This window comes from Thermohalobaculum sediminis (genome assembly GCF_023487995.1).
GTDB classification, from domain to species: domain Bacteria; phylum Pseudomonadota; class Alphaproteobacteria; order Rhodobacterales; family Rhodobacteraceae; genus Thermohalobaculum; species Thermohalobaculum sediminis.
On the sequence record NZ_JAMFKN010000008.1, the window covers coordinates 57672 to 169565 of the forward strand.

Annotated in this window: 108 protein-coding genes, 2 pseudogenes and 2 riboswitches (2 of these 112 running past the window's edge); of the genes and pseudogenes, 56 read left to right on the plus strand and 54 right to left on the minus strand. The window is 71.1% G+C overall.

Features of this window, described 5'->3' with window-relative positions; genetic code table 11:
* The 13 genes from M1105_RS15475 to M1105_RS15535 form a co-directional block, all read left to right on the plus strand.
* Window positions 1-872, plus strand: the 3' portion of a protein-coding gene (locus M1105_RS15475; protein ID WP_249581279.1) for a nitrous oxide reductase family maturation protein NosD. The gene continues 397 nt to the left of window position 1, outside the view; the window shows 872 of its 1269 coding nt (coding positions 398-1269); its start codon lies off the left edge, out of view; the stop codon is at window positions 870-872.
* Window positions 862-1761, plus strand: a complete 900-nt coding sequence (locus M1105_RS15480) for an ABC transporter ATP-binding protein (protein WP_249581280.1) — start codon at window positions 862-864, stop codon at window positions 1759-1761. Before M1105_RS15475 ends, M1105_RS15480 begins: the two co-directional genes overlap by 11 nt.
* Window positions 1761-2582, plus strand: a complete 822-nt coding sequence (locus tag M1105_RS15485; RefSeq protein WP_406600634.1) for an ABC transporter permease — start codon at window positions 1761-1763, stop codon at window positions 2580-2582. Before M1105_RS15480 ends, M1105_RS15485 begins: the two co-directional genes overlap by 1 nt.
* On the plus strand, window positions 2579-3085 hold the full coding sequence (locus M1105_RS15490; RefSeq protein ID WP_249581282.1) for a nitrous oxide reductase accessory protein NosL: 507 nt from the start codon (window positions 2579-2581) through the stop codon (window positions 3083-3085). The genes M1105_RS15485 and M1105_RS15490 overlap by 4 nt, the downstream gene beginning before the upstream one ends.
* Before the next feature lies 1 nt (window position 3086).
* Window positions 3087-4019: an FAD:protein FMN transferase gene (locus M1105_RS15495; RefSeq protein WP_249581283.1), complete on the plus strand. Its 933-nt coding sequence runs from the start codon at window positions 3087-3089 to the stop codon at window positions 4017-4019.
* 22 nt (window positions 4020-4041) lie between these two features.
* Window positions 4042-4425: a c-type cytochrome gene (locus M1105_RS15500; RefSeq protein WP_249581284.1), complete on the plus strand. Its 384-nt coding sequence runs from the start codon at window positions 4042-4044 to the stop codon at window positions 4423-4425.
* Between the two features lie 4 nt (window positions 4426-4429).
* Window positions 4430-4954: a hypothetical protein gene (locus M1105_RS15505; RefSeq protein ID WP_249581285.1), complete on the plus strand. Its 525-nt coding sequence runs from the start codon at window positions 4430-4432 to the stop codon at window positions 4952-4954.
* Between the two features lie 103 nt (window positions 4955-5057).
* A complete protein-coding gene (locus M1105_RS15510) occupies window positions 5058-5510 on the plus strand; it encodes a c-type cytochrome (RefSeq protein WP_249581286.1) in 453 nt (150 codons plus the stop codon).
* A 10-nt stretch (window positions 5511-5520) separates the two neighbouring features.
* On the plus strand, window positions 5521-6918 hold the full coding sequence (locus M1105_RS15515; RefSeq protein WP_249581287.1) for a cbb3-type cytochrome c oxidase subunit I: 1398 nt from the start codon (window positions 5521-5523) through the stop codon (window positions 6916-6918).
* A 5-nt stretch (window positions 6919-6923) separates the two neighbouring features.
* Window positions 6924-7727 (plus strand): CbbQ/NirQ/NorQ/GpvN family protein, encoded by an 804-nt coding sequence (locus M1105_RS15520; protein WP_406600630.1) that lies wholly within the window; start codon window positions 6924-6926, stop codon window positions 7725-7727.
* 9 nt (window positions 7728-7736) lie between these two features.
* On the plus strand, window positions 7737-9809 hold the full coding sequence (locus M1105_RS15525) for a nitric oxide reductase activation protein NorD (protein ID WP_249581288.1): 2073 nt from the start codon (window positions 7737-7739) through the stop codon (window positions 9807-9809).
* Window positions 9806-10363 (plus strand): cytochrome c oxidase subunit 3 family protein, encoded by a 558-nt coding sequence (locus M1105_RS15530; RefSeq protein ID WP_249581289.1) that lies wholly within the window; start codon window positions 9806-9808, stop codon window positions 10361-10363. Before M1105_RS15525 ends, M1105_RS15530 begins: the two co-directional genes overlap by 4 nt.
* On the plus strand, window positions 10360-10632 hold the full coding sequence (locus M1105_RS15535) for a cytochrome C oxidase subunit IV family protein (RefSeq protein ID WP_249581290.1): 273 nt from the start codon (window positions 10360-10362) through the stop codon (window positions 10630-10632). The genes M1105_RS15530 and M1105_RS15535 overlap by 4 nt, the downstream gene beginning before the upstream one ends.
* Before the next feature lie 85 nt (window positions 10633-10717).
* Here M1105_RS15535 and M1105_RS15540 read toward each other — a convergent pair whose 3' ends face one another.
* Window positions 10718-11293, minus strand: coding sequence for a DUF4202 domain-containing protein (locus M1105_RS15540; RefSeq protein WP_249581291.1), 576 nt, complete (start codon window positions 11291-11293; stop codon window positions 10718-10720).
* A complete protein-coding gene (locus tag M1105_RS15545; RefSeq protein ID WP_249581292.1) occupies window positions 11290-11997 on the minus strand; it encodes a Crp/Fnr family transcriptional regulator in 708 nt (235 codons plus the stop codon). The genes M1105_RS15540 and M1105_RS15545 overlap by 4 nt, the downstream gene beginning before the upstream one ends.
* 168 nt (window positions 11998-12165) lie before the next feature.
* On the opposite strand from M1105_RS15545, the gene M1105_RS15550 reads away from it, so the two are divergent.
* The 7 genes from M1105_RS15550 to M1105_RS15580 all read left to right on the plus strand — a co-directional run bounded on the left by M1105_RS15550 (window position 12166) and on the right by M1105_RS15580 (window position 20267).
* Window positions 12166-12933: a FadR/GntR family transcriptional regulator gene (locus M1105_RS15550; RefSeq protein ID WP_249581293.1), complete on the plus strand. Its 768-nt coding sequence runs from the start codon at window positions 12166-12168 to the stop codon at window positions 12931-12933.
* Window positions 12923-13924: an ABC transporter ATP-binding protein gene (locus tag M1105_RS15555; protein ID WP_249581294.1), complete on the plus strand. Its 1002-nt coding sequence runs from the start codon at window positions 12923-12925 to the stop codon at window positions 13922-13924. Before M1105_RS15550 ends, M1105_RS15555 begins: the two co-directional genes overlap by 11 nt.
* Window positions 13921-15045 carry an ABC transporter ATP-binding protein gene (locus M1105_RS15560; RefSeq protein ID WP_249581295.1) on the plus strand — a complete coding sequence of 375 codons (1125 nt, stop codon included), beginning with the start codon at window positions 13921-13923 and terminating at the stop codon, window positions 15043-15045. The genes M1105_RS15555 and M1105_RS15560 overlap by 4 nt, the downstream gene beginning before the upstream one ends.
* Complete coding sequence (locus tag M1105_RS15565; RefSeq protein ID WP_249581296.1) at window positions 15042-16547, plus strand: ABC transporter substrate-binding protein; 1506 nt, start codon at window positions 15042-15044, stop codon at window positions 16545-16547. The genes M1105_RS15560 and M1105_RS15565 overlap by 4 nt, the downstream gene beginning before the upstream one ends.
* An 88-nt stretch (window positions 16548-16635) precedes the next feature.
* Entirely contained in the window at window positions 16636-17583 is a 948-nt protein-coding gene (locus M1105_RS15570) for an ABC transporter permease (RefSeq protein WP_249581297.1), read from the plus strand.
* Window positions 17584-17593: 10 nt separating this feature from the next.
* The gene (locus M1105_RS15575) at window positions 17594-18463 is read left to right on the plus strand and encodes an ABC transporter permease (RefSeq protein WP_249581298.1); all 870 of its coding nucleotides are present in this window, start codon (window positions 17594-17596) and stop codon (window positions 18461-18463) included.
* A gap of 10 nt (window positions 18464-18473) precedes the next feature.
* Entirely contained in the window at window positions 18474-20267 is a 1794-nt protein-coding gene (locus tag M1105_RS15580; RefSeq protein ID WP_249581299.1) for a gamma-glutamyltransferase family protein, read from the plus strand.
* A gap of 448 nt (window positions 20268-20715) precedes the next feature.
* Here M1105_RS15580 and M1105_RS15585 read toward each other — a convergent pair whose 3' ends face one another.
* The 7 genes from M1105_RS15585 to M1105_RS15615 all read right to left on the minus strand — a co-directional run bounded on the left by M1105_RS15585 (window position 20716) and on the right by M1105_RS15615 (window position 31733).
* Window positions 20716-21639, minus strand: a complete 924-nt coding sequence (locus M1105_RS15585) for a PHP domain-containing protein (protein WP_249581300.1) — start codon at window positions 21637-21639, stop codon at window positions 20716-20718.
* A gap of 123 nt (window positions 21640-21762) precedes the next feature.
* Complete coding sequence (locus tag M1105_RS15590; RefSeq protein WP_249581301.1) at window positions 21763-24855, minus strand: efflux RND transporter permease subunit; 3093 nt, start codon at window positions 24853-24855, stop codon at window positions 21763-21765.
* Window positions 24855-25955 carry an efflux RND transporter periplasmic adaptor subunit gene (locus M1105_RS15595; RefSeq protein WP_249581302.1) on the minus strand — a complete coding sequence of 367 codons (1101 nt, stop codon included), beginning with the start codon at window positions 25953-25955 and terminating at the stop codon, window positions 24855-24857. Before M1105_RS15595 ends, M1105_RS15590 begins: the two co-directional genes overlap by 1 nt.
* A 193-nt stretch (window positions 25956-26148) precedes the next feature.
* Complete coding sequence (gene gcvP / locus M1105_RS15600) at window positions 26149-28998, minus strand: aminomethyl-transferring glycine dehydrogenase (RefSeq protein WP_249581303.1); 2850 nt, start codon at window positions 28996-28998, stop codon at window positions 26149-26151.
* A 4-nt stretch (window positions 28999-29002) separates the two neighbouring features.
* Window positions 29003-29362: a glycine cleavage system protein GcvH gene (gcvH, locus tag M1105_RS15605; protein WP_249581304.1), complete on the minus strand. Its 360-nt coding sequence runs from the start codon at window positions 29360-29362 to the stop codon at window positions 29003-29005.
* Window positions 29363-29406: 44 nt separating this feature from the next.
* Entirely contained in the window at window positions 29407-30549 is a 1143-nt protein-coding gene (gene gcvT, locus M1105_RS15610) for a glycine cleavage system aminomethyltransferase GcvT (protein WP_249581305.1), read from the minus strand.
* A gap of 69 nt (window positions 30550-30618) precedes the next feature.
* Window positions 30619-30680, minus strand: a riboswitch (glycine riboswitch).
* A gap of 3 nt (window positions 30681-30683) precedes the next feature.
* Window positions 30684-30772: riboswitch (glycine riboswitch) on the minus strand.
* Between the two features lie 88 nt (window positions 30773-30860).
* Complete coding sequence (locus M1105_RS15615; RefSeq protein ID WP_249581306.1) at window positions 30861-31733, minus strand: MurR/RpiR family transcriptional regulator; 873 nt, start codon at window positions 31731-31733, stop codon at window positions 30861-30863.
* Between the two features lie 68 nt (window positions 31734-31801).
* Here M1105_RS15615 and M1105_RS15620 point away from each other — a divergent pair, with 68 nt between their 5' ends.
* From M1105_RS15620 to M1105_RS15650, 7 genes are all read left to right on the plus strand, one after another.
* Window positions 31802-32641, plus strand: coding sequence for an N-formylglutamate amidohydrolase (locus tag M1105_RS15620; protein WP_249581307.1), 840 nt, complete (start codon window positions 31802-31804; stop codon window positions 32639-32641).
* The gene (locus tag M1105_RS15625) at window positions 32641-33177 is read left to right on the plus strand and encodes a TRAP transporter small permease subunit (protein ID WP_249581308.1); all 537 of its coding nucleotides are present in this window, start codon (window positions 32641-32643) and stop codon (window positions 33175-33177) included. The genes M1105_RS15620 and M1105_RS15625 overlap by 1 nt, the downstream gene beginning before the upstream one ends.
* Window positions 33177-34502: a TRAP transporter large permease gene (locus M1105_RS15630; RefSeq protein WP_249581309.1), complete on the plus strand. Its 1326-nt coding sequence runs from the start codon at window positions 33177-33179 to the stop codon at window positions 34500-34502. The genes M1105_RS15625 and M1105_RS15630 overlap by 1 nt, the downstream gene beginning before the upstream one ends.
* Before the next feature lie 88 nt (window positions 34503-34590).
* Window positions 34591-35625 (plus strand): TRAP transporter substrate-binding protein, encoded by a 1035-nt coding sequence (locus tag M1105_RS15635; protein WP_249581310.1) that lies wholly within the window; start codon window positions 34591-34593, stop codon window positions 35623-35625.
* A gap of 115 nt (window positions 35626-35740) precedes the next feature.
* Complete coding sequence (locus M1105_RS15640; RefSeq protein ID WP_249581311.1) at window positions 35741-37105, plus strand: glutamine synthetase family protein; 1365 nt, start codon at window positions 35741-35743, stop codon at window positions 37103-37105.
* A gap of 188 nt (window positions 37106-37293) precedes the next feature.
* On the plus strand, window positions 37294-38682 hold the full coding sequence (locus M1105_RS15645) for an aldehyde dehydrogenase family protein (protein ID WP_249581312.1): 1389 nt from the start codon (window positions 37294-37296) through the stop codon (window positions 38680-38682).
* Window positions 38679-39824, plus strand: a complete 1146-nt coding sequence (locus M1105_RS15650) for an iron-containing alcohol dehydrogenase (protein ID WP_249581313.1) — start codon at window positions 38679-38681, stop codon at window positions 39822-39824. The genes M1105_RS15645 and M1105_RS15650 overlap by 4 nt, the downstream gene beginning before the upstream one ends.
* A 66-nt stretch (window positions 39825-39890) precedes the next feature.
* On the opposite strand, the gene M1105_RS15655 is transcribed toward M1105_RS15650, so the two are convergent.
* Entirely contained in the window at window positions 39891-40526 is a 636-nt protein-coding gene (locus tag M1105_RS15655) for a calcium-binding protein (protein WP_249581314.1), read from the minus strand.
* Between the two features lie 132 nt (window positions 40527-40658).
* On the opposite strand from M1105_RS15655, the pseudogene M1105_RS15660 reads away from it, so the two are divergent.
* Window positions 40659-41419: pseudogene (locus M1105_RS15660) on the plus strand (IS5 family transposase).
* Here M1105_RS15660 and M1105_RS15665 read toward each other — a convergent pair.
* A complete protein-coding gene (locus tag M1105_RS15665) occupies window positions 41350-42561 on the minus strand; it encodes a choice-of-anchor I family protein (RefSeq protein WP_264759680.1) in 1212 nt (403 codons plus the stop codon). The pseudogene M1105_RS15660 and the gene M1105_RS15665 overlap by 70 nt on opposite strands.
* Window positions 42562-42906, minus strand: a complete 345-nt coding sequence (locus M1105_RS15670) for a hypothetical protein (protein WP_249581316.1) — start codon at window positions 42904-42906, stop codon at window positions 42562-42564.
* A 217-nt stretch (window positions 42907-43123) separates the two neighbouring features.
* On the opposite strand from M1105_RS15670, the gene M1105_RS15675 reads away from it, so the two are divergent.
* The 8 genes and pseudogenes from M1105_RS15675 to M1105_RS15700 all read left to right on the plus strand — a co-directional run bounded on the left by M1105_RS15675 (window position 43124) and on the right by M1105_RS15700 (window position 53681).
* Window positions 43124-44521, plus strand: a complete 1398-nt coding sequence (locus tag M1105_RS15675) for a hypothetical protein (protein ID WP_249581317.1) — start codon at window positions 43124-43126, stop codon at window positions 44519-44521.
* A gap of 298 nt (window positions 44522-44819) precedes the next feature.
* A pseudogene (locus M1105_RS20995) lies at window positions 44820-45122 on the plus strand (prepilin peptidase).
* A complete protein-coding gene (locus tag M1105_RS15680; RefSeq protein ID WP_249581318.1) occupies window positions 45029-45514 on the plus strand; it encodes a prepilin peptidase in 486 nt (161 codons plus the stop codon). Before M1105_RS20995 ends, M1105_RS15680 begins: the two are co-directional and overlap by 94 nt.
* A gap of 90 nt (window positions 45515-45604) precedes the next feature.
* A complete protein-coding gene (locus M1105_RS21000; protein WP_406600635.1) occupies window positions 45605-45943 on the plus strand; it encodes a hypothetical protein in 339 nt (112 codons plus the stop codon).
* Between the two features lie 477 nt (window positions 45944-46420).
* Window positions 46421-47590 carry a YncE family protein gene (locus M1105_RS15685; protein ID WP_249581319.1) on the plus strand — a complete coding sequence of 390 codons (1170 nt, stop codon included), beginning with the start codon at window positions 46421-46423 and terminating at the stop codon, window positions 47588-47590.
* Between the two features lie 256 nt (window positions 47591-47846).
* Window positions 47847-48218, plus strand: a complete 372-nt coding sequence (locus M1105_RS15690; RefSeq protein ID WP_249581320.1) for a multicopper oxidase domain-containing protein — start codon at window positions 47847-47849, stop codon at window positions 48216-48218.
* On the plus strand, window positions 48215-49645 hold the full coding sequence (locus tag M1105_RS15695; protein WP_249581321.1) for a hypothetical protein: 1431 nt from the start codon (window positions 48215-48217) through the stop codon (window positions 49643-49645). Before M1105_RS15690 ends, M1105_RS15695 begins: the two co-directional genes overlap by 4 nt.
* Window positions 49646-50150: 505 nt before the next feature.
* On the plus strand, window positions 50151-53681 hold the full coding sequence (locus M1105_RS15700; protein WP_249581322.1) for an error-prone DNA polymerase: 3531 nt from the start codon (window positions 50151-50153) through the stop codon (window positions 53679-53681).
* Window positions 53682-53762: 81 nt separating this feature from the next.
* Here M1105_RS15700 and M1105_RS15705 read toward each other — a convergent pair whose 3' ends face one another.
* Both M1105_RS15705 and M1105_RS15710 read right to left on the minus strand, forming a co-directional pair.
* Window positions 53763-54440, minus strand: coding sequence for an SH3 domain-containing protein (locus tag M1105_RS15705; RefSeq protein ID WP_249581323.1), 678 nt, complete (start codon window positions 54438-54440; stop codon window positions 53763-53765).
* Window positions 54441-54554: 114 nt separating this feature from the next.
* Window positions 54555-55481, minus strand: a complete 927-nt coding sequence (locus tag M1105_RS15710; RefSeq protein WP_249581324.1) for a DMT family transporter — start codon at window positions 55479-55481, stop codon at window positions 54555-54557.
* Window positions 55482-55617: 136 nt separating this feature from the next.
* On the opposite strand from M1105_RS15710, the gene M1105_RS15715 reads away from it, so the two are divergent.
* Window positions 55618-57246: a long-chain-fatty-acid--CoA ligase gene (locus tag M1105_RS15715; RefSeq protein WP_249581325.1), complete on the plus strand. Its 1629-nt coding sequence runs from the start codon at window positions 55618-55620 to the stop codon at window positions 57244-57246.
* A gap of 4 nt (window positions 57247-57250) precedes the next feature.
* Here M1105_RS15715 and M1105_RS15720 read toward each other — a convergent pair whose 3' ends face one another.
* The 4 genes from M1105_RS15720 to M1105_RS15735 all read right to left on the minus strand — a co-directional run bounded on the left by M1105_RS15720 (window position 57251) and on the right by M1105_RS15735 (window position 59755).
* Window positions 57251-57712, minus strand: a complete 462-nt coding sequence (locus tag M1105_RS15720; RefSeq protein WP_249581326.1) for a hypothetical protein — start codon at window positions 57710-57712, stop codon at window positions 57251-57253.
* A gap of 3 nt (window positions 57713-57715) precedes the next feature.
* On the minus strand, window positions 57716-58090 hold the full coding sequence (locus tag M1105_RS15725; RefSeq protein ID WP_249581327.1) for a DUF6152 family protein: 375 nt from the start codon (window positions 58088-58090) through the stop codon (window positions 57716-57718).
* 56 nt (window positions 58091-58146) lie between these two features.
* Window positions 58147-58881, minus strand: coding sequence for a haloacid dehalogenase type II (locus M1105_RS15730; protein ID WP_249581328.1), 735 nt, complete (start codon window positions 58879-58881; stop codon window positions 58147-58149).
* Between the two features lie 91 nt (window positions 58882-58972).
* Window positions 58973-59755, minus strand: coding sequence for a helix-turn-helix transcriptional regulator (locus tag M1105_RS15735; RefSeq protein WP_249581329.1), 783 nt, complete (start codon window positions 59753-59755; stop codon window positions 58973-58975).
* Between the two features lie 173 nt (window positions 59756-59928).
* Here M1105_RS15735 and M1105_RS15740 point away from each other — a divergent pair, with 173 nt between their 5' ends.
* Together M1105_RS15740 and M1105_RS15745 are read left to right on the plus strand one after the other, a co-directional pair.
* Entirely contained in the window at window positions 59929-61305 is a 1377-nt protein-coding gene (locus tag M1105_RS15740; RefSeq protein ID WP_249581330.1) for a DUF898 family protein, read from the plus strand.
* Complete coding sequence (locus tag M1105_RS15745; RefSeq protein WP_249581331.1) at window positions 61305-62435, plus strand: M48 family metallopeptidase; 1131 nt, start codon at window positions 61305-61307, stop codon at window positions 62433-62435. Before M1105_RS15740 ends, M1105_RS15745 begins: the two co-directional genes overlap by 1 nt.
* A gap of 28 nt (window positions 62436-62463) precedes the next feature.
* On the opposite strand, the gene M1105_RS15750 is transcribed toward M1105_RS15745, so the two are convergent.
* Window positions 62464-63396, minus strand: coding sequence for an MBL fold metallo-hydrolase (locus tag M1105_RS15750; protein WP_249581332.1), 933 nt, complete (start codon window positions 63394-63396; stop codon window positions 62464-62466).
* Window positions 63397-63456: 60 nt separating this feature from the next.
* On the opposite strand from M1105_RS15750, the gene M1105_RS15755 reads away from it, so the two are divergent.
* Window positions 63457-64797: an ATP-binding protein gene (locus tag M1105_RS15755; protein ID WP_249581333.1), complete on the plus strand. Its 1341-nt coding sequence runs from the start codon at window positions 63457-63459 to the stop codon at window positions 64795-64797.
* Window positions 64798-64899: 102 nt separating this feature from the next.
* Here the strand turns inward: M1105_RS15755 and M1105_RS15760 are convergent, their stop codons facing one another.
* The 5 genes from M1105_RS15760 to M1105_RS15780 all read right to left on the minus strand — a co-directional run bounded on the left by M1105_RS15760 (window position 64900) and on the right by M1105_RS15780 (window position 67978).
* Window positions 64900-65241 (minus strand): tRNA-binding protein, encoded by a 342-nt coding sequence (locus M1105_RS15760; RefSeq protein ID WP_249581334.1) that lies wholly within the window; start codon window positions 65239-65241, stop codon window positions 64900-64902.
* A gap of 85 nt (window positions 65242-65326) precedes the next feature.
* A complete protein-coding gene (gene phaP, locus M1105_RS15765; RefSeq protein ID WP_249581335.1) occupies window positions 65327-65791 on the minus strand; it encodes a TIGR01841 family phasin in 465 nt (154 codons plus the stop codon).
* A gap of 157 nt (window positions 65792-65948) precedes the next feature.
* Window positions 65949-66764 (minus strand): pyrroline-5-carboxylate reductase, encoded by an 816-nt coding sequence (gene proC / locus M1105_RS15770; RefSeq protein ID WP_249581336.1) that lies wholly within the window; start codon window positions 66762-66764, stop codon window positions 65949-65951.
* Between the two features lie 148 nt (window positions 66765-66912).
* Window positions 66913-67416 carry a type III secretion system chaperone family protein gene (locus M1105_RS15775; protein WP_249581337.1) on the minus strand — a complete coding sequence of 168 codons (504 nt, stop codon included), beginning with the start codon at window positions 67414-67416 and terminating at the stop codon, window positions 66913-66915.
* Between the two features lie 313 nt (window positions 67417-67729).
* Complete coding sequence (locus M1105_RS15780) at window positions 67730-67978, minus strand: accessory factor UbiK family protein (protein WP_249581338.1); 249 nt, start codon at window positions 67976-67978, stop codon at window positions 67730-67732.
* Between the two features lie 168 nt (window positions 67979-68146).
* Here M1105_RS15780 and lgt point away from each other — a divergent pair, with 168 nt between their 5' ends.
* Genes lgt through M1105_RS15800 form a run of 4 tightly spaced genes read left to right on the plus strand, consistent with a single transcriptional unit; the run spans window position 68147 to window position 71961 of the window.
* Window positions 68147-69025 (plus strand): prolipoprotein diacylglyceryl transferase, encoded by an 879-nt coding sequence (gene lgt, locus M1105_RS15785; protein WP_249581339.1) that lies wholly within the window; start codon window positions 68147-68149, stop codon window positions 69023-69025.
* Window positions 69022-70059, plus strand: coding sequence for a class I SAM-dependent methyltransferase (locus M1105_RS15790; RefSeq protein WP_249581340.1), 1038 nt, complete (start codon window positions 69022-69024; stop codon window positions 70057-70059). The genes lgt and M1105_RS15790 overlap by 4 nt, the downstream gene beginning before the upstream one ends.
* The gene (pgeF, locus tag M1105_RS15795; RefSeq protein WP_249581341.1) at window positions 70056-70808 is read left to right on the plus strand and encodes a peptidoglycan editing factor PgeF; all 753 of its coding nucleotides are present in this window, start codon (window positions 70056-70058) and stop codon (window positions 70806-70808) included. Before M1105_RS15790 ends, pgeF begins: the two co-directional genes overlap by 4 nt.
* Before the next feature lie 7 nt (window positions 70809-70815).
* Window positions 70816-71961, plus strand: coding sequence for a M24 family metallopeptidase (locus M1105_RS15800; RefSeq protein ID WP_249581342.1), 1146 nt, complete (start codon window positions 70816-70818; stop codon window positions 71959-71961).
* Between the two features lie 264 nt (window positions 71962-72225).
* Here M1105_RS15800 and M1105_RS15805 read toward each other — a convergent pair whose 3' ends face one another.
* Entirely contained in the window at window positions 72226-72726 is a 501-nt protein-coding gene (locus tag M1105_RS15805; RefSeq protein WP_249581343.1) for an Lrp/AsnC family transcriptional regulator, read from the minus strand.
* A gap of 109 nt (window positions 72727-72835) precedes the next feature.
* On the opposite strand from M1105_RS15805, the gene M1105_RS15810 reads away from it, so the two are divergent.
* The 3 genes from M1105_RS15810 to M1105_RS15820 all read left to right on the plus strand — a co-directional run bounded on the left by M1105_RS15810 (window position 72836) and on the right by M1105_RS15820 (window position 75613).
* The gene (locus tag M1105_RS15810) at window positions 72836-73855 is read left to right on the plus strand and encodes a mitochondrial fission ELM1 family protein (RefSeq protein ID WP_249581344.1); all 1020 of its coding nucleotides are present in this window, start codon (window positions 72836-72838) and stop codon (window positions 73853-73855) included.
* A gap of 70 nt (window positions 73856-73925) precedes the next feature.
* Window positions 73926-74894, plus strand: a complete 969-nt coding sequence (trxB, locus tag M1105_RS15815; RefSeq protein WP_249581345.1) for a thioredoxin-disulfide reductase — start codon at window positions 73926-73928, stop codon at window positions 74892-74894.
* An 11-nt stretch (window positions 74895-74905) separates the two neighbouring features.
* Window positions 74906-75613, plus strand: a complete 708-nt coding sequence (locus M1105_RS15820) for a methyltransferase domain-containing protein (protein ID WP_249581346.1) — start codon at window positions 74906-74908, stop codon at window positions 75611-75613.
* Window positions 75614-76148: 535 nt separating this feature from the next.
* Here M1105_RS15820 and parC read toward each other — a convergent pair.
* On the minus strand, window positions 76149-78476 hold the full coding sequence (gene parC, locus M1105_RS15825; RefSeq protein ID WP_249581347.1) for a DNA topoisomerase IV subunit A: 2328 nt from the start codon (window positions 78474-78476) through the stop codon (window positions 76149-76151).
* A gap of 136 nt (window positions 78477-78612) precedes the next feature.
* Here parC and M1105_RS15830 point away from each other — a divergent pair, with 136 nt between their 5' ends.
* The gene (locus M1105_RS15830; RefSeq protein WP_249581348.1) at window positions 78613-78828 is read left to right on the plus strand and encodes a YgaP family membrane protein; all 216 of its coding nucleotides are present in this window, start codon (window positions 78613-78615) and stop codon (window positions 78826-78828) included.
* Window positions 78829-78834: 6 nt separating this feature from the next.
* Here the strand turns inward: M1105_RS15830 and cueR are convergent, their stop codons facing one another.
* The 4 genes from cueR to M1105_RS15850 are packed head-to-tail and all read right to left on the minus strand — an operon-like array spanning window position 78835 to window position 81561.
* The gene (gene cueR / locus M1105_RS15835) at window positions 78835-79230 is read right to left on the minus strand and encodes a Cu(I)-responsive transcriptional regulator (RefSeq protein ID WP_249581349.1); all 396 of its coding nucleotides are present in this window, start codon (window positions 79228-79230) and stop codon (window positions 78835-78837) included.
* Window positions 79231-79257: 27 nt separating this feature from the next.
* Window positions 79258-80172 (minus strand): methionyl-tRNA formyltransferase, encoded by a 915-nt coding sequence (fmt, locus tag M1105_RS15840; RefSeq protein WP_249581350.1) that lies wholly within the window; start codon window positions 80170-80172, stop codon window positions 79258-79260.
* A 5-nt stretch (window positions 80173-80177) separates the two neighbouring features.
* A complete protein-coding gene (gene def / locus M1105_RS15845; RefSeq protein ID WP_249581351.1) occupies window positions 80178-80708 on the minus strand; it encodes a peptide deformylase in 531 nt (176 codons plus the stop codon).
* Between the two features lie 40 nt (window positions 80709-80748).
* Entirely contained in the window at window positions 80749-81561 is an 813-nt protein-coding gene (locus M1105_RS15850; protein WP_249581352.1) for a class I SAM-dependent methyltransferase, read from the minus strand.
* 163 nt (window positions 81562-81724) lie between these two features.
* On the opposite strand from M1105_RS15850, the gene M1105_RS15855 reads away from it, so the two are divergent.
* Window positions 81725-82705 carry an HpcH/HpaI aldolase/citrate lyase family protein gene (locus M1105_RS15855; protein WP_249581353.1) on the plus strand — a complete coding sequence of 327 codons (981 nt, stop codon included), beginning with the start codon at window positions 81725-81727 and terminating at the stop codon, window positions 82703-82705.
* Window positions 82706-82713: 8 nt separating this feature from the next.
* Here M1105_RS15855 and M1105_RS15860 read toward each other — a convergent pair whose 3' ends face one another.
* Window positions 82714-84453 (minus strand): adenylate/guanylate cyclase domain-containing protein, encoded by a 1740-nt coding sequence (locus tag M1105_RS15860; protein WP_249581354.1) that lies wholly within the window; start codon window positions 84451-84453, stop codon window positions 82714-82716.
* Between the two features lie 173 nt (window positions 84454-84626).
* Between M1105_RS15860 and M1105_RS15865 the strand changes: the two genes are divergently transcribed.
* Complete coding sequence (locus tag M1105_RS15865; RefSeq protein ID WP_249581430.1) at window positions 84627-85586, plus strand: acetyl-CoA carboxylase carboxyltransferase subunit alpha; 960 nt, start codon at window positions 84627-84629, stop codon at window positions 85584-85586.
* 7 nt (window positions 85587-85593) lie between these two features.
* Here the strand turns inward: M1105_RS15865 and M1105_RS15870 are convergent, their stop codons facing one another.
* The 3 genes from M1105_RS15870 to M1105_RS15880 are packed head-to-tail and all read right to left on the minus strand — an operon-like array spanning window position 85594 to window position 87910.
* Window positions 85594-86316, minus strand: coding sequence for a lysophospholipid acyltransferase family protein (locus M1105_RS15870; RefSeq protein WP_249581355.1), 723 nt, complete (start codon window positions 86314-86316; stop codon window positions 85594-85596).
* A gap of 8 nt (window positions 86317-86324) precedes the next feature.
* Window positions 86325-87233: a cell division protein FtsX gene (locus M1105_RS15875; protein WP_249581356.1), complete on the minus strand. Its 909-nt coding sequence runs from the start codon at window positions 87231-87233 to the stop codon at window positions 86325-86327.
* On the minus strand, window positions 87233-87910 hold the full coding sequence (locus tag M1105_RS15880) for a cell division ATP-binding protein FtsE (RefSeq protein WP_249581431.1): 678 nt from the start codon (window positions 87908-87910) through the stop codon (window positions 87233-87235). Before M1105_RS15880 ends, M1105_RS15875 begins: the two co-directional genes overlap by 1 nt.
* Window positions 87911-88058: 148 nt before the next feature.
* Here M1105_RS15880 and M1105_RS15885 point away from each other — a divergent pair, with 148 nt between their 5' ends.
* Complete coding sequence (locus M1105_RS15885; protein WP_249581357.1) at window positions 88059-89288, plus strand: zinc-ribbon domain-containing protein; 1230 nt, start codon at window positions 88059-88061, stop codon at window positions 89286-89288.
* A gap of 43 nt (window positions 89289-89331) precedes the next feature.
* Here the strand turns inward: M1105_RS15885 and M1105_RS15890 are convergent, their stop codons facing one another.
* The 4 genes from M1105_RS15890 to argH all read right to left on the minus strand — a co-directional run bounded on the left by M1105_RS15890 (window position 89332) and on the right by argH (window position 94916).
* Entirely contained in the window at window positions 89332-91929 is a 2598-nt protein-coding gene (locus tag M1105_RS15890) for a TIGR02302 family protein (RefSeq protein WP_249581358.1), read from the minus strand.
* A gap of 128 nt (window positions 91930-92057) precedes the next feature.
* A complete protein-coding gene (lysA, locus tag M1105_RS15895; RefSeq protein ID WP_249581359.1) occupies window positions 92058-93326 on the minus strand; it encodes a diaminopimelate decarboxylase in 1269 nt (422 codons plus the stop codon).
* A 25-nt stretch (window positions 93327-93351) separates the two neighbouring features.
* The gene (locus M1105_RS15900) at window positions 93352-93519 is read right to left on the minus strand and encodes a hypothetical protein (RefSeq protein WP_249581360.1); all 168 of its coding nucleotides are present in this window, start codon (window positions 93517-93519) and stop codon (window positions 93352-93354) included.
* Window positions 93516-94916 (minus strand): argininosuccinate lyase, encoded by a 1401-nt coding sequence (gene argH / locus M1105_RS15905; RefSeq protein ID WP_249581361.1) that lies wholly within the window; start codon window positions 94914-94916, stop codon window positions 93516-93518. The genes M1105_RS15900 and argH overlap by 4 nt, the downstream gene beginning before the upstream one ends.
* Window positions 94917-94976: 60 nt before the next feature.
* On the opposite strand from argH, the gene M1105_RS15910 reads away from it, so the two are divergent.
* Together M1105_RS15910 and M1105_RS15915 are read left to right on the plus strand one after the other, a co-directional pair.
* Window positions 94977-95648, plus strand: coding sequence for a TlpA disulfide reductase family protein (locus M1105_RS15910; protein WP_249581362.1), 672 nt, complete (start codon window positions 94977-94979; stop codon window positions 95646-95648).
* Window positions 95645-96130 (plus strand): YbaK/EbsC family protein, encoded by a 486-nt coding sequence (locus M1105_RS15915; protein WP_249581363.1) that lies wholly within the window; start codon window positions 95645-95647, stop codon window positions 96128-96130. The genes M1105_RS15910 and M1105_RS15915 overlap by 4 nt, the downstream gene beginning before the upstream one ends.
* Before the next feature lie 6 nt (window positions 96131-96136).
* On the opposite strand, the gene M1105_RS15920 is transcribed toward M1105_RS15915, so the two are convergent.
* The 14 genes from M1105_RS15920 to M1105_RS15985 form a co-directional block, all read right to left on the minus strand.
* On the minus strand, window positions 96137-96730 hold the full coding sequence (locus M1105_RS15920) for a cytochrome b (protein ID WP_249581364.1): 594 nt from the start codon (window positions 96728-96730) through the stop codon (window positions 96137-96139).
* Between the two features lie 28 nt (window positions 96731-96758).
* Entirely contained in the window at window positions 96759-97388 is a 630-nt protein-coding gene (locus M1105_RS15925; protein WP_249581365.1) for a YceI family protein, read from the minus strand.
* An 8-nt stretch (window positions 97389-97396) separates the two neighbouring features.
* Window positions 97397-97975, minus strand: a complete 579-nt coding sequence (locus M1105_RS15930) for a YceI family protein (protein ID WP_249581366.1) — start codon at window positions 97973-97975, stop codon at window positions 97397-97399.
* A 151-nt stretch (window positions 97976-98126) separates the two neighbouring features.
* A complete protein-coding gene (locus M1105_RS15935; RefSeq protein WP_249581367.1) occupies window positions 98127-99002 on the minus strand; it encodes a 3-hydroxybutyryl-CoA dehydrogenase in 876 nt (291 codons plus the stop codon).
* 138 nt (window positions 99003-99140) lie between these two features.
* Window positions 99141-100103 carry a carbon-nitrogen hydrolase family protein gene (locus M1105_RS15940; protein WP_249581368.1) on the minus strand — a complete coding sequence of 321 codons (963 nt, stop codon included), beginning with the start codon at window positions 100101-100103 and terminating at the stop codon, window positions 99141-99143.
* Complete coding sequence (locus M1105_RS15945; RefSeq protein WP_249581369.1) at window positions 100100-100894, minus strand: alpha/beta fold hydrolase; 795 nt, start codon at window positions 100892-100894, stop codon at window positions 100100-100102. Before M1105_RS15945 ends, M1105_RS15940 begins: the two co-directional genes overlap by 4 nt.
* A 263-nt stretch (window positions 100895-101157) precedes the next feature.
* A complete protein-coding gene (locus M1105_RS15950; protein ID WP_249581370.1) occupies window positions 101158-102087 on the minus strand; it encodes an electron transfer flavoprotein subunit alpha/FixB family protein in 930 nt (309 codons plus the stop codon).
* Window positions 102087-102848, minus strand: a complete 762-nt coding sequence (locus M1105_RS15955; RefSeq protein ID WP_249581371.1) for an electron transfer flavoprotein subunit beta/FixA family protein — start codon at window positions 102846-102848, stop codon at window positions 102087-102089. Before M1105_RS15955 ends, M1105_RS15950 begins: the two co-directional genes overlap by 1 nt.
* Window positions 102849-103089: 241 nt before the next feature.
* Window positions 103090-104169: an NAD(P)H-dependent flavin oxidoreductase gene (locus tag M1105_RS15960; protein WP_249581372.1), complete on the minus strand. Its 1080-nt coding sequence runs from the start codon at window positions 104167-104169 to the stop codon at window positions 103090-103092.
* A gap of 72 nt (window positions 104170-104241) precedes the next feature.
* Window positions 104242-105063 (minus strand): lytic transglycosylase domain-containing protein, encoded by an 822-nt coding sequence (locus M1105_RS15965; RefSeq protein WP_249581373.1) that lies wholly within the window; start codon window positions 105061-105063, stop codon window positions 104242-104244.
* Window positions 105064-105176: 113 nt separating this feature from the next.
* Window positions 105177-105749, minus strand: a complete 573-nt coding sequence (locus tag M1105_RS15970) for a cob(I)yrinic acid a,c-diamide adenosyltransferase (RefSeq protein ID WP_249581374.1) — start codon at window positions 105747-105749, stop codon at window positions 105177-105179.
* A 3-nt stretch (window positions 105750-105752) separates the two neighbouring features.
* On the minus strand, window positions 105753-105953 hold the full coding sequence (locus M1105_RS15975; RefSeq protein WP_249581375.1) for a twin transmembrane helix small protein: 201 nt from the start codon (window positions 105951-105953) through the stop codon (window positions 105753-105755).
* 73 nt (window positions 105954-106026) lie between these two features.
* Window positions 106027-106863: an SDR family NAD(P)-dependent oxidoreductase gene (locus M1105_RS15980; protein WP_249581376.1), complete on the minus strand. Its 837-nt coding sequence runs from the start codon at window positions 106861-106863 to the stop codon at window positions 106027-106029.
* Window positions 106864-106941: 78 nt separating this feature from the next.
* On the minus strand, window positions 106942-107247 hold the full coding sequence (locus M1105_RS15985) for an HNH endonuclease (RefSeq protein WP_249581377.1): 306 nt from the start codon (window positions 107245-107247) through the stop codon (window positions 106942-106944).
* A 121-nt stretch (window positions 107248-107368) separates the two neighbouring features.
* Between M1105_RS15985 and M1105_RS15990 the strand changes: the two genes are divergently transcribed.
* From M1105_RS15990 to yciA, 3 genes are read left to right on the plus strand one after another with little or no spacing between them, the layout of a single operon-like run.
* Window positions 107369-108421 (plus strand): amidoligase family protein, encoded by a 1053-nt coding sequence (locus tag M1105_RS15990; RefSeq protein WP_249581378.1) that lies wholly within the window; start codon window positions 107369-107371, stop codon window positions 108419-108421.
* Window positions 108422-108461: 40 nt separating this feature from the next.
* Window positions 108462-109706: a TIGR03862 family flavoprotein gene (locus tag M1105_RS15995; protein WP_249581379.1), complete on the plus strand. Its 1245-nt coding sequence runs from the start codon at window positions 108462-108464 to the stop codon at window positions 109704-109706.
* A gap of 18 nt (window positions 109707-109724) precedes the next feature.
* Window positions 109725-110114 carry an acyl-CoA thioester hydrolase YciA gene (gene yciA / locus M1105_RS16000; protein WP_249581380.1) on the plus strand — a complete coding sequence of 130 codons (390 nt, stop codon included), beginning with the start codon at window positions 109725-109727 and terminating at the stop codon, window positions 110112-110114.
* A gap of 6 nt (window positions 110115-110120) precedes the next feature.
* On the opposite strand, the gene M1105_RS16005 is transcribed toward yciA, so the two are convergent.
* Window positions 110121-111041: a D-amino acid aminotransferase gene (locus M1105_RS16005; protein ID WP_249581381.1), complete on the minus strand. Its 921-nt coding sequence runs from the start codon at window positions 111039-111041 to the stop codon at window positions 110121-110123.
* A gap of 77 nt (window positions 111042-111118) precedes the next feature.
* Window positions 111119-111894: the 3' portion of a branched-chain amino acid ABC transporter substrate-binding protein gene (locus tag M1105_RS16010; RefSeq protein WP_249581382.1), read on the minus strand. Its footprint extends 325 nt past the window's final position; 776 of the gene's 1101 nt are visible here — the last part of the coding sequence; its start codon lies off the right edge, out of view; the stop codon is at window positions 111119-111121.

Sequence of the window (111894 nt, forward strand, 5' to 3'; positions counted from 1 at the left end):
ACATCCATGGCGCGCGCGACGCCCGCGTCGCGGGCAACGTGATCGAGGGTGGGCAGGAGCGCCACGTCAACCAGCGCGGCAACGGCGTCTATGTCTGGAACGCGCCGGGCGCGGTGGTCGAGGGCAACGACATCCGCTGGGGCCGCGACGGCATCTTCGTCAACACCTCGAAGCGAAACACCTTCCGGGGCAACCGCTTCCGCGACCTGCGCTTTGCCGTCCACTACATGTATGCCAACGATTCGGAGGTTTCGGGCAATCTCTCGGTCGGCAACGACCTCGGATACGCGGTGATGTTCTCGAAGAACGTGCGGATCACGGGCAACGCCTCGATCGGCGACCGCGAGCACGGCATCATGCTGAACTACGCCAACGACTCGGTCATCGAGGGCAACCTCGTGCGCGACGGCGAGGGCAAGTGCCTGTTCATCTACAACGCCCACCGCAACCGGGTGACCGGCAACCGCTTCGAGCGCTGCGACATCGGCGTCCACTTCACCGCCGGCTCCGAGCGCAACGCGATGGCCGGCAACGCCTTCGTCGGCAACCGCACGCAGGTGAAGTACGTGGGCTCGAAATGGGTCGAGTGGAGCGCCGGGGGCCGCGGCAACCACTGGAGCGACTTCGCCGCCTTCGACCTCGACGGCGACGGGGTGGCGGACGCGCCCTACCGGCCGAACGACAGCATGGACCACGTGATCTGGACCCAGCCCGCCGCCAAGCTGCTGCTTGGGGCCCCGGCGGTCCAACTGGTAAGGTGGGCCCAGCAGGCATTCCCGGCGCTGCTGCCGGGCGGCGTGATCGACAGCCGCCCCCTGATGCGCGCGCCCGAACCCGCGGTCCCGGACTGGGAGACCCGACATGACGGATGACATTCTCGTCGTCGAGAACCTCGCCAAGCGCCACGGCGCGGTCGAGGCGTTGACGGATGTCAGCCTGAGCCTCGCGCCCGGCCAGCGTCTGGCACTGCTCGGCCACAACGGCGCCGGCAAGACGACGCTGATCAAGCTGGCGCTGGGCCTGATCGCGCCCACGGGCGGGCGCATCACGGTCGCGGGCGCGCGGCCCGGCACTCATGCCGCGCGCGCCGCCACCGCCTACCTGCCCGAATCGGTGGCCTTCCATCCGGCGCTGACCGGGCGCGAGCAACTGGCCCTGTTCGTCCGGCTCGCCGGCGAGCCCACCCGCGTCTGCGGCCCGTTGCTCGAGCGCGTGGGCCTCGCCCATGCCGCCGACCGGCGCATCAGGACCTATTCCAAGGGCATGCGCCAGCGCCTCGGCATCGCGCAGGCGATGCTGGGCCGGCCCCGGCTCGCGCTTCTGGACGAACCCGCAAGCGGCCTCGACCCGGTCTCGCGCCACGACCTCTACGCGCTGATCGACGGGCTGGCGCGCGAGGGCACCGCCGTGCTGATCGCGAGCCACGCGCTGACCGAGGTCGAGGCCCGTACCGATCGCATCGCGATCCTGTCGGCCGGGCGGCTGGTCGCGCACGACACGCTTGCGGGCCTGCGCGCGCGCGCCGCCATGCCGATCCGCCTGCGCCTCACGGCCCGAGACGGCGCGGCCGACGAGGTGCAGGCGCGACTCGGCGGCGAGCGCATCAATGGCGCGGCGGTCGAGATCCTGTGTGCCCCGCAGGAGAAGATGGACACGCTGGGCCGCATCGCGGCGCTTGGGCCGCTGGTCGCCGATCTCGACGTGACGCCGCCCGGGCTCGAGGCGCTCTACCGCCATTATTCCGGGGAGGACCGGACATGATCCGCCGCATCCTCGCCATCGCGGGCATCGAGGCGTGCATCGCGATGCGCAACCGCTGGGTGCTGACCGCGACCGCCATCATGCTGATGTTCGCGCTGGCGCTGACCTTCGCGGGTTCGGCGCCGACCGGCTCGCTGGGGGTTGACCTGCTCACTGTCTCGGTCGCCTCGATGACAACGCTCTCGGTCTATCTCGCGCCCCTGCTCGCGCTCATGCTCGCCTTCGACGCGCTCGCGGGCGAGGCCGAGCGCGGGGGCCTCGCGCTGATCCTCAGCTACCCGGTCTCGCGGGGCGAGATCCTCGCGGGCAAGGGCCTCGCGCATCTCGGCGTGCTGGCCTTCGCCATGACCGCGGGCTTCGGTGCGGCGGGGGGGGCGGCGGCGATGGCGGGCGGCGCGGGGAACGACAGCCTGATGGCGCTCGCCCGCCTGATCGGCTCGTCGATCCTGCTCGGCGCGGTGTTCCTCGCGCTCGGCTACGCGGTCTCGGCGCTCGCGGGAAGTTCGGCGGGCGCGGCGGCGATGGCGGCCGGGCTGTGGCTGCTGGCCGTGGTGCTCTACGATCTCGGGCTCCTCGGCGCCGTGGTCTGGAGCGGCGACGGCGCCTTCACGCGCGAGGTCTTCCCCTGGATGCTGGCCGCCAACCCCGCCGACGCCTTCCGCCTCTGGAACGTCGCGGCGTCCGAGGGCGTGGCGCTAGCCAGCGGCATGGGGGGCGCGGCCGCCGCGCTGCCCGGCTGGGCCGCGCCCATCTCGCTGATCCTGTGGCCGCTCGCGGCCTTGGGCCTCGCCCGCGCGGCCTTCGGGAGGATGGAGCCGTGAAACGCGCCCTTTTCGCCCTGATGCTGCTGGCCGCCTGCCGCGAGGAAGCGGCCGAGGCTCCCGCCCCAGTCGCGTTCGACGCCGGCACCACCGGGCATTTCTGCATGATGGTGCTGGCCGACCATGGCGGGCCCAAGGCGCAGATCCATCTCGAGGGCTACCCCGCGCCGCTGTTCTTCAGCCAGGTGCGCGACGCGCTGGCCTATCTGCGCGGCCCCGAACGCGAGGCCCGGGTGCTTGCGGTCTATGTCAACGACATGGCCCGCGCGCCAAGCTGGGAGAACCCCGGGGCCGAGAACTGGATCGCCGCCGAGGATGCCCGCTTCGTCGTCGGCGCCGACGTGCTGGGGGGCATGGGCGCGCCCGAGATCGCGCCATTCGGCGATGTCGAGGCCGCCGCCCGCTTCGCCGCGAAGCATGGCGGCGCGCCGATGGCGCTGGCCGACATCCCGGACGACGCCGTGCTCGCGCCCGTCGAGATCACCCTGCCAGGGAGCGACTGAGATGACCCCCCGCCCCACCCGCCGCCGGTTCCTGACCATCGCCGCCGCGGCCGCGGCCCTGCCCGGCGCGGCCTTGTCCACGACACCCGCCTTCCGCTGGCGCGGCACCGCGCTGGGCGCCGAAGCCTCGCTCACGCTGGTGGGCGTGGACGGCGCGCGTGCCGAGCGGCTCGCGCGCGGCATCGAGGCCGAGATCCTGCGGCTCGAGGACATCTTCAGCCTCTACCGCCCGGGCTCGGCGCTCTCGAGGCTGAACCGCGACGGCGGCCTCGAGATGCCTCCGCCGGAACTCGTCGAGCTGCTCGGGCTCTGCGGCGCGATCCACGACGCGACCGGCGGGGCCTTCGACCCTACGGTGCAGCCGCTCTGGACGCGCCACGCCGGCGCGGCCGCCGAGGGCCGCGCGGCAACCGCGATCGAGATCGCGCAGGCCCGTGCGCTGACGGGCTGGGAGGGGATCGCGTTCGGCGCGGACCGCATTGCGCTTCGCCCCGGCATGGCGCTCACGCTCAACGGCATCGCGCAGGGTGCGATCGCCGACCGGGTGGCCGCGCGGCTGGCTGCCGAGGGGCTGACGGACGTGCTGGTCGACATGGGCGAGGTCGTGGGGCTGGGCCACCGCCCCGACGGCACGCCCTGGCAGGCCGGCATCGCCGACCCCGAGGGCGCGATCCTCGCCCGCGTGGGCCTCGGCGGCCGGGCGCTCGCCACCACCGCGCCGGGCGGCACGCTGATCGACCCCGGCCGCGGGCTCGGCCACATCCTCGATCCGCGCACCGGCGGCGCCGGGGCGCGCTGGCGCGTCGTGTCGGTCTCGGCCCGGCGCGCAGCGCTGGCTGACGGACTCTCGACCGGCCTTGCGTTGATGGAACGCGCGGCAATCGACCACGCGCTGGCCCGCTGGCCCGACGCTAAACTTGAACTCATCGTCTGATGCCAACCCGAAGGAGAAACGCATGAGACTCGCAAGCCCCGCCCTGCTGGCCCTTCTCGCCGCCCTCGTCGCAAGTCCCGCCCTGGCGGATGGCGATGCCGAAAAGGGCCAGAAGGTCTACAACAAGTGCAAGGCCTGCCACGCGGTCGGCGAAGGCGCGAAGAACAAGGTCGGGCCCGCGCTGAACGGCATCGTCGGCAAGGAGATCGCCTCGGCCGAGGGCTTCTCCTACTCGGACGCCTTCATGGCCAAGAAGGCCGAGGGCTTCACCTGGACCGAGGAGAACCTCGAGGCCTATCTCGAGAAGCCCAAGGATTTCATCCCGGGCAACAAGATGAGCTTCGCCGGCCTTAAGAAGGAGGACGAGCGGGAAGATGTCATCGCCTACCTCAAGACCTTCCAATAGGCGCATGGTCCGCGGCGGCGCCCGCCTCTCGGGCGCCGTCCTTGCGACCTGCCTCGGGCTTGCGATGCAGGCCGGGGCGCAGACGGGCGCCGCGCCACAGGACGCGGAGCCCGATTTCCACGCGATCTGGGAGGCGCGCTGCCTCTCCTGCCACGGCCATGCCGGCGCCTTCGCGCGCGAGCGGCTGACGCTCGAGGCCGGCGAGGTGCGCGGCCGCGGGGGGCGCGACCTGCGCCCGTTCCTCGCGCGCCATGGCGGCGGCCTGCCGCCCGATCAGGTTGAGCTCTTCCTCGACGTGCTCGCCCGGCAGCTCGCCTCGGGCGGCTTCTACGAGCGCGAGTGCCGCATCTGCCACGACAGCGCGCGCGAGCTTGCGCGCCTGCGCCTGGTGCTGCGCGACGGCCGCCTGATGGGCCGCTATTCGGGGCGCGAGATCGCCACCTTCCTGGTCGGCCACGGCCGGATGTCCGAGGCCGAGGCCGAGGCCATGACCGAAGCCCTTGCGGCGATCCTCAAGGGCGCACGCTGACCGGCCTGCGCGCTTCTGCCACCCCTTGACTTTCGTTAAGGCCCCGCCGCGCGCCCGCGCGCATGGTCCCGCCATCGCCAACCACTCCTGAAAGGAAGGCGCGATGCGCGAAGTCATGACCAAGTCGATGGCCCGTAACATTTTTTATGGCGGGTCGCTCTTCTTCATCGTCATCTTCGTCGGCCTGTCAGTCCACAGCCACAACTACATCGTGACGACATCGACCGACGCAGCCGGCCTGACGGAGGGCGTGGCGCGCGGCAAGCGCGTCTGGGAAGTCAATGCCTGCATCAACTGTCACACCCTGCATGGCGAGGGCGCCTACTTCGCCCCCGAAGTCGGCAACGTGATGACCCGCTGGGGCGTGCTCGACGATCCCGACGGCGCCTTCGACGTGCTGAAGGGCTGGATGGAAGCCCAGCCCACCGGCGTCGAGGGCCGCCGCCAGATGCCGCAGTTCAACCTGAGCGATCAGGAGATCCGCGATCTCACAGACTTCCTGCTGTGGACCGACAAGATGGACACGCAGAACTGGCCGCCGAACGACGCGGGCTGAGGAGACGACCATGAAATACCAGACACAGAGGATCGCGCAGGTCTACTTCACGGTGGCCCTCGCTCTCTTCGCCATCCAGGTCATTGGCGGGCTGCTGGCCGGCTGGATCTACGTGGCGCCGAACACGCTGTCCGAGCTCTTGCCCTTCAACATCGTGCGGATGCTGCACACCAACAGCCTCGTGGTATGGCTGATCCTGGGCTTCATGGGCGCGGCCTACTTCCTCATCCCCGAGGAGGCCGAGCGCGAGATCCACTCGCCCATGCTGGCCTATATCCAGCTTGCGATCCTCGTCCTCGGCACGCTCGGCGTCGTGGTGACCTATGTCTTCAACCTGTTCGAGGGCAACTGGCTGTTGGGCAAGGAGGGGCGCGAGTTCCTCGAGCAGCCGCTCTGGGTCAAGGTCGGCATCGTCGTGGCGGCGCTGATCTTCCTCTACAACGTCACCATGACGGTGCTGAAGGGGCGCAAGACGGCCATCACCAACGTGCTGCTGCTGGGCCTCTGGGGTCTCGCGCTCCTGTTCCTCTTCGCCTTCTACAACCCGCACAACCTCGGGCTCGACAAGATGTACTGGTGGTACGTCGTGCATCTGTGGGTCGAGGGGGTGTGGGAGCTGATCATGGCCTCGATCCTCGCCTATCTCATGCTCAAGCTGACGGGCGTCGACCGCGAGGTGGTCGAGAAGTGGCTCTACGTCATCGTCGCGACCGCGCTGTTCTCGGGCATCCTCGGCACTGGGCACCACTACTACTGGATCGGCACGCCCGGCTACTGGCAGTGGATCGGCTCGATCTTCTCGTCGCTCGAGGTGATCCCCTTCTTCGGCATGATGGCCTTCGCCTTCGTCATGGTGTGGAAGGGCCGGCGCGACCATCCGAACAAGGCGGCCCTGCTGTGGTCGCTCGGCTGCGCCACCCTCGCCTTCTTCGGCGCGGGCGTGTGGGGCTTCCTGCACACGCTGCACGGGGTAAACTACTACACCCACGGCACTCAGATCACGGCGGCGCACGGGCATCTGGCGTTCTTCGGCGCCTATGTCTGCCTCAACCTCGCGATCTTTACTTACGCCTTCCCGATCCTGAAGAACCGCGATCCCTACAACCAGGTGCTGAACATGGCCAGCTTCTGGCTGATGGCGGGCGGCATGACCTTCATGACCTTCGTGCTGACCTTTGCGGGCACGGTGCAGACGCACCTCCAGCGCGTGATGGGCGAGGGCTACATGGACACCCAGGACCAGATCGAGGTCTTCTACCTGATGCGCTTCGGCGCGGGCCTTGCGGTGGTGATCGGCGCGCTCCTGTTCATCTACGCGATCTTCGTGCCCCGGCGCGAGGTGATCGAGCCCGGCCCCGTCGAGCGCGAGCGCATCGAGCACGATCCCGATCACGTGGCGGCGGAGTGATGCAGATGGACGGATCCATGAACCTGAAGGGGGCCGAGGCCCCCTTCTATCTCGCCAAGGGCGACGAATGCGAGGTCTTCGCCGCCGCCCATGCCAACGGCCTGCCGCTGCTGCTGAAGGGCCCCACCGGCTGCGGCAAGACCCGCTTCGTCGCCCACATGGCGGCGCGGCTGGGGCGCCCGCTCCACACCGTGGCCTGCCATGACGACCTGTCGGCCGCCGATCTCATCGGGCGCTACCTGCTCAAGGGCGGCGAGACCGTCTGGGTGGACGGGCCGCTGACGCGCGCGGTGCGCGAGGGCGCGATCTGCTATCTCGACGAGGTGGTCGAGGCCCGCAAGGACGTGACCGTGGTGCTCCACCCGCTGACCGACGACCGGCGCATCCTGCCGATCGACCGCACCGGCGAGGAGCTCGAGGCCGCACCCGGCTTCATGCTGGTGGCCTCCTACAACCCCGGCTACCAGAACATCCTAAAGACGCTGAAGCCCTCGACCCGCCAGCGCTTCCTGTCGATCGAGTTCGACTTCCCCGCGCCCTCGCGCGAGACCGAGATCGTCGCGAACGAGAGCGGCCTCGACCGCGAGCGCGTGGCCCGCCTCGTGCGGCTCGCGGGCAAGCTCAGGGCCCTCAAGGGCCAGGACCTCGAGGAAGGCGTCTCGACGCGCCTCCTCGTCTATTGCGCTACGCTCATCCGGCAGGGAATGCCGGTCGAGCGCGCCATCCTCGCGGCGATGATCGAGCCGCTCACCGACGACGAGGATGTCAAACGCGGGCTCCTCGATCTCGTCACGGCCGTCTTCGGGTGAGGCGCGGCCATGACGGGTATCGACTTCGAGCCATGGGAACCCGAGGAAACCGTCGGGAAACTGTGGCACGCCTTCGCCAGCCGCCTGGATGCGCCCGAGGCGCATGAGGGAGCCGCGACCGATCTGAGCGAGATCGGCGGGCGGCTGGCCGTCTTCTTCCGCGGTCTCGGCGGCGCCCATGCCGTCGAGATCGTGCCCGTGCGCGCCGAGGCAAGCAGCCACCGCCTGAGCTGGCGCCGCAAGTTGGGCACGCCGCGCGAATACGTGGCCCGCGCCTCGTTCGACGGCGCCGCCCTTCGCCTGCCCGAGCGAATTGCGGCCTTCCCCGCGCGCGAGGCCAATGCCGCGCTCTATTTCTGGCTGACGGCGGCGGCGGCGCACGCGCCCGCGCCGGTCACCGACCCCGACCCGCTCAGGGCCGACCTCCTCGCGCTGCGCGCGATCCATGCCATGACGCGGGCGACGCTCGCCGCCTGTCCGGGCCTTGCGGGGCTCCACGCCGACCTCGCGCGCGCCTGCCTCGCCCAGCGCCGCGACCGCGTCCTGCCGCGCTGGGAAGCGGCCGTCGAGCAGGCCATCCGCGCGCTGCTGGCCGAGGCGGCGTCCGCGGGCCCCGCCACTCTCGCGCCGACTCGCGCCCCTGCCACATCCCCCCGCGGCCCCGGGTCGAGCCCTGGGCCTCGCTGGACGGCACCGGCTGAAGGAGGCCCCGGCTCGGAGGCCGGGTCAGCCGCGCCAGACACAACCGCCGCCGCCATCCTCGCCGCGATCCGCGCCGACAGCCCGGACCTTGCGCCCTTCCGCGCGCCCATGGGCTACCGCCCCTTCGAGCCCGTCCCCCTCTGGCCCGCCCTGCGCGCCACCGCCCCCAGCGAGGCCAGCGCCGAGGCCGGCGAGACCCCCGACGGCGCGCCGCAGGACGGCAAGGAGGGCACCCACCGCGCACGGCGCCGCAAGTCCGACCAGGCCGAGCGGCGCGACAGCCTGATCCTGCACAAGTTCGAGGCGATCCTGAGCTGGACCGAGTTCCTCAACCTCAACCGTCGCGTCGACGACGACGACCCCGACAGCGCCAAGAAGGCGCTCGACGACCAGGACGAGATCACGCTCGGCCAGGTCTCGAAGGCGCCAGCGACGCGGCTCAAGCTGCATCTCGACCTCGCGCCCGAGGACGTGGACCGCGAGCGGCTGTCGGGCAACCATCTCTACCCCGAATGGGACGCGCGCTCGGGCACCTACCTGCCCGCCCACGCCCGGGTTCTGGCCAGCCCCGCCGAGGCCCCGGCCGACGGCGCCACGCCGCTCGCCGACCCGCAGGCCGCGCGCCGCATCCGCGCGGTGCGGCGCCAGTTCGAGGCCCTGCGCCCGCGCCGCATCCCCCTGCCCGGCCAGCCCGACGGCGAGGATCTGGACATCGAGGCCGTGGTCCGCTCGGCCGCCGACATCCGTGCGACCGGCGAGGGAACCGACCGCATCTGGCGCGCGACGCGGCCGCAGGCGCGCGACCTCGCGGTGTCGATCCTGCTTGACGTGTCGCGCTCGACCGAGAGCGCGGTGACGGGCCGCGCCGTGATCGACATCGAGCGAGAGGCGCTGGCCGCGCTGGCCTGGGGGCTCGAAGCCTGCGGCGACGACTTCGCCATACACGCCTTCTCGTCGCTGAAGCGCGACCGGGTCTATGTGCTGGGCTGCAAGGAGTTCGACGAGCCGATGTCGGCCAAGGTAGAGGCTCGCATCGCGGGGCTCAGGCCCGGCTTCTACACCCGCCTCGGTGCCGCGATCCGCCATGTCTCGGCCGATCTCGCACGCCAGGCGCGGGCGCGGCGGCTCCTGCTGGTCATCACCGACGGCAAGCCCAATGACCTGGACCATTACGAGGGCCGCCACGGCATCGAGGACAGCCGGATGGCGATCCGCGAGGCCCGTCGCGCCGGCCACGCGGTCCATGGCGTGCTGGTCGATGCCAAGGGAAAGTCGTGGTTCCCGCGCATGTTCGGACAGGGCGGCTTCTCGATCGTGCCCCACCCCGACCGGCTGGGTGCCGCCCTGCCCGAGATCTACCGCCACCTGGTCGGGGCATGAGTGACACCGCCCGCGCCGACGCCTCCGGCACGCTGCCGGGCGACCTGATGATCTGGGTGCTGATCGTCAGCGAACTGCTGGTGTTCGGGGCGGCGCTCGGCGGGTTCATGGCGGTGCGTACCACCGATGCCGCGGGGTTTGCAGCGGCGCAGGACCATCTCGACCGCACGGCGGGCGCGCTCAACACCATCGTGCTCTTGACCTCGGGCCTGTTCGCAGCGCTGGCGTTGCGGGCCTGCGAGGTGGGCTCGCGCGGGCGCGCGCGCCTCTGGCTCGGCGCGGCGGCGGCTCTGGGCCTCGTATTCCTCTGGGTGAAGGGGCTCGAATACGCCGCCAAGGCGGCCCAGGGCATCGGCACCGAGACGCACCCCTTCTTCACCTTCTACTACCTCGTCACCGGATTTCACGCGGCGCATGTGGTGGCGGGGATCGTGATCCTCGGCCTCGTGTCCTGGCGCGACAACGTGGCGAACATCGAGAACGCGACCGCCTTCTGGCACATGGTCGATCTCGTCTGGGTGCTGATCTTCCCCGTGATCTACCTGCTGCGATGAGGGTCTGGGCCGACAATCCGCTGTGGCGCGCCTGGGGCGGCCTAATGGCGCTTGGCGCTCTTACCACGCTCGCGGCGGCGCGTGGCGGGCAGGTCGCGGCCCCGGTTCTGGGTGCGGCGATCCTCGCGCTTGCCTGGGCCAAGGCGCGCCTCATCCTCGGCCGCTATCTCGACCTCGACCGCGCGCCCGCATGGCGGCGCGGCTTCTCGGGCGTTATCGGGGCGTTCCTCGTGCTCCTCTACGGGATCTATCTCATCCCCGCAGTGTGACGCGCCGCCCGGGCGAGCTCACAGTTGGAGAACCGGTTCCATTTCAGTGGCTTGTCTATGGCTTCACTCGTGAAATCCTTGCCGCTCACCCCTCGAACGCGGCGGCCAGGTCCGCCGGAAGGTCGAATCCAGCCCGCACCCGGGCGCGCCCCTCGGCCGACATCTTACGCGCGGTCTTGGCGGCGATGCCCAGGACCTGACCGGGCTCGCGTCCTGCGGCAAAATCGGCGAAATACCAGCGCAGGAAGACCAGGCAGATCACATCCTCGAGGAGCTGGACCTCGGGGTCGCGCTTCAGCCCCTCCTTGCGCAGCATCCGGCCCACGCGCGCGCAGTCCTCAGCGCCATAGCCGGCCCCGGCCATGATCTCGCCGACCCGCCCGGCATGAAAGACCGCCTGGGCACGGCGCCACGCCAGATAGGCCTCGCGCCCCTCGGGATAGGAACTGCGCGGCATCCGCCAGCGCTCGATGTGCTGGCCGCGGGCCGCAATGCGCAACAGCTCGGGCGCCTCGGGCGCGATGCGGGCAAGCTCGGCCGACATGCGCTGGCCGTAAAGCAGCGCCGCCGGCCCCTCGGCCTCGCCATCCGGCACCATTTCGGGGTCGGCCGCATTAGCCGCGTCGATCGCCGCCAGAACCTCCGCAAGCCGCTCGCTCACAGCGCGTGCCCCCAGGCCGCGGCGCGGTCCTGCTCGACATAAGTCCTGAGCCGCTCGACGTCGCTGATCGCCGCATGGTTCTGGCTGATGGTGACGCCGGCCTCCTTCAGTCGGGCGAAGGCGCGTGACAGGCTCTCGGGCTTCATGCCCAGGCGCCCGGCGATCAAGACCTTCTCGTAGGGCAGGGTCACCGCGCAGGCGCCCTCGTCCACGGGGCAGAGGTCGAGCAGGAACTCTGCCACCCGCTGCGCCCCGGTCTGCGCCTTGAGCTGCTCGACCTGCGTGACCAGCGCATGGAGATGCCCGAAGGTCGCCGCCAACATGGCCGAGCAGAGCTCGGGCCGCTTCTCCATCATGTTGAGGATCGAACTCGCCCTGACCGCCAGAAGGCGGCAGTCGGTCACCGCCTCGGCCGCGACCGGGTAGACGCTGTTGCGGAAGGCTACCGCCTCGCCGAAGCTGCGGCCCTTGGTGAAGACGCCCACCACCGCCTCGGCCCCGTTCGGCGCAATGCGGTAGAGCTTCACCCACCCCGAGAGCACGATGTAGACGTTGTGGGCGGGCTCGCCCTGCAGGAAGATCGAGCTTCCCCGCTCGCGCGCCTGCACGTTCGCTTGCCTCAGGAGGAAGTCGGCGACATCAGCAGGCATGCTGTCGATCAGCACGGCGCGGCGGGCGATCTCCTGATCTTCGCGCGACAGCATCGGCTCCCTCCGAGTGGGTGTCCGGCCGGAACCTGCCGGATCGTACGGGCCGCGACCCTGACATGGATCAAAGTTTTCCGCCAATCGTGCATGTCGGCAAGGGAATCGTTGCAGCCTGCCGTCAGGGAAGCTACACCAATCTGGTCTTTGGTTCTTCTATGGTGCGCCATGACCGCGACCCCGAGGGACGGCCTCAACTCCTCCATCGCGCTTGCGCGCATCCGCCAGATGGTGGATGGCGGCATCAGTGCCGGCGCGCGGCTGCCGACCGAGCGGGCGCTGGCCGCCGAGATCGGGGTGGGCCGTGCCGCCGTGCGCCGCGCGCTCGAGGCGCTCGAGGCCGAGGGGCTGATCTGGCGCCGCCAGGGCAAGGGCACCTTCGTCGTCCAGCCGCCACGCGCACCGGGCCTCGCCGGCAGCCTCGCGGCGGCGACCAATCCCGCCGAGGTCGCCGAGGCGCGCATCACGCTCGAGCCGCAGCTCGCCCGCCTCTCGGCGCTCAACGCGACGCCCGAGGACGTGGCGCGGATGCGCCAACTGGCCGAGCGCATCGCCGCCTCGACCGACGCGGACGCCCGCGAGCTCTGGGACGGCGCGCTGCACCGGCTGATCGCGCGCACCGCGGGGAATGGCCTCCTGCTCGCCGTCTTCGACCTGATGGAGGAGGTCCGGCGCGACGATGTATGGCGCATGCTTCGCGAGCGCGCCCGCACGCGCGGCACCCTCGCGCTCTACGCCCGCCAGCATGCCGCCATCATCGACGCCATCGCCCGGCGCGACGGCGCGGGCGCCGAAGGCGCGATGCGCAGCCACCTGCGCACCGTGGCCGAGAACCTGCGCCGCATCGTCGATGGCGACGCGCCCGATGCCGACACCGACGGCGATTCCCCCGCCGCCATGCCCGAGCCGACGGAAGGAGCCGCCCTTGCCCGGTGACCCCAAGCCGATCCTTGCGGTCGAGGGTCTCTCGATCCGCTTCCGCGGCCAGTCGCAGGACCTCGTGGACGGGGTGAGCTTCGACCTCGCGGCGGGTGAGACGCTGTGCATCGTGGGCGAATCGGGCTGCGGCAAGTCGCTTACCGCGCTCGCGCTGATGGGCCTGCTGCCCCAGCCGGCGGCGCGCATCAGCGCGGGCCGCGCGGTGTTCGAGGGGCGCGACCTCGTGACCCTCGACGCCGAGGCCATGTCCGACATCCGCGGCAACCGCATGGCAATGGTGTTCCAGGAGCCGATGACCTCGCTCAATCCCGCCTTCACCATCGGCGACCAGATCGCGGAAGCCGTGCGCCGCCACCGTCCCGTGGACCGTGCCGCCGCCCGCGCCCGGGCCCGCGAGATGCTGGATCGCGTACGCATTCCCGCGCCCGACGCGCGGCTCGACGAATACCCCCACCAGCTTTCGGGGGGCATGCGCCAGCGCGCGATGATCGCCATGGCGCTGGCCAACGACCCGGCGCTGATCATCGCGGACGAGCCCACCACCGCGCTCGACGTGACCATCCAGGCCCAGATCCTGCGGCTGATCCGCCAGTTGCAGGCGGAGACGGGCACCGCGCTGATCCTGATCACCCACGACCTCGGCGTGGTGGCCGAGACCGCCGACCGCGTGGCGGTGATGTATGCCGGACGCATCGTCGAGGAGGGGCCGGTGGCGGCGGTGTTCGACGACCCCCAGCACCCCTACACCATCGGGCTGATGGCCTCGGTCCCCTCGCTCGGGCGCCGCGCCGGACGGCTCCAGACCATTCCCGGCCTCGTGCCCGCGCCCGAGGCGATGCCCGCGGGCTGCCGCTTTGCCGCGCGGTGCCCGTTCGCCGAGCCGGCCTGCACCGCCGCCGCCCCCGCGCTCGCCGCCATCGGGCCGGGCCATCGCGTCGCCTGCCGCCGCGCGCCGCTGGAATCCCATGTCGCGGAGGCCGCCGCATGACCGCGCCCGCCGAGACCGTCGCCCCCGTGCTCGAGACCCGCGGGCTCGAGCGCCGCTTCGTCACGCACCGCCCGCTGTTCGGCGCGCCCACGGTCGTGCAGGCGGTAAACGGCGTCGACCTTGCCATCCGCGAGGGCGAGACCTTCGCCATCGTTGGCGAATCTGGCTGCGGCAAGTCCACGCTCGCACGCATGCTGATCGGGCTGATCCGGCCCTCGGCTGGCGAGGTGCTCTATCGCGGGCGCGACATCTCGCACCTGCCCGCGCGCGAGATGCGGGGGCTGAGGCGCGAGCTCCAGTTCATCTTCCAGGATCCGTTCTCGTCGCTCAACCCGCGCATGAGCGTCGGCCGGCTGATCGAGGAGCCGATGCAGGCCCACGGGATCGGCACGCCCGCAGAGCGGCGCGCGCGTGTGGCCTACCTGCTGGGCCGCGTGGGCCTGAGGCCCGAACATGCCGGGCGCTACCCGCACGAGTTCTCGGGCGGCCAGCGCCAGCGCATCGGCATCGCCCGGGCGCTCGCCTCGGGGCCCAGGGTGCTGATCGGCGACGAGCCCGTGTCGGCGCTCGACGTCTCGATCCAGGCGCAGGTCGTCAACATGCTCGAGGAGCTGAAGGACGAGTTCGGCCTCACGCTGATCGTGATCGCCCACGACCTCGCCGTGATCCGGCACATGAGCGACCGCGTGGCCGTGATGTATCTGGGTGAGGTGGTCGAGACGGGCCCCGTGGACGCGATCTTCGAGGCGCCGGCCCACCCCTACACCCGCGCCCTGATGACCGCGATCCCCGCCCCGGTGCCCGGCAGCCGCCCCGAGACCGCCGGCATCGTCGAGGGCGATGTCCCAAGCCCGACCGCGCCGCCCCCCGGCTGCCGCTTCCACACCCGCTGCCCCTTCGCCGAGGCCCGCTGCAAGACCGAGCGCCCGCGCCTCGCGCCCGGCCCCGGCGGGCGCTTGGTCGCCTGCCACCTGGCGGGCCGGCTGCCCGACTTCGCGCCCCGCACACTCGCACCCGGCCTCACGTCGGGCGCCGCCCGGCGTTTCGGTCTGTGGCGCGCGGCGCGCGGCGGCGATGTCGCCACAAGCAAGATCCCCCCAGCAGAGGAGAGACGACCGTGACCGACCTCAAGCGGATATCGCTCGCCCTGGCGCTCGCCGCCAGCGCGTCCTTCGCCCATGCGGCCGATCTGAGGATCGGGCTGCAGGAAGACCCCGACGTGCTCGACCCCGACCAGTCGCGCACCTTCGTCGGCCGCATCGTCTATGAATCACTCTGCGACAAGCTGGTGGACATCACGCCCGATCTCGAGATCATCCCCCAGCTCGCCACCGGCTGGAGCTGGTCGGACGACGGCAAGACGCTGACCATGCAGCTGCGCGAGGGCGTGACCTTCCACGACGGGACGCCCTTCGACGCCGAGGCGGTCAAGGCCAACATCGCCCGCTCGCAGACCATGGACGAGAGCCGGCGCAAGTCCGAGGTGAAGTCGATCACCGGCGTCGAGGTGACCGGACCGCACGAGGTCAAGATCAGCCTCGCCAACCCCGACGCCACGCTCCTCGCGCAGTTCTCGGACCGCGCCGGCATGATGGTCTCGCCCACCGCCGCGGCGGCCGCGGGTGCCGATTTCGGCCTAAACCCGGTCTGCTCGGGTCCCTACAAGTTCGTCGAGCGCGTCCAGCAGGACCGCATCGTACTGGAGAAGTTCGCCGGCCACTGGAATGCGGGCGAATACGCCTTCGACCGGGTGATCTTCCTGCCGATCCCCGACACCACCGTGCGCCTTGCCAACCTGCGCGCGGGCGATCTCGACATGCTCGAGCGCCTCGCCGCGACCGACCTCGCCTCGGCCAAGGCGGACGCGAGCCTCAAGGTCGAGCAGATCGTGGGCCTCGGCTATCAGGGCATCACCATCAACGTGGCCAATGGCGATCGGTCGAAGAACCCGCTGGGCCAGGACGCGCGCATCCGCCAGGCGCTGTCGCTGTCGATCGACCGCGCGGCGCTCAACCAGGTGGTGTTCGAGGGCGCCTTCGCACCCGGCAACCAGCCCTTCCCTCCGTCCTCGCCGTGGTATGACACCCGCTTCCCGGTACCCGATCGCGATGTCGCCAAGGCCAAGGCCCTGCTGGCCGAGGCCGGGCACGACCGGCTTGCCATCGAGGTGCAGGTCGCGAACAACCCCGTGCAGATGCAGGTGATGCAGGTCATCCAGTCGATGGCCGCCGAGGCGGGCTTCGACATCACCCTCGCCGCCAAGGAGTTCGCGACGCTCCTGAACGAGCAGACCGCGGGCAACTACCAGGCGAGCCAGATCGGCTGGTCGGGCCGTACCGACCCGGACGGCAACATCCACCAGTTCCAGACCTGCCAGGGCGGCATCAACGACTCGAAGTACTGCAACCCGGAGGTCGACCGCCTGCTGAACGAGGCCCGGACCTCGAACGACCCGGCCGTTCGAAAGGAGAGCTATGACGGCGCGCGGGCGATCCTCGCGAACGACATGCCGATCATCTACCTCTACCACCAGAGCTGGATCTGGGCGCTGTCGAACAAGATCGACGGCTTCGTGCCCTATCCCGATGGAATGATCCGGCTCGCCGGCGTCTCGATGAAGTGAACGCCCCCCGGCGCCGCCCCCGGCATGTCCGGGGGCGGCCCACCATTGCCATCGTCCCGGCCCCGAGGCCGGGACAGCGGAGAGGTCCATGCTCGGTTTCATCGCACGGCGGCTGGTGATCGCGATCCCCACGATCGTGCTGATCTCGATCTTCGTCTTCGCGCTGCAGAAGCTGCTGCCCGGCGATCCCGTGCTCGCCATGGCGGGCGAGGAGCGCGACCCGGCGGTGCTGGAACTCCTGCGCGAGAAATACCGCCTCAACGACCCGATCCCGCATCAGTATCTCGCCTGGATCGGCGGCGTGCTGCAGGGCGATCTCGGCTTCTCGCTGCGCACGCAGCAGCCGGTGCTGGACCTGGTGGCCGAGAAGCTCCCGGTGACCATCCAGCTTGCGGTGATGGCAATGATCATCGCCGTGCTGATCGGCATTCCCGCGGGGATCCTGTCGGCTGTGCGCAAGGGCAGCTGGATCGACTGGCTCGCCAACCTGTTCGCGCTGTCGGGCCTGTCGGTGCCGAATTTCTGGCTGGGGATCATGCTCATCCTGCTCGTCTCGGTGAAGCTCGGCTGGCTGCCCGCCTCGGGCTACCGGCCGCTGTCCGAGGACCCGCTCCTCTCGCTCCAGACCATGATCATGCCGGCCTTCGTGCTGGGCACGGCGCTGGCGGCCACGCTGATGCGCCACACCCGATCGGCCATGCTGGGGGTGCTGAGGGCCGACTACATCCGCACCGCGCGGGCCAAGGGGCTGCGCGGGCGCACGGTGATCCTCAAGCACGCGCTCAGGAACGCGCTGGTGCCGATCGTCACGATCTCGGCGCTGCTGTTCGGCGAGCTGCTGGCCGGCGCCGTGCTGACCGAACAGATCTTCACCATCCCCGGCTTCGGCAAGATGATCGTCGATGCCGTGTTCAACCGCGACTACGCGGTGGTGCAGGGGGTGGTGCTGTGCACCGCGGTGGCCTTCATCGGCATGAACCTTCTGGCCGATGTCGCCTATCGCTGGCTCAACCCGCGCATGCGCGACCAGGGCTGAGGGGGGACCGATGACCGACGCAACCCTCGCCGCCCCCGCCGCCCCACGCAGCCCCAGCCGCGCCTGGGCCAAGCTGCGCGCGAACCCTGTCGCGCTGCTGGGCGCGGCGCTCGTGCTGTTCTTCGTGGCGGTGGCGGCGCTCGCGCCCGTCCTGCCGGTGCCCGACCCTACCGCGACCGATTGGGGCGCGGTGCGCAAGGCGCCCTCGGCCGCCCATCTGTTCGGCACCGACGAGATCGGGCGCGACGTGCTCTCGCGCATGATCTGGGGCGCGCAGGCGTCGCTGCTGGCGGGTGTCGTCTCGGTAGGCATCGCGGTGGCGATCGGCGTGCCGCTGGGGATCGCCGCGGGCTACTGGGGAGGCTGGACGGACGCCGCCATAAGCCGGGTGACCGAGGCACTGCTGGCCGTGCCCTTCCTGATCCTTGCCATCGCGCTCGCGGCCTTCCTGGGGCCGTCGCTCACCAACGCCATGATCGCCATCGGGCTTTCCGCCATGCCGATTTTCATCCGCCTCGCCCGCGGCCAGACCATGAGCGTGATGACCGAGGATTACGTCGAGGGCGCCCGTGCCATCGGCCTGGGACATGGCGCGATCATCGGGCGCTATGTGCTGCCAAACATCTTCCCGCCGATCCTGGTGCAGGCGACGCTGACCATCGCCACCGCCATCATCGCCGAGGCCTCGCTCTCGTTCCTCGGCCTCGGCCAGCAGCCGCCCTCGCCCTCCTGGGGGTCGATGCTGAACGTGGCCAAGAACTTCCTTGAACAGGCGCCGTGGATGGCGCTATGGCCGGGCATCGCGATCTTCCTCGTGGTGCTGGGCTTCAACCTTCTGGGCGACGGGCTGCGCGATGCGCTCGACCCGCGCGAGCTCTGACGGAGTGACCATGCAACGCTTCACCACCCGGCCCGAGATCGCGGGCAGCTTCGGCGTCGTCGCCACCACGCACTGGATCGCATCGAGCGTCGGCATGGGCATCCTCGAGCGCGGCGGCAACGCCTTCGACGCCGCCGTGGCCGCAGGCTTCGCGCTGCAGGTGGTCGAGCCGCACCTGAACGGCCCCGGGGGCGACCTGCCGATCCTCATGCATTCCGCCCGCACCGGCGAAGACCTCGCCATCTGCGCGCAGGGCACCGCGCCCGCGGGCGCGACCATCGCGCATTACCGCGCGCAAGGGCTCGAGCTCATCCCCGGCTCGGGGCTGCTGGCCACGGTGGTGCCCGGCGCCTTCGACGGCTGGATGGTGATGCTGCGCGACCACGGCACGATGCGGTTGAGGGACGTGCTCGAGCCCGCGATCTTCTATGCCGAGCACGGCCACCCGATGCTCGCCCGCGTCGCCACCGCCATCGCGGAACTGGCCGACTTCTTCCAGGCCGAGTGGCCCACCTCGGCCGAGACCTGGCTGCCGCGCGGCCGCGCGCCGCAGGCGGGCGAGATGTTCCGCAACCCGGTTCTGGCCGCCACCTGGCGCCGCGTGCTGGACGAGGCGGAGACGCGCGAGGGCCGCGAGGCCGAGATCGAGGCCGCCCGCGACGCCTGGTATCGCGGTTTCGTCGCCGAGGCGATCGACGGCTATCTGCGCACCGCCGAGGTGATGGACGCGAGCGGCCACAGGAACCGCGGCGTGCTGACTGCCGAGGACATGGCGGGCTGGCAGGCGAGCTACGAGGCGCCGCTCGCGCGCGATTACCACGGATGGCGCGTGTTCAAGACGGGCCCCTGGGGCCAGGGGCCGGTGCTCTTGCAGGCGCTCGCGCTGCTCGAAGGGCTCGATATCGCGGCGATGGACCCGAGCGGCCCCGACTTCGTCCACACCGTGGCCGAGGCGATGAAGCTCGCATACGCTGATCGAGAGGCCTATTACGGCGACCCCGCGCAGGCCGGGATCCCGATGGACCGGCTGCTGTCGGCCGACTACGCCACGGCGCGGCGCGGACTGATTGGCGCCGCCGCCTCGCGCGAGCAGCGCCCGGGCCGCATTCCCGGCTTCGAGCATCTGGCCGATGCCGCCATCGCCCGCGCCCGCCGCGTCGTCGAGGTCGAGGCGAGCGCGACGGCGGGCGAGCCCACCATGGCGCACCTGACCGACCGGCGCGGCGACACGGTGCATATCGACGTGATCGACCGGTGGGGCAACATGGTCTCGGCCACGCCCTCGGGTGGCTGGCTGCAATCCTCGCCGGTGATCCCCGGCCTCGGCTTCGCGCTAAACACCCGCGCACAGATGTTCTGGCTGGACGAGGGGCTGCCCACCTCGCTCGCGCCGGGGCGGCGGCCGCGCACCACGCTGTCGCCCTCGATGGCCCGCCACGCGGATAGCACGGCCATGGCCTTCGGCACGCCCGGCGGCGACCAGCAGGACCAGTGGCAGCTCATCTTTTTCCTGCGCCACGTCCATCACGGGCTGAACCTGCAGGAGACGATCGACGCGCCCCTCTTCCACACCGGGCATTTCACGTCGTCTTTCTACCCCCGGCAGGCGCGGCCCGCGCATCTGATGATCGAGCCCAATGTCGGCGAGGCGACGCTGGCCGAACTCACTCGCCGCGGTCATGACGTCGAGGTGGCCGAACCCTGGACCGTGGGGCGCCTCACCGCCACGCGGCGCGAGCCATCGGGGCTGCTGCGCGCGGCGGCGACCCCGCGGCTGATGCAGGCCTACGCCATCGGGCGGTGAAAACGCCGGACTTCGGCCCAAGGGGCCGACGCCTTCGCTGCCTCGGGCTCGCCCAGGGCCCGCGCGGATTGTTCTGCGGAGGGCGGCGTGGCATGCGTCCCACACCCCCGGCCACGCTCCCCGCGCTGCCTCGGGCTCGACCCGGAGCGCCGCGGGCAGTGGTGCGGGATCCTCGGCTCGCCGCTTGCCAGTGCAGTGCAGCGTCTTTCAGGCGCGCACTGCGCGCACTCGTATCTTCATTTTAGATCAATAATTTAAACATTCTCTCGCGTGACCGGCCGCCGCGCGCTGCTACCCGCGGCCCCGGCGCGAGGCCGGCGCAGAAGGGAACGATGCCCGGCTCGAAACCGCCCACAGCCTGGGGCACGGGCGAGGCCGGGACCGGGGCCGTGAGGAAAGACGCCGTTCGGGACGACGCCAGCCCGCGGCGGCGGCCCGCCCGGGGGCGTCACTCCATCCAGATCGGGTTCGACCATGCCTTGCGTCCCGCGCGGTCCACCACCGTGACGCGGATCCACGGGCTGCGGCGGAACCGTTCGAGCGGCACGACCGCCTCGGTCATCGAGGCGCCATGCACCGCGCGGGCAGCCGAGCCCTGGCCCTGCACGATCACCGCCGCCGCCGAGGTCGAGCGAACGGTGACGCCGTCGCGGCCAACGCGGATGTCGCGGATCTCGGGACCCTGGGTCGAATAGAACGCCCCCGCCTTCAGCGCGTCGAGCAGGGCCTCTGGCTCGTTCTCCTCGGCCTTGACCATCACCCAGCCGCCGAAATGGTCGGGCTCGGTGAAATGCGCGTCGTCGGTTGCGATGGCGGTCAGCGCTCGGCCCTCGCTCAGCATGAGGTCCAGCATGTGGAACCCGTCCGGCCGGTCGCAGCCCACGGCGCAGCCGTGGTTGTAGATCTCGACCGCGTGCGCGGCCTCGATTCCGCGCGCGTCGGCCTCGGTCAGTCCCGACCATTGCGGATGGGCGATGGCGACGAAAGCGCCCGCCGCCCGGGCACGTGCGGCCAGATCGGCCGCGCTCTCCTGCCCCGCGACGGGCACGAAGCCCGGCGCGTGCGGCGGCGTGAAGTCGGGGGGCAGGCCGACGGCGACGAGGTGCCACAGCTCGCCATTCGCCATCGCGCCGGAATGGACCTCGGCTCCCAGGATGGTCGTGAAACCCTCACCCCGGAACGGCACGGTGTCGGCGATGGGATAGCCGTACTCGCCGATGAAGTGGTCGGTCAGCGCGATGAAGTCGTACCCCTCGGCACGGTAGCGCCGGCAGACCTCCTCGGGCGCCAACGCGCCGTCCGACAGGTTCGAATGCGTGTGCAGGTTGCCCCGCCGGAACCGGCCGGCACGGGTGAACAGTTCGAGCGACATCGGGTGCCTCGTGAAGCGCGCGGGAGCCCAGCCGTAGCATCCCGTCCGCGGCCCGTCGACGACGCCGGCGACAGATGATGACGCGCCGCGCCCGCGGACCGCACGGTGCGTCGGTAGGCGGGCTCATTCGGCCGGCGTGGGCCGGGTGCCGAGCTCATGCTCCAACGCACGCTCGATGGCGCTGCGGGGCGCGGTGAAGCGCGCGAGCAGGTCGTAGAGCACGGGCGTCACGAACAGCATCAGCACGGTGGCAAGCGACAGCCCCGCGATGATGACACTGCCGATGGCGATGCGGCTCTCGGCTCCCGCACCGGAGGCGAGCACCAGCGGCAGGGCGCCCAGAACGGTCGAGACGGCGGTCATCACGATGGGCCGCAGGCGCAGCACCGCGGCGTCGACCACCGCCTCGCGCACCTCGCGCCCCTCGTCGCGGAGCTGGTTCGCGAACTCGACGATCAGGATGCCGTTCTTGGCAATCAGTCCGATCAGCAGGATCGCCCCGATCTGGCTGTAGACATTGATCGAAAGCCCCCCGAGCGCCATCGCATAGACCGCCCCCGCCAGCCCCGTCGGCACGGTCAGCATGATGACCGCGGGGTGCACGAAGCTCTCGAACTGCGCGGCAAGCACCAGGAACACGATCAGCAGCGCCAGCCCGAACACCAGGCCCGCGCCGGCCGAGGTGTCCTTGAACACGCGCGACTGCCCCTCGTAGCCGAGCTTGGCCTCGGGCGGCAGGGTCTCGCGCGCCGCCGCCTCCAGATAGCCCAGCGCCGCGCCAAGGTCGTAGCCCTCGGCCAGCGCCGCCGAGAGCTGGATCGACGGCAGCCGATCGTAGCGCCTCAGCGACGGCGCCGCCGCGTTCTCGGTGAGGGTCACCAGCGCACCAAGCGGCACCAGCGTCTCGCCATCCCCCGCCCGGACGAAGATGTTGGCGATGTCCGAAGGCACCCGGCGATCGTCGTCCTCGGCCTGCACCAGCACCGGGTATTCGCGGCCCCGGCTCACGAAGCCGGTGACCTCGCGCGAGGCGAGCATGGTCTGCAGCGTCGCCGCGATCGTCTCGACCGAGATGCCGAGATCGTCGGCGCGGGCCCGGTCGATCCAGACGTCGAGCTGCGGCAGGTTCTCCTCGAAGTCGATCTCGGGGTTCACGAGGCCCGGATTTTCCTCGGCGCGGGCCAGAAGGGCGGCCGACCATTCCTTCACGCTGTCGAAGTCGGGGCCGCCGATCACCACGCGCACCGGGGTCGAACTTCCCCGCAGCCCCATGCCCGCGGGCGTCGCCGGGAAGCCGCGCGCGACCGTGACCTCGTTCATGCGCGGCCCGATCTCGCGGACGATGGCGCCCACGTCCCGCTCGCGCTCGTCCCAGGGCGCGAGGCGCAGCACGACGAACGAGCGGAATGCCCGCCCCTGGCTGCCGCTGAAGGTGAAGACGGTCGCGATGTCGCCCGATTGGCGCAGCGGCTCGACGATCGCCTCGACCTGCCGGGCGGCGAGGTCGGTGTGCTCGAGCGTCGAGCCCTGCGGCGCCGTCAGGGGCACGAAGGCGACGCCGCGGTCCTCGCGCGGCGCAAGCTCGCGCGGCAGCCCGCCATAGAGCGGCCAGGCGCCGGCCGTGATCGCGACTGCAAGGGCCAGTACGACCAGCGGCATGCGGATGGCCCGGCCGAGCATCCAGCGATAGCCGCGCTGCACCCATCCCTCGCGGGCTTCGGTGTCCCCGGCGCGCGCCTCCCTGCCGCGCAACAGCTTCGAGGCGAGCGCCGGACAGGCCGTGAGCGCGACGAAGGTCGAGATCGCCACTGCCCCCGCCATCACCCAGCCGAACTCGATGAAGAGCCGCCCGACCTGTCCCGGCAGGAACGAGAGCGGCACGAAGACCGCGATCAGGGTGATCGAGGTCGCGAGGACCGCGAATGTCACCTGCCCGGCGCCCCGGTGGCTCGCGGCGAGCGGGCTCTCGCCGTTCTCGATCCGGCGCTGGATGTTCTCGAGCACGACGATCGCGTCGTCCACAACCAGCCCGATGGCCAGCAGCAGCGCCAGCAGCGTAAGCGTGTTGATCGAGAAGCCCCAGGCGCCGATCAGCACGAAGCAGCCGATCAGCGCCACGGGGATCGTGACCGCCGGAATCGCGGTCGCGCGCAGGCTGCGCAGGAACAGGAGGATCACCAGCACCACGAGCACGAGCGAGATGCCGAGCGCGATCGCCACCTCGCGGATCGAGGCGCCGACGAACAGCGCGTCGTCCGAGCCCACCTCGATCGTCATGCCAGCGGGCAGGCTGGGCTTCAGCGCCTCGATCTCGGCGCGCACCGCCTCCGAGATGGCGAGCGTGTTCGCCTGGCTCTGGCGCAGGATCGCCATGCCGACGGCCTCGACGCCATTGTTGCGCACGATGGTGGAATCGTCGGCCACCCCCGGCGCGATCCGCGCGACATCGCCCAGCCGCACCGGGTAGCCCGCCACGCGGTCGATCACGATCTCGCGGAACTCCTCGATCGAGGCGATGCGGCTGTTGAGCCGGACCGAGAGCTGGCGCGCCACCGATTTGACGTCGCCCGCCGGCAGTTCAAGGTTGTTTCGCCTCAGCGCCCCCTCGACATCGGCCACCGTCAGGTTGCGCGCCGCCAGCGCCCGTCGGTCCAGCCAGATGCGCACCGCGAAGGGACGCTCGCCATAGATGTCGACATTGGCGACGCCGTCCAGGGTGGCGAGGCGATCTGCGATGAAGCGGTCGATGTAGTCGGTGATCTCGGCGGTGGTCATCCGGTCCGAGGTGACGGCAAGCCGCATCACCGGGTCGGCGTTGGCGTCGCTCTTGACCACCTGGGGCTGGTCGGCCTCCTCGGGCAGGTCGCCCAGCACCCGGCCGACCGCGTCGCGCACGTCGTTCGCGGCGGCGTCAATGTCGCGTCCCGCGACGAATTCGATGGTGGTCTGGCCCCGGCCCAGCCGGCTTTCCGAGCTGATGGTGCGGATGCCCGAGATCGAGGCCACCGCGCCCTCGACCAGCTCGGTGATGTCGGTGTCGACGACTTCCGGCGCGGCGCCGCGATAGGTCGTGGTGACGGAGACCACCGAGGTGTCGACATCGGGCAGCTCGCGGATCGGCAGGTCGCGGATCGCCGCGATCCCGAACACGACGATCAGCAGATTCGCCACCGCCGCGAGAACCGGGCGGCGGACCGAGATGTCGGAGATCCGCATCAGCCGCTCCCCGCCGGACCCCGCGCGGTCGCGTCGTCGTCCTCGCCCGCGATCCGCACGGCCGAGCCGTCGCGCACCCGCTGGAGGCCGCGTACCACCACCAGCTCGCCCGGCGCGAGCCCCTCGGTCACCGCGATCCGGCCGCCCTGGCGCTGCCCGGTGGTGACTGCGCGCCGGCGCGCCTGTCCGTCCTGGACCACGAAGACGTAGACCTGCGCCGCCTGCACCACGATCGCCTCCTCGGGAACCACGAGCGCCTCGGCCTCCGACAGGGTGAGGGTGAGCGACATGAACATGCCCGAGGGCAGGACCCCCTCCGGGTTCGGGATGACCGCGCGGACCCGGAACGCGCGGCTCACCGGGTCGACCCGGCTGCCGATGGTGGCGACGCGGCCCACGAAGCTGCGCCCCGGGAATGCGGCGCTGGCGGCCTCGATCGGTTGGCCCGGCGCGATCTCGGCGAACAGCGTCTCGGGCAGCGAGAACTCGACCTCGACCTCCGTGAGATCGTCGAGGGTGGTCAGCACGACCTCGTCATCGACCCGCGCGCCGAGATCGATGTCGGTGAGCCCCACGACACCGGCGAAGGGGGCGCGGATCACGCGGTCGGCCAGCCGGCGCCGGGCGCGGTCCACCGCCGCCTCGGCCGCCGCGCGCTCGGCGATGACCTGCTCGAGCGTCGCCAGCGCGACCGCGTTGGTGCGCTGGAGGCGCTGCGTGCGCTCGACCGCCTGGTCCTTCTCGATCAGCAGAGCCTCGGCCTCGGCGAGGTTCGCCCGCTCGATGTCGTCGTCAAGGCGGATCAGCACGGCACCCGCCTCGACCGGCTGGCCGGGAGCGAAGGCGATCTCCTCCACCCTGCCCGAGGCGAGCGGCACGATCTCGATGGACTGGCGCGCGCGGGTCGAGCCCACGGCCTCGACGCCGCGGCGCATGGTCCGCATCTCGGCTGGGGCCACCTCGACCACGATCTGGCGCGGCTTGCCGTCCGAGCCGTTCGCCCCGGCATGGGGCGCGAAATGCGCGCGGTAGCCCTCGTATCCCCCGAAGCCGATGGCCGCGAGAAGGCCGAGAACCACGAATTGCTTCCATATCGCCACGCGCACCTCGTTTGCGGCCGCAGACGGCCGCGCCAACCGTTCGGAGAACGGGCGGCGGCGACGGATCCGTCGCGCCGGCATCCTGCAAGCTAGTGCAGCGGGACCGCGCCGTCGATACGCGCGATGCGCCGCGCCGATCACGCGCGCGCGAAGGGCGTGGGCGCGCGCGCCGCCAGCAGCGCGCGCGGTGTGCTCACTCGGCCGCTTCGGCGTAGCTCTCGAGCGGCGGGCAGGAGCAGATCAGGTGCCGGTCGCCATACACGTTGTCGACGCGGTTGACCGGCGGCCAGTACTTGTCCACCCGGAAGGCGCCCGGCGGGAAGCAGGCCTGCTCGCGGCTGTAGGGCCGGTCCCACTCGCCCACCAGATCCTCGACCGTGTGCGGCGCGCGCTTGAGCGGGTTGTTCTCGCGGTCCGCACGGCCCTCCTCGATGTCGCGGGCTTCCTCGCGGATCGCCAGCATCGCGGTGATGAAGCGGTCGATCTCGGCCTTGGTCTCGCTCTCCGTCGGCTCGATCATCAGCGTCCCCGCCACGGGCCAGCTCATGGTCGGCGCGTGGAAGCCGCAGTCCATCAGCCGCTTGGCGATGTCGTCGACGCTCACGCCCGCCGAATCCGCCAGCGGCCGCGTGTCGACGATGCACTCGTGCGCCACGAACCCCTCGGGCGAGTGGTAGAGGATGTCGTAGGCCCCGCTCAGGCGCTTCGCGATGTAGTTGGCGCTGAGGATCGCGACCTTGGTGGCCTGGGTCAGCCCCTCGCCACCCATCATCAGGCAATAGGCCCACGAGATCGGCAGGATCGAAGCCGAACCCCAGTTGGCGGCCGACACTGCCCCCGCATCGCCGCTCTCGGGCCGGCACGGCAGGTAGGGCTCGAGATGCGCCTTGACGCCGATCGGCCCCATGCCGGGCCCGCCCCCGCCATGCGGGATGCAGAAGGTCTTGTGCAGGTTGAGGTGGCTCACGTCCGAGCCGAAGTCGCCGGGCCGCGCCAGCCCGACCAACGCGTTGAGGTTGGCGCCGTCCAGATACACCTGCCCGCCATGCCGGTGGGTGATGTCGCAGATCTCGCGCACCGTGCGCTCGAACACGCCATGCGTGGACGGGTAGGTCACCATGCAGGCGGCGAGGTTGGCGGAATGCGCCTCGGCCTTTGCGCGGAAGTCCTCGACGTCGATGTCGCCGTTCTCGGCGGCCTTCACGACCACGACCTTCATCCCGGCCATGACCGCCGAGGCCGGGTTGGTGCCATGCGCCGAGGTCGGGATCAGGCAGATGTCGCGGTGCCCCTCGCCACGTGCGCGGTGATAGGCCCGGATGGTCAGAAGCCCCGCATACTCGCCCTGTGCCCCCGAATTGGGCTGCATCGAGATCGCGTCATAGCCGGTGATCTGGCAGAGCTTGGCGCTCAGGTCCTCGATCAGTTCGGCATATCCCGCGACCTGGTCCTCGGGCACATAGGGATGAACGTCCGAGAATTCCCGCCAGGTGATCGGCATCATCTCGGCGGTCGCGTTGAGCTTCATCGTGCACGACCCCAGCGGGATCATCGCCCGGTCGAGCGCGAGGTCGCGGTCCGCGAGCCGGCGCATGTAGCGCGTCATCTCCGACTCGGCCCGGTTCATGTGGAAGATCGGGTGGGTCAGGTACTCGGAGTCCCGAAGCATCGCGCCGGGCAGGCGATAATCGGCCGTGAGGTCGGTGTCCTTGAAGTCACCGCCGAAGGCCCGCCACACGGCCTCGATCGTCTCGGGCCGGGTCCGCTCGTCAAGCGAGATTCCGATCCGGTCGCGCCCGATCCTGCGCAGGTTCACGCCGTTCACGCGCGCGGCCGCGAGGATCACCTCCTGCACGGCGCCCACCTCGACGGTCACGGTGTCGAAGAAGGATGCGGGCTCGACCGTGAAGCCGATATGCTCGAGCCCCTTCGCCATCCGCACCGCCTTGCGGTGGATGCGCTGGGCGATGGCCTTGAGCCCCTCGGGCCCGTGGAACACCGCGTACATCGAGGCCAGCACGGCGGGCAGCGCCTGCGCCGTGCAGACATTCGAGGTCGCCTTCTCGCGCCGGATGTGCTGCTCGCGGGTCTGCAGCGCAAGCCGGTAGGCGCGATTCCCGCGCGCGTCGATCGAGACGCCCACGATCCTCCCCGGCATCGACCGCTTGTAGTCGTCCTTCGTCGCCATGTAGGCCGCGTGCGGCCCGCCGAAGCCCATCGGCACGCCGAAGCGCTGGGTCGAGCCGACCGCGATGTCGGCCCCCATCTCGCCCGGCGATTTCAGGAGCGCGAGCGCCAGCGGGTCGGCCGCGACGCAGGCAATAGCCCCTGCCCCATGCAGCGCGGCGATGGGCGCGGTGAAGTCGTCCACATGCCCCAGCGTGCCAGGATACTGGAACAGCGCGCCGAACACGGCGCTTGGGTCGAGATCGCGGAAGGGGTCGCCCACCACCACCTCGATCCCCAGCGGTTCCGCCCGCGTGCGCACCAGCGCGATGTTCTGCGGGTGGCAGTGGTGATCGACGAAGAAGGCATTGGCCTTCGACTTCGCCACCCTGTGCGCCATGGTCATCGCCTCGGCCGCCGCCGTTGCCTCGTCGAGCAGCGAGGCGTTGGCGACCGCGAGCCCCGTGAGGTCGCTGATCATCGTCTGGAAGTTCAGGAGCGCCTCGAGCCGGCCCTGCGCGATCTCGGGCTGGTAGGGCGTGTAGGCGGTGTACCAGGCGGGGTTCTCCAGGATGTTGCGCTGGATGGCGGGCGGCGTGACGGTCCCGTAATAGCCCTGCCCGATCAGCGAGGTCAGCACCCGGTTCTTCTCGGCCACCCGGCGCATGCGGTAGAGCATCTCGCGCTCGGACAGCGCCTTGCCCCATTTCAGGGGTTTCTCCTGCCGGATCTCGGCCGGAACGATGCGGTCGATCAGCGCGTCGAGGCTGTCGGCGCCCACGGCCTTCAGCATGTCGGACATCTCGGCGGGCGAGGGGCCGATGTGGCGGCGGTTGGCGAAGTCGTAGGGCAGGTAGTCGGTCAGCTCGAAACTCATCGCGTCACCCGATCATCGCCTTGTAGGCGGCCTCGTCCATGAAGCCGTCGATGCTGACGCCATCGGCCGGCTTCATGCGGAAGAACCAGCCCGCGCCATGCGGATCGCTGTTCACGAGCGAGGGGTCGTCGGCAATCGCCTGGTTGACCTCGGTGATGGTGCCGTCGATGGGGGCGAGGATGTCGGACGCGGCCTTGACCGATTCCAGCACGACGATCTCCTCGCCCTTCTTCACCTCGCGCCCGGCCTCGGGCAGGTCGACGAAGACGATGTCGCCAAGCTGCTCGGTCGCGTAGTCGGTGATGCCCACGGTCAGCACGTCGCCCTCGGGGCGCAGCCACTCGTGCTCCTCGGTGTATTTCATGGTCGGGATCTCCTCAGGCCTTGTTGTTTTGGGGATTTGGCAGTTCAGGATTTCTTGTAGCCGTTCGGCACGAAGGGCATGGCGGCGACGGTGACCGCAAGGCGTTTGCCGCGCACCTCGGCGAAGAGCCGAGTGCCGGGGGCGGCCATGGCGGCGGGCACGTAGCCCATCGCGACCGGTGCGCCGAGCGTCGGCCCGAAGCCGCCCGAGGTGACCTCGCCAATGGCCTCGCCCCCGCTCTCGGCCGCAAACAGGGGCGAGTGCCCGCGCACCGGCGCGCGCCCCTCGGGCAGCAGACCCACCCGGAGCCGCTCCGGGCCGTCGGCCAGCTCGCGCAGGATGCGATCCGCGCCGGGGAAACCGCCCGCCCGCGCGCCGCCCGCGCGCCGGACCTTCTGGATCGCCCAGGTCAGCGCCGCCTCGACCGGCGAGGTGGTGCGGTCGATGTCGTTGCCATAGAGGCAGAGCCCGGCCTCGAGCCTCAGCGAGTCGCGCGCCCCGAGCCCGATGGGCGCCACCGCCGCGTCGGCCAGCAGCGCCTCGGCCAGCCTTTCCGCCCCTGCCTCCGGCACCGAGATCTCGAAGCCGTCCTCGCCCGTGTAGCCCGAGCGCGAGACCATGCAGGAGAGGCCCGCCACCTCGACCTCGCGCACGCCCATGAAGCGCATGTCGGCGGTCGCGGGCGCAAGGCCCGCCAGCACCCGCCCGGCCTCGGGGCCCTGCAGCGCGACCAGCGCGCGGTCGGTCAGCATCCGCACCTCGCACTCGGCGCCGAGACCGGCCTTGAGATGCGCGAAGTCGGCCACCTTGCAGGCCGCGTTGACCACCAGGAACAACCGGTCGCCGAGGTTGGTGACCATCAGATCATCGAGAATGCCGCCCGCCTCGTCGGTGAACAGCGCGTAACGCTGCCGCCCGACGCCGAGGCCCAGCACGTCCACCGGCACCAGCCGCTCGAGCGCGCGCGCGGCGTCCGCGACGTCGCCCGACCGGGCCGTGACCACGATCTGCCCCATGTGCGAGACGTCGAAAAGGCCGGCCTTTGCGCGGCAGTGCAGGTGCTCGGCCATGATGCCGGGGGAGTATTGCAGCGGCATCTCATAGCCCGCAAAGGGCACAAGCTTCGCGCCCAGCCTGCGGTGCAGCGCGTTGAGCGGTGTCGGCAATGCGTCGTCGGTGTCAGACATGGGCGCCCCTTGCACGGTTGCGGCCGGAGGAATCGCGGATCATCCCGCTCCCGGCCCCGTCGGCGCCCCCTCTGTCCTTTCGCCTGAGATCGCTATCCCTTCGGCGGACGCCTGCGCGCCTCTCTCCAGAGTATCGCTCCCCGCCGGTCCTTTTGCCTGAGAGTTTCCGAGGCGCGGTTGCTCCTTCGGCACCGGATGGTCCGGCTTCTCCCGGCGGGATGCGGGGAAGCCTAGCGGGCACCCCGAGGGCGATCAAGCCGGATCGTGCCGCCTCCGGCATCTCACGCCGATGTGAGCGCCGCGCGCACTGGTCAGACGAACTTTCGGAACAGCCGCGTCTCATCGAAGATCCGCTCCAGCGTCTCCATCCGCGCCTTGGCCTGCTGCCAGTTGAGGTCCTGCACCGCAGCGATCAGCGCCTCGACGATCATCAGGATCGCGACCGAGCTGTCCCAGGCCGAGGGCGCCTCGATATGCGCCGAGAAGCGGTGCCGCGCGATCTTGCCGATGGGCGAGCCCCACTGGTCGGTGAACAGCACGATCTCGGCGCCGCGGCCATGCGCCATCTCGGCCAGCCTCAGCAGCGCGTTCTCGTAGCGGCGGATGTCGAACACCACGACGACGTCGCCGGGCCGCACGTCCAGCAGGTAATGCGGCCAGATGCCCGGCGCTGCGCCAAGCTGGCTGACATCGGGGCGGATGACCTGCAGGTGGTTGAACAGATAGTCTGCCATCGACCGCGTGATCCGCCCGCCGGTGATCAGCACCCTGCGGCGCGTGTCGGCGAGGCAGGCGGCGGCCGCGTCGAAGGCCGCGGGCTCGATCTGGCCGATGGTCTGGCGCAGGTTCGACTCGACGGCCTCGGCGAAGCGGGCGATCAGGGGCGAGCCGGGCGCACCCGTCGTCCAGCTCTCGCGCTTGCGGATGGGGTCGGAAATCTTCGCCGCCACCTCGCGGCGCAGCGCCTCCTGGAACTCGGTGAAGCCTTCGAAGCCCAGCTTGCGGGCAAGCCGCATGACCGTGGGCCCCGAGACCTGCGCGCTGCCCGCGACCTGCGTGATCGAGCCGAGGCCCGAGACCGGGTAGCCGTCGAGCAGCGCGTGAGCCACCTGCCGCTCGGCCCGGGTGAGATCGTCGAGCCGGCTCCGCAGCAGTTCCTCGATGCTTTGCGGCTTGCGGCGCATGTCGGGCCCTTTGCTGCGTGCGGCTCCCCTCCGCATCTCCTGAAAGAATGTTGACAGACAATTCCGCGGTGAACAATCCTTTTCAGATGCAGACCGCCGAGACGCAAGATTCGCCCCTGCTCGCGCCCGACGAGGGCCCCGCCGCCGAGGTCCTGAACCCCGGCGGGCAGGGCGCCATCGTGCTGGTCTGCGAGCATGCCTCGAGCCGCATCCCGCGCGCGCTCGGCGACATGGGGCTCACGCCCGAGGCGCGGCTCAGCCACATCGCCTGGGACCCCGGCGCGCTGCCGGTGGCGCTGCATCTGAGCGCGGCCTTCGACGCAGCCCTGGTGGCCGCGCGCTTCTCGCGCCTCGTCTATGACTGCAACCGCCCGCCCGAGCGCGCCGACGCGATGCCCGAACGCAGCGAGGTCTATGACATTCCCGGCAACCGCGGCCTTTCGGCGTCCGAGCGCGCCCGGCGCGTGCGCGAGATCGCCGAGCCGTTCCGCGAGGCGCTGGCAGGCGTGATCGACGACCGCCTCGCGGCGGGCCGCCCGGTCGTCCTCGTGACCATCCACAGCTTCACGCCGGTCTGGTTCGGCGAGCCCCGCGCGGTCGAGCTTGGCATCCTGCACGACGCGGACAGCCGCCTCGCCGACGCCATGCTGGCCCGTGCCGCGACCGAGACCGGCCTCGCGACGGCACGCAACGAGCCCTATGGCCCCGACAGCGGCGTGACCCACACGCTCAAGGCGCATGCGTTGACGCGCGGCCTGCCGAACGTGATGATCGAGGTCCGCAACGACCTCATCGCCGACGCCGCGGGTCAAGCGCGCGTGGCCGGGGGGCTCGCCCGCGCGCTGGGCGCGGCGCTGGCGGCCCGCGGGACGGATCGTACGGCCGCGGATCGGTGGGGAGACGCGTGATGCCCGGCTGGGTCGTGGCCTTCGTCCGCTTCGTCGATGCGCTGAACTACCGCGTCGGGCGGATCGCCATGTACCTGGTCTTCGTGATGATGGGGATCCTGCTGTGGTCCTCGATCTCGAAGACCTTCTTCGTGCCGGCGCACTGGACGCTGCTGTCCGCGCAGTTCGCGATGACCGCCTATTTCATCCTGGGCGGGCCCTATTCGCTGCAACTTGGCTCGAACGTGCGGATGGATCTGCTCTATGGCGCCTGGTCGCCGCGCACCCGGGCCTGGGTGGACGCCTTCACCGTGTTCACCATGGTGTTCTACCTGGGCGTGCTGCTCTATGGCGGCTTCTCGTCCACCTCCTATGCGCTGCAGTACGGCGAGACCAGCCGCGGCATCTGGCGCGCGCCGATGTGGCCGATCAAGATGCTGATGTGCTTCGGCATCTTCCTCATGCTGCTGCAGGCGCTGGCGCTGTTCGCGCGCGACCTCGCCGCCATTCGCGGCGCGCCCATCCCCGAAAACCGCGCGATGGGTGAGGTCGGCTAATGCCATACGACATGATCGCGCTGACGATGTTCGCGTCGATGATGCTGATGCTGATGACGGGCCAGCGCGTCTTCGCCGCGATCGGCTTCGTCTCGGTGTTTGCCTCGCTGTCGCTGTGGGGCACGGGCGGGGGCGAGATCGCCTTCTCGGCGGCGATGAAGCTGATGGGCTGGTACCCGCTGCTGACGCTGCCGATGTTCGTCTTCATGGGCTACATCCTGTCGGAAAGCCGCCTCGCGGACGACCTCTACCGGATGTTCCATGTCTGGTTCGGCCCGGTCAGGGGCGGGCTCGCGATCGGCACGATCGGGCTCATGGTGCTGATCTCGGCGATGAACGGGCTGTCGGTTGCGGGCATGGCCATCGGCGCGACCATCGCGCTGCCGGAACTGCTGCGCCGCAACTACGACAAGGTGATGGTCACCGGGGTGATCCAGGCGGGAGCGTCGCTGGGTATCCTCGTGCCGCCCTCGGTGGTGCTGGTGCTCTACGCGATGATCGCGCGCCAGCCGGTGGGGGAGCTGTGGCTGGCGGGCGTGGTGCCGGGACTGATGATGGCGGCGATGTTCGTGCTCTACATCGTCGTCCGCTGCCGGCTGCAGCCGCATCTGGGCCCCGTTCTGCCGCCCGAGGAGCGCGGCACCGTCACGCTGCGCGAGAAGCTGCGCCTGCTGGGCGCGGGCATCCTTCCGCTCGCCATCTTCGCCGCGATGATGGTGCCCTTCGTGAACGGCTGGACCAGTCTCGTGGAGAGCTCGGCCATCGGCGCGCTCACTGCGCTCGCCGCCGCCATTCTCAAGCGCCGGCTCACCCGGGCGGTGTTCGAGACCACGGTGCGCAACACGCTGGGCATCTCGTGCATGTTCATGTGGATCATCCTCGCGGCGCTCTGCTTCGGCGCGGTGTTCGACGGGCTGGGCGCGGTGCGCGTGATCGAGGACGTGCTGGTGGGCGAGTTGGGGCTGGGCCCGTGGGAGATCCTGATCCTGATGCAGCTCAGCTACCTGATCATGGGCACCTTCCTGGACGACACGGCGATGCTGGTGATCGTGGCGCCGCTCTACGTGCCGCTGGTGGGGGAGCTGGGCTTCGACCTGATCTGGTATGGCGTGCTCTACACCATCACCTGCCAGATCGCCTACATGACGCCGCCCTTCGGCTACAACCTGTTCCTGATGCGCGCGATGGCGCCGCCCGAGATCTCGCTCATCGACATCTACCGCTCGATCATCCCCTTCGTGGGCGTCATGCTGCTGGCGCTGGCGCTGGTCACGGCCTACCCGGAGATCGCGCTGTGGCTGCCGCACTATGTCTATGGAAAGTAAACCAGAACTCCGAAAGGAGCGGTCATCCCGGATCGACCGGGCCGAGGAACCGGGCAGCCCCCGGAAACGACAGAATGGAGGTTTCGACATGACGACGAGACGCAAGTTCATCGCCGGCGCGGGCGCCATGGGCACCGCGGCGCTGGCGGCCCCGGCCGTGCACGCGCAGACCCCGATCCGCTGGCGGCTCCAGACCTATGCGGGCCCGGCGCTGGCCGAGCACGTCATCAAGCCCTCGATCGACAGCTTCAACAAGATCGCCGCCGGGCAGATGGAGATCGAGCTCTACACCGCCGACCAGCTGGTGCCGACGGGCGAGCTGTTCCGCGCCATGCAGACGGGCACCATCGACGCGGTGCAGTCCGACGATGACTCGATGGCCTCGCCGACCGAGGTGACGGTGTTCGGCGGCTACTTCCCCTTCGCCAGCCGCTACTCGCTGGACGTGCCGGTGCTGTTCAACCAGTACGGCCTCGGCGAGATCTGGGCCGAGGAGTATGCCAAGGTGGGCGTCAAGCACATCTCGGCCGGCGCCTGGGACCCGTGCCACTTCGCGACCAAGGAGCCGATCAACAAGCTGGCCGACCTCGACGGCAAGCGCGTCTTCACCTTCCCCACCGCGGGGCGCTTCATGGCGCAGTTCGGCGTCGTGCCCGTGACCCTGCCCTGGGAGGATGTCGAGGTCGCGATGCAGACGGGCGAGCTCGACGGCATCGCCTGGTCGGGCATCACCGAGGACTACACGGTGGGCTGGGCGAACGTGACCAACTACTTCCTGACGAACAACATCTCGGGCGCCTGGATCGGCCATTTCTTCGCGAATATGGACCGCTGGAACGAGGTGCCGCCGCATCTGCAGGAGCTGATGCGGATGTGCTTCGACAGCTCGCACTACTATCGCCAGTGGTGGTACTGGGGCGGCGAGGCCGACCTGCGCGTGAACGGAGACAAGCTCAAGCTCACCACCATCCCCGACGCCGAGTGGGCCACCGTCGAGGCCAAGGCCCGCGAGTTCTGGGACGAGATCGCGAAGGAATCCGAGATCAAGGCCAAGGTCGTGAACATCATCAAGACCTACAACGACGTGATGGAGAAGGCCGGGCGGCCCTACCGCTTCACCTGATCCGGCGTGCCCCCGCGCCGTGTGCGCGGGACCGTCCCTTCCCCTCTTCCCCCCGGGGGAGAGGGGGCTTCCCCGCGCGCCGCGGCGGCGCGCACGACCCGATTTAGGTGCTCAGATGCCAGGCAAGCTCAGCCTCGAGGAATTGAAAGCGGCCGTTGCCGCGGGCGAGATCGACACGGTGCTCGCCGCCCAGATCGACATGCAGGGCCGCCTGATGGGCAAGCGGTTCCAGGCGGAGTTCTTCTGCGAGTCCGCGCTCGAGGAGACCCACGCCTGCAACTACCTCTTCACCGTCGACATGGAGATGGAGCCCGTGCCCGGCTTCCGCTCGGCGAGCTGGGAGAAGGGATATGGCGACTACGTGCTGAAGCCCGACCTCGGCACGCTGCGCCGCATTCCCTGGCTGCCCGGCACGGCGCTGGTGCTGTGCGACACGCTCGACCACCACAGCCACGAGCCGATCCCCTATGCGCCGCGCTCGATCCTCAAGCGCCAGGTCGCGCGGCTCGAGGCGCTGGGCATGAAGGCGATGGCCGCCACCGAGCTCGAGTTCTACCTGTTCCGCGACAGCTATGAGCAGGCCCATGCCAAGGGCTATCGCGGGCTCGAGGCGGTGGCGCCCTACAACGAGGACTATCACATCTTCCAGACCTCGAAGGAGGAGGAGGTGATGCGCGCCATCCGCACCGGGCTCAATGGCGCCGACATCCCCGTCGAGAACTCGAAGGGCGAGGCCTGGGCCGGGCAGGAGGAGGTCAACGTCCGGTACACCGACGCGCTGACCATGGCCGACCGTCACGTCATCATGAAGAACGGCATCAAGGAGATCGCCTGGTCCAAGGGCCACTCGGCCACCTTCATGGCCAAGTACGACTACAAGGCCGCGGGCAGTTCCAGCCATGTGCACCAGTCGCTGTGGTCGCTGGAGGGCAAGCCGCTGTTCCACGACCCCGCGGCCGAGCACGGCATGTCTCAGCTTATGCGCCACTACCTTGCGGGGCTGCTGACGCATGCGAGCGAGTTCACGCTGTTCCTCGCGCCCAACATCAATTCCTACAAGCGCTTCATGGTCGGCACCTTCGCGCCCACCAAGGCCGTGTGGTCGACCGACAACCGCACCGCGGGCTACCGGATCTGCGGGCTCGACACCAAGGCCGTGCGGGTCGAATGCCGCGTGGGCGGGGCCGATCTCAACCCCTATCTCGCGCTGGCCGCGCAGCTTGCTGCGGGCATCGCCGGGATCGAGGGCAAGCTCGAACTGGAACCCCCGTTCCGGGGCGACGCCTATCACGGCGAAGGGCGCGAGATACCCAAGACGCTGCGCGACGCGACCACTGCGCTCGACGGCTCCGCAATGCTGCGCGCGGCGATGGGGGACGACGTGATCGACCACTACGTCCACGCCGCGAAGTGGGAGCAGTTCGAATACGACCGCCGCATCACCGACTGGGAGATCGCCCGCGGCTTCGAGCGGTCGTAAGGTTCGCCCGCGCAAAGGGCCGCACCGGGCCCCGGGCTTGACCCGGGGCCTCCTTCGCAGCCCGCGCGCGAGCGCGCGTAGGGCGGCACCCGCCGCAGCCTACCGGGCTTGACCGGGCCGCGGCACCCGATTTTCAAGGTGGCTCCGGGTGAGGCCCGGAGCCCGAACCACACGGAGCGCGCCGCGCCATGACCACCACGCTGAAATGCATCTCCCCCGTCGACGGCTCGGTCTTCGCCGAGCGGCCCGTCGCCGACCCCGCCGCCGCCCGCCGCGCCGTGGCCGCCGCCCGCGCGGCCCAGCCCGCCTGGGCCGCCCGGCCGCTCGCCGAGCGCATCGCGCTGGTCGAGACGGGGGTCGCGGCCCTCGTGGCCATGAAGGACGAGGCGGTGCCCGAGCTTGCCCACATGATGGGCCGCCCGACCCGCTATGGCGGCGAGTTCGGCGGCGTGGTCGAGCGCGCCTCCTACATGGGCTCGATCGCGTCGGACGCGCTCGCGCCCCTGGTGATCGAGGATACCGACCGCTTCGAGCGCCGCATCGCGCGCGAGCCCCATGGCGTCGTCTTCGTCATCGCGCCGTGGAACTACCCGTATCTGACGGCCATCAACACGGTCGCGCCGGCGCTGATCGCCGGCAACACTGTGGTGCTGAAGCACGCGACGCAGACCCTGCTGGCGGGCGAGCGCATGGCGCGCGCCTTCCATGCGGCGGGCGTGCCGGGGGACGTGTTCCTCAACATCTTCCTCGACCACGCCACAACCGAGGCGCTGCTGGCCGAGCGCGCCTTCGACTTCGTGAACTTCACCGGCTCGGTGAATGGCGGCAAGGCGATCGAGCGCGCCGCCGCCGGCACCTTCACGCCGCTGGGGCTGGAACTGGGCGGCAAGGACCCCGGCTACGTCATGGAGGACGCCGACATCGACTGGGCGGCCGACGTGCTGATGGACGGCGCGATGTTCAACTCGGGCCAGTGCTGCTGCGGCATCGAGCGCATCTATGTCCACCGCTCGCGCTTCGACGAGTTCGTGGCGAAGTCGGTCGAGATCGTCTCGAAGCTGAAGCTCGGCAACCCGTTCGACGCCGCGACCACGCTGGGGCCGATGGCGAACGCGCGCTTCGCGTCAGAGGTCCGCGCCCAGACGGCCGAGGCGGTGGCGATGGGCGCGAAGCCCCTGATCGACCCCGCATTGTTCCCCGAGGACGACGGCGGCACATACCTGATGCCGCAGATCCTCACGGGCGTCACGCACCAGATGCGGGTGATGCGCGACGAGAGCTTCGGCCCCGTGGTCGGCATCATGGCGGTCGCGGACGACGAGGAGGCGATCAGCCTGATGAACGACTCGCCCTACGGCCTCACCGCTTCGCTCTGGACCGCCGACCCCGAACGCGCGGCCCGCGTGGGCAGGCGGATCGAGACCGGGACCGTCTTCATGAACCGGGCCGACTATCTCGACCCGGCGCTCTGCTGGACCGGGTGCAAGGACACCGGGCGCGGCGGCGCGCTCTCGGTGATCGGCTTCCACAACCTGACACGTCCGAAATCCTACCATCTGAGAAAGGCCAAGACATGACTCTGCGGGCCAACTGGTCCTATCCGACCGCCATCCGCTTCGGCGCGGGCCGCATCGCGGAACTGCCCGAGGCCTGCAAGGCCGCGGGCATCGCCCGCCCGCTGCTGGTCACCGACCGCGGCCTTGCGGCGCTGCCGGTGACGGCGCGGACGCTCGACATCCTCGAGGCCGCGGGCCTCGGCCGCGCAATGTTCTCGGAGGTCGACCCGAATCCGACGGATGTGAACCTCGCCGCGGGCATCGCGGCCTTCAAGGCGGGCGGGCATGACGGGGTGATCGCCTTCGGCGGCGGCTCGGGGCTCGACCTCGGCAAGCTCGTGGCCTTCATGGCGGGGCAGACCCGGCCGGTCTGGGACTTCGAGGACATCGGCGACTGGTGGACCCGGGCCGATGCGAGCGCGATCGCGCCCAATGTCGCGGTGCCCACGACCGCGGGCACGGGCTCGGAAGTCGGCCGCGCGGGCGTGGTCACCAACTCGGAAAGCCACGTCAAGAAGGTGATCTTCCACCCGAAGATCCTGCCCTCGGTGGTGATCGCGGACCCGGAGCTGACCGTGGGGATGCCCAAAGCGATCACCGCGGGCACCGGCATGGACGCCTTCGCCCATTGCCTCGAGGCCTATTGCAGCCCGTTCTACCACCCGATGAGCGCGGGCATCGCGCTCGAGGGCATGCGGCTCGTGAAGGACTACCTGCCCCGCGCCTACAGGGACGGCACCGACATCGAGGCGCGCGCGCAGATGATGTCGGCGGCCGCCATGGGGGCGGTGGCGTTCCAGAAGGGGCTGGGCGCGATCCACTCGCTCAGCCATCCGCTGGGCGCGCTCTACAACACCCATCACGGCACCACGAACGCGGTGGTGATGCCGCCCGTGCTGCGCTTCAACCGCCCGGCGATCGAGGACAAGATCGGCCGCGCCGCCGCCTATATGGGCATCGCGGGCGGCTTCGACGGGTTCTACGACTGGGTGATGGCGATCCGCGCCGAGCTGGGCATCCCCGCGAACCTCACCGCCATGGGCATCGGGGCGGAGAGGTTCGACCAGATGGCCGCGATGGCGATCGTCGATCCCACCGCCGGGGGCAACCCGGTGGAACTCACGCTCGACGCGGCGCGCAAGCTCTACGACGACTGCCTCTGAACCCGCGCGGATGCGCAAGGGCGAGCCCCGCCGGGGGCTCGCCCATTTGCTTCTCCCGGCGCGCGCTCAGAACGCGAAGTCGCCCTCGTCGAGCACCAGGCTCCCCCGGCCCAGGGTCAGCATGATGTTGTCGCCCGCGGCAAGGGCGACCTCGTAGCTGCCCCCCCCAAGATCGGTGATCGCGAGGTCCGCGAAGCCGAGCCCCGTGGCCGAGAGGCCAATGACATCCGCCGCGTCGAGCCGCACGATCGTGTCCTTGCCTTCGCCGATTGCGAAGACGAAGCGGTCCGGGCCGCGGCCGCCATCGAGTAATTCGTGCCCGGCGCCGCCATGAATGATGTCGGCGCCGTTGCCGCCGCGGATTTCATCGTCGCCCAACCCGCCCGACAGCCGATCGGCGCCATTCCCGCCCTCGATCGCATCGTCGCCTGCGCCGCCCACGATCAGGTCCGCGCCATTGCCACCCCGGGTCCCGTCGTCGCCGCCGCGCTCGGCGATCACGTCCTTGCCGTTCCCGCCGTCGATCAGGTCGTCGCCGATGCTGCCCTCGATGGCATCCGCCCGGCGGGTGCCCTCGACCTCGCGGCCGAGTTCGATGGCGTAGAGCGCGGCGGTGCCCGACACCTCGAAGGACACCGCGATCTGCGCGACGCCGCTGGGGCTGCCCTCGGCCGGGATGAAGCGGATCACCTCGGGGGCCACATTCCCGTCGGCCTGAGCGTCGATTTAGTCGAGGAACCGCGCATTCTCGGGGTCACTAGGCTCAGGACCCATAAACGGGCTTCCTGCGTTCCCGGAAATCTGATTCAAACTCCCAAATGTCTGGAGTTTGATATGTCCGCCCACCACTTCTGGCTTTCCGATGCACAGTTCGCCCGCCTTCGCCCGCTGCTCCCGAACAAGCCGCGCGGCGTGCCGCGGGTGGATGATCGCAAGGTGATCTCGGGGATCATCCATGTCATCCGCGGCGGGCTGATGTGGCGCGACGCACCGGCGTGCTATGGGCCACCAAAGACGCTCTACAATCGGTTCGTCCGCTGGAGCCGGATCGGCGTGTTCGACCGGGTCTTTGCCGCGCTCGCAGCCGAAAGTGAGGCCACCGAGACCGTGATGATCGACGCGACACACCTCAAAGCGCATCGCACGGCCGCCAGCCTGCTCAAAAAGGGGCTGTTCCCCGGCGTATCGGGCGCATCAAGGGCGGCCTGAACTCGACGCTCCACGCGGTCTGCGCCGGCGACGGCAAGCCGTTGACCCTGCTGCCCAGCGAAGGCCGGGTCAGCGACTGCCGCGGGGCGGCAACCGTCCTGCCGGCGCTGCCCGACGCCGACATGGTCATTGCTGACAAAGGCTACGAAAGTGACCGATTTCGTGATGCGCTCCGCCGCCTCGGTATCACGCCCTGCACTCCCGGACGGACGCGCCGCAAGCGCGCAGTCGACCATGATGCCGTCTGGTAAAAGCAGCGCAAACGCATCGAGCGCATGTTCGGCAGGCTCAAGGACTGGCGGCGCATCGCCATGCGCTATGACCGATGCACCCACACCTTCATGAGCGCAATCAGCATCGCCGCAACCGTCATCTTCTGGTTATGAGGCCTGATCCTAGCGTCATAGACCATGATGCCGCCGTCGCGCTCGAACCCGATGAACGCGAGCGTCACGTCGCCCGCCCGCCCGATGGCGATGGCCTCGGCCCCCTTGTTGTCCGAGCGGTTCTCGCCCATCACCTCCGGGTCGTCCAAGGGGAAGCCGTCGTTGTTGGAGGCGTTCGGCACCCGCAGGGCCGCGATGATCTGCTCGAAATCGTCGCCCGAATCGAACGCCACGCTACCGGCCGCGTCGAAGATGGTGAACGAGCGCGAGCCGTAGCTGTGCAGCTCCTCGATCAGCCCGTCGCCGTCCGTGTCGCCGTCGATGTTCGAGAAGGTCAGCCGGCCCAATGCCGCGTCGTCGGCAAGGGCTGCGGTGATCGCGGGGCCGATCTCGGTGAGGTCGACCTCGCCATTGGTCAGATCGCCGTCGCTCAAGTCGTCGCCACGCGACTCGTCGAAGTCGCAGCTGTCGCCTTCGTTCTCGGTGAAGATGTAGGTTTCGCCGTCGATCTCGGTCACGGCGATGGCGTCGGGCATGCGCAGGCCCTGCTGCGGCACCTCGCGGATGGCGATCGCATCGTCGCGGTCCGAGGGGTCGATGCCGAAGCCCGCCAGCGAATGATCGACCGTGCCGAGCGGGACGATCTTGGCCCAGCTGCGGCTCGCAAGGTCGAAGACCGTGGTCGCGCTCGCTTCCTGGCGGGTGACGTAGAGCTTCCCGTCCGGCCCTTCGGCGATGTATCCGGGCTCGAAATCGGTCGACGGTAGCGTGCCGGGGAAGATCCGCACGCCCGCCTCGCGAAGTTCGTCCACCACCGCGTCGACGGCGTCGAAGGTGAAGGTCTCGGCCGTGCCGGTCGCGACATCGACGAACGAGATCGAGCCCTTCGTATCCTCGGCGTCCTCGCGCCCGCCTTCGTTCGCGACGAAGATCAGCGTGCCGTCGTTCGAATAGGTCGGCATGTCGGGCAGGTTGCCGACCTCCACGGTGTCGATGGGCGTGCCATCCAGCGCGAAGCGCGCCACCATGCCGTTCGCGCCAAGCGTGGGGTCCGCGAGATTGGCGATGTCCACCGCGACCGCGATGCCGTCGGCCCTCACATCGACCGACTGGAGACCGTCGAACCCCGGGATCGCCGGCAGCTAGACCGAGCCGAGCAGATCGCCCGTCGCCGCGCCGACGAGGTGGATCCGGTCCTTGACCCCGTTGGTGACGTAGAGCCGGCCGTCGGAGAAGGCTACGACCTCCGAGCCGCCCTCGCCCGAGCCGCTGTCGGCCAGGAGGTCGAGCGCCGCGCCGAGCGTCCCGCTGTCGCGATCTTCCGAGGTGGAAGTGCCGAAGGCAGGCGCGCGGCCGGGGGACGGAGAGGTCGAGAGGCTGCATGGCGGGGCTCCGAAGCTTGGACCGGTGATGGACCGGCGAGGTGGGGCACCCGGCACGCCGGGCACCCGCAGGACGGTCACGAGGGGTAGGGGCGCGCGCGACATCCGGGTCACGGAAGTCTGAAGTGTTCATGACGGCCGCGCCCCGCCCGCGGTGCCGGCCGATTGCCCGCCCGCTCGCGGCCCCCCGCGCCAACAGCCGCTTGCGCACGCGCGCCCGATGGGGAAGGGTGACCACACGTCCCCGACCCGCGCCGGAGCACGCCATGGCGCCCCGCCCTCACCACCGCCCGCGCCGCGCGCGCGCCCTGCCGGCCACACCGTGACGCCGCCCGACAAGTCGACCGACCCGGCGGTCGGCACGCTTCTGGCCGCCGTGCTCGGGCTCGTCATGCTCGCCGATTGGTCGGGCGAGGAATGGTATCGCACCGCGGCGGGGGTTCTGGTTCTGCCACTGGTCGCGCTTCTGAGCTTTGATGCCGCGTGGCCGCGCCGGGTGTTCGTGATCGTCGCGGGCGCCCTCGTCGCCGCCGCGGCCCTGACGCGGGACGACTGGAGCGCGATCACCGGCGCAGGACTGGGAACCGCGGCCTTCATCGCCGCCTTCTTCACCGCGCTCGCGACGCTCAGGAACGCCTCGGCAAGCTCGCCTTCGATCCAGACCTGCGGGCGCTTCCTTGCCGCCCAGCCGCCGGGGCGGCGCTATGCGGCGCTGACGGTGGGCGGGCAGCTCTTCGGCATGCTGCTCAATTACGGCGCGCTGGTGCTGCTGGGCACGCTGGCCGAGGCCAATGCCGCGCGCGAACCGGACCCCGAGATCCGCGGCCACCGGATCCGGCGGATGCTGCTGGCCATCCAGCGCGGCTTCGTCTCGACCCTCGCCTGGTCGCCGCTCGCCTTCGCCATGGCGATCTCGACGACCCTGGTGCCGGGGGCGAGCTGGGCCGCCGCCGTCGGACCCTGCCTGGTCAGCGCGGCCATCCTCGCCGGCACGGGCTGGGCGCTCGACACGATCTTCAAGCCGCGCCTCAGCCATCCGGCGCCGCCGCGCGCGCGGCCCGAGGGAAGCTGGGCCAGCCTCTGGCCGCTGGTCGCGCTGCTCGTGATCCTCGCCGTGGTCGTGGGCGGGCTGCACATTGCGACCGGCATCGCCGCGACGGGGGTGGTCATGGCGGTCGTGCCGGTCCTCTCGCTGGGCTGGGTGGGGCTCCAGAGCATTGGCAGCCGCCCGCTTGCCCGCGTGGCCATGCGCGCCCGCGACTACGCGGTGCGCGATCTGCCCGGATACCGGGGCGAGATCCTGCTGCTGATGATGGCGGGCTTCATCGGCACTCTGGGCTCGCGCCTGCTGGGGCCGCTGGCCGCGGGGACGGGCCTCGATCTTGCCGCCCTGCCCGGCTGGCAGATCCTGCTGGGGCTGGTTTGGCTCATCCCGCTCACCGGGCAGCTTGGCATGAACCCGATCCTCTCGGTCTCGCTGGTGGCGCCCCTCTTGCCGCCCGCGGCCGCGATGGGCGTGACGCCGGCCGACGTGATCGTGGCGATCACCGCGGGCTGGGCGCTGAGCGGGGCGAGCTCGCCCTACACGGCCACCACGCTTCTGATCGGCGCGCTCGGCAAGGTCGGCGCCCGCACGGTGGGGCTAAGGTGGAACGGGGCCTACACGCTGGTCTGCGGCGTTCTCCTCTCGGGTTGGGTGGTCCTGAGGGCGGTGCTCTGAGCCCGTGAGGGCGACCGTTGCATGCCCGGCAGGTTCTACAGCGACGTGGGACTGGCAGCAAATCAAGTCGGGAGATTGCGACGAGGCGTTTCGAGGCGACGGGAATGCGCGGCTGGGCGCCGGGAGACACGCCAGCCGACAGCAGCGCAGGCGCCCCCGCAGCATCTCGTCGCGGCGAGACGCGTCCAAGGCCCGGCGACCGAATCGCCGCCCTTCACCGCCAACAACAAGGCTGAGAGCAGTGCCGTCCGGGCTCGCGGCCATCGCGCTCGTCACTGCCCCCTTTGCCGGCAGCCTCATGGCGCTGACGGTCAAGCGATGGCGCACCGGCGAGAGCATCGTGACCGTTCGTTCGCGGTGTCCATCGTGCCGCCATCCGCTGGGCGTCCCCGACCTCGTGCCCATCCTCTCCTGACTCGTGCTGCGTGGCCGCTGTCGGAACTGCGGCGCACCCATAGGGCGGTTCGGCATCGTCATGGAGCTTGCGGCGCTTGCCGTCGCGCTCTGGTGCGCGCTCGTCTTTCCGGCCCATCTGTTCTGCCCAGCGCCGTCCTCGGCTCGGTCCTCGTCACCGCGTCCGAGATCGACCGGCGGCAGATGATCCTGCCCGATGCCCTCACGCTGCCGCTGATCCCGCTCGGGCTCGGCACGGTCTGGCTCGCGGCGCCGGCGGCGCTCGGCGATGCCACGGTCGGGGCGGTCGCGGGCGGGGTCGTGCTCTGGGCCCTGCGCGCGGGATATGCGCGCATCCGGGGCCGCGAGGGGCTTGGCCTCGGCGACGTCAAGCTCTTTGCCGCGGCGGGTGCGTGGACCGGCTGGGCGGGACTGCCGGGCGTTCTCCTCTGGGCCGGCGTCCTCGGCCTTGGGGCGGCACTGATCGCAGGCATGCGCCGGGGCGACGTCAGCGGCGGCGACGCGCTGCCCTTCGGGCCGTTCCTCGCGGCAGGGCTCTGGCCGGTCTGGAGCCTCGGCCCGATCGCCTTCGGGGGCTGAGGCGGAGATGGCGACCCCCGAGGCCCCCGGTACCACCGCCAGCGCGGATGACAGCGGGCGGCAGGCCGGCCTCGCGCTGGTCTTCGCGCTCTGGGGACTCGCGCTCATGGGGCTGATGGCGGCAGCCTTCCTGTCGGGCATGCGGACCGAGATGCGCGTGATCGCCAACATCTCAACGGCGCCGACCCGGAACGCCTCGCGCGGCTCCTTTCCGCCCTCGGTGAGCCGCCCGAGCGCGCACGGGACCTTGCCGGCGCGCTCGCGGACTTCCGTGACTGCGACAGCCTCGCCCGGGGCGGCGGGGCCGACGCGGCGGCCTACCCTCCGGCGGGCCACCGCCTGCAAACCGCCCGTTCAGCGCCGTCGACGAGCTGGCCGAGGTCGCCAGGATCGAGCGCGATCTCGCCGGGCGGCTCGCGCCGCATGTGACCGTCGGCCCCTTCGCCCGCGGCGTCGATCGGCGGGCGGCGACCCGCCCCGCGCTGCTGGCGCAGCCGGGCGTGAGCGCGGCCGAGGCGGACGCCTATCTCGCCGCTCGCGCCGGCGACAACGATTCCGCGCGAGCCCACGGGCCTCCACGCCCCTCGGATCCTAATCAAATCTTGAACAAAACGAGCAATTCCGCCCGAATTACCGCGATATTCTGTTATACATGCCTGAAGCCAAGGGCGATCCGCAGACTTGAGCCCGCGAGATCGGCGCCGCTTGATCGGTGAGGATCGTCACAGCGGCGCACCGGGATCCCTGCGAGAAGGCACGCGACGGCTTTGCCGCGGCATGCAGCGCATCCGCGGCGCGAGCGTCGCCGCAACATGGGTCCGAAAGCTTGCCGGGCCCGCAGGCGCGACCATCGGCGTGCGATGTGCGCCGAGACAGGGGGCGGGGGCCATCCCAGAGGAGCGCTCGATGAATCCGATCACCACACTTGCCGCAGCTGCGGCGCTGGCATTCGCCGCTGCACCGGCCACGGCCGAGATCCTCGCCATGGCCAATTACGAGAGCAAGACACCCGACCAGGTGAAATCCCTCAAGCTTTCGGGCGACGCGCCGCGCCGCGAGGGCATCGCCATCTTCGACGTCGACCCAGAAAGCCCGAACTTCGGCAGGATCCTCGCCGACATCCCGCTCGACCCCAGCGGCGTCGCGCATCACATCTTCTACGACCGCACGATGACCAAGGCGTATGTCACCAGCCTCGGCGCGCCCGCGCTGCAGGTGATGGACATGACCCGCTTCCCGCCGCGGCTTGCAACCATCGAGGTGCCGAACTGCACCATGGCCGAGGACGTGATCTTCGACGAGGCGAACGAGCACTGGTATCTGACCTGCCTGTCGTCGCAGAACGTCCGGCAGGGCAAGGTCGCGACCGACGAGGTGACCGGCGAGATCGCTCTTCCTGGGACGCACCCGCACGGGCTGGCGATCGACAGCAAGATCGACCGGATCCTTGTGACCGACACGGTGACGCCCGACATGGCGACGCCGGGCAACCATGTCTCGGTGGTGCGCGCGAGCACGCTCGAGCCGCTCGGGCAGGTGGCGATGGCGAATGGCGGCGACCCGGTCGGCCCGGTCGAGATCCTTCCCGTTCCCGGCACGGCGGTGCCCACCTTCTACGTCACCAACCTGCACGGCGCCTCGCTGTCGGCGCTGACCTGGAACCCGGCGACCGAAGCCTTCGAGGCAAGCGACGTGTTCGACTTCAAGGCGCTCGGGATGGGCGTCGCGCTCGAGATGTATTTCAACTCCGCCGGAGACCGGCTCTATGTCACGACGGCGGTGCCGGGGCACCTGCACATCTTCGACATGACGCAGGGCGGGCCGCTCGCGCCGAAGCCCGTCGCGACGATCCCGGCGGGCGAGGGGGCGCATCACGTCGCCATCACCAAGGACGAGCGCTACGCCTTCGTGCAGAACGCGCTGCTCAACCTTCCCGGCATGTCGGACGGCTCGATCACCGTGGTGGACCTCGGCAGCGGCGAGGTGGTGGCCTCGTTCGACACGCTGAAGGAGATGGGCCTGAACCCCAACTCGCTGGTCCTGTTGCCCGACTGGAACCATCTCGCGGGGCACTGATCCGCCACCCGCATCACCCGTGGCCGGCGGCGCTGGCGGGCGCCACCGGCGTACGCCTTTCCAAGCCACCGCGCCGGTGAGACCGCATTTCGTGCATCGAACGCGTGGCGGCGACCCCGGGGTCCGCGCGACGACCGTGAGCAAGCTTATGTCCCTCCTTCACGCTCTTGTGGCCGTGTCCTCAGCCCTCGCCAGCGGCGATGCCGGTGGTCCCCCGGCCAACCCGTTCACGCGCCCGGGGACACCGCCGGCAATCATGCGCGAGCCCGTCGTCGCGCATGGCGACGAGGCGCATTCCGAGACGCCGGGGGCGAGCGCCCGCTCGCCGGCGCATGCCGGCACCGGGCCGTGGCGCGAAATCACGGTCGAGGTCTCCCCGGACGCCGAGGCCCCGGTGCTACGGCTGCCGCAGGGCGAGGCGGTGCGTCTGGTCATCGGCGGGCTGCCCGCGGGTCCGCTGCATCTTCATGGCCATGACATCACCGTCACGGCCGATGCGGCGGGGCGCGCCACGATCGACATCGACACCCGCCACGCCGGGCGCTTCCCGATGATGGCGCACCGCGAGGACCCGCTGCTGGGCGCGCGCGAGATCGCGGTCCTCTACCTCGAGATCACCGCTCCATGACCTGCGCTCCCGGCCGCCGCGCGACAGTCCGGGCTGCGACGGTGCTCGCGGCAGGCGCGCTCGCGCCCTCGCCGGCCGCGGCGCATGCCTTCGCCGAACGCTACGATCTGCCCCTTCCGCTGGGCTTCTACCTTGCGGGCGCGGCTGTTGCGGTGGCGCTGTCGTTCCTCGGCTCCTTTGCCTTCCTTGCGCCCGGCCGGACATGGCGACTGCATCGCGACCTGCCCGTGCCCCGCGGCATCGCGCGTGCCGCGCGCGCAACGCTCACGGGCGTCGCGACCGCGATCCTCGCCATGGTTCTGGTGATCGGCCTGTTCGGCCCGGATTCACCGACGCGGAACTTCGCGACGGTGTTCATCTGGGTCGTCTGGTGGGTCGGCTTTGCGCTGTTCACCGCGCTGGTGATCGATCTCTGGACCCCGGCGAACCCGGTGCGGGCGGTGATCGCGGGCCTCGTCCCGCGCGCGGCGGGCGGCCCCCGCGAGCTGCCGGTCGGCGCCGGGGCCATGGCGGTGACGGGGCTGCTCGCGATCTCCTGGCTCGAACTCGTCTCCGACTGGTCCGAGAGCCCGCGCGCGATGGCATTGATCGTCGTGATCTATCTCGGGCTCACGCTTGCCGCCGTTTCGCGCTGGGGCGCGGAGCCATGGTTCGGCACGGCCGATCCGCTCGCCCGGCTGTTCTCCACCCTCGGCGCCCTCGCGCCGCTTGCGGTGGTTCCCGGCGGCATCCGCCTGCGCCTGCCGGGAAGCGGGCTTGGCGGGCTCGATCCCGGGGGCTGGGGCGCGGTGTTCATCGTCTCGCTCATCGCCATCGTGCTGTTCGACGGGCTGTCGGAGACGCCGCTCTGGGCCGGGCTGCTCGACTGGGTGACACGCTCGCCCGATCTGCGGCCGCATCTCATCGCCCTGCGCGAGGCGGGGGTGGACATCCTCAAGCTGTTGCGCAGCGCCGGGCTGATGGCGACCGTGGGCGCCGCGGTCGCCGCCTACGGCGCACTCTGCCTCGCGGTCTGGCGGGCGGGCGGCCGCACGGTCCCGGCGGGCCGCATCTTCAGCGCCTTCGCGGCGTCGCTCCTGCCGATCGCGGTCGCATATCATCTCGCGCATTACGTCTCGTATCTCGCGCTCGCCGGGCAACTCATGCTGCCCATTCTCAGCGATCCGCTGGGCCTGGGCTGGGACCTGCTCGGCACGGCGACGCGGCGGGTCCAGCTTGGCGTGATCGGGGCGCAGGATGTCTGGTGGATCGCGGCGGGGGCGCTGGTTGCGGGGCACGGGCTGTCGGTCGTCGTCGCCCATGCCGCAGCGGGGCGGCTCTTCCCCGACCGGCGCCGGGCGATCCTCAGCCAGGTCCCGATGATGGTCTTCATGGTGACGCTGACGGCGGCCAGCCTCTGGATCCTCGCCCAGCCGATCGTCGCCTGACGGCGCGCCCCCTGCGTCCGCGCGGCGGGAACGGGGCGGCGCGCGGCCGGCAGTGCGGCAGGTCTCGTGACCTGCGGCGGCCCCGATTTTGACTTTGGTCAAGGACGGGATCGCGCGCCCTCGTCCAACCTGTCCCCGAACGGCGACGGGGATGTCACACCGATGGCCTGCGTCTTGAGCCACGAACAGCGACGCGACGGCGACCCGCACAACGGGCGGACGGCACCCGCCGTGCCTCGCCTGCGCGGGCAAACCCTGGCGGCGGTGGCGGGAGCGCAGATCCGGCCGACCGATCCGGTTGCCGTCATGGCTCCGAGACCGGCACCCAGCCATTCAAGCAGGCGCATTACCGCCTGACCGTATCCGGCTGAGGTGTCGAAAGCGCCCCGCCCGTCCCCCCGGGCGGGGCGCACTTCCTTCCTGCACCCCGAAAGGCGCCGCGGCACAGCCGCCCCTCCTCGCGCAGGCCCGGCCGCGGCCCAAGGCCATTGCCGACTCGGCAGGGATGGAACATATCAGGAACATGATTGCCTTCGCCGAGCTCGTGACAACCACCAACTTCACCTTCCTCACCGGTGCAAGCCACCCGGAGGAGATGGTCGAGCGCGCCGCCGAACTCGGCCTCGCAGCCATCGCGATCACCGACCGCAACTCGGTCGCGGGCGCCGTCCGGGCGCATGTCCGGCTGCGCGAACTCGCCCGCGAGGGTGCAGCCCCAGCCACCACGCCCCGGACGCCCGCCGAGGTCGGCGCCGCGGATCCCGGCCGCAAGCCCGCCGGCGTCACCCGCGCCGATGTCGCGGCCCATGCCATCCGCATCCGCTCGCAGCAGCGGATCGACCCCTCGTCGCGCCTGCCCGAAAGCGCCTTCGCCCAAACCCGCAAGGCCGCGGCGGCTGACAGCCCGGCCAGCCCCGCATCCGGCCCCAAAACAGGGCCGCGGGTCCGCTCGATCCCGCGGCTGATCGTCGGCGCGCGGCTCGTCTTCACCGACACCGATCACGAGGTCGCGGCGCTCGTCACCGACCGCGCCGCCTGGGGCCGACTGTGCCGCCTGCTGACGCTCGGCAAGCGCCGGGCGGAGAAGGGGGGATGCCGCCTGACGCTGACCGATCTCGAGGACTGGGGCGAGGGGCTGATCCTGCTGATCCTGCCTCCCGATCCGCTGGGCGGGGCGGCGGTGCAGCCTGCACACGGCCCGCAGCCCGGCGCGGGCGCGACGGTCGGGATCGCGCAACGCCTGACGCGCCGCTTCGGGGCGGCCGTGCATCTCGCGGCCCACCCCCGCTACGACGGCCGCGACATCGCCCGGATCGACGCGCTCGCGGACCTCGCCGCGGCCGCCGGCTGCCCTCTCGTCGCCACCGCCAACCCGCTGATGCACCGCGCCGGGCGCCGCCGCCTCGCGGACGTGCTGACCTGCATCCGCGAGCGCCTCACGGTCGAGACCCTGGGCGCGAGGGCCCTGCCAAACGCCGAGCGGCGCCTGCGCTCGGGCGCCGAGATGGCCCGCCTGTTCCGTGGCCACGAGGGCGCCCTCGACACCGCCGCCCGGATCGCCACCGCCTGCACCTTCTCGCTCGACGAGCTCAGTTACGAATACCCCGACGAGGGCGAGGGCGAGGCCCCGCAGGCCCGCCTCGAGCGCCTCGCCCGCGAGGGGCTCGCCTGGCGCTATCCCGACGGCGTGCCCGACCACGCCCGCGCGCTGGTCGAGCGCGAGCTCGCGCTGATCGGCAAACTGGGCTACGCGCCCTATTTCCTCACCGTGCGCGACATCGTGGCCTTCGCCCGCGGGCGCGGCATCCTGTGCCAGGGGCGCGGCTCGGCGGCGAATTCCGTCACCTGCTATGCGCTGGGCATCACCGAAATCTCGCCCGAGACCATCACCATGGTGTTCGAGCGCTTCGTGTCCGAGGCGCGCAACGAGCCGCCCGACATCGACGTCGATTTCGAGCACGAGCGCCGCGAGGAGGTGATCCAGCACATCTACGCGCGCTACGGCCGCCACCGCGCCGGGCTCTGCGCCACCGTCATCCATTTCCGCGCCCGCGCCGCCATCCGCGAGGTCGGCCGCGCCATGGGCCTGTCCGAGGACGTGACCGCGGCGCTCGCGGGCCAGGTCTGGGGCTGGTCGCGCGAGAGCCTCACGCCCCGGCGCCTCTCCGAGATCGGCCTCGATCCCGCCGACCGCAGGCTGACGCAGACGCTGGCGCTGGTCGAGGAGATCATCGGCTTCCCCCGGCATCTCAGCCAGCATGTTGGTGGCTTCGTCATCACCGCGGGCCGGCTCGACGAGCTGGTGCCCGTCGAGAACGCGGCGATGGAGGAGCGCACCGTCATCGAGTGGGACAAGGACGACATCGACGCGCTGGGCATCCTCAAGGTCGATGTGTTGGCGCTGGGGATGCTGAGCTGCATCCGGAAGTCGTTCGATCTCATCAGGGGGCATCTGGGACGCGACTATACGCTCGCGACCCTGCCGCCCGACTGCCCGCAGGTCTACGACATGCTGTGCAGGGCCGACTCCCTGGGCGTCTTCCAGGTCGAGAGCCGGGCGCAGATGAACTTCCTGCCCCGGATGCGGCCGCGCAGCTTCTACGACCTCGTCATCGAGGTCGCCATCATCCGCCCGGGCCCGATCCAGGGCGACATGGTCCACCCCTATCTGCGCCGCCGGCGGGGCGAGGAGCCGGTCGAGTTCCCCTCCGACGAGCTGCGCGAGGTGCTGGGCAAGACGCTGGGCGTGCCGCTGTTCCAGGAACAGGCGATGCGCATCGCCATCGTCGCCGCCGGCTTCTCGGCCGACGAGGCCGACCGGCTGAGGCGCTCGCTCGCCACCTTCCGCAGGACCGGCACGATCGGCAGCTTCCGCGAGCGCTTCATCGGCGGGATGCTGGCGCGCGGCTACGACCCCGACTTCGCCGCGCGCTGCTTCGGCCAGATCGAGGGCTTCGGCGAGTACGGCTTCCCGGAGAGCCACGCCGCCTCCTTCGCGCTGCTGGTCTATGCCTCGGCCTGGCTCAAGCGCCACCACCCGGCGGTGTTCGCCTGCGCGCTGCTCAATTCCCAGCCGATGGGCTTCTATGCCCCCGCCCAGATCGTGCGCGACGCGCGCGAGCATGGGGTCGAGGTGCGGCCCGTCTCGGTCAACGCATCGCACTGGGACTGCACGCTGGAACCCGACGGACGCGGCGGGCTCGCGCTCAGGCTGGGGTTCCGCCAGATCCGGGGGCTGGCCGAGGACGACGGCCACTGGATCGCCGCCGCCCGCGGCAACGGCTATCCGGATGTCGAAAGCCTGTGGCGCCGCGCCGGCATCGGGCGGGCAGCGGTCGAGCGGCTGGCGCGCGCCGACGCCTTCGCCGCGGGGGGCGTCGAGCCGCCGCTCACGCGGCGCGAGGCGCTGTGGGAGGCCCGGGGCCTTTCGGGCGACGCGCCGCTGCCGCTCTTCGCCGAGGGCGAGGGCCTGCGCGAGCCGCCCGCCGCCCTGCCGCCCGAGACGGCGGGCGAGGCGGTGGTCGAGGACTACCGCGCGCTGCGCCTCAGCCTGCGCGCCCACCCGCTCGCGCTCCTTCGCGACGGGCTGGGGGGGGCGATGCCGGCGGCGGGGCTGGCCGCGCTCCAGCATCGCGCGCGGGCGGCGGTGGCGGGCCTCGTCATTACCCGCCAGCGGCCCGGCACCGCCTCGGGGGTGATCTTCATGACGCTCGAGGACGAGACCGGCGTCGCCAATGTCATCGTCTGGCCGCGCGTCTATCAGCGCTTCCGCCGGGCGGTGATCGCGGGGCGGCTGTTGCGGGTGCACGGGCGGCTCGAGCGCGAAGGGGCGGTGATGCACGTGATCGCCTGGCGCATCGAGGATCTCTCGGACCGACTCGACACGCTCGGCCTCGCCGGGCCGCTCTCGAGCCCGCGCGGCGACGAGGCCCGCCGGCCCGTCATCGAGCCCGGGCCACCCGTCCGCGCCACGCCCCGCCCGCGCCATCCGCGCGAGCAGGCCAGGGCGCTGTTCCCGAGCCGGGATTTCCACTGAGGCCGCGGCGCGCCCGCCGTGCGACGCCCATCGGAGCATCGCCCCGGCAGGGCGTCAGGCGCACCGCCCGCGCCGATTGCATCACCCCCCGAAGGTCACCGCGTCGGGGATCTCGTAGCGCTCGGCGCCGACGCGGATCAGGTTGAGGTCACTCTCCCTGCGCGACTCGAAGTCGAAGGCGGCCGGGTCGGCCTGGGAGGCATCGGCGCCGAGCGGCAGGCCATGGGCGAAGAAGATCGTCCGCGTCGTGCCATCCGGCTTCGTGATCACCACGGTCGCGTCGCCGCCGCCCGCGCGCGCCACGCCGAAGGCACAGTCGGTCATCGGCTGACCGGCGGCCTGCGCGCAGGGGATCAGGCCGGTCGCTTCGAACGCGCCCTGCCCCGCGCGGAGCGCCGAGGTGTCGGGTCCCGTCAACACCGCGCCGTGGGGCGCGACCGCGGGTGCGAGATAGGCCGCGTCCACGTAGCCGCGCGGCCCGCCGAGGAAGTTCTGCACGTCGCACCAGACGTGTCCCGCAGCCTCGCGGCAGCCGAGATTGGAGAGCACCGTGCCGGGCGCGAGGCGCGCGACGATGCGCGATGCGAGCGAGGGTTCCTCGCGCAGGTTCAGGGCGGAGGTCACGCCCGTCACCTCGAAGCGGCGCGGTCCACCATCCTCGGGCGCGGCGGGCACCTCGGCAGCGGCTGCCGCGACGGGGGCAAGGAGCAGCACGGCAACGGCATGGGAGCGAACTGTGGCGAGGGGAAATCGGTTCATCGACGGGCTCCTCGGACCTGCACGCCGCCCGCGGACCGCGGCGGCTTCGGAACGCAATAATCTGGCGCAGCACGGACCCCCGGCAATGCCGCTCCGGTCGCCGCCCCCCTGCGATCAGGCGCGCGCAAGGCGCAGCCGGCCCGACCACATCGCCAGGATCCCGGCAAACACGATCAGCCCCATCCCGAAGGCCACGCGCAGAGACACCATTTCGCCCCACAGCAGCCACGAGACCAGCGGCGCCCAGATCAGGAAGCTGAAATCGAAGATGCCGATGAAGCTACTCTCGGCGCTGCGATAGCCCACCGCGATGCAGGTGGTCGCGGCAAGCCCGGTGACCCCGATCAGCAGCGCAAGCCCCAGCGCCACGCCGTCCGGCGCCGCCCAGGGCCGCACGACGAACTCCGCGCCCTCGACGCCGCCAAGCGCCGCCCCCAGCCAGGGCAGGGCCGCAAGCCCCGCGAGCCCAAGCGCGACGAACCCCACAAACTGCCAGAACGACATGCAGATCGCCGTCTCGCCCGCGCAGTGGCGCCGCGTCCAGATCACGCTCAGCGCGTAGAAGGCGCCGCCGGCAACGGCCACCAGCGCCATCGGGCGGATCGGCTCGGACCCCACGCCAAGGACCACGCAGACCCCGGTGAAGCCCACCAGCGCCCCAAGGATGCGCCGCGGCCCCACGCGCTCGCCAAAGAACGCCGCCGAGAACAGCGCGACCCAGAGCGGCGAGGTGAACAACCCCGCCGCCGCCACCGCGATCGACACCGCCGGCAGCGCCGCAAAATACATCATCAGGGCAATGATCGACAGCAGGCTGCGGACCGCGATCCGCCATGCCGACACCAGCAGGATCAGCCGCAGCCGCCCGCTCGCCAGCACGAACAGGAACACCGCCGGCAGCACCATTCCCGCCCGCATCGCCTGGAACTGCCACAGACCCATCCGCTCGGCGACCAGGGGAATGAAATTGTCGCTGACGGCGATCAGTGCCATGCCGCCGGCCACCCACATCGCGGCACCCGCGGCCGTCCTCTCCTGCATCCACGCCACCCCGCGCCCGCCGCCCGCCTTGCGGCAGCCTTTTGTGGGCTTGGCACCGACCGCAGGCAAGCGCGGACTTGAGGGGATCCGCGCGCCTGCTAGAGTTCCCGAAAACGTGACCCGGGGGAGGGAGGCCATGCAGGACCTGATGCAGGACTGGCCGCTGCGCGTGTCCGCGATCATCGACCATGCCGCGCGCTATCACGGCGGGCGCACCATCGTCAGCCGCTCGGTCGAGGGGCCGGTCACGCGAACCGACTGGGCCGCGACGCGCGTTCGCGCGCTCAAGGTCGCGCAGGCGTTGCGCCGGCTCGGCGTGCGGCCCGGCGACGTGGTGGGCTGCATGGCCTGGAACACCGCCCGGCACCTCGAGGCCTGGTATGGCGTGCCGGGGGCGGGCGCCGTCCTGCATTCGCTGAACCCGCGCCTTGCCTGCGAGCAGCTTGCCTACATCGCGGGCCATGCCGGCGACCGCTGGCTGATCTGCGACCCCGACCTCGCGCCCATCGTCGCGCGCATGGTGCCCGACCTGCCCGACCTGCGCGGCGTGATCGTCCTGACAGATCGCCCGCACATGCCCGAGGAGCTGCCCGGCGCGCTCTGCTTCGAGGACCTGCTCGCCGCCGAGGACGGCGACACCGGCTGGCACCGCGGCGACGAGCGCGACGCCTGCGGCATCTGCTACACCTCGGGCACCACCGGGCATCCCAAGGGCGTGGTCTATTCGCACCGCTCGAACGTGCTGCATGCGATGGCGATGATCCAGCCCGACATGCTTGGGCTGTCATCGCGCGACGTGGTGATGCCGGTCGTGCCCCTGTTCCACGCGAATGGCTGGTCGACGGGCTTCTCGGCGCCGATGGCGGGCGCGGGGATGGTGCTGCCGGGGCGCCTGATGGACCCCGCGAGCCTCTACGGCATGCTGGAGCAGGGCGTGACCGTCACCGCCGCCGTGCCCACCATCTGGCTGCCGCTGCTGACCTACCTGCGCGAGCAGGGCCTCGACCTGCCGCATCTCGACCGCGTGGTGATCGGCGGCTCGTCCTGCCCGCGCGCGGTGATCGAGGCGTTCCAGAACGACTATGGCGTGCGCGTCCTGCACGCCTGGGGCATGACCGAGACCTCGCCGCTGGGAACCTTCGCCTCGTTCAAGCCCGAGGTCGCCGCCATGCCGGACGAGGAGCGCATCGGCGTGCAGCTCAAGGTCGGCCACCCGCCCTTCACCGTCGATCTCTGCATCCGCGACGACGCGGGCGCCGACCTGCCCTGGGACGGCGAGACCCAGGGGCGGCTGCAGATCCGCGGCCCCGGCGTGCTGCGGCGCTATCTCAAGCAGGAGGCCGACGCAATCGACGCCGAGGGCTGGTTCGACACGGGCGACGCGGCGACCATCGACGCGCTCGGCTATGTGCGGATCACGGACCGCTTCAAGGACGTGATCAAATCGGGTGGCGAATGGATCAGCTCGATCGACATGGAGAACGCCGCCGTCAGCCACCCCGACGTGGCCGAGGCCGCGGCCGTCGGCGTGCCCCACCCGAAATGGGACGAGCGCCCGGTGCTCTGCATCGTGCCCAAGCCCGGCCGCAGCCCCGGCGCGGACGAGATCATCGACCGGTTGCGCCCGCATTTCGCCAAGTGGCAATTGCCCGACGAGGTGCTGTTCGTGACCGAGATCCCGCATACCGCGACCGGCAAGATCTCGAAGCTCACGCTGCGCCGCCAGCTCGAGGAGGCGGGCTACCGCCTGCCCGACCTGCGCTGAGGGCTCAGCCGGCGGCGAAGGCGATCATCCGCCCCGCGACCAGCGTGCCGGTCCAGGCGGCCAGAGAGACGGCGCCGGCCAGCCGCAGCCGCGCGGGCGACGCCGCGGCAAGGCCCGGCCCCAGACGCAGCGCGAGCGCCTGTGCCAGTCCCAGCACCACCAGCGCGAGCTTGGCCCACAGGAGCGGGATCGCCCCATATTCCGGCGCGCGCACCGCGAAAAGCATCGGCCCCGACGCCAGCGCGAGCGCGAGGCCCACGCCCGCCACCGGCACCAGAACCCGCCCGAGCGCCGCGACCGGCACGGCCCGCCACACGCCCATGAGCCGCAGGTCGAGCGCCACGATGGCGCCGAAAAGCAGCGCGACCCCCATGACGTGGCCCGTCAGCACCGAGGCATAGCCCCAGCGGGAGAAGCGGAGCCACTGCGCAGGGCCGCTCGCTGCGATGGCCTCGAGGGCCTCCACCCGTCAGTCTCGGCCGGGATAGAGCTGGTATTCGACGTCGCCGATGGTGAGCCGCTCGGCCTTGATCCGGCGATCGGATATGTCGGCCGAGGGCTCGCCGATCACGCGGATCTCGACCCCTTCGGCCATGGCGCCGTCGGGGATGCCGGCGCGCTCGTTGCGCCAGGGCTGGCCGACTTCGACGCTCCAGACCTCGCCCTCGACATCCACCTCGAGGATGCCGTGGGGCAGGCCCAGGCTCGCCTTGCGGATCACGCCCGTGAGGTCGATGTTCTGCCCCGTCGTCCAGCTCCAGCCGTGATGGGCCGGCGCCGTGCCGGGCGTCGCAAGCGAGAGCGCCGCGAGGGCGCAGGCGGCGAGGATCTGGCGGATCGTCATCTCTCTCTCCCCGGTCCTGGTCTCCGGTCCAAAATATGACGCGCCAGGGCGGCGCTTCAACCGCCGGCGGCTGCCGCCGCCTCGGCGAGAGCGGCGAGCGTGGTGAAGCGGAAGTCGACCGACGGGACCTCCGGCACCCGCGCCGTCGCACCCCAGTGGCCGCCCTCGGCGAGGTTCTGGCGGTCGATCCAGCAGCGCGCGAGCCCCGCCGCCGTGGCCGGGACATGATCGTGGCGCAGGCTCTGGGCGACGTGCAGGATGCGGCCCGGCGCGACGCCGTGCCCGGCGCCGAGGCGGTCCAGCATGTAGCGGAAGTTGCGCGGATCGGGCTTGTAGCTACCGACATCCTCGGCCGTGTAGACCGCGTCGAACGCAACCCCCAGCCGACCGATCGAAGCCGCGATGCCGGCCCTGTGGACATTCGACAGGATCACCAGCCGATAGCGGCGCTTGAGCGCGCGCAAGGCCGTCGCGCTGTCCTGGAAGGCCGGCCACATCGGCACCGACGCCCCGAACGCGGCATCGAGCGCGGCATCCGTGCGCCAGCCCATCCGCGCCGCCAGCCGCGCATGCACGCGCGCCAGCAGGTCGGGATAGAGCATTGCCGGGGTTGCGGCCTGCTGGTCGCCCTCGATCTCGCCGAACACGCCCAGGATCTCGGAACGGCCGGGGTCGGCGGCATTGGTCGCGATGAGCGGCTGAAGGGCGTCCCAGATGCCAGCCTCCCAGTCGATCAGCGTGCCGTAGCAGTCGAAGGTCAGCATGTCATAGCTGGCGAGCGAGGTCGTCATGGCGTCATCTCCCCGATGCGGTCGGCCCGCAAACTAGCCCGGCGCGGGCATCGGCGCGCGGCCGATCCTCGCGATTTTCGTGCCGATCCTCTCAGGCGCGGGCCCGCACCGCCGCGCCACGGGCGCGCAGGGCACCGGGGGCGCAGCCATGGGCGCGGCGGAAGGCGCGGGCGAAGGCGGCCGGATCGTCATAGCCCACCCGCGCCGCGACCTCGCCGACCGCGAGCCCGCCCGTGACCAGAAGCCGCCGCGCCTCCTCCATCCGGCGGGCGGTCAGCCAGCCCATAGGGGTGGTGCCGAGGCAGTCGCGGAAGGCGGCATGCAGGCGGCTGCCGCTGGTGCCCGCCCGGCGCGCGATCTCGCCGACCCGATGGGCCGCGCCGAGATCCGCCGTCATCGCCGCCATGGCGCGCGCGAGCGGCGCGGGCAGCGGTGCGGCCGCCCCGATCCGCCGGCGCAGCGCCTCGACCAGGAACGCCACCACCTCCGCGCCCATGTCGAGCGCGACGCTGCCCGCCCGCCGTCCGCCCGCGCCTGCCTCGCTCTCGGCCAGCAACGCCGCGAAGCCCCGCAGCGCCGGGTCGAAGGGCAGAAACGGCCGCAGGCGGGCGCCATGCCAGAGCGGATCGGTCCCGGTCTCGGGCAGGTCGACGATCAGGAAGCTGTCGCCTGCGGGCGCCTCGAACTCGTGCGCCTCGCCGGCCGCGAGCGCGGCGAACTGCGCGCCATCGAGCCGCGCGCCGCGGCCGCCCACCGCCATCTCCATGCGGCCCGCCAGCGGCAGCACGACCTGGTGATGCGCATGGCAGTGCAGGGCGCTGCCACCGGGATAGCGCCGGGTCTCGATCCTCACCGGGCAGGCGCCGGGCTCCATCGTCGTCCTCCCTGCCGCCCCTGGCGGGCGCCGCGGCACGCACCGCACCATACCCCCGCCCCGCGCGCCGCGCGAGCCCGACAACACCCCGCCGGTGGCGGCCCGACCCGATTTCCGCCATAGTGATGCGCAACCAATCAGTGCATCGAAGCACGGCGCTCACGGAGGCAGCCTTGAGCGGGGAAGACGAGCAACCGCGCCGCCGGTCCTGGGATCTCGACCAGTATCACAGCTGGGCCGAGAAGCCGGCGGCCCCCGACCCCTTCGCGCGCCGCGACGGGAACGACGACGAGGCCGCACTGGCCGCGTTCTACGACGACAAGCGAATCCGCGCGCGCTACCGCGACGATGGCTCGCTGCTGCTGCTCGCGCTGAAGACCGCGCTTCTGTCGGTTGTCACGCTGGGACTCTACCGCTTCTGGATGGTCACGCGGCTGAGGCGCTATTTCGCCAGCGCGATCCGGATCGACGGCGACCCCTTCGAATACACCGGCACGGGGCTCGAGAAGCTGCTGGGCTTCCTGCTGGCGATGGTGGTGCTGGCGGTCTATCTCGGCCTCGTCAACCTGGGGCTCACCTTCATCGGACTCAGCTTCTTCCAGGGCAACCCGGTCGCGCTCAACGCCTCGCTGGTGGCACTGGTGCCCTTCTGGTTCTGGGCGGCATATCGCGCGCGGCGCTACATGCTCTCGCGCCTGCGCTGGCGCGGCATCCGCTTCGGCGTCGAGCCGGGGGCCTGGGGCTACATGCTGCGCTCGATCGGCTGGTCAATCCTGACCGTGGTAACGGCGGGGCTCGCGCTGCCCTACCAGCATTTCCGGCAGGCCCAGTACATGACCGACCGCACCTGGTTCGGCGACCAGAAGTTCCGGCAGGACGGCTCGTGGCTCGGGCTCATGGTTTGGTGGGCCTGGATCTACGTTACGGCACTCGTCTTTGCGCTGCTGACATGGGGCATGGTGATCGAGGCCGACTACGATCCCGGGTTCACGCAGGCGGCGGTCAGCATCATGTCGTCACTGTGGATCATGGTGGCCTCGTTCGTCGTGTTCGGCTACCAGATCGCGAGCTTCCGCTACCTGTGGGACAACCGCAGGCTGGGCGACTCGGCGCTTGGCAACGACGTCTCGGTCGTGCGCGTCTTCGCGCTGACGGTGGGCGGCTACATCGCCACGTCGCTGTCGACGCTGATCGCTGCCGCGATCGTCGGCGCCGCGGTGGCGGGCGCATGGATCGTGCTCGGCGGACCCTCCCTCGAGGCGCTGCTGTCGTCCCCCGAGAACCCCGTCAACCCCGCGACACTGGGCGTGGGAGCGGCGAATTGGCCCCTTGTCGCGATCGTTGTTCTGGGCTTTCTGGTGGTCAGTGCGTTCGCCTACGCGTTCACGCAGTCGATGCTGGTCCAGCCGGTGCTGCGCCGCAAGATCGAGGCCATGCAGATCGAGAACCCCAACGCCCTGCGCGACGTCGCCCAGCGCTCGCACGATCAGGCCACCGAGGCGGGCGGCTTCGCGGACGCACTCGGGGTCGACGTGGGCGCGGCCTTCTGATGACCGCAGTCGCGCGCTATGCGCTGCTCGAGTCGGACGGGCGGTATTTCGACGGGCTCTCCTCGCGGCCGCGCAACGTGGTGCTGAGCTTCCGCGAGCGCTCGCTGATCATCCGCACGCTGGACGATCAGGTGTTGACACACTGGCCGCTCGCGAGCTTGCGCGCGATCTCGGAGCGCGACGAGCAGCAGGTCCAGATCGTCCCGCACCTCGGCAGCGACGAGCGCCTGCTCGTCAACGACGACACCATGATCGAGGCGATCCGCGCGGTCTGCCCCGACCTCCACCGCCGCGAGGTCGACCGCCGCGGCGTGCGCCGTGCGCTGGTCTGGGGCGTGGGCGCGGTGGGCGCGGTCCTCATGATGGTGTTCGTGCTGATCCCCGCGCTCGCGAGCCAGCTTGCGCTGATGATCCCGCCCGAGCGCGAGCGCGCGCTGGGGGACGCCGTGGCGGGGCAGCTCGCGCAGATCCTCGAACTCGGCGGATCGCAGGCACGCTTCTGCACGGGCGCAGAGGGGCAGTCGGCGCTCGATCGGCTCGCCGCGCGGCTGGGCGGGGGGGCGGGGCTACCCTATCCGCTCCGGCTCGACGTGCTCGACCATCCGATGGTGCAGGCCCTCGCGCTGCCGGGGGGGCGCATCCTGGTGTTCCGCGGGCTGATCGACGAGGCCGACTCGCCCGAGGAAGTGGCGGGCGTGCTGGCGCACGAGATCGGCCACGTCATCCACCGCGACCCCACCGTCGTCGCCCTGCGGGCAGCCGGGACGGCGGGGCTTCTGGGCCTGCTGATCGGCGACGTGTTCGGCGCGGGCGCCCTGGCCGCGGCCACCGATGCCGCGCTCAATGCCAGCTACCAGCGCGAGGCCGAGGCGCGCGCGGACCAGGAGGCGCTGAGCCTGCTCGCCAAAGCGGGGCTGCCCAACGGCCCCTTCGCCCAGTTCTTCGAGCGGCTCGAGGAACGCCATGGCGCGACGCCCGCGGCGCTGCGCTACTTCGCCTCGCATCCCGAGCTGGCCGAGCGCGCCGAGCTTGCGGCCTCGGGCGACACGATCGGCGGCGGGGCCTTCACCCCCGCGCTCAGCGACCGGGACTGGATCGCGCTGCAGGGTATCTGCTCGGAACGCGGCTGACCGCCAGCCCGGCCAATGTGCCGAGCACTCAACCCGGCCGGAACTCGGCCCGCGCCGACAGCGGCCCCGCGCATTCGACCCGGCCCTCGGCCATCAGCCCCAGCAGCGTCGCAAGCACGTTGCGCGCGGCCGCGGGCATGAGGCGCGGGTCGGTGTCGCGATAGACCGCGGCGGCGAGGCTCTCGGCCGTCCCGCCGCCGGCGCGCCGCAGCGCGTCGAGGATCGCCGCCTCGCGCATCTCGCGGTGGCGGATCAGGTGCGCGACAAGCGCCGCGGGCGCAGCGACCTCGTGCCCGTGCCCCGGCAGATAGAGCCGGTCGCCTTCGCGCGCCGCGAGGCGCCGCAGGGTCGCCATCTGCGCCGCCATGTCCCCCTCGGGCGGCGAGACCAGCGTCGTCGTCCAGCCCATCGCCGCGTCGCCCGTGAACAGCACCCCCGTGCCCTCGAGCGCGAATGCAAGATGGTTCGACAGGTGCCCGGGCGTGTGCAGGGCCGTCAGCCGCCAGCCGGGTCCGCCCACGCTCTCGCCATCCGCCATCAGCCGATCCGGGGCGAAGCCGCGGTCCGCCCCCTCGCCGCCGCCGAGGTCGAGCCCCGCCGCCTTGAGCTCGCGCATCGCGCCGCTCATCCCCGCGCCATGCGGTCCGAAGCCCCAGACCGGCGCGCCGGTCAGCGCCGCCAGCCCCCGCGCGCCGGGGCTGTGGTCGAGATGGCTGTGCGTGACCAGGATGGCCGCGACCGCCTCGCCCGGCTCGAGCGCCGCGAGGATCGCGCCCAGATGCCGCGGGTCGTCGGGCCCCGGGTCGATCACCGCCACCTCGCCGCGCCCCACCACGTAGCTGCGCGTTCCCGTGAAGGTCATCGGCGAGGGGTTGGCGCAGGTCACGCGGCGGACGCCCGGCGCCACCGTCTCGGCGACGCCATGCACCACGTCGGGCCGCAGGTCGAAAGGTGCACTCATCCGCTGCCGCCCTCGCCGCCTCTTGCCCAGGGCGCGCCCCGCGCCCTAGCGTCGGACAGGATGAAGCGCATCGCCGCCCTGCTCAAGAAGTTCACCCCGCGCAGCCTGTTCGGGCGCGCGCTGATGATCCTCGTCCTGCCCATCCTGCTCCTGCAGGTGGTCGTTGCCGTGCTGTTCATCCAGCGCCACTACGATGGCGTGACCGAGCAGATGGCCACCGCCGTCGCGCGCGAGATCAAGTTCGTGATCGCGCAGATCGAGAGCCTGCCCGACCTCGCCGCCGCCGAGGCGATGCTGACCAGCATCGAGATCCCGCTCGGCTTCGATTTCGGCCTCCATCCCGGCGAGCGGGTCGAGGCCGAGGCGTTCCGCGCCCTCTACGACGTGACCGGCGGCGTGATTGAGCAGACGCTGAAGACCGAGCTGCGCCGGCCGATGTCGCTCGATCTCGTGAGCTTTCCCAAGCATGTCGACGCCCGCATCGCCACCACCAAGGGCGTCCTGCAGGTGCTGATCCCGCGGCGCCGGATGAACGCCTCGAACCCGCATCTCCTGCTGGTGTGGATGACCGTCACCTCGCTCGCGCTTACCGGCGTCGCGGTGGTGTTCCTGCGCAACCAGATTCGGCCGATCCGCGAGCTCTCGACCGTGGCGAGCGCCTTCGGGCGGGGCCGAAGCCTGCCGTTCCGCCCCTCGGGCGCCGAGGAGGTGCGCCGCGCGGGCATCGCCTTTCTCGACATGCGTACCCGCCTCGAGCGCCAGATGCAGCAGCGCACCCGCATGCTGTCGGGCGTGAGCCACGACCTGCGCACGCCGCTCACGCGGATGAAGCTCGCCCTCGCCGTGGCCGAGCCGATCCCCGAGATCGCCGAACTCGGCCGCGACGTGTCCGAGATGGAGCACATGCTCGACGCCTTCCTCGCCTTCGCGCGCGGCGAGGCGGGCGAGCTCTCGTCCGACACCGACCCCGTCGAGCTCGCCGAGGAGATCGTCGAGGACGCCCGCCGGCGCGGCCGCGACATCGCGCTCGCGACCGAGATCGCGACGCCCGCCGAACGCACCGTCGCCCTGCGCCGCCAGGCGGTGAAGCGCTGCGTGGTCAACCTGGTCGAGAATGCGCTCGCCTATGGCGAGACGGTCGCGCTCGGCGTCCGCCTCGGGGCGCGGGCGGTCGAGTTCACGGTCGAGGACGACGGCCCCGGCATCCCGCCCGAGAAGCGCGAGGAGGTCGTGCGGCCCTTCACCCGTCTCGACGAGGCGCGCGGCCAGAACATCGCCTCGGGGGTGGGGCTCGGCCTGTCCATCGCGCTCGACGTGGCGCGCAGCCACGGCGGCGGTCTGACACTGGACGAAAGCCCCCGCCTCGGCGGCCTTCGCGCCACCGTTCGCCTGCCCCGCTGAGCGGGCCGGCGCCGCGTGCCCGCCCGCCACGGCCACCCCCGACCGCAGCGCGCCGCGGGCGCGACCGCGCCACCGGCCCGACAGCCGACGCGGCGCCCCCGATCAGTGCATCCGTGCGCCCGGGGCCACGTCCGAATCGGGGGCGAGCAGCACGATCGCGCCGCTGGCGTCCGAGACGCCCAGAGTCAGGACCTCGGACATGAAGGGGCCGATCTGGCGGGGCGGGAAGTTGACGACGGCCATGACCATGCGGCCGACCAGCGCCTCGGGCGTGTAATACTCGGTGATCTGGGCCGAGGTCTTCTTCACGCCGATCTCGGACCCGAAGTCGATCCACAGCTTGATCGCGGGCTTTCTCGCCTCGGGGAAGGGTTGCGCGTCGATCACGCGCCCGGCCCGGATGTCGACCCTGAGGAAATCGTCGTAGCTGATCGTGCCCGTCATGTCCCGCCCCCTGCTTCGAGGGGGCGAAATATGAAGGCCGCCTGCGCTTGGCGCAAGCGGCCCCCGGGCTCTGGCGAGCGATCCGTCAGGCGGCGAGCTTCGACGCCGCGTCCTTGAACTCGGCCACGGCCTCCTCGAAGCGGGCCTTGACGATCTCGAAGGCCTCGGTGTTCGCCTTCTGCGCGAGATCGGCGAGTTCTTTGACGTCGGCCATCGCCTTCTCGATCGCGGCCTTCGCGGTCTCAATGTTCCGGGCGGTCTGGTCGGCGGTCACCGGCTGGCCCTGGAACTCGGCCATCTGGTCCTTGAGGACGGCGACGCCTTCCTCGACCAGCGCGACCTGGCGCTTGAAGATCTCCTGGTAGCCGGCGATCGCAACCTTGTTGGCCTCGACCAGCGCGGCAATGTTCTTCTGCTGGGCGGCAACCACCGCCTCGACGTCCACGGCCGGCAGCTTGCTGGCATCGAACATCTTGTCGAACTCGGGCAGCTTGAAGAGCTCGCCCATCTTCTCGGCGTCGAAGCTGAAGGGGAACTTGTCGAGAGCCATGTGCTTTCTCCTCGGATCGGGTCTGGGCCGGGGCCGTCCCCGCGCCGTTCTGAGGGAGAATATTGTGCAGCGCACAAAAGATGTCAACCGCCTCTTTTGTGCGGCGCACAAAATTTTCAATTGAAACTTTTCGGACTCCGCTGCCCGGGCCGGCAACTCAGCCGCGCAACTCGCGCGAGCGCTGCGTCGCCGCGGCAACTGTGCGCGTCATCAGGCCGGGCAGTTCGGCCATCAGCACGCCCAGCCCCGCCGCCGTGGTGCCGCCGGGGCTGGTGACGTTGATGCGCAGCTGTGCCGCGCTCTCGTCCGACGCCACCGCCAGCGCCCCCGCCCCGCAGACCGTGGCCCGCGCGAGCCGCATCGCGAGGTCGGGCGCAAGCCCCGCCGCCTCGCCCGCCGCGGCCATCGCCTCGATCATGTGGAAGACATAGGCCGGCCCCGAGCCCGAGAGCCCGGTGACCGCATCCATCTGGTCCTCGGACTCGAGCCGCACGGTCTGCCCCACGGCGGCGAGAAGCGCCTCGGCCATGGCCATCACGCGCTCGTCGGCAGCGATGTTGCCGATCAGCGCCGTGATCCCGCGCCCGACCGCCGCGGGCGTGTTCGGCATCGCCCGAACGATCGGCGTGCCCGCGCCGAACATCGCCTCGAAAGCGGCAATCGGCGTGCCGGCGGCAATCGAGACGAACACGGTTCCCTGCCCCGCAAGGGGCATCAGCGCGGGCGCCGCGTCGCCCATCATCTGCGGCTTGACGGCGATGATAGCAACCGAGGCCGGCGCGAGGCTGGTTGGATTGAGCACGAGGCCCTCGCCCGCCAGCACCTTCACGCGCTCGGACGGCCGCGGCTCGATGACCGTGACCGCCGCGGGCGACAGCCCCCCGGCCAGCCAGCCTTCCAGCATCGCACCGCCCATCTTGCCGCAGCCCAGCAGCACCAGCGTCTCGACGCCCGCATTCTGCAGCCCCGCCATCCGCGTCCCCTCCGATCCGTTCCAGATTGCCGGTCTCCAGAAAAGAGCCGGGCGCCTGCGTCCCGTCAACCCTGGGACGCAGGCGCCCGCTCCGGCGCCGCGGGGTGGAGCGCCGCCCGCCCCCGGATCCGGGCGGCGCAGCGGCGCCTCAAGCCGTGCCGTAATGCTCCTCGATCGCGACCCTGAGCGCCGTCTCGGCCGCCTCGCCGCCCCAGCCGACAAGCTGGAAGGCTGGATAGAAGCGCTCGCTCAGCGCCACCGCCGACAGCACCATCGCCTCGATCTGCTCGGGCGTCGCCGTGGCGCCGCCGGCCAGCGTCAGCCCGTAGCGGAACGCCAGCATCCCCTGCTCGGCCCAGTGCACGAAACTGCCGTTCCAGACCTTGTCGTTGATCATGTGGATGAGCCGAACGACCTCGGGACGGCGCTCGGCCGCCGGGTCGAGCTCGAACGAGCAGACCAGCCGCAGCATGTCGTCATGGCCCGACCAGGCGAGCGAGAGAGAATAGGTGCGCCACGCCCCCTCGATCGCCATCGCGATCTGGTCCTCGCCAAGCCGGTCGAAGTCCCAGCGCGATTGCTCGGCCAGGGTTTCCACCATGTCGATGGGATGGACGTCGGCTGCGAGAAAGTCCTGCTCGACTGCGGTCATTGCCTCGATACCCCCCTCCTGTCTGGTGGTCCCGTGAGGCCTGTCCCACAGGATACACCCAGGGTCGCCATGGATCGTGGAACGAACGCTCCCGATCCACGAAATATGGTGGCACCGACAGGCGGAGGCGTAAAGCGATTTCAGGGGCGCCGCGAAAGATTCACTGAGACCCGGGACGCGCGCCGCGGTCAGGCCGGGCGCGCGGCCCGGCGGGTCAATCGGGGACAAAGACCGGCTCGCGCCGTCGCGAGGCACGCCACGGGCGGCGCGGATCACCTTGCCGGCCGCGGGCCATCGCCGCGGCCTTCGGCGGTCACTTCTTCCTTGCGGCCTCGAGCGCCTCGAGGCGCGCCTTGAGCGCCTCGTTCTCCAGCCGCGCCTTCTCGGCCATCTCGCGCACCGCCTCGAACTCCTCGCGGGTGACGAGGTTCGCGTCGGCGATCCAGCGCTCCATGAAGCCGCGCATCGCGGTCTCGGCCTCGGTCTTCACGCCCTGCGCCATCCCGGCGGCATTGGTCATGAGCTGGCTGAGATCGTCGAAGAACTTGCCGCGGGTCTGCATCTGGCGCCTCTCTCGGTCGGGCCGGCCCGGTGCCGGCGACCCCCGTTATATGCGCGGGCGGCGCGGCGCGGGCAAGGCACGAGAGCGACCGCCCGCCGGGGCGCGCTTGACAGGGCCCGTCCGCTCCCCCACCCATGACGCGCCACCCTCGATGCCGCCGGAGCGCCGATGCCCCCCTTCGTCCTGCCCTTTCCGCAGATCGACCCCGCGATCTTCACGCTGGACCTCGGCGGGCTCACCTTCTCGCTGCGCTGGTATGCACTGGCCTACATCGCCGGGCTGGTGATCGGCTGGCGGATGGTCGTCTGGCTGATGCGCCGCCCGCGGCTGTGGCCGGCCGAGCGCGCGCCGATGACCCCCGACCAGCCCGAGGAGCTGCTGACCTGGATGACGCTGGGTGTCATCCTCGGCGGGCGGCTCGGCTACGTGCTGTTCTACAACCCCGCGCATTTCCTCGCCAACCCGTCCGAGATCCTCGCGATCTGGCAGGGGGGGATGTCGTTCCATGGCGGGTTTCTGGGCGTCATCCTGGGCGTCATCGGCTTCGCGCTGAAGCGCGGCGCGCCGGTGATGTCGGTGGGCGACGCCGTGGCGCTGGCGGCGCCCCTGGGCATCCTGTTCGGGCGGCTCGCGAACTTCATCAATGGCGAGCTGTGGGGCCGGCCGACCGATGTCCCCTGGGCCATGGTGTTTCCCCATGCCGGCCCCGAGCCGCGCCACCCGAGCCAGCTCTACGAGGCCGGGCTCGAGGGGCTGCTGCTGGGCGGCGTGATGTGGTGGCTCGCGGTCCGGGGCGGCTGGCTGAAGCGGCCGGGCGGGCTGATCGGGGTGTTCTTCGTCGGCTACGGCCTCGCGCGGACCTTCGTCGAGAACTTCCGCCTCGCCGACGAGCAGTTCATCTCGCCCGACAACCCGATGGGGCATGTCATCCGCCTCGGCGCCGGGGTGGACGCCTGGGGGCTGACCATGGGCCAGCTGCTGTCGCTGCCGATGGTCGCGATCGGGCTCGGCTTCCTCGCGGTGGCGTTCACGCGCCGGCCGGCGTGACCCCCCTCGGCCGCATCATCCGCGACCGCATCGCGGCACAGGGGCCGATGGGCGTGGCCGAGTTCATGGCCCTCTGCCTCGGCCATCCGCGTCATGGCTACTACGTCACGCGCGACCCGCTGGGTGCTACGGGCGACTTCACCACGGCGCCCGAGGTGAGCCAAATGTTCGGCGAGATGATCGGCCTGTGGCTGCGCGCAGTCTGGGAGGGGATGGGCGCGCCGCGCGAGGCGCGCGTCGTCGAGCTTGGCCCCGGCCGCGGCACGCTGATGGCCGACGCGCGCCGCGCCATGGGGCCACTGGCCGCCGCCGAGACCTGGCTGGTCGAGACCTCGCCGCGCCTTCGGGCCGAGCAGGCCCGCCGCCTGCCCGGCGCGCGCTGGGCCGAGCGGCTGGAGCAGGTGCCCGAAGGTTTCGCGCTGATCGTCGCCAACGAGTTCCTCGACGCGCTGCCCGTGCGCCAGTTCATCGCGACGCCCGAGGGCTGGCGCGAGCGGCAAGTTGGGCTGGCGGGCGACCGGCTGATCTGGGGCCTCTCGGGCCCGCTCCCCGGCCTCGACCCCGCGCCGGAGGGTGCGTGGCGCGAGACCTCGCCCGCCGCCACCGCCACCGCCCGCGAGATCGCGCGGCGCATCGAAAGCCACGGCGGCGCGGCTCTGCTGATCGACTACGGCTATCGCGCCGCCGACCGCCCGCCCGGCTGGACGCTCCAGGCGCTCCGGCGCCACGCCCCCGCCGAACCGCTGGCGTCGCCGGGCGAGGCGGACCTCACATGGCTGATCGACTTCGACGCGCTCGGCGCCGACCTTGCGCCGCTCGCGGTCCGGATGGCCACGCAGGGCGCCTTCCTCGGGCGGATGGGCATCGGCCAGCGCGCGGCGATGCTGGCGCAGGCGCGGCCCGACCGGGCCGACAGCCTCGCCGACGCGCTCGAGCGCTTGACGGCAGCGGACGCCATGGGAACGCTGTTCAAGGCACTTGCGGCGCTGCCGCCCGGCGCCCCGATCCCGCCCGGCTTCGCGGAGGACGCATGACGCTCTCGCCCATCACGGCGCCCGAACTGCGCGGCATCGCGCACGGCTTCTTCACCCGGCAGGGGGGCATCTCGAAGGGCCTCTACGCCGATCTGAACTGCGGCCCCGGCTCGGGCGACGACCCGGGCGCGGTGGCCGAGAACCGCGACCGCGTGGCCGCGCATCTGGGTGCCGCGGCGCTGGTCTCGCTCCACCAGATCCACTCGGCCGATGTGATCAGCGTCACCGAGCCCTGGGGCTCCGACCGCCCGAAGGCTGATGCCATGGTCACCGACCAGCCCGGCATCGCGCTGGGCGTGCTGACGGCCGACTGCGCGCCGATCCTGTTCGCGGACCGCGAGGCGGGCGTGATCGGCGCGACCCATGCCGGCTGGAAGGGTGCGATCTCGGGGGTGGCCGAGGCCACGCTCGATGCCATGGAGCGCCTCGGCGCGGCCCGCGCGCGAATCGTCGCCATGATCGGCCCCACCATCTCGCAGCGCGCCTACGAGGTGGGACCCGAATTCGTCGAGCGCTTCCTCGACGACGACCCCGATCACGCCCGCTTCTTCGCCGGCGGCACGGACGGGCGGGCGCAGTTCGACTTGCCCGGCTTCCTTCTCGCGCGGATGCGCGCGGCGGGCGTGGCCGAGGCCGGCTGGACCGGGCACTGCACCTACTCGGACGCTGCGCGCTTCTACAGCTACCGCCGCGCCACCCACCGGGGCGAGCCGGATTACGGCCGCCTCGTCTCCGCCATCATGCTCTGAGGCCCAGATGCTCCACTTCACCCAAGGCGAATTCGACAAGCGCCTCGCGCGCGCCCGCGCCGCGATGGCCGATCGCGGGCTCGACGCGATGCTCCTTTTCGCGCCCGAGAGCCAGTACTGGCTGACCGGCTACGACACCTTCGGCTTCTGCTTCTTCCAGTGCCTGATCGTGACCGACCGCGAGCCGGTGCTGCTGACCCGCTCGGCCGATCTCAGACAGGCGCAGCTCACCTCGACGATCCGCGACATCCGGGTCTGGAAGGATCGCGCGGGGGCCGACCCCTCCGAGGACCTCGCTGCCATCCTCGCCGAGCTGGGCCTGACTGGCGGGCGCGTCGGGTGGGAGACGGCGACACAGGGGCTGACGCACGCGAACGGCCGCAGGGTCGAGGCGCGCATCGGGGCGATGGCCACGTTGGTCGATGCCTCCGACCTGATGGGCCAGCTGCGGCTGGTGAAATCCCCCGCCGAGATCGCCTATGTCCGCCGCGCGGCGGAACTGGGCGACGCCGCCTTCGATGCCGCGGTCGCCGCGACCCGGCCCGGCGCGAACGAGGGCGACGTGCTCGCGGCCATGCACGACGTGATCTTCCGCGGCGGCGGGGACTACCCGGCGAACGAGTTCATCGTGGGCTCGGGCGAGCACGCGCTGCTCTGCCGCTATCAGGCCGGGCGGCGGACCTTCGGGACCGAGGACCAGCTCAACCTCGAATGGGCGGGAACCTATCGCCACTACCACTCGGCCAATTTCAAGACCGTGGTGATCGGCAAGCCCCGGCCGCAGCACGTCTCGATGCAGTCGGCCGCCCATGACGCGCTGATGGCCTGCGAGGAGGCGCTGCGCCCCGGCCGCCCGATGGCCGAGGTGTTCGACGCGCACGCCCGCGTGCTCGACGCCGCGGGGCTGGGGGCGCACCGGCTCAACGCCTGCGGGTACTCGCTGGGGCCGCGCTTCGCGCCGTCGTGGATGGAGGACCAGATGTTCTACGAGGGCGCGCCCACGATCATGGAGCCCGGGATGGTCTTCTTCCTGCACATGATCCTGATGGATTCGGCCAGCCAGACCGCGATGTGCCTCGGCCGCACCTCGCTGGTGACCGAGGGCGCGGCCGAGCCGCTGAGCCGGATGCCGCTTGGCATGGTGGTGGTCTGAGGACGCTGCGCCGGAACCCTCGCCGCCCCGGGCCCCACCCGGGGCCATCTTCACAGTATTGCGCGAAACCCTCGCCGTCCCGGGCGCGACCCGCGACGTCGCGGACACCGCCACCCGCCCCCACGCTGCCTCCGGTTTGACCCGGGGCCTTGCCGAGTCAGGCCTGTGGCATCGGCGCCCCGGGTCGAGCACGGGGCAGCAGGTGGCGCCACCGCGCGGCAGGACGTGCCCGGCGCTGCGGCCCGGACCGCGCCGGCCGCGCCCTCAGCTCCCCTCGGGGAACAGGTGGTCCGACATCTCGAAGGGCACGCCCGGCTCGTTCTTGGCGGCGCGGATCACCAGCGAGGTCTTGACGCTCGCGACGTTCGGCGCGGCCGTCAGCTGCCCGGTCAGGAAGTTCTGGAAGCTGAGGAGGTTCGGCGCCACGCATTTCAGCAGGAAGTCGATCTCGCCGTTCAGCATGTGGCACTCGCGCACGATCGGCCAGCCGCGCACCAGCGTCTCGAAGGCCACGAGGTCGCGTTCGGCCTGGCTTTTCAGGCTTACCATGGCGAAGACCGCCACCTCGTAGCCCAGCGCGCGGGCGTTGACGCGGGCGTGATAGCCCTCGATGTAGCCGGCCTCCTCGAGCGCCCGGACCCGGCGCAGGCAGGGCGGCGCAGAGATGCCGACCCGGCGCGAAAGCTCGACATTCGTCATCCGTCCGTCGCCCTGAAGCTCCATCAGGATGCGCCGGTCGATGGGGTCGAGCTTGGTGGCCGACATGGGCGTTTGTCCCTCTCGCGTGGATCGCCCCTCTGGTCAGGGGGCTTTGGGGCAGATATGTATGCGGCAGCCGCCCCGAAAGCAATAAAATTGCAGGCCCACGCAACAAATGGAAAGTTCGCGCACGGAGCCCGGAATTCTCGCCATCTGGGCGATGACCGATGGCCGGGCGGGGAACGTCGCGCAGGCGCTGGGTCTCGCCGAGGCCGTGGCGCGATGTAGCCCCGCCTCGGTCACGGCGCAAGAGATCCGGCCCAGCACCGTTGCCGCCGCCCTGCCCGCCCGGATCTGGCACGCGCTGCGCTGGTTGCCGGGCTGGCCCGAGGGCGGGCTCGCCCGCGGCTGCCCGCCCCCCGGCCCGCCCTGGCCCGACCTCGCGATCGGCGCGGGACGCCGCGCCGCGCCCTTCGTTGCGGCGCTGGGGCGGCGGCACGGCGTTCGGACGGTGCAGATCCTCGACCCGCAGATGGACCCCGCCGCCTTCGACCTGATCGTGGCGCCGGAGCACGACCGCCTCGCCGCCCCCAACGCCATCGCGACGCTGGGCGCGGTCGGGCGCATTACGCCGGATCGGGTGGCCGAGGCCGCCGCCCGCCTCGCGCCACGCATCGCGCACCTGCCCCCGCGCCGGGTCGCGGTGCTGATCGGCGGCAGCGGCAATGCAGCGCGCTGGTCCGAGGACGATGCCGACCGGCTGGTCGCGCAGCTCGCGGCGCTCGTGGCCGGCGGGACAAGCCTGCTCGTGACCACGTCGCGCAGGACCGACCCGGCGGTGGTGACGGCCTTGCGGGCCGATCTCGACCCCACGCAAACCTTCCTCCACACCGGCGAGGGCGAGAACCCCTATCCCGGCATGTTGGGGCTGGCGCAGGCCGTCATCGTGACCGAGGATTCGGTCAACATGGCCTCCGAGGCCGCTTCGACCGGTCTGCCCGTCCATGTGTTTCGCGTGTCCCACCCCTCGGCCAAGGCGCGCGCCTTCCACGCGGCACTCGCCGCGCGCGGCATCGCCCGGGATTTCGAGGGCGCGATCAGCCAGTGGTCCTACCCGCCGCTGGCCGAGGCCGACCGGGTGGCGCGCCTCGTTCTCGCGCGCCTGTTCCCGGGGCGAGAGGTCGCGCAGCCGTGAGCCCGATCCCCTCTTGGCGCGCCGCGCCCGAGCCCGTATCTAGGGGCAACCGCCGCGAGAGGACCGCCCCATGGCAGAACCGCGCAAGATCCGCCTTCTCATCATCGGCTCGGGCCCCGCGGGCTACACGGCCGCGGTCTACGCCTCGCGCGCGCTGCTCGAGCCCGTGCTGATCCAGGGCATCCAGCCCGGCGGCCAGCTCACCATCACCACCGAGGTCGAGAACTGGCCGGGCCTGATCATGACCCAGGGCCCCGAGCTGATGGAACAGATGGAGGCCCATGCCCGCGCCGTCGGCACCGAGATCGTGGCCGACCACGTCACCCGACTCGACGTCTCGAAGCGCCCCTTCGTGGCGGAGTGCGACTCGGGCGCGGTCTGGATCGCGGACGCGGTGATCCTCGCCACCGGCGCGCAGGCGAAATGGCTGGGCCTGCCGTCCGAGGAGAAATTCAAGGGCATGGGCGTCTCGGCCTGCGCGACCTGCGACGGGTTCTTCTACCGCGGCAAGGAGGTTCTGGTGGTCGGCGGCGGCAACACCGCGGTCGAGGAGGCGCTGTATCTCGCCAACCTCGCCTCGAAGGTCACGCTGGTGCACCGCCGCGACAGCCTGCGGGCCGAGGCGATCCTGCATCAGCGCCTGTTCAAGCACCCGAAGGTCGAGGTGATCTGGGACCACCACGTGGACGAGATCCTCGGGACGCCGGCCGATGGCGTGACGGGCGTGCGCCTCGCCCACGCCGCGACAGGCGAGACCCGCGAGGTCGCGGTTCAGGGCGTCTTCATCGCCATCGGGCACGCGCCCGCGTCGGAGCTCGTCAGGGATCAGGTCGAAACCCATCACGGCGGCTACGTGGTGACCAAGGGCGACTCGACGGCGACCTCCGTCCCCGGCCTCTTCGCCGCGGGCGACGTGACCGACCATGTCTACCGCCAGGCCGTGACCTCGGCCGGCATGGGCTGCATGGCGGCGCTGGAGGCCGAGCGCTTCCTCGCCGCCGAAGCCGACGCCGGCACGGCCGCGGCCGCCGCTGAGTGACACAGCCCCCGTTGAACGGGAGCGCCCCCACGGTCGTCCCGCTCGCGCTCAAGGCCGAGCTCGACGCCATCGCCGCGGCCATGCCGGGGCCGATCCTGCAGGTCGACGCGCGCACGCAGGTGATCGACCGCGGCGCCACGGGCCGGCGCACATGGCGCGATAGGGCGGGCGCGAAAGGCTTCGTCGGCGCCGATCTTTCGCTGGACGAGAATGTCGATGCCGTCTTCGACATCTGCTGGCCGCTCGAACGCATCCGCGCGGCACTCCTGCCCGCGGGCCACATGGTGTTCGGCGGCATCGTCTGCGCGCATCTGCTGGAGCATGTGAGGGACCCCTTCACGGCCGCGCGCAACATCGCGAGCCTGCTGGCGCCGGGAGGTCGGGTCTTCGTGCAGGTGCCCTGGGTGCAGGCCTTCCACGCCTTTCCCGACGACTACTGGCGGATTTCGCTCTCGGGCCTCGAAGTGCTGTTCGAGGGACTCGCACCGGTCGATGCGTTCTATTCCGGCGGCTCGGGGGATGTCGGCTTCCGCATCACCCGCGACGGGCGAACGGACTTTTCGCGGCCCACCCGCGAAGCCGAGGCCGAGCTGTTCCAGGTCCTGCTGCCGCGCGAGGCGAGCCAGCGCCTTCTCGCACAGGCCGGCAAGCGGCTGCACCTCTCGCGCGGCTACCTGCCGGTGACGGTGATCAATTTCGTGGCCGAGCGCCCGGCCTGACGGGCATGGCGAAAGCGAGGGCAGGCGAGCAGCGCCCGGTCCGGCTGGCATCCCGTCCGGGACACCGTGGCCGCCTTCTCCGTCCACCCACGGAAAACCGGCCCGCCGGGCGCTGCCGCCCCCCGTCTCGGGGGCGCCACGGCCAGAGGCCGGGCGCGCACCCGCGCTGCAAGGCAGATCGCCTCGAATCATGGCGAATTTGACGCAGACGTCTCCCGTGCCGCGGCGATCGGACTCCGCCGGCCCGGAACCTCGGCAACCTGACGGCCCACCCGCCTCCGGCTGCCGGCACACCACGCGACAATCCCTTTGCCGCAACACCGCGGGCCTCGCGGACCGCGCCGCACGAGCGACGGGGAAGTCAGAAATCCACGCGACCCCCCGTCGCACGGCACGCCAAGCAGAAACACCAACGCAGAGCTTTACGCCACGAGGTTTGTTCTAGGCGCGGAACGGGGCTGTTTTTGGGCTGGAACGAGGCCATTGCGGAACGGCATTGCGCCGAATTCTTGCCTCGCAACCGCAGAAGGCGGCCTTAAGTGAACCGATTATCTCGGGGAAATCCGCGCGGCGCCATTCTACCTGCGCTTGCGCGCCGCGCCACATATTCGCCCAGATCGCGCTCGGTTCGCGTTCGGCCCGCGGGATCGCGCCACGCAAGGCCGTGCTCCATCGCGAAGGTGATGGCGTCCGAAAGCCCGCCATCCTTGTATTTCTGCAGCCGAACGCCCTTGCCGCGCGTCATTTCCGGCAGCTCAGCGAGCGCAAATACCAGCAGTTTCCGATTCTCGCCCACCACGGCCACGTGATCGCCGGTCACAGGCGCGCAGACCCGCGCCCTGGCGCCATCGCGCAGGTTCAGCACCTGCCGCCCGGTTCGCGTCTGCGCCAGCACCTCGGCCTCGGCCACGACGAAGCCGTCGCCTTCGGACGAGGCGACCAGCCGTTTCGCCCCCGGCTGATGGACGAACAATGCCACGATGTCGTCATCATTGCCGAGATCCATCATCAGGCGCACCGGCTCGCCCATGCCGCGCCCGCCGGGGAGGCGCTCGCAGGCCAGCGTGAAGAATCGCCCGTCGGTGGCGAAGGCCAGCAGCCGGTCGGTGGTCTGGGCGTGGAAGATGAAGCGGCCCTCGTCGCCGTCCTTGTATTTCAGGTCCGAGTCGAGCGGGATGTGCCCCTTCATCGCCCGGATCCAGCCCATCCGCGAGCAGACGACCGTGACCGGCTCGCGCTCGATCAGCGCCTCGACCGGCACGTCCTCGACCGCAGGAGCGTCCGCAAGCCCGGTGCGCCGCGCCCCCTCGGGATAGGGCGCATGCGCGCGGCGGGCCATGGCGATGTCCTCGGTCAGGCGCAGATGCCTCAGCGCCCGGGGCGCGCCGAAGCGGTCGCGCATCGCCCGGATCTCGTCGCCGATGCGGCCCCATTGCAGGCTCTCGTCGGCCAGCAGGGCCTCGAGATCGGCGCGCTCGGCCAGCAGTTCGTCGCGCTCGGACCTCAGCGCCATCTCCTCGAGCCGGCGCAGGCTTCTGAGCCGCATGTTGAGGATCGCCTCGGCCTGCACGTCTGAAAGGAACACGCCCCCAGGCGCGTCGCCGTTCGACCAGTCCTCGGCCATCATCACGGCCTTGGGGTCGTCCTCGGTGCGGATGATCTCGATGATCCGGTCGAGGTTGAGGAAGGCGATGATGTAGCCCTCGAGCACCTCGAGCCGATGCGCGATCTTGCCCAGCCGGTGCCGCGAGCGGCGCAGGAGCACCTCGCGCCGGTGGTCGAGGAAGGCGCGCAGCACCTCGCGCAGGCCGCACACCTTTGGCACGCGCCCGTCGATCAGCACGTTCATGTTGAGCGGCACGCGGACCTCGAGGTCCGAGCTGCGGAACAGCGTCTCCATCAGCAGCGCGGGGTCCACCGTCCGCGCGCGCGGCTCGAGCACCAGGCGCACGTCCTCGGCCGACTCGTCGCGCACGTCAGCGAGGATCGCCACCTTCTTCGAGGTGACCAGCTCGGCGATGCGCTCGACCAGCTTCGACTTCTGCACCAGATACGGGATCTCGGTCACCACGATCTGCCAGGTGCCGCGGCCCAGATCCTCGACCTCCCAGCGGGCGCGCAGGCGGAACGATCCGCGCCCGGTCTCGTAGGCGGACAGGATGCTCTCGCGCGGCTCGACCAGCACGCCGCCGGTGGGGAAGTCTGGGCCGGGGACGAACTCGGCCAGCGTCTCGGTCCGCGCGTCGGGGTGGCGGATCAGGTGCAGGAGCGCGTCGGCAAGCTCGCCCGCATTGTGCGGCGGGATCGAGGTCGCCATGCCCACCGCGATGCCGGTGGCACCGTTCGCCAGCAGGTTGGGGAAGGCGGCCGGAAGGACCTCGGGCTCCTCCTCCTCGCCATCATAGGTCGGGCGCAGATCAACCGCGTCCTCGTCGAGCCCGTCGAGCAGGGCCTGCGCCACTTCGGTCAGCCGGCTCTCGGTGTAGCGCATTGCGGCCGCGCCATCGCCGTCGATGTTGCCGAAATTGCCCTGCCCGTCGACCAGCGGATAGCGCAGCGAGAACTCCTGCGCCGCGCGCACCAGCGCGTCATAGACCGACTGATCGCCATGCGGGTGATACTTGCCAATCACGTCGCCGACGACGCGGGCCGATTTCTTGTAGCCCGAGGCGGGGTCGAGCCTGAGCTGCCGCATCGCCCACAACAACCGCCGGTGCACGGGCTTCAGTCCATCGCGCGCGTCCGGCAGCGCCCGGTGCATGATGGTCGAGAGCGCGTATGTCAGATACCGCTCGCCCAGCGCCCGGGCCAGCGGCTCGGGGATCTCGCGCTGCATGTCGGTGTCGGTGGGCCGCCTGCTCATAGATGTTGTGTAACCCGTGCATGCGCGGGCGTCCAGACCGATGCGGCGAACAGGACCCGGGATTGATCGCGATCAACGCGCGGGACGACGGGCCGCGGCATCAATCGTCCATCCGCCATCTGGCATCGGAGGCATCATGGAGACCCCCGGACCCGGCCATGTCGGCAGTGCCGACCGCGCGGCCCGCATGATTCTCGGAATCGTGCTCATCACCTTCGCGCTGTTCTGCCCCTTCGCCCACAGCCTCGGGCCGCTGGCGGTGTGGGGCTCGGGGCTCGTGGGTGCGGTGCTGATCGTGACCGCCGCGATCCGCCGCTGCCCGCTCTACCGGCTGCTCGGCATCCGCACGTGAGGGGCCTCAGCGCCGCTCGCCCGCCAGCCCGTTCAGGATCGGGCAGTCGGGCCTACCGTCTCCGGCGCAGGCTTCGGCCAGATGCGCGAGGTCGGACTTCAGCTCGGCCAGCTCGGCCATCTGGCGGTCGAGCTCGACGATGCGCACCTCGGCGATGCGCTTGACGTCGGCGCTCGCCCGCCCGCGGTCGGCGTAGAGGCCCAGCAGCTCGCGGCACTCGTCGATCGAGAAGCCGAAGGCCCGGGCGCGGCGCACGAAGCCGAGCCGACGCACGTCGCTTGCGGAATAGTCGCGATACCCGTTACCCCCGCGCCCCGACGGCGCGACGAGGCCGATATCGGCATAGTAGCGGACCGTCTTGACCGGCAGGCCCGAGGCCCGGGCGGCATCGCCGATGCGCATGGCAACCCTCCGTTTTCCTCGCGAAGTCTAGCGCAGCCGCGTGCCGTGCGCGACCGGAAGGCCATTTAGGAACTCGGCCGCCGTCACCTCGCCGCGCCCGGCGCGCTGGAGCCGCGCAAGCCTCAGCGCGCCCTGCCCGCAGGCGACCAGAAGGCGGTCGTCCAGCACCTCGCCCGGCGCGCCATGGCCCTGCTCGGGCAACGCCATCAGCACCTTGACCCGCTCGCCCGCGATCTCGCACCACGCGCCGGGGAAGGGCGAGAGGCCCCTGACATGCGCCGACAGCGCCGCCGCCTCGCGCGTCCAGTCGATGCGGGCCTCGGCCTTGTCGATCTTGGCGGCGTAGGTAACGCCCTCTGCGGGCTGCGGGCGCGCCAGTGCCCGCCCGGCCGCGATATCGGCCAGCGTTCGCACCATCAGGGGCGCGCCCATTTCCGCCAGCCGGTCGTGCAGCGTGGCCGCGGTGTCGTCGCGCGCGATCGGGGTGGCCTCGCAGGCCAGAACGGGACCGGTGTCGAGCCCCGCCTCCATCCGCATCACGCAGACGCCGGTCTCGGGGTCGCCCGCCATGACCGCCCGCTGGATCGGCGCGGCGCCACGCCAGCGCGGCAGCAGCGAGGCGTGGAGGTTGAAACAGCCGAGGCGAGGAGCATCGAGCGCGCGCTGCGGCAGGATCTGACCATAGGCCACCACCACCGCCGCATCGAGGCCCAGCACCTCGAAGCCCTCCTGCACGGCGCCGTCGCGGAAACGTTCGGGGGTCAGGACCGTCAGTCCCAACTCGCTGGCCGCCACCGCCACGGCCGAGGGGCGGGGCTGCTTGCCGCGCCCTGCGGGCCGCGGCGGCTGGGTGTAGACGGCGGCGATCTCGTGCCCGGCCGCAGCCAGCGCGCGCAGCACCGGCACCGCGAAATCAGGCGTGCCCATGAAGGCGAGGCGCAAGGCGCTCAGGCCTCCGCCCCCGCCTTGGCGCGCTCGCGCTTCAGCTTCTTCATCTTCTCGGTGATCATCCGCCGCCGCATGGGCCCGAGATAGTCGATGAACAGCCGCCCGTTCAGATGGTCGATCTCGTGCTGCACGCAGGTCGCCCAGATGCCGGAATAGCCCTCCTCGCGCTCGGCGCCCTGCGCGTCGCGGAACCGCACGCGGACCGATGCCGGGCGGGTGACGGTGGCGTAAATCTCGGGGATCGAGAGGCAGCCCTCCTCGTAGTCGGCGGTCTCGTCCGAGGCCCAGACGACTTCGGGGTTGATCAGCGCGACCGGCTGCGGCGGCTCGTCCTCGCGCCGCGCGCAGTCCATCACGATCACCCGTGCGTTCACCCCCACCTGCGGCGCGGCGAGGCCGATGCCCGGCGCGTCGTACATGGTAGCGAACATGTCCTCGATCAGCCGCGCCTCGGCGGGGCCGATGTCCGTGACGCCTTCGCAGACCTTCTTGAGGCGCGGATCGGGGTGGATGAGGATGGGTCGCAGCATGGCGGTCAGGTAAGGAGAATGTGCCGCCGATGCAAGCAACTCATTGCCGGTCGGCGGTTACGAGAAGCGCAGCCTGCGGCACCGCCAGACCCGCGGCCGTGGCGAAGGGCGCCATCGCCGCCTCCATCTCGGCCACGATCGCTGCCAGCGCCTGGGGCGGCGCCGACGACACGGTCTCGGCCAGGGGCGAGGCGAGGAGTTCCGCCGGGACGCAACGCTCGGCCGGCGCCATCACGCGAATCAGCTCGATCTCGGTCTCGGCGATGCCCGCGAAACCCACGGCGCGCAGGTCGGCGTGCAGGAACGCCGGATCGGGCCGGGCGAAAGGCGCTACGCAGCGCGCCGCCGCCTCGGCGCCGAGGTGCCGGCCAACGCTCTCGCCAAGGGCCGCGAAGAATGGTGGCACGCCGCTCCAGATGCTGAAGGCAAGGCGCCCGCGCGGGACGAGGACTCGGGCCATCTCGGCCAATGCCGCGCGGCGATCGGGGAAGAACTGAAGCCCCTGCTGGCAGATGGCAAGGTCGAACGCGGCGGCGTCGAACGGAAGGGCGGCTGCGTCCGCCTCGCGATACTCGGGGATGACGCGGCCGGTCACGGGCTGGCGCCGGGCCACCGCGATCATCGCCGGATTAAGGTCGACCCCGACGACCCGCCCCGCAGGTGCGATCATCCCGGCGACAAGGCGCGCGACGATACCCGTCCCGCAGGCAATGTCGATGATGCGCTGGCCGGGCGCGGGGGCGAGCCGTCGCAGCGTCCCCTCGGCCAGCGGGCGGAAGATCGCGGCGACCTTCTGCGTCTCGTAGCGCTCGGCGGCGGCTGTCGAGACGGCGTAGGTCTCCCGGATGGGCATCGCCCCCTCCTTCCCTCCCGCGCCTGAACCGAAACTAGCAGACGCCAACGGCTGCGACAAACGGGAGGGGCCAGGCCCGTGTCGATTGACGCTCCACGGCCCGCCATCTAGTGTGCGGCGCAACAATCTTGCGCCGCACTGCGGCATGCCGAGGAGTCGCCCGATGAGCTTCACCGTCCAGCCCGCGCCCGTGGCCCGCCCCAACCGCTGCCAGCTGTTCGGCCCCGGCTCGCGCCCGGCGATCTTTCCCAAGATGGCGGCATCAAGCGCGGACGTGATCAACCTCGACCTCGAGGATGCCGTGGCGCCCTCGGACAAGGAGGCCGCGCGCGCCAACATCATCCGCGCGATCGACGAGATCGACTGGGGCCGCAAGACGCTGTCGGTGCGGATCAACGGGCTCGACACGCCTTACTGGTATCGCGATGTCGTGGACCTGCTGGAGCAGGCGGGCGGGCGGCTCGACCTCATCATGATCCCGAAGGTCGGCAACGCGAAGGACCTCTACGCCGTCGAGGCGTTGGTGGCCGCGATCGAGGCCGCGAAGGGCCGCCGCAAGAAGCTGGGCTTCGAGGTGATCATCGAGACTGCCGCCGGCCTCGCCCATGTCGAGGAGATCGCGGCCGCGACGCCGCGGCTGCAGGCCATGAGCTTCGGACCCGCCGACTACGCCGCCTCGATGGGCATGCAGACCACCGCGATCGGCGGCACCCAGCCCGGTTATTTCATGATCGAAGACGCGCGCGCCGATGGCGGCCCCCGCGCCATCCACTACCCCGACCCATGGCACCATGTCTCGGTCGCCATGGTCGCCGCCTGCCGCACCCATGGCGTGCTGCCGGTCGACGGCCCCTTCGGCGACTTCTCGGACCCCGAGGGGTTCCGCGCCCAGGCGCGGCGCTCGGCCACGCTCGGCATGGTCGGCAAATGGGCGATCCACCCCAGCCAGGTGGCGCTGGCGAACGAGGTGTTCACCCCCTCGGACGCCGCCATCGCCCAGGCCCAGCGCGTGCTAGAGGCGATGGAGGCCGCCAAGCAGGCGGGCTCGGGCGCCGTCACGCTGGACGGCAAGCTGATCGACCTCGCCTCGATCCGGCAGGCCGAGGTGATCGTGAAACAGGCCGAACTGATCGCGGCGGGCTGAGCGGTCGCTCAGACTGCCGCGAGGCGCGGGAGCGAACTCTCGGGCAGTCCCGCATTCACGCAGAGGCGAACGAGCGTCTGCAGGACATCGCGGTCGGCGTAGAGTTCCTGCGTGCGGATGAATTCGGCCGTGAGATCCGGCGCATCCGTCAGCGCCTCGCGCACGATCTGCCGGGCCCGTTCGGCATCGCCTGCCATCATCCGCGCCGCGGCGCGGTAGAGCCGCGAGCGCCTCGTCTGGAAGGGCAGCGTGCGCGCGACTGAAAGCATCTCGTCGTAGCGGCCCAGGGCGTAGAGCGCGGCGACCCGCTCCTCGGTCACCCAGACGGGCAGGAAGGGGTCGAGCGCCTCGGCCCGGTCAAGCAGCTTCAGCGCGCGGTCGGGATCGCCCGCGAAGATGTAGAAGGCGGCGCATCGGCCAAGGATGTACGAATCGTTCGGCGCGAGCTGCATGGCGCGCTCGTGATGGCGCCGGCTGGCGGCATAGTCGCCGTTCTTCTTGAGCTGGACGATACCCATGATCCGGTGGGCTTCCGGGTCGCAGGGATCGAGGTCGATCGCCCGGGCCACCATCTTCTCGGCCTCGGCGATATCGAAGTCGGGCAGATACGACCACGCGCAGACATGCATCGCGAGCGGCCTCCCGAAATTCGGATCGGCCTCGCGGGCACGGCGAAACCAGTCGATCGCCTCCTCGACATGCGCGTCGGTGACGCCGCCAAGCCGGTGATGCTCGAGACCGCGCAGATAATATTCGTAGGCGGTCATGTTCTCGGGCCGCTTGGGGCGCGCCTCGCTCATCCCGGCATGCTCGATCCGGTTCGAGGCAGTCGCCGCGACCCGCGCGGTGATCTCGTCCATCGCCTCCATCACCTCGTCGAAGGACCGCTCGATCCGGTCCGACCAGACGATCTCGCCCCGTGTCGTCTCGGTCAGCGTGAGATTGAAGCGGATGCGCTCGCGCAGGCGGCGGATCGACCCCGCGAGCACGAAGCGCACGCCGAGCGTCCGCCCGATCTCGACCGGGTCGGTCGAGCGGAGCGCGGCCGAGGCCGAGCGCGAGGTGACGAAGAGGTCTCGGACGCGGCTCAGTTCGAGGATCAGGTCCTCGGTCAACCCGTCGGCCAGGAACTGCTGATCCTCGTCGGCCGATGACGCGGTGCGGAACGGGACGACCGCGATCGAGTTCGGCCGCGCCGGCGACTGTTCCGGCACGCGCGTCGGCGCCGACTGGAAAACGTGCCGGTTCATGCCACTCCGCACCCGGAGGATGCGCACCGGCTCGCTGATCCCGGCGAGGTCGCGGGCGCCGAGGTCGTCGAAGACACAGGGCGAGACGCGCCGAACATGGTCGTAGAGCGTGCCCGAGACCTCGATTGCCCCCGGCTCTGCCGTCGCCTGGATCCTTGCGGCGAGGTTCACGCCATCGCCGCGCAGATCGCCGCCCACGGCCAGGACATCCGCGAGGTGAAGGCCGAAACGCATATCCTCGGGGCAGGTGCCCTCGACGCCTGCAAGTGCCGCGCGCCCCTCCATCGCGGCGCGCAGCGCGTTCACGGCGCTCGGGAATTCGGCGAGCAGCCCGTCGCCCGTCGTGTTGAAGACCCGCCCGCCGAATCGCGCGACGGCCGCGGCAACGGTGTCGAGGCAGATCGAGATGCGGTGCACGACCGCCTCCTCGTCCGCCCCGATGGCGACCGTCGATCCGACCGTGTCGCAGACCATGATGGCGGCGAGCCTGCGCTCCATGCGGCGTCCTCTCCCCAAGAGGCCTCGGTACAAGTCGTCCGATCGTCTCAGCGTATCTTCGCGGTGTGCCGCTGTCAGCCCTCGCCTGCCAATTGCATTTCGCGCCCGGATGGTCCATCTGACCGGGACGCCGCAGCATGGCGCGGCGCACAGGGTCAGCCACGGGCAGGATCATGCGCAACTATCTCGACTTCGAGAAGGGGATCGCCGAGCTTCAGGGCAAGGCCGAAGAGCTGCGCGCCATGGCGCGGCAGAACCCCAACCTCAAGGTCGAGGCCGAGGCCGACCAGCTCGAGGCGCGCGCGGGCGAACTGCTGCGCGACCTCTATCACGGCCTCAGCCCCTGGCAGAAATGCCAGGTCGCGCGCCATCCCGACCGGCCGCATGCGCTGGATTACGTGCGCGCCCTCTTCACCGAGTTCACGCCGCTGGCGGGCGACCGCAACTTCGCCGAGGACCACGCCATCGTCGGCGGGCTCGCGCGCTTCCGCGACCGCCCGGTGGTGGTGATGGGGCACGAGAAGGGCCATGACACCCAGACCCGGATCGAGCGCAACTTCGGCATGGCGCGGCCCGAGGGCTACCGCAAGGCGATCCGGCTGATGCAGCTGGCCGACCGCTTCCACCTGCCCGTGGTCACGCTGATCGACACCCCCGGCGCCTATCCCGGCAAGGGCGCCGAGGAGCGCGGGCAGGCCGAGGCGATCGCCCGCTCGACCGAGGCGTGCCTCGGGCTCGGCTCGGCCATCGTCTCGGTGGTGATCGGCGAGGGCGGCTCGGGCGGGGCCGTGGCGCTCGCCACGGCGAACCGCATCGCCATGCTCGAGCACGCCGTCTACTCGGTCATCTCGCCCGAGGGCTGCGCCTCGATCCTTTGGAAGAACGCCGAGAAGATGAAGGAGGCGGCGCAGGCCCTGCGCCTCACCGCGCAAGATCTCAGGACGCTGGGCGTCGTCGACCGCGTGATCGAGGAGCCGCTGGGCGGCGCGCAGCGCGACCGGGCGCTCGCGATCACCCGCACGGGCGACGCCATCGCCGCGATGCTGGGCGAGCTCGATGGCCAGAGCGCGGCCGATCTGCGCGCCGGGCGCCGGCGCAAGTTCCTCGAGATGGGGTCGAAGGCGCTCGCCTGAGCCGGCGTCAGGCCACCCCCATCCGCCGCTCGGCCTCCGCCACCAGACGGTCCGAGGCGGGCTCGATCTCGGCCTCCATCCGCGCCATCACCTCGGCCCCCGGCAGGCCCGGGGGCAGCGTTCCGAGAAACTCGACCACCAGGTTCCCGGGCCCCCGGATCGTGCCGCCCTTGGGCCAGAACGCCCCGGCATTGGTCGCGGCCATCACCATCGGCAGGTCGAGCTGGCGGTAGAGCATCGCGGCCCCCCGACGGTAGGGCGCGGCCACCCCGGGACGCACGCGCGTGCCCTGCGGATAGATCACCACCTGCCCCGCCTCGTGGTTCTGTGCCGAGACCTCGCGCAGCACCTTGGCGCCCTGCCCTCGGGCCTCGCGGTCGATGGCGACGGTGCCGATCCGCCAGGTGTAGAGGCCGAACACCGGCATCCACAAAAGCTCGCGCTTCATCACGAACTTGGCGCGCGGCAGGCAGGCGAAGATCAGCAGCACGTCCAGCATCGACTGGTGCTTGGCCGCGACGATCACCGCGCTCTGCGGCACCTCGCCCCGGACCTCGGCGGTGATGCCGCACATCAGGCGTGCGATGGCGAAGACGCAGCGCGCGTAGCGGCGCATCCAGGCGTAACAGAGGTCGCGCGACCAGATGATGACCGGCAGGCCCAGGATGCCCATCGCCCCCATCAGGCCGTAGATCGCCACCAGGAAGGCGGCATGGCGCAGGGTCTGCATTGCCCGACTCACTCCATCTCGCGCAGCGTGACCCGCAGCGTGATCCGCGCCGCCGCCCAGCCCACCGCCACGAGGCCGAGCGCGACTGCGGCGGCAAGCGCCGCCAGCCCCTCGGCCCCCGGCAGCAGGACCGGCGCGAGCGCCGCCGCCGCGCCGCCCGCGGGCAGGGCCGCCAATGCCGCCGCGCCCAGCGCCGCGCCGGCCAGCGCACCCAGCGCAGTGCGCCGAACCACGCGGCCGACGAAGGCGCGGGTTATGAAGGCGTCCTCGCCGCCGATCAGCCGGATGATGCGGACGAGTTCCGAATTCGCCGCGAGACTGGCGCGGGCCGCCAGCGCCACCATGGACGCCGCCGCCACGATCACCAGCAAGGTGCCCGCGAGCGCGAGACGCCGCACCTCCTCGGCGGCGCGGCCCAGCGGCGCGCGGACGCCCGCATGGTCGTCGTAGACGGCCCCCGGCGCCGTCAGGCCGAGATTGGCCTCCAGCGCCGCCACGTCGGGTCCCGTGCCCAACACCCTGAGATCGATCATCACGGGCAGGGGCAGGTCGTCGAGCGCCGCGCCCCGCCCAAGCCAGGGTTCGAGCAGCGCCGCCTGCTCGGCCGCGTCGAGCGGCCGGGACGAGGCGATGCCCGGCGTCGCGCGCAGGAGATCGACGACCTGCGCGACCGTCGCCGCATCCGTGCCCGCCGGCAGGCGCAGCGTCGCGGCCTCGGCAAGATCGGCCCGCCAGTCCTCGGCGAGCCCGCCTGCGGCAAGCCCCGCCGCGATGGTCAGGAGGGCGAGGAACGCCATCGCGCCCGCCGTCAGCGTCGTGAGCCAAGCCGACCAGCCGCTGGGCGGCACGATGGGCGGGCCGCCCTCGTCGTCGGGCAGAAGGCCGATTCGCGCGGCGATGCTGCGCAAGGCCGCCATCACAGCTCGCTCGCCGCCAGGAGAAGCCGGCGCTCGCTCAGCCGCAGGGTCCTTGCCTGCACCAGCGACTTGGCCGCCCGGATCAGGCCGAGGTCGTGGGTCGCCACCAGCACCGTCTTGCCCAGCCGGTTCAGCTCGACCAGCAGGCGCAGGATGCGCATCCCCATCTCGGCGTCGATGTTGCCGGTGGGCTCGTCGGCGATGATCAGCTCGGGCGAGGTGATGACCGCGCGGGCGATCGCGGCGCGTTGTTTCTCGCCAGCCGAAAGGGTGCGCGGCAGCGCATCCGCCCGCTCGGTCAGACCGACCCATTCCACCAGCTCGGTCACGTCCTCGCGGTGCGTTGCCATGGGCTTTCCCTGAAGGCGCAGCGGCAGCGCGATATTGTCGGCGACGCTCATGTGATCGATCAGGCGGAAATCCTGGAAGACCACGCCGATGCGGCGCCGCAGGCGCGTGCGCTGGGCGGCGTCGGAGGGCGCGATGTTCTCGCCGAACAGGGCGATGCTGCCCTTGTGCGGGCGGTGCTCGAGATGGATCAGCTTCAGCAGCGTCGTCTTGCCGGCGCCGGACGGACCGGTGAGGAAGTGGAACGAGCCCGCGGGAATCGTCACTTCGACGCCTTCCAGCGTCGCACGGCCGTCATATCCGAAGCTGATCCTGTCGAGCGAAATCACCGTCAGGTTCCCGTTGAGCACGCCGGTCAGAACCTGCACATTTGCAGAGGTTTGACAACTGAGATTAAGATGGTGCCAAATCCGGATGCTGCTGCGCGCGACCCCGGGCGACGCCTGGGCCGCCTGTCTCCGAAAGGGGGAGCCTGACGTGAGCGAGATCGTCTGCCCATCCTGCAACGCGAAATACCGCGTGCCCGACTCGGCGATCGGGCCCGAGGGTCGTCGCGTCCATTGCTCGAAATGCGGAGAGATCTGGCTCGCCCGCCCCCCCGGCGTCGCCGCGCCGGTGCATGAAACCGGGCCGCAGCGCGCGCTCCCCGGCGGCGGGATGGCCGCCGGGGCGGAGCCCGACGCGGGCGGCATGGCCGCTGCCGCACCGGCCGGCGAGCCCGAGGGGCGCGGCGCCAAGGACGCACCACGCGAGACCCCGCCAGCCATGCGGGATGCGGAACCCGAGCATGAAATGGGACAGGAGGCCACGCCCGAAGCCGAGCCCCAGCCCGAGGCCGAGCCCCAGCCCGAGGCCGAGCCCCAGCCCGAGGCCGAGCCCCAGCCCGAGGCCGAGCCCCAGCCCGAGGCGGAGCCCCGGCCCGAGGCCGAGGCCGAGCCCCAGCCCGAGCCGACCTGGCGCCGCATCCTCGCGGCCGAGCGCGCCGGCGGGACCGAAGCCGCAGGCGGCGGCGCCGAGCGCGTCGAGCCGACCGTCGCCCCGGCCGCCGCCGCAGGCGCGGCAGCCGCGGGCGCAGCGGCCGGCGCGGCGGCGGCTGTCGCCACCGGCCCCGCGGGCCCCGCGAGCGCCGAGCGCGAGGCGCAGATGGCCGAAATCCGGCGCATGCTGGACGAACTCCAGTCGCCTCGGCCTGGCAGCGGCACCGCGCCCGCGCCCGCCCCGGCGCAACCCGCCGCGGCGGGCGTGTCGGGCTTCACCCCGGCCGGCACTCCTGCCGCGCCGCAGCCAAAGCCCGCACCGCGGCGGCCCGATCCAGTGGTCGAGGAGACCTATCACGACCCGCTGCGCGAGAAGCTGCTGCAGCACGATTCCCGTGGCAAGGCGGCGGCGCAGGGCTCGGGGCGCGCAAACTACGACGCGTCTCGCCTGGCCAAGCGCCATGCCCGGCGCCATCGCCGCCGCATGATCGCCGAGGAGCAGCGCAATTCCTCCAGCGCCCTGACCACCGGAATGATGCTGGTGGTTATGGTCGCCTGCGGGATGGCGCTGATCTATGCGTTCAGCGACGAGATCGTCGCACGCGTCCCGGAAAGCGGGCCGGCGATGGACGAGTATGTCGCCGTGATCGACGGCTGGCGCACCGTCGCCGGCGAGGAATACGCCAAGATCCGCGAGAAGGTCGACCGGGTGATCGAGGAATCGATGTAACGCACCGCCGGCGCGGGGTGCCGGCGGTCGCGCCCAGGCCGCGTCAGAAGCGGTCGATCAGCCGGTCGAGATAGTCGAGTTCGAGCTGCGGGCGCATCGGCTCGCCGGCCCGGCGGCGCAACTCCTCCAGAAGCTCGCGCGCGCGGTCGATGGCCGAGCGGTCCGGTAACCCGGTGTCGCGCCCGTCGATCGCGCCATAGCTGCCCGAGGGGCGGTCGAAGGGGTCGGCTTCGCGATTGTCGGCGGCCTCGCCGCGGCCGCGCCGGCCGGTGGTGTTGACGTCGCCCTGCCCCTGCTGGCGCAGCGCCTCGGCCAACGCGCTCGCACCCTCGTTGAGCCGGTCGAGCGCCTCCATCTGGTCGTCGACGGCAGAACCCGGCTCGCCCGCGTCGAGATCGTCGCGCGCTTCGCCCATCGCCCGGCCCGCATCCTCGAGCGCGCGGCGCATGTCCTCGCCACCCTGCCCGCCCGGGATCTGCCGCGCGAGGTCGTCGAGCATCCGGCGCAGCGCCTCCTGCTCGGCCGAGAGGCCCTGCTGGCCGCGCCCGGGCTGCCGGCCCTGGCCCTGCTCGCCCTGACCGCTGCCCTGGCCCATCTGGCCCTCGCCCTCGCTGCCCTGCTGGCCGCGCTGCGATTGCTGGCCGCCGTCCTGCCCGTCGCCGCCGCCCTCGCGCCGCTCGCGCCGGGCCTCGCCGAAGGTGCGGTCGGCCAGATCGCGCTGGCGCTCGATCAGTTCCTGGAGCTGTTGCAGCGCCTGCTGGCCCTGGCTGCCCTGCTGGCCGGGTTGCATGCGCCCCGCCTGGAGGTTCTCGAGCATCCGCTGCAACTGGCTCAGCATGTCGCGCGCCTGGTCACGCAGGCCGCCCTCGGCGCGGCGCTGCAGCTCGTCCAGCATCTCGTCGAGGTCCTGCTGGGTCATCTCGTTGCCCTGCGGACCCTGCGGCTGCTGGCTCGGGTCGAAGCCGTTCTCCAGCGCCTGGCGCACCATCTCCTCGAGATACTGCTGGATCGCCTCGCGCAACTCCTCGATCGCCGCGGCAACCTGCTCGTCGGTGCCGTTCTCGAGTGCGTCGCGCAGCCGCTGCTGCGCCTGGCGTAACCGCTCGAGCGCGTTGGCGAGGTCGCCGCCCTCGAGGTCGAGCGCCGCGAGCCACAGATACTCGATCACATCGGGCGCCTCGGCAGCGACGGTGCCGCCGACGATCGCCAGCGCCAGCCGACGGATCGCCGCGCTGGTGCCCAGATACGCCCCGTGCTTGTCGCCGAACACCTCGCCCGGCCGGCGCGTGACGGCCTGGAGCACGTCCAGCACCCGCTCGGCCTGCCCGAAGTCGAGCGCGAGTTCGCGCCGCTGCTCGACCAGCGCGCGCGCCAGCGGATGGCTGAAATTGCGCCCCGGCAGCATGATGCGCACCGGGCCGTGGCTGCCCACCTGGCCGGCGCCGTCCTCGGCATAGAGCGTGAGCTCGACCGGGCCGCCGGCCCAAGGGTGCTCGCCGAAGTCCTGCATCACCGAATCGCTGACCTCGCGCGGGTCGCCGGTGATCGGCAGCGGCAGGGCGAAGCTGAGCGGCTCGAGCGCGAGGCCGCGCCCGTCGCTCATGCCGCCCGGCGGCGCGATCTCGGCCCAGGCGGCAACGACGCCATAGTCGTCGCGCGCCGAGAAGAACACCTCGAGCGCTCCGGTCAGCGCCGCGACCGGCGTCTGCGGCATCCCGATCTCGGGCGGCGCATCGGGCGTGACCTCAACGCTCCAGTCGGCCAGCACGTCGCCGCCGCCGCGGATCACGAGCCGGCCCGACCGTTCGATCACGCCGGTGAGTTCCGAGAGCCCCGCACCCAGCGCGACGAAGCCCGCCGTCGCGATGCCGGCATCGCCCTCGCGCTCGGGGGCCTCGCCGAGATCGGTCACCCTCAGCGTCACCTCCGACCCCTCGGGCAGCACGAAATGGCCGCGCGGCGCGCCGTCAGTCGCGAGATAGACGGTCCTGAGCCCGGTATGCGCGGGGGGCGTCGCCCAGCCCTCGGCCATCGGCACGCGGCTTGCAACTGCGTCCTGCGCCTGCCCCCCGGTCGAGGGCGGCGCCATCAGCGAGGCCAGCCGGTCCGCCCAGCGCCCTTCCGACGCCATCACGCCGGCCAGCAGCAGGACCGGCGCCACCAGCCGCAGGGCCCAGGTGTCGAGATGCGCAAGCCGGGGCGCGGGGGGCGCCACCGTCAGGCGCTCGGCCTCGACCTCGGCGCGTCGCTGGTGCTCGAGCCAGACGGCCCTCGCCCAGGGGTCGCTGCCGCCCGAGGCCAGCCGGTCCGACAGCGCCGCCAGCGGCCGATCGGGCGCCGCCGCGTCGAGCCGGGCCCGCGCCTCGGTCTCGCGCGGCAGGCGGAAGCGCCACAGTCCCCAGCCAAGCGCCGCGGCCAGCCCGAGCCCGATCGCCGCGAGGCCCGCGCTATGCCACAGGCCAGGCAACCACTCGAAGACGCCCAGCAGCACCGCCGCCGCCGACAGGCAGAGCGCGGTCGAGAGCGGCCAGAAGGCGCGCGCCGCGCGCTCGAGCGCCAGCGCCCGGCCACTCGCGGCGATCAGGCGACGCAGCCGGAGGCTGGTCGCCCGGGCCCTGTCGCGGAAGCTGAACCTCGCCATCCGTGCCTTTCCGCCGATCGCCGCGCCAGCCGCGGGTCGGCTGTCCGCAGGCCCCTCGCGGCGCGCCGCCGCGGCAGGGGTCCGTCAGGTCAGGCTAGCGGCAGGCGTGACCGTCCTCAACCGCTCCGTCACCCGACCCAGGGCGGCAGCCTATCACGGGCCAGCATCTCGTCATATGTGGGGCGTGCCCGGACGACGGCAAACTCGGCGCCGTTCACGAGAACTTCAGGCACCAGCGGGCGGGTGTTGTATTCCGACGCCATCACCGCGCCATAGGCCCCGGCCGAGCGGAAGGCCACGAGGTCCCCGGGTGCCACGGGTGGCAGCTCGCGCGCCTTGGCGAATGTGTCGCCCGATTCGCAGACCGGCCCCACCACGTCCACGGGCGCCACGGGCGCGCCCGGCGCGGGTTCGACCAGCGGCACGATGTCGTGCCAGGCGTCGTACATCGCGGGGCGCACGAGGTCGTTCATCGCGGCGTCGAGGATCACGAAGTCGCGCCCCTCGCCCGCCTTGCGATAGATGCAGCGCGCGACCAGCACGCCCGCATTGCCCGCGATCAGCCGCCCCGGCTCGATCACGATCTGGCAGCCGAGGTCGCCCACAGTGCGCCGGATCAGCGCGCCATAGTCGAAGGGCAGCGGCGGCGCCTCGTTCGAGGCGCGATAGGGGATGCCGAGCCCGCCGCCGAGGTCCAGCCTGCGGATGTCGTGCCCCTCGGCCCGCAGCCGGCGCGTGAGCCCTGCCACCTTGGTGAACGCCGCCTCGAAGGGGGCGAGGTCGGTCAACTGGCTGCCGATATGCACATCGACGCCCACCACCTCGATCCCCGGCAGGCCCGCCGCCCGGGCGTAGAAGGCGGGCGCGCGGTCGATCGGCACGCCGAACTTGTCCTCGTAGCGCCCGGTCGAGATCTTGGCATGGGTCTTGGCGTCCACCCCCGGATTGACCCTCAGCGCGATCCGGGCGGTCGCGCCCATCGCCTGCGCGACCGAGGACAGCGCCTCGAGCTCGGGCTCGCTCTCGACGTTGAAATGCGCAATGCCGGCCTCGAGCCCCGCGCGCATCTCGGCCTGCGTCTTGCCGACGCCCGAGAACACGATCTTCGCGGGCTCGACCCCCGCCGCCAGCGCCCGGCGCAACTCGCCCTCGGACACCACGTCGGCGCCCGCGCCCATCCGCGCCAGGGTCGCCACCACGGCAAGGTTGGAATTGGCCTTCAGCGCATAGGCGATGAAGTGATCCGTTCCCGCCAGCGCCTCGTCGAACACGCGGAAATGGCGCGCAAGCGTCGCTGTCGAATAGACATAGACCGGCGTGCCCGCGGCCTCGGCGATGCGGGCAAGCGGCACGTCCTCGGCATGGAGGCGCCCGCCGCGATAGGTGAAATGATCCATGCGGTCTCCGGGGGGGTGCGGGCAGTCAACTCGCGGGCTTCTCGGCCTCGGGCGTCGCGGGCGCGGTCTCGGTGGCGGGTGCGGGGGCCCGTGGCGGGTTCTTCCGCCCGCAGGCCGCAAGCGGGCCGGCCAACAGCGCCGCGAGCGCCGCCACCAGCACCAGGCGCGAGAGCATCAGGCGCGCGCAGGTCATCCCAGCATCTCCTTCCACCGCGCGATCTGCTCGCGCACCCGGGCGGGCGCGGTCCCGCCATGCGACAGCCGCGAGGCGGCCGAGGCCGCGGGCGTCAGCACCTCGAACACCGCCGCCGTGATGCGCGGCTCGACGCCCTGCATCTCGGCGAGGCCGAGGGCCGAGAGGTCGACGCCCTTCGCCTCGGCCAGCGCGACGATGCGGCCGGTGACATGATGGGCCTCGCGGAACGGCATGCCCAGCACCCGCACCAGCCAGTCGGCCAGGTCGGTCGCGGTGGAATAGCCCTGCCCCGCCGCCTCGGCCAGCCGCCCGACATTCGGCGCGAGGTCGCGCACCATCCCCTCCATGGCCGCAAGCGACAGCATCAGCGCGTCGGCGGCGTCGAACAGGGGCTCCTTGTCCTCCTGCATGTCCTTGGAATAGGTCAGGGGCAGGCCCTTCATCACGGTCGAAAGCGCCACCAGCGCCCCCATGATCCGCCCCACCTTGGCGCGGATCAGCTCGGCCGCGTCCGGGTTGCGCTTCTGCGGCATGATCGACGAGCCGGTCGAGAAGCGGTCCGACAGCCGCGCAAAGCGGAACTGGGCCGAGGACCATATCACCAGCTCCTCGCTGAGTCGGCTGAGGTGCATGGCGCAGATTGTGGCGGCCGACAGGAACTCCAGCGCGAAGTCGCGGTCGGCGACCGAATCCAGCGAATTCGCGGTCGGCCGGTCGAACCCCAGCGCTGCGGCGGTGGCGTGCCGGTCGATCGGGAACGATGTCCCCGCCAGCGCGGCCGCCCCCAGCGGGCACTCGTTCATCCGCGCCCGCGCGTCCCTCAATCGCCCGCGGTCGCGGCCGAACATCTCGACATAGGCCATCATGTGATGGCCCCAGGTCACGGGCTGGGCGACCTGGAGATGCGTGAAGCCCGGCATCACCACCTCCGCCCCGGCCTCGGCCTGCACCAGCAGTACCCGGATCAGGGCCTCGAGCCCCGCATCGGCCTGGTCGATGGTCTTGCGCACCCACAGCCGGAAATCGGTCGCCACCTGGTCGTTGCGCGATCGCGCGGTGTGGAGCCGCCCCGCCGGCTCGCCCACGATGTCCCTGAGCCGCGCCTCGACATTCATGTGGATGTCCTCGAGCGCGCGGGAGAAGGCGAACGTCCCCGCCTCGATCTCGGCGAGCACCTGCGCGAGCCCGCGGTCGATCTCGGCCGCGTCGGCCTTCGAGATGATGCCCTGCGCCGCCAGCATCGCGGCGTGCGCCCGGCTGCCCGCGATGTCCTCGGCCGCCATGCGCTGGTCGAAGCCGATCGAGGCGTTGATCTCCTCCATGATCGCGGCGGGGCCGGCTGCAAAACGACCTCCCCACATTTTGTTCGAGCCGGCCTCGGGCGCGGGCTTCATTCCGGGCACATTTTGCTTATGTTCGCTCATGGCTTTCCGCGCTGATCGGAGGAACGAGGCATGACATTTCCGAGACCCTTCGCCCTCGGGATTGCGGCCATCCTATACGGCGCGATGGCGCTCTCTGCAAACCCGTCGGATGCCGGGGCGATCGGGCCCTCGGACCGCGCCGCGCTCGAGGCGATGCGGGCGGGCGACATGCGCAAGCTGGTGTTCCACGATACGCCTCGCGCGCAGATGACCGAAAGCTTCCAGGACGGCGCGGGGCGGACGGTGGGGCTCGCCGACTTCTCGGGCAAGGTGGTGGTGCTCAACATCTGGGCGACATGGTGCCCGCCCTGCCGGGCCGAGATGCCCTCGCTCGACCGCCTCGCCGCCAAGGTGAAGGGCGACGGCATCGAGATCGTGGCCCTCTCGACCGACCGCGGCGGCGCGGCCAAGGTACGCGGCTTCTTCGACGAGATCGGGGTGAAGAACCTCGCCATCTATGCCGACCCCTCGAACCGCCTCGCGCGGCAGGCGGCGGTGATGGGCCTGCCGGTCACGCTGATCCTCGACCGCGAGGGGCGCGAGATCGCGCGGCTCACGGGCGATGCGCACTGGGACGGCGCCGATGCGCTCGCCATCCTGCGCCGGATCTCGGTCATGACGCGCGGCGCGCATACGCAAGGCGCGCGCCTCGACACCGGCACCGCCCTTGCCGATGCCGACCCGGCGGGGCGCCTGCGATGAGCGACGCCCCCACCCTGCCGGCCGCTGCGGCGCGGGTGCAGGCGGCGCTGGCGGCGCTTGGCTCGGAGGCCCGCGTGCGCGAGATGCCGGGCTCGACCCGCACGGCCGAGGACGCGGCCGCCGCCTGCGGCTGCCCGGTGGGCGCAATCGTCAAATCCCTGCTGTTCCGGGACGCCGAGGCCGGGAGCCCGATCCTCGTCCTTACCTCGGGCGCGAACCGGGTGCACGAGAAGCGCCTCGGCCGCCAGCTCGGCGTCAGGCTGGAACGCGCCGATGCCGATTTCGTGCGCAAGGCCACGGGCTACGCCATCGGCGGCGTGCCGCCTCTTGGCCATGCCGCGCCGATCCGCACCGTCTTCGACCCCGCGCTACAGGCGTACGAAACCGTGTGGGCCGCCGCCGGCACCCCATTCGCCGTCTTCCCGATCACGCCCGCCGACCTGGTGCGCCTCACCTCGGCCGAGGTCGTCGAGGTCACCTGAGCAGGTTCAGCGCCCCAGGATCATCCGCATGAGCACGCGGTCGCGGTCGGCCAGATGGTGCTTCACCGCGGCCAGCGCGTGCAGCCCGACCAGCACCGCGAGCCCGAAGGCCGCCCAGGCATGGATCGCGGCCAGCCGGTCGGACAGCGTCTTGTCCCCCACCGGGAAGGGGTCGGGCAGCTCGAACAGGCCGAACACCATGTTCCTGATCTGCGGCATGTAGCCCCCGGCATCGTTCAGCGGCGAGGCCGAGGCCATCAGCCACCCCGTCACCGGCATCGCGAACATCAGCACGTAGAGCGCGAGATGCGTGCCCTCGGACAGCGCGCGCTCGGCCCGGCTCATCCCGCGCGGCAGGTCGGGCCGGCGGTTCGCCAGCCGCCAGCCGACGCGCAGGGCGGCGAGCGCGAAGACGACGAAACCCCAGCTCTTGTGCGTCTGAGTGAGCGCCGTGCGCTCGGCGATTCCATCCACGGTCATCTCGATCACGTTGACCATGTAGAAGCCGACGCCAAGCTGGAACAGGATGATCGCCGCCACCGCCCAGTGCAGCAGCCGGGCGGGCCAGCCCCAGCCCTCGCGCGTGTTGATCAGGCTCATCGCCGGGCTCCCTTCCCTCCGGGTCGGCCTAGCGCACGCGCCGGGCGTTGAGAACGAAATGCACGCCCACCATGGGCTCGAGGTCGATCAGGGACGAGAAAGGCCCAACGCCAAGCCCGAAGCGCGTGCGATCGACCTCGAAGCGCCCCTCGGCGCGTGCGGCATTGGGGCCGATCCCCAGCGTGATGGGGGTCTCGAGCGCCTGCTGGCGGCCCTTGATCGTCACGACGCCCCGGGCAAGGTAGCCATCGCCCCCTGTCGGCTCCAGCCCTGTCAGCCGGTAGACCGCCTCGGGATGGTTCGCGCTGTCGAATCCCTCGGCCGAGGTCGCGAAGGCATTCACGATGGCATTGCCGAGATCGACCGACGCCGTGTCGATCGAGATCGCGAGCGTCGCCGCCTCGGGATGCGCGGCGTCGAACTCACCGCTGCCCGAGAAGGCGCGGAAGACGCCGCCGTCGGGTTTGCCGTCCAGCACGAAGTCGAAGGCGACTTCGGACGCGCCGGGGTCTATCACCCATTCCGGCAGGTCCTGCGCGGTGGCGCGACCGGCCAGGGAAACCGCCAGCAGAAGGAACACGGCCGCAGCAGGGCGCCGGGCGATGCGCGCCGCAAGGGGCGGCACGCTCACCGTCGGTCCGGATGCGGCCGCGGCCATGGCGTGCCTCAGCCCGCCGGGCTCATCTCGATGTCGATGCGCACCGGCACCACCGCGCTGACCGCCGGGGCGGCGTAGGACATGCCGAACAGTGTGCGGTCGATCTGGCCCGTCGCGGTGAAGCCCGCGATCGTCTTGGTCGCGTCGAAGGGCGACGGGCCCAGCTTGTTCAGCTTCGCGTCGAAGGTCACCGGATGGCTCACGCCCTTGATGGTCAGCGTGCCCGCCACCTTGGCCGTGTCGCGGCCGGTGGGGGTCACGGCGGTCGACTCGAAGACGATCTCGGGATGGTTCGCGACATCGAAGAAGTCGGCGGTCTTCAGATGGTCGTCGCGCGGACCCCAGCCGGTGTCGATGCTGGCGGGGTCGATGACAAAGCTCAGCCGCGTCGCCTCGACCTTCTCGGGGTCGAAGTCGATCTGCGCCTCGAAGGCGCGGAACTGCCCGTGCACGGTCGAGAAGCCAAGGTGATCGACCTCGAAGGTGATCGCCGCATGGCTCTTGTCCATGACATAGGGCTCGGCGGCGGCGGGCAGGACGGAGCCGAGCGCGAGCGCTGCGGCAAGGGCGAAGCTGGCCAGTTTCATGATCGGTTCCCGGTCATTTCAGGTCGGTTGCATGGGTCCTTGCCGGACGGCGCCGACAACACCGGGGAACATATGGCAACGCCCGCGCGCCGCCAGACGGGCCACAATGAATTTACCATTGCCGAAAACGCAAAGATCCGCGCCCGCCCCCTCAGCGCGTCGGCACCGGCTTCTCGCCGCGATAGTCATAGAAGCCGCGATTCGTCTTGCGCCCCAGCCACCCCGCCTCGACATATTTCACCAGCAGCGGGCAGGGCCGGTACTTGGTGTCGGCCAGCCCGTCATGCAGGACGTTCATGATCGCGAGGCAAACGTCGAGCCCGATGAAATCCGCAAGCTCCAGCGGCCCCATCGGATGGTTGGTGCCCAGCTTCATCGCGGTGTCGATCGATTCGACCGTACCCACGCCCTCGTAGAGCGTGTAGATCGCCTCGTTGATCATCGGCAGCAGGATGCGGTTGACGATGAAGGCGGGGAAGTCCTCGGCATTGGCCGCGGTCTTGCCGATCTTCTCGACGACGCCCTTCAGAAGGTGGAAGGTCTCGTCATCCGTGGCGATGCCGCGGATCAGTTCGACCAGCTGCATCACCGGCACCGGGTTCATGAAGTGGAAGCCCATGAACCGCTCGGGCCGGTCGGTAGCCGAGGCGAGCCGCGTGATCGAGATCGACGAGGTGTTCGTGGTCAGGATCGTCTGCGGCCCCAGATGCGGCTTGAGCTCGGCGAAGATCCGGTTCTTGACGCGCTCGTCCTCGGTCGCCGCCTCGATGATCAGGTCGAGCGCACCCAGGTCGGTCAGTACCGGCGCCGGCCTGATCCGCGCCAACGCCGCGTCGGCCTCGGCCGCGCTCATGCGCTCCTTGGACACCAGCCGCTCGTAGCCCTGCCGGACCTTGCCGATCGCCGCCTCGACCTGCGCGGGGTTGATGTCGAACAGGCTGACCTCGTAGCCGGCCTGCGCAAAGACCTGGGCGATGCCTGCGCCCATCTGACCGGCGCCGACCACGCCTACCGTGCGGATCTCCATGATCCCGAACCCCCGTTTATTCGTCCGCGCCTCTCATGGTGCGCTGCAGCGGCCAAGTATGGGCTTCATGCCACCCCGCGCAAGCGCAGGCGACGAAAAATGCGACGGCGCGACGAAAGTTTTGCGCGAGCGTGATGGTCACCGTTGCGGTTCGCGACCCACGCCGAACACGACCCTGCCGCTCACCCGCAACTCGAAGACGTCCGGGCGCGCGTAATGGCCGGCATTGTCGACGATGGCCTTGGCCGCACGGACCTGCGCGAGGTCGAGTTCGGCGATCAGGATGCCCTCCTCGCCATGCAGGGGGCCCGCGACGATCTCGCCGCGCGGGTCGATGATGGCGCTGTCGCCGGTGTAGGTCGGCAGCCATTTCCTCGCTTCCGGCGGGATGTCGTCCCTGGTGCGGCATCCGCCGACGCAGAGAACGTAGCAGGCGCCCGCCGAGGCGAAGGCGCGGGACATGAGATGCTGACGCGGCCACATCGCCTCGGGCGCCGAGGGTACCTGCGGCGGCTCCCGCCCTGGCCAGAGCGCCACGTGAACCTGGGTGCCCTGCGCCATCAGCGCGAAGGACGGCAGCATCATGAAATGCTCCCAGCAGTTGAGCGCGCTGATCCGGGCGTAGCCGCAGTCGTGGACGCGCAGGCTGTCGCCGCTGGCGTTCTCGCCCCACTCGACGCGCTCGCCGCCGGTCGGCTTCAGCTTGCGATGCCTGCCGATGATCGCGCCCTCGCGCCCGATCGTCAGCGCGGTGCAGTAGAGTGTGCCCTGCGTGGTCCGGTCGCGCTCGACCACGCCGATGACGACGTCGATGTCGTGTTCCTTCGCCGCGGCGCACAGCCGGTCGGTGGTCTCGGACGGGATCTCGACCGCCTGCTCGTTGAACCGCGCGGCAAAGCTCCACCATTCGGGGCCATCATCCGGGGTCCAGCCGTACCCACCATAGCCATGCAGCCAGTTTTCCGAGAACGCCGCCAGCCTTGCGCCCTTGTGCGCGGCCTCGGCGATCAGCCGGCATGCCTTTTCGGTGGACGCCTCGCGATCCATCAGCACCGACGCCGCCTGAATGGCGGCAACCTTGAAGCGCCCGTCCCCGGTCATGGCCCCTCCAGTCTTTCCAGCCAGTCGCGCATCAGCGCCCTGAAGAGTTCGGGCCGCTCCCAGCCCGGCGAATGCCCGGCGCAATCCAGCAGCGCGAAGGTGCCGCGCGAATATCGCCCCTGCATCGCGACGGCATCGTGGCAGCCCACGATCGAGTCCTGGCGCCCGGCGACGATGAGCGCGGGCTTGTCGAACGCCGCGCCATTCATCGCGTCGTGGAACGAGAACAGGAACCGCTCCTGAACGCGGGCCTCAAGGGCCGGGTCATGGAGGGCCCCCGCGGGCAGCTTGGTCTGGCGGATCTTCCCGACGATCCCGGCCGTCTGCACGACCAGGCGCTCCGCCCGATCCCTGAGCGCGGGCTCGAGCCCGGCGATCAGCGCGGCGTCCGGCACCAGCGCGACGGGCTCCGGCAGCGTTCCCTGCGCGGCGGAAGTGCCCCCCGGCACGATCAGGGCGAGGCCCGAAACGAGGTGCGGATGGGCATGGCCGAGACCCTGCGCGATATAGCTCCCGCGCGATTCGCCGATAACGGCCAGGGGTACGCCCGCCGCCGCCGCATTGGCGAAGGTCGCGACTTTCTGCAGCACGTCGTCCTGGGAGCGGACATGCGCGAAGCCGGTCGAACCGCCGCAGCCGGGCAGGTCGGCATAGATCCGCTTCCAGCCGGGGACGCCATCGAACACCGGCTCGAGCGCGTCGAGTATGTGCCGGTGATCGAGCTTGCCGCCGTGCAGGACGAGGACCGGTTTCCCCGACCCGATCTCCACATGGTTGAGCCGCTGCGCCATCGAACCCCCCTGCGCGAGAAGCTTAGGTGAGCCCGGCCGCCCTGTCACCGCAATCCGGCCATCCCATCCAACCGGGCCCCGGCGGCGCGGCGGCGCCGTCGGCCGCGCGACACATGGATGGGTAAAACTTTGAGTATCAATCCCTTGAATACGGCATCATCCGGGAAAGCGCGTCCCTTCCGGTCAACCTCCGCGAAAAGGAAGGGCCCGCGCACCCGGCGCGGGCCCTTGCAAACCCTGGTCTGCGGGGAAAGGCGCGCTGCTCAGCCCAGCGCCTTCTCCAGCTCGGGCAGCACGACGAACAGGTCGCCCACCAGCCCGTAATCGGCCACCTGGAAGATCGGCGCCTCGTCGTCCTTGTTGATGGCGACGATGACCTTGCTGTCCTTCATCCCCGCGAGGTGCTGGATCGCGCCCGAGATGCCGACCGCGATGTAGAGCTCGGGCGCCACGACCTTGCCGGTCTGGCCCACCTGCCAGTCATTGGGCGCGAACCCTGAGTCGACCGCCGCGCGCGAGGCCCCCGTCGCGGCGCCCAGCTTGTCGGCCACCTTCTCGATCAGCGCGAAGTTCTCCTTCGAGCCCATGCCGCGCCCGCCCGAGATCACGATCCGCGCCGAGGTCAGCTCAGGCCGGTCGGACGAGACGACCTTGTCCTCGACCCATTCAGACAGGCCCGGATCGCCCGCCGCCGCGCCCTTCTCGATCGGGCACGGGGCCTGCTCGCCGGTGGCCTCGAAGCTCGCGCCACGCACGGTCACGACTTTCTTGGCGTCCTTCGAGCGCACGGTCTGGATGGCGTTGCCGGCATAGATCGGCCGCACGAACTCGTCCGGGCCGTTCACGCCCTGGATGTCCGAGATCACCATGACGTCGAGCAGCGCGGCGACCCGGGGCGCCACGTTCTTGCCCGAGGTGGTGGCCGGCAGCACGATGTGCTCGTAGTCGCCGGCGAGGCTCACGATCAGGTCGGCGAGCGGCTCGGCGAGGCGCTTGCCATAGGCGTCGCCCTCGACGCAGATCACCTTGGCGACCCCGTCGAGCCGCGCGCAGGCCTCGGCCACCGCCCCGCACCCGGCGCCCGCGCACAGCATGTGGATCTCGCCGCCCATGCTCTTCGCGGCGGTGACGGTCTTGGCGGTCGCCTCGTTCAGCGCCGCGTTGTCGTGCTTGGCAACGATCAGGACGGCCATCAGAGCACCCCCGCTTCGGTCTTGAGCTTCTCGACGAGTTCGGCCACCGAGCCGACCTTGACCCCGGCCTTGCGCGCCGGCGGCTCCTCGGTCTTCACCACCTCGAGCCGCGGACTCACATCGACGCCGTAATCGGCCGGCGTCTTGACATCGAGCGGCTTCTTCTTGGCCTTCATGATGTTCGGCAGCGACGCGTAGCGCGGCTCGTTGAGGCGAAGGTCGACCGTGACGATCGCCGGCATCTTCACCTTGATCACCTGCAGGCCGCCGTCGATCTCGCGCGTGACCGTCGCGCTGTCGCCCTCGACCTCGACCTTCGAGGCGAAGGTGGCCTGGCTCCAGCCGAGCAGCGCCGCCAGCATCTGCCCGGTCGCGTTCATGTCGTTGTCGATCGCCTGCTTGCCCGCGAGCACGAGGCCGGGCTTCTCCTCGTCGATCACGGCCTTCAGCAGCTTCGCCACCGCCAGAGGCTCGATGTCGGTCGCCACGTCCTCGGCGGCCTCGATCAGGATCGCGCGATCGGCGCCCATCGCCAGCGCCGTGCGCAGGGTTTCCTGCGCCTGTTTCACGCCGATCGAGACGGCGACGATCTCCTCGGCCTTGCCCGCTTCCTTCAGCCGGATCGCCTCCTCGACGGCGATCTCGTCGAAGGGATTCATCGACATCTTGACGTTCGCGAGGTCGACGCCGCTTCCGTCCGCCTTCACGCGGACCTTCACGTTGTAGTCGATCACGCGCTTGACAGGCACAAGCACCTTCATCTGCGTTCTCTCCTCGAAGCCATTGCTCGACCGGCCGGGGACCGGCGGCCGCATCTGCATCCGGCGCATCCCTTAGCGCAACCGGCGCGCGCTTCGTAGGGAAAAAGCGACGCGGCAGGACGGGATTCGCCGATCGAGGCCGGATGGGCGCCATGGACACAGGCGCTCGCGCCGCCCATGCCGCGCCGGGGCCGCCTTCGCCGGCACCCGAGGCCGTTCAGCGTCGGCAGGCGACCGCGGCTCACGCCGGACGGGCAAGCCCTGCAAGGATCGTCTCCGCCTCGCCGACGAGGCGCGCGACGAGCTCACCCGCCGGTAGTTCGCGCGCAAGGCCCGCCGCCTGGCCATAGAGATCGAACGAGAAATCATCCCGCCCCGCGGCCTCCGCCGCGTTCCGAAGCGGCCCGCTCAGCGCGTACATGGCAAGGAACGGGGCCGGTGGCGGCGCATTCTCGGCCATCCCTTCGGTGTAGCGCGTGCGCCGCGCCCGCGCCGGATAGCCCGAATGCGCGTCGGTAAAGGCCGTGTCGCTGCCGTCCGAGCCGCGCACCGCGGCCCGATGGTGCGGCGGGACGCTGGCCTCGGGGCAGGCGAGGAAGGCCGTCCCCATCTGCACCCCCGCGGCGCCCAGCGCGAAGGCCGCGGCGATGCCGCGCCCGTCCGCGATCCCGCCGGCCGCAATCACGGGAAGGTCGATCGCGTCGACTACCTGCGGCACCAGCGCAAGCGCCCCGATGCCCTGATCGGCCCGGGTCCAGGCATGCGCGCCGCGGTGGCCGCCGGCCTCCCACCCTTGGGCGATCACGGCATCGCAACCCGCCGCGGCGAGGACGTGGGCCTCGCGGACCGTGGTCGCGGTCGCCATGACCGCGATCCCCGCTTCCTTCAGCGCGCGCATCGCCGCCTCGTCCGGCAGGCCGAAATGGAAGCTCACCACCGCGGGCCGGGCGGCGAGAGCGGCCGCGAGCTTCGCGGGCGTGAAGCCCTCGGGGATCGCCTCGATCCCGGGCGGCTCGCCGAGTCCCAGCTCGGCGTAATAGGGCCTGAGGCGGTCCTGGATCGCGGCCTCGCGCGCCGCGTCGGGCCGGGCGGGGATGTGCGCGAAGAAGTTGAGGTTGACCGCGCGGTTGGTCAGCCGCGCGACGGCGGCCATCGACGCCTCGATCCCCTCGGGCGCGGCCTCACCGAGCCCGAGCGAGCCGATGCCGCCCGCGTTGCTGACCGCCGCGGCAAGCTCGGGCGTGGCAAAGCCCGCCATCGGCGCCTGGATGATGGGGTGCTCGATCCCGAGACGATCGAAGAAATGCCGGTGTCGTCGCATGGCACCCTCTCGCTGCTTCAGCGGTCCTGCGGCCCGGCGCATCCGCAAGAATAGCACCTGCGCGTCGCTTCGTCAGTTGCGACGTACCAGGCAGGCCGCACCCGCGACGCGCAGGCGGGCGCAGAGCTTGACCGCCTCGGCGCGCGTGTCGGTGCCGAGGCGCACCGACCAGACCCGCCCCGCCCCCATGCCGACCCGCGCATGCACCAGCATGGGCGCACGCCCGCCGATGATCCGATGATGCCGGGCCTGCACGCGGGAGAATTGCGCGAGCGCCGTCGCCCGACGCACATGGCCCGCTACCTGCACGCCCCAGGGCTGCCAGTCGGCGCCCTCGAACAGGGCCGCGCGCGTGGGCATGACCGGCAACCCGGCGCAGGCGGCGCGGAAGGGAACAGCAGGGTCGAGCGGTCGCGGCTCGACCTCGCGGCCCGGCTCGCGGAACCATTCGGCCGGGCGGAAGGTGATCGAGAGCACGTATTCCAGCGTCTCGCCCGGCAGCCCGGCCGCACGGGCGACGTATCGCTCGACCCGCTCCTCGCCGGCATTGTAGGCGGCGGCCGCGAGGCCCAGATTGCCGAAGCGCGCACGTAGCTCGGCAAGGTATCGCGCCGAGGCCGGGATCGCCTGGTCCGGGTCGAAGGGATCGGCGAGGCCGCGCAGCCGCGCCGTGCCGGGCATGAACTGCGCCACCCCCTGCGCGCCCTTGGGGCTGACGGCGCGCGCGTCGAAGCGGCTTTCCTTCCAGATCAGGCGGGCGAGGAACTCGGGAGGGAGGTCATGCGCCCCCGCCGCGTCCTCGATCAGCCGGCAGAGGCCCGCGGCGCCCTCCGCGGTCTGCGGCGCTGCCGGCGAGTCGCCCGGCGGGCGCCCATCGGCCGACGTCGCGGCCATTGCGAGCAGCGCGGCCCACAGTCCCGCGCGCGGCCATGATCCCGCGCGCGCGCCACGTGGCGCGTGGCCACCCGGCCCGGCTTCGAGGCCACGGGCGCCGGGCGCGGCGGGGCTCAGCGATTCGCGCCCGGCACCCACAGCACGTCGTCGCGCCCGTCGTCGTTGGCGATGCGCGAGGCCACGAAGAACCAGTCGGACAGGCGGTTGAGATATCGGATCGCCGCCTCGTTCACGCCCTCCACCGTCGCAAGCTCGACCGTCAGGCGCTCGGCCCGGCGGCAGACGGTCCGGCAGAGGTGCAGATGCGCGGCCAGCGCCGAGCCGCCCGGCAGGATGAAGCTGCGCAGGGGCGCGAGCCGGATGTTCATCGCGTCGATCTCGCGCTCGAGCCGCTCGACCTGCGCGGGCACCATCCTCAGCGGCGGGTACTCGGCATCCTCGTCGCGCTCCATGTGCGGGCGGCAGAGATCCGCGCCGAGATCGAACAGGTCGTTCTGGATGCGCGCGAGGCTCTCGTCCATCTCCTCCCAGGCGTGCAGCCGCGCAAGGCCCACGGTCGCGTTCACCTCGTCCACCGTGCCGTAGGCCGCGACCCGGGCCGAGTGCTTGGCGACACGGGTGCCGTCACCCAGCGCCGTCTCGCCCGCGTCGCCGGTGCGCGTGTAGATGCGGTTGAGCACGACCATCGCTCACATTCCCTGCTTGGCGAACCAGACCATCGCGAGCAGAAGCGCCACCGCCACCGCCTGCGCGATGATGCGATAGCGCATCATCCGGTTCGAGAAGCGCGGCGACGCCTTGCCGGTGCCGAAGCCGCCGATCCCGACCATGAGCACGCCCAGAGTGACGAGGCAGGCAAAGCCCGCGAGGTAGAAAAGGATCCCTGACATGGGCAGCATACCTAGCGCGCCCCCGCCCCGGCGGACAGGGCGAAAGTGACGCGCCGCCCGATCCGCCGCCGTTTCATTGCACGCCCATGATCGCATCCATCCAGCGCGTGGGCAAAAGCCGCTTCATCGCGCCAACGAGATGGGTGGGGCGGGTGACGTAATAGCGCGGGTTCGGCCGCCGCGACTCGAGCGCCGCGACCAGCTTCGCGGTGGTCGCCCGGCACGAAAGCTCGCCCACATCGGGCGGCGGGTTCTTCTTGTAGAGCCGGGGCTCGAGCGTGGTGCGGTAGAACTCGGCCCAGGCCGAGTTCTCGCGGTCGATCCAGCGCTCGTAATGGGCCTGCGCGTTCTCGCGGATGCGGGTCTTGATGGGCCCCGGCTCGAGCAGCACCACATGGATGCCGGTGCCGCGCAGCTCCAGCCGCAGCGTGTCGGTATAGCCCTCGACCGCGTGCTTGGTGGCGATATAGGCCCCCCGCATCCTCAGCGCCGAGAAGCCCAGCACGCTCGAGCACTGCACGATGCGGCCCGCGCCCTGTGCCCGCATCACCGGGACCACGCGGCGGGTCAGCTCGTGCCAGCCGAAGAAATTCGCCTCGAAGCTCGCCCGCAGCGCGTCGGTCGGCAGGTCCTCGACCGCGCCGGGCTGGGCGAAGGCGCCGTTGTTGAACAGCGCGTCAAGCCGCCCATCGGTGCGCTCCATGGCGGTGTCGAAGGCTGCATGGATGCTGTCGCGGTCCTGGTAGTCGAGGCGGAAGCTGTCGAGCCCCTCGGCCCGCAGCCGCTCGCAGTCGGCCTCCTTCCGGCAGGTCGCCAGCACCTGCCACCCGCGGCTTGCCAGCGCATGCGCCGCGTGATGGCCAATGCCCGACGAGCAACCGGTGATCAGAATGCTCCGCGCTCTCGCCATCTCGACCCCCGTGCTCCGCCTTGCGCCGCGGCATCAGATAGCAGAGCCTCGCCGCCGCGCACAGCCCGTGCGGCAGGCTCACCGCCGCCGCCGTCCGCGGCCGGCACTGCGGCTGTGGAAGGCGGGATCGCGGCGCGCCACCCATTCCACGAATCGCGCGATGCGGGGATGGGTGCGCAGGGCCTCGATGCTGGCATGGCCGCGGGCAAGCTCGGCCTCGGTCATGCTCGCATGGATCTCGTTGTGACAGATCTGGTGCAGCAGCACGACGGGGCCGCGCGCGCCGCCCTTGAGGCGTGGAACCAGATGGTGCGCCGACCGTTTCGCCCCCGGAGGGATAGGCCGGCCGCACAGCGGGCAGATCGGGTCCTCGGCTTGCGTCATCGGGCCCAGGGTAACGCGGCCCGTCCCGATCCGGCCAGCCCCATTGCGGCCGGCGCCGGCGGGCGCCACATTGGTCAGTGAACCCCGCCGTCACCCGGCGCAGAGGCGGAGCTGAGACGCGATGCCCCATAACGACACCCGCACCAGCCGCGCGCCCTCGCGCGCCGCGTGCGAGGGCGCGACGGTCGCCGCGCCGCCGGTCGAGTGCGGCGCAGACGGCCGCCCGCGCGGGGTGGGGATCGAGCTCGAGTTCGGCCAGCTCACCGCGGCGCGGGCGGCCGAGGTGGTCGCGGCGGCGCTCGGCCCCGATGCGCGGCTGCGCGAGGACGACCCGCACCGCTTCCGCATCGAGCCACTAGCCGACGGCCCCTGGCGCGGCGGTTTCCGGGTCGAGCTCGACACGCGCTGGGCACATCCCGAGCACCTGATGGCCTATGCGGGCGACATCGCGGACGACCCCGATCCCGAGTTGCCGCGCCGCGCCGCGGCACTGTTCGGCACCGTCGCGGGGCTGGTGATGCCGGTCGAGCTGGTGGCCCCGCCCGTTGCCTGGAGGGACCTCGAGGCGCTGCTACCCCTCGTCTCGGCGCTGAGGCGCGCGGGCGCGACGGGGACCGAGAGCTCGGCCTTCGCCGGGTTCGGCATGCATCTCAACGTCGAGGCCGCCTCGTTCGACGCGGCCGACCTGCTGGCCGTGCTGCGCGCCTATGTCCTGATGGCGCCGCGGCTGCGGCGCGACAGCGGGCTCGCCACGATCCGGCGCGTCCAGAGCTATATCGACCCCTTCACCGTCGACTATGCCCGCCACGTGCTGAACCCCGATTACAGCCCGGGCCTCGGCCGCCTGATCGACGACCACATCCGCTTCAACCCGACGCGGAACATGGAGCTCGACATGCTGCCGCTGTTCGCGCATCTCGACGCGGCACGGGTGCGGCGCTGGCTGCCCGAGGAGAAGATCTCGGCGCGGCCGGCCTTTCACTGGCGCCTGCCCGACTGCCGCATCGACGAGCCCGGCTGGCGCCCGCTCGACGACTGGGCGCGCTGGGTCGCGGTCGAGCGGCTGGCGGCGGACGCGCGCGAGCTGCACGTGCTTGCGCGAACCTTCCTCTCGAAGGGGCCGCGATGGGAGATCGAGGCCCGCCTCGCGCGCATCGTCGAGACCTTCGAGTGAGCGACCCATCGCGTCCGGTGCCGGCACCCGGGGCCACCGCGTGACGCCCGAACGGGTCGAGGCCGCGGTCATCGGCGCGGGGCCCGCGGGGCTTGCGGCGGCCGAGGCGCTGCTGGCGGCGGGCCGTCGTCCCGTTGTGTTCGAGGGAAGGCCCAGCGTCGCGCGCAAGTTCCTGATGGCGGGGAAGTCGGGGCTCAACCTCACGAAGGACGAGCCGGACGCGGCCTTCCTCGCCGCCTTCGGCACCGCCGCGCCACGCCTTGCGCCGATACTTGCCGGCTTCGGGCCGCGCGAGGCGATGGGCTGGGCGGCGGGCCTCGGCGAGCCGCTGTTCACCGGGTCCTCGGCCCGGGTCTTTCCGGTCGCGATGAAGGGCTCGCCCCTGCTGCGGCGCTGGCTCGGCCGCCTGTCGGGCGCCGAGTTCCGGACGCGCTGGCGCTGGACGGGCTGGCAGGACGGCGCCCTCGCCTTCGAGACGCCCGACGGCCCGCGCCGGATCGAGGCCGGGGCCGTGGTGCTGGCGCTGGGCGGCGCATCCTGGCCGCGGCTGGGGTCGGATGCGGCCTGGGTTGCGTGGCTTGCGGCGCGCGGCGTGCGGGTGGCGCCCTTCCGGCCCGCCAACATGGGGTTCGATGTCGCCTGGTCGGATCATTTCGCCGGGCGCTTCGCGGGCGCGCCGGTGAAGAACGTCACCCTCGCGCTCGGCGAGCGCCGGGTGCGCGGCGAGTTCGTGATCAGCCGCCACGGCATCGAGGGGAGCCTCGTCTACGCGCTCTCGTCGCCGCTGCGCGACGCGCTCGAGGCGGGCGCAGCCGATCCGAGGCTCGATCTCGCGCCCGACACCAGCGCCGAGGCCCTTGCCCACCGCCTCGCCGGGCCGCGCGGGCGTGCATCGCTCGCGAACCACCTGCGCAAGGCCGCCGGGATCGAGGGCGTGCGCGCGGGGCTGCTGCGCGAGCTCGCGCCGGACGCGCTGGACCGGCCTGCGGCGACGGCCGCGGCGATCAAGGCACTGCACCTGCCGGTTCTGCGCCCGCGCCCGCTGGCCGAGGCGATCTCGTCGGCTGGCGGCATCGCCTGGGACGAGCTGGACGAGGGGCTGATGCTGGCGCGCCTGCCGGGCGTCTTCGCCGCCGGCGAGATGCTCGACTGGGAGGCGCCGACCGGCGGCTACCTGCTGACCGCGTGCCTCGCCACGGGCTTTCACGCGGGCCGCGCCGCCGCCGCGCGCCTCGGCCCGACGGCGGGCTTGCGCGGTCGGGGTGCCGCGGCCACTCTCGGCTGACGCAGCAGGGGACCCCGCATGACCGCACCAACCGACGAAGCCGCGCCACAGGGCGAGGTCACGCTCCAGACCATCGCGATGCCCGCCGACACCAATGCGAACGGCGACATCTTCGGCGGCTGGCTTATGGCGCAAATGGACCTCGGCGCCAGCGTGCTTGCCCGGCGCCGGGCCCGCGGGCGCGTGGCGACCGTCGCAGTCGAGCGGATGACCTTTCACCGCCCGGTCTGGGTGGGAGACGTCGTGTCGATCCACAGCCGGATCGAGCGCGAGGGGCGCAGCTCGATGCGCATCGAGGTCGAGGTCTGGATCACCCGCATGCCGGCTGCCGAGCATGTGAAGGTGACGGAAGCCGTGTTCACCTTCGTCGCCATCGACGAGGCCGGCAAGCCCCGCCACCTGCCCTGAGCCGCCTCAGGCCGCGCCCGTGTCGCGCGCCACGAGATCGCGGTAGAGCGCGCGGATGCGCGACGTCACCGGCCCCATGCCGCCATTGCCGATGCGCCGGCCGTCGATCTCGGCCACCGGGGTCTGTGCGCCGAAGGTGCCGGTGAGGAATGCCTCGTCGGCGGAATAGGTCTCGACCAGCGAGAAGTTGCGCTCGAACACCGGAATGCTGTTCTCGCGGCAGAGCGCGATGACATGGCCCCGCGTGATGCCGTTGAGGCAGTAGTCCCCGGTCGAGGTCCAGACCTCGCCCCGCCGCACGATGAAGAAGTTGCAGGAATTCGTGGTGTTCACGAAACCGAAGGGGTCAAGCATCAGCGCCTCGTCGGCGCCCGCCTTCTCGGCATGGATGCAGGCGAGGATGCAGTTGAGCTTGGAATGGGAATTCAGCTTGGGGTCCTGCGTCAGCGGCAGGCCGCGGTGCTGCGGCACGGTCATCAGCCGGATGCCGCGCGGCTGCACCGGGCGGCTGTGCTCCGCGATGATGACGATGGTGGGACCCGAGCGCGAGAGCTTGGGGTGCTGGAACGGCCGCGCCTTGATCCCGCGCGTGACCATCAGGCGGGCGTGGGCGTCATCGGTCATGCCGTTCGCCCGCGCGATCTCGTCAAGCGCCGCGGCGAGGTCCGCGCGCGTCCGGCCGATGTCGAGGTCGATGGCGCGCGCCGCCTCGAACAGCCGGTCGAGATGCTCGTCGCGGAACGCCCAGCGGCCATTGTGGAGGCGCAGCCCCTCCCACACGCCGTCGCCCAGCATGAAGCCGCTGTCATAGACCGAGACGGTGGCCTCGGCGCGCGGCACGAGCCGCCCGTTCACATGGATCAGGAGTGACGCATTGCGCGGGTCCTCCTCGGCGTCATGGGCGCTCATGTGCTCGGCGTCGGTCATGGTGTGGCGACCCTCCCGTCATGGAAAGACTGCGCGCGGCCTCCCGCGCGCAGTCGTGGCATCGGTCCCGAACGGGATCAGCGGTAGTCGTAGCTGCCGTCCTTCCACTCGTACCAGACATAGCCCGGCAGCGTGACGTCGCCCTTCTGGTCGAACGAGAGCTTGCCGAGAACGGTGGAGAACTCGCCCGACTTCAGCGCACCCGCCACCGGCTCCAGATCGGTCGAGCCCGCCGCCGCGGCCGCCTGCGCCCAAGCCTGGATCGCGGCATAGGTGTAGAGCACGTAGCCCTCGGGCTCGATGCCCTTCGCCTTGAACTTCGCCACGACGTCGGCGGCCTCGGCGTTCTTGCGCGGATCGGGCGAGAAGCTCATCAGCGTGCCCTGACCTGCGTCGCCGGTGATCGACCAGTACTCGTTGGTCACCAGCGCGTCGCCCGACACCAGCTGGGTGCTCATGCCCTGATCTCGCATCTGGCGCACGATCAGGCCGGCCTCGGTGTGGTAGCCGCCCAGGTAGACGACGTCGATGTTCTCCTGCTTCAGCTTCGAGACCAGCGCCGTGTAGTCCTTCTCGCCCGCGGTGATCGCCTCGTACATCGCGGGCTTGCCGCCCTTGGCCTCGTAGGCGGCCAGCGTCTCGTCGGCGAGGCCCTTGCCGTAGGCGGTCTTGTCGTGGAGGATCGCGACGCGCTTGCCCGCGAACTCGGTTGCAAGGAGCTCGCCCGCGACCAGGCCCTGCTGGTCGTCACGGCCGCAGACGCGGAAGACGTTCGGGCCGCCCTCGTCGGTGAACTTCGGGTTCGTCGAGGCGGGCGAGATCTGGATGATCCCCTCCTCCTCGTAGACCTTCG

Excerpts from the sequence above, each read along its gene's own strand:
- M1105_RS15480 (WP_249581280.1), top strand. The coding sequence starts at position 862 with ATGACGGATGACATTCTCGTCGTCGAGAACCTCGCCAAGCGCCACGGC.
- M1105_RS15495 (WP_249581283.1), top strand. The coding sequence starts at position 3,087 with ATGACCCCCCGCCCCACCCGCCGCCGGTTCCTGACCATCGCCGCCGCG.
- M1105_RS15500 (WP_249581284.1), top strand. The coding sequence starts at position 4,042 with ATGAGACTCGCAAGCCCCGCCCTGCTGGCCCTTCTCGCCGCCCTCGTC.
- M1105_RS15505 (WP_249581285.1), top strand. The coding sequence starts at position 4,430 with ATGGTCCGCGGCGGCGCCCGCCTCTCGGGCGCCGTCCTTGCGACCTGC.
- M1105_RS15510 (WP_249581286.1), top strand. The coding sequence starts at position 5,058 with ATGCGCGAAGTCATGACCAAGTCGATGGCCCGTAACATTTTTTATGGC.
- M1105_RS15515 (WP_249581287.1), top strand. The coding sequence starts at position 5,521 with ATGAAATACCAGACACAGAGGATCGCGCAGGTCTACTTCACGGTGGCC.
- M1105_RS15520 (WP_406600630.1), top strand. The coding sequence starts at position 6,924 with ATGGACGGATCCATGAACCTGAAGGGGGCCGAGGCCCCCTTCTATCTC.
- M1105_RS15525 (WP_249581288.1), top strand. The coding sequence starts at position 7,737 with ATGACGGGTATCGACTTCGAGCCATGGGAACCCGAGGAAACCGTCGGG.
- M1105_RS15530 (WP_249581289.1), top strand. The coding sequence starts at position 9,806 with ATGAGTGACACCGCCCGCGCCGACGCCTCCGGCACGCTGCCGGGCGAC.
- M1105_RS15535 (WP_249581290.1), top strand. The coding sequence starts at position 10,360 with ATGAGGGTCTGGGCCGACAATCCGCTGTGGCGCGCCTGGGGCGGCCTA.
- M1105_RS15545 (WP_249581292.1), bottom strand. The coding sequence starts at position 11,997 with ATGCTGTCGCGCGAAGATCAGGAGATCGCCCGCCGCGCCGTGCTGATC.
- M1105_RS15550 (WP_249581293.1), top strand. The coding sequence starts at position 12,166 with ATGACCGCGACCCCGAGGGACGGCCTCAACTCCTCCATCGCGCTTGCG.
- M1105_RS15560 (WP_249581295.1), top strand. The coding sequence starts at position 13,921 with ATGACCGCGCCCGCCGAGACCGTCGCCCCCGTGCTCGAGACCCGCGGG.
- M1105_RS15570 (WP_249581297.1), top strand. The coding sequence starts at position 16,636 with ATGCTCGGTTTCATCGCACGGCGGCTGGTGATCGCGATCCCCACGATC.
- M1105_RS15575 (WP_249581298.1), top strand. The coding sequence starts at position 17,594 with ATGACCGACGCAACCCTCGCCGCCCCCGCCGCCCCACGCAGCCCCAGC.
- M1105_RS15580 (WP_249581299.1), top strand. The coding sequence starts at position 18,474 with ATGCAACGCTTCACCACCCGGCCCGAGATCGCGGGCAGCTTCGGCGTC.
- M1105_RS15585 (WP_249581300.1), bottom strand. The coding sequence starts at position 21,639 with ATGTCGCTCGAACTGTTCACCCGTGCCGGCCGGTTCCGGCGGGGCAAC.
- M1105_RS15590 (WP_249581301.1), bottom strand. The coding sequence starts at position 24,855 with ATGCGGATCTCCGACATCTCGGTCCGCCGCCCGGTTCTCGCGGCGGTG.
- gcvP (WP_249581303.1), bottom strand. The coding sequence starts at position 28,998 with ATGAGTTTCGAGCTGACCGACTACCTGCCCTACGACTTCGCCAACCGC.
- gcvH (WP_249581304.1), bottom strand. The coding sequence starts at position 29,362 with ATGAAATACACCGAGGAGCACGAGTGGCTGCGCCCCGAGGGCGACGTG.
- gcvT (WP_249581305.1), bottom strand. The coding sequence starts at position 30,549 with ATGTCTGACACCGACGACGCATTGCCGACACCGCTCAACGCGCTGCAC.
- M1105_RS15615 (WP_249581306.1), bottom strand. The coding sequence starts at position 31,733 with ATGCGCCGCAAGCCGCAAAGCATCGAGGAACTGCTGCGGAGCCGGCTC.
- M1105_RS15625 (WP_249581308.1), top strand. The coding sequence starts at position 32,641 with ATGCCCGGCTGGGTCGTGGCCTTCGTCCGCTTCGTCGATGCGCTGAAC.
- M1105_RS15630 (WP_249581309.1), top strand. The coding sequence starts at position 33,177 with ATGCCATACGACATGATCGCGCTGACGATGTTCGCGTCGATGATGCTG.
- M1105_RS15635 (WP_249581310.1), top strand. The coding sequence starts at position 34,591 with ATGACGACGAGACGCAAGTTCATCGCCGGCGCGGGCGCCATGGGCACC.
- M1105_RS15640 (WP_249581311.1), top strand. The coding sequence starts at position 35,741 with ATGCCAGGCAAGCTCAGCCTCGAGGAATTGAAAGCGGCCGTTGCCGCG.
- M1105_RS15645 (WP_249581312.1), top strand. The coding sequence starts at position 37,294 with ATGACCACCACGCTGAAATGCATCTCCCCCGTCGACGGCTCGGTCTTC.
- M1105_RS15650 (WP_249581313.1), top strand. The coding sequence starts at position 38,679 with ATGACTCTGCGGGCCAACTGGTCCTATCCGACCGCCATCCGCTTCGGC.
- M1105_RS15670 (WP_249581316.1), bottom strand. The coding sequence starts at position 42,906 with ATGTCGCGCGCGCCCCTACCCCTCGTGACCGTCCTGCGGGTGCCCGGC.
- M1105_RS15685 (WP_249581319.1), top strand. The coding sequence starts at position 46,421 with ATGAATCCGATCACCACACTTGCCGCAGCTGCGGCGCTGGCATTCGCC.
- M1105_RS15690 (WP_249581320.1), top strand. The coding sequence starts at position 47,847 with ATGCGCGAGCCCGTCGTCGCGCATGGCGACGAGGCGCATTCCGAGACG.
- M1105_RS15695 (WP_249581321.1), top strand. The coding sequence starts at position 48,215 with ATGACCTGCGCTCCCGGCCGCCGCGCGACAGTCCGGGCTGCGACGGTG.
- M1105_RS15700 (WP_249581322.1), top strand. The coding sequence starts at position 50,151 with ATGGAACATATCAGGAACATGATTGCCTTCGCCGAGCTCGTGACAACC.
- M1105_RS15705 (WP_249581323.1), bottom strand. The coding sequence starts at position 54,440 with ATGAACCGATTTCCCCTCGCCACAGTTCGCTCCCATGCCGTTGCCGTG.
- M1105_RS15710 (WP_249581324.1), bottom strand. The coding sequence starts at position 55,481 with ATGCAGGAGAGGACGGCCGCGGGTGCCGCGATGTGGGTGGCCGGCGGC.
- M1105_RS15715 (WP_249581325.1), top strand. The coding sequence starts at position 55,618 with ATGCAGGACCTGATGCAGGACTGGCCGCTGCGCGTGTCCGCGATCATC.
- M1105_RS15725 (WP_249581327.1), bottom strand. The coding sequence starts at position 58,090 with ATGACGATCCGCCAGATCCTCGCCGCCTGCGCCCTCGCGGCGCTCTCG.
- M1105_RS15730 (WP_249581328.1), bottom strand. The coding sequence starts at position 58,881 with ATGACGACCTCGCTCGCCAGCTATGACATGCTGACCTTCGACTGCTAC.
- M1105_RS15735 (WP_249581329.1), bottom strand. The coding sequence starts at position 59,755 with ATGGAGCCCGGCGCCTGCCCGGTGAGGATCGAGACCCGGCGCTATCCC.
- M1105_RS15745 (WP_249581331.1), top strand. The coding sequence starts at position 61,305 with ATGACCGCAGTCGCGCGCTATGCGCTGCTCGAGTCGGACGGGCGGTAT.
- M1105_RS15750 (WP_249581332.1), bottom strand. The coding sequence starts at position 63,396 with ATGAGTGCACCTTTCGACCTGCGGCCCGACGTGGTGCATGGCGTCGCC.
- M1105_RS15755 (WP_249581333.1), top strand. The coding sequence starts at position 63,457 with ATGAAGCGCATCGCCGCCCTGCTCAAGAAGTTCACCCCGCGCAGCCTG.
- M1105_RS15760 (WP_249581334.1), bottom strand. The coding sequence starts at position 65,241 with ATGACGGGCACGATCAGCTACGACGATTTCCTCAGGGTCGACATCCGG.
- phaP (WP_249581335.1), bottom strand. The coding sequence starts at position 65,791 with ATGGCTCTCGACAAGTTCCCCTTCAGCTTCGACGCCGAGAAGATGGGC.
- proC (WP_249581336.1), bottom strand. The coding sequence starts at position 66,764 with ATGGCGGGGCTGCAGAATGCGGGCGTCGAGACGCTGGTGCTGCTGGGC.
- M1105_RS15775 (WP_249581337.1), bottom strand. The coding sequence starts at position 67,416 with ATGACCGCAGTCGAGCAGGACTTTCTCGCAGCCGACGTCCATCCCATC.
- M1105_RS15780 (WP_249581338.1), bottom strand. The coding sequence starts at position 67,978 with ATGCAGACCCGCGGCAAGTTCTTCGACGATCTCAGCCAGCTCATGACC.
- lgt (WP_249581339.1), top strand. The coding sequence starts at position 68,147 with ATGCCCCCCTTCGTCCTGCCCTTTCCGCAGATCGACCCCGCGATCTTC.
- pgeF (WP_249581341.1), top strand. The coding sequence starts at position 70,056 with ATGACGCTCTCGCCCATCACGGCGCCCGAACTGCGCGGCATCGCGCAC.
- M1105_RS15800 (WP_249581342.1), top strand. The coding sequence starts at position 70,816 with ATGCTCCACTTCACCCAAGGCGAATTCGACAAGCGCCTCGCGCGCGCC.
- M1105_RS15805 (WP_249581343.1), bottom strand. The coding sequence starts at position 72,726 with ATGTCGGCCACCAAGCTCGACCCCATCGACCGGCGCATCCTGATGGAG.
- M1105_RS15810 (WP_249581344.1), top strand. The coding sequence starts at position 72,836 with ATGGAAAGTTCGCGCACGGAGCCCGGAATTCTCGCCATCTGGGCGATG.
- trxB (WP_249581345.1), top strand. The coding sequence starts at position 73,926 with ATGGCAGAACCGCGCAAGATCCGCCTTCTCATCATCGGCTCGGGCCCC.
- parC (WP_249581347.1), bottom strand. The coding sequence starts at position 78,476 with ATGAGCAGGCGGCCCACCGACACCGACATGCAGCGCGAGATCCCCGAG.
- M1105_RS15830 (WP_249581348.1), top strand. The coding sequence starts at position 78,613 with ATGGAGACCCCCGGACCCGGCCATGTCGGCAGTGCCGACCGCGCGGCC.
- cueR (WP_249581349.1), bottom strand. The coding sequence starts at position 79,230 with ATGCGCATCGGCGATGCCGCCCGGGCCTCGGGCCTGCCGGTCAAGACG.
- def (WP_249581351.1), bottom strand. The coding sequence starts at position 80,708 with ATGCTGCGACCCATCCTCATCCACCCCGATCCGCGCCTCAAGAAGGTC.
- M1105_RS15850 (WP_249581352.1), bottom strand. The coding sequence starts at position 81,561 with ATGCCCATCCGGGAGACCTACGCCGTCTCGACAGCCGCCGCCGAGCGC.
- M1105_RS15855 (WP_249581353.1), top strand. The coding sequence starts at position 81,725 with ATGAGCTTCACCGTCCAGCCCGCGCCCGTGGCCCGCCCCAACCGCTGC.
- M1105_RS15860 (WP_249581354.1), bottom strand. The coding sequence starts at position 84,453 with ATGGAGCGCAGGCTCGCCGCCATCATGGTCTGCGACACGGTCGGATCG.
- M1105_RS15865 (WP_249581430.1), top strand. The coding sequence starts at position 84,627 with ATGCGCAACTATCTCGACTTCGAGAAGGGGATCGCCGAGCTTCAGGGC.
- M1105_RS15870 (WP_249581355.1), bottom strand. The coding sequence starts at position 86,316 with ATGCAGACCCTGCGCCATGCCGCCTTCCTGGTGGCGATCTACGGCCTG.
- M1105_RS15875 (WP_249581356.1), bottom strand. The coding sequence starts at position 87,233 with ATGGCGGCCTTGCGCAGCATCGCCGCGCGAATCGGCCTTCTGCCCGAC.
- M1105_RS15890 (WP_249581358.1), bottom strand. The coding sequence starts at position 91,929 with ATGGCGAGGTTCAGCTTCCGCGACAGGGCCCGGGCGACCAGCCTCCGG.
- lysA (WP_249581359.1), bottom strand. The coding sequence starts at position 93,326 with ATGGATCATTTCACCTATCGCGGCGGGCGCCTCCATGCCGAGGACGTG.
- M1105_RS15900 (WP_249581360.1), bottom strand. The coding sequence starts at position 93,519 with ATGACCTGCGCGCGCCTGATGCTCTCGCGCCTGGTGCTGGTGGCGGCG.
- argH (WP_249581361.1), bottom strand. The coding sequence starts at position 94,916 with ATGAAGCCCGCGCCCGAGGCCGGCTCGAACAAAATGTGGGGAGGTCGT.
- M1105_RS15910 (WP_249581362.1), top strand. The coding sequence starts at position 94,977 with ATGACATTTCCGAGACCCTTCGCCCTCGGGATTGCGGCCATCCTATAC.
- M1105_RS15915 (WP_249581363.1), top strand. The coding sequence starts at position 95,645 with ATGAGCGACGCCCCCACCCTGCCGGCCGCTGCGGCGCGGGTGCAGGCG.
- M1105_RS15920 (WP_249581364.1), bottom strand. The coding sequence starts at position 96,730 with ATGAGCCTGATCAACACGCGCGAGGGCTGGGGCTGGCCCGCCCGGCTG.
- M1105_RS15925 (WP_249581365.1), bottom strand. The coding sequence starts at position 97,388 with ATGGCCGCGGCCGCATCCGGACCGACGGTGAGCGTGCCGCCCCTTGCG.
- M1105_RS15930 (WP_249581366.1), bottom strand. The coding sequence starts at position 97,975 with ATGAAACTGGCCAGCTTCGCCCTTGCCGCAGCGCTCGCGCTCGGCTCC.
- M1105_RS15935 (WP_249581367.1), bottom strand. The coding sequence starts at position 99,002 with ATGGAGATCCGCACGGTAGGCGTGGTCGGCGCCGGTCAGATGGGCGCA.
- M1105_RS15940 (WP_249581368.1), bottom strand. The coding sequence starts at position 100,103 with ATGACCGGGGACGGGCGCTTCAAGGTTGCCGCCATTCAGGCGGCGTCG.
- M1105_RS15945 (WP_249581369.1), bottom strand. The coding sequence starts at position 100,894 with ATGGCGCAGCGGCTCAACCATGTGGAGATCGGGTCGGGGAAACCGGTC.
- M1105_RS15950 (WP_249581370.1), bottom strand. The coding sequence starts at position 102,087 with ATGGCCGTCCTGATCGTTGCCAAGCACGACAACGCGGCGCTGAACGAG.
- M1105_RS15955 (WP_249581371.1), bottom strand. The coding sequence starts at position 102,848 with ATGAAGGTGCTTGTGCCTGTCAAGCGCGTGATCGACTACAACGTGAAG.
- M1105_RS15960 (WP_249581372.1), bottom strand. The coding sequence starts at position 104,169 with ATGCGACGACACCGGCATTTCTTCGATCGTCTCGGGATCGAGCACCCC.
- M1105_RS15965 (WP_249581373.1), bottom strand. The coding sequence starts at position 105,063 with ATGGCCGCGACGTCGGCCGATGGGCGCCCGCCGGGCGACTCGCCGGCA.
- M1105_RS15970 (WP_249581374.1), bottom strand. The coding sequence starts at position 105,749 with ATGGTCGTGCTCAACCGCATCTACACGCGCACCGGCGACGCGGGCGAG.
- M1105_RS15975 (WP_249581375.1), bottom strand. The coding sequence starts at position 105,953 with ATGTCAGGGATCCTTTTCTACCTCGCGGGCTTTGCCTGCCTCGTCACT.
- M1105_RS15980 (WP_249581376.1), bottom strand. The coding sequence starts at position 106,863 with ATGGCGAGAGCGCGGAGCATTCTGATCACCGGTTGCTCGTCGGGCATT.
- M1105_RS15985 (WP_249581377.1), bottom strand. The coding sequence starts at position 107,247 with ATGACGCAAGCCGAGGACCCGATCTGCCCGCTGTGCGGCCGGCCTATC.
- M1105_RS15990 (WP_249581378.1), top strand. The coding sequence starts at position 107,369 with ATGCCCCATAACGACACCCGCACCAGCCGCGCGCCCTCGCGCGCCGCG.
- yciA (WP_249581380.1), top strand. The coding sequence starts at position 109,725 with ATGACCGCACCAACCGACGAAGCCGCGCCACAGGGCGAGGTCACGCTC.
- M1105_RS16005 (WP_249581381.1), bottom strand. The coding sequence starts at position 111,041 with ATGACCGACGCCGAGCACATGAGCGCCCATGACGCCGAGGAGGACCCG.